Below are 114,278 nucleotides of genomic sequence, written 5' to 3'. Positions count from 1 at the left end.
AGATGGAAGAGTAGAAACGCCAGGCCAGCGAACAGTGCATTCAAGGCAACCATAGGCCAGGCCGAGCCATCCTGCAGGGCCCCCAGCAGCAACCCGGCCAGGGTCGCACCGGCCATCTGCGAAAACCCCATCAGCCCCGCCGCCAGCCCTGCGCGCTGCGGGTTGGGAATTACCGCCCCGGCCACGGCGGCGGGCAGCAGCATGCCGCCACCCAGCGTCACCAGCACCTGGGGCAGCGACAGCCCCAGCAGCGACAGGCCGAACGCCAGGTAGGTCAGCAGCGTCAGCAAGGCGCCCACCAGCACCAGGCCGACGCCGATGCCCACCACCCGCAGCGGCCCCAGGCGCTGCACGTTGCGCAGGGTGAACAGCGCGCCGCCGAGCAGGCCGGAAACGATCAGGGCGAAGGTCAGGCCGTACTGCGCGGCGCTCAGCCCCAGCAGACCGATGTAGACCGACGACGAGCCGGCCACCACGACGAACATCGCGCCGTAGGTACAGGCGATGGTCAGCGCCAGCGCGCGGCAACTCGGCAGGACCTGCAGGTAGCTGGCCAGCAGGCCCCTGAAGCGGCCGGCCTGCGGGTCCCGCTGCAGATGGGTCTCGCGGTAGCTGAACAGGGTCGACAGCAACGCCAGGCCGCCCAGCCCCAGGGTGGCCAGCAGCGGTGCGCGCCACCCGCCGTACTGGGTCAGCAGGCCGCCGATCACCGGCGACAGGACGATGGCGGCGAACATCCCCAACACCGTCAGCGCCAGGGCCGGCCCCGCCTGCTCCTGCCACACGTCGCGGACGATGGCGCGTGCCAGCACCAGCGCCGCGCAGGCGCCCAGGCCCTGCAGTACGCGCATGCCGATCAGCACCTCGATGTCTGGCGCCAGCAGCATGCCCAGGGTCGCCAGCAGGTACAGGCTCAGCCCAGCGAGCAGCATCGGCCTGCGCCCCAGCCGGTCGGACAGTGGCCCCAGCAGCAGCTGGCCCAGGCCGAAGGCCGCGACGAACAACGAGAGCGCCAGCAGGCTGCTGCCGGGCTCGGCGTGCAAGCCACGCTCTAGCTCACCCAGCGCGGGGATCAGCAACTGCGTGGAGGTCTCCCCCAATGCCGTGAGCAGCATGAGGATGAGCAACAGAATGCGGGAAGGCTGCATGGCAAGGCTCCGGGTGACAACGACTGTCGGCTATTTATATTTCGACCATAATATCAAACATTGAATGTCGTCCATCATATTTATCAGGAGTCGTCATGACCGCTTCATCCCGAGATGCCCGCCTCGCCACCTGGATCGCCGAAGAACAGGCGCTGCGCAGCCAGCTCGCCGCCCCCGGCATGCTGAGCCTGGCCGAAGTCGCCGCCATGGCGCCGATGGACTTCTTCGACGGCATCGGTCGTGGTGATCTGCCCTCGCCGCCAATCAACGCCGTGCTCGGCTTCACCCCCGTGCACTGGGCCAATGGCCTGTTCGTCTTCCAGGGCGCGCCCGACCCTAGCCACTACAACCCACTGGGCAGCGTGCACGGCGGCTACATCGCCACCCTGCTCGACTCCTGCATGGGTTGCGCCGTGCATACGCGGCTCAAACCGGGCCAGGGCTACACCACCGCCGACCTGCGGGTGAGCTACATTCGCGCGCTGCGCAGTGAAGCCGGTCCGGTGCGCGCCGAAGGTCGCATCATCCATGTCGGCCGCTCCACCGCCCTGGCCGAAGGGCGCCTGTACGATGTCGACGAGCGCCTCTACGCCGTCGCGTCCACCACCTGCCTGATCCTCGACATGAACACGGCGCGCCAGAGCGACGACGCGCGTGTAAGATGACAGCCAGCATCTGAAACACGGGACAGCCCATGCGCTATTCGGAAGATCACAAGGCCAAGACCCATCAACGCATCATCGAGGAAGCCGCCCTGCGCTTTCGCCGTGACGGCGTGGGGGCAACCGGCCTGCAACCGCTGATGAAGGCGCTGGGCCTCACCCATGGCGGCTTCTACGCCCACTTCAAGTCCAAGGACGAGCTGGTGGAAACCGCCCTGCAGCACGCCGTGCAGACCCTGGCGAGCAGCCTGCAGCAGGCACCTGAGGAAAGCGGCTCGCCGCTGCGACGGCTCATCCAGCGCTACCTGTCCGATGCCCATCGCGCCAACCCGGGTGCCGGCTGCCCACTGCCGACCATGTCAGCGGAGCTGGGGCAACGCGGTGAGCCGAGCACGACCACCGACGCGATGGTGCTCAACCGCCTGGCGCTGATCGAGCAGGGCCTGGACGGTGACGACGCCGCAGACGAAAGCGTGCTGCTGCTCTCGGCCATGGTCGGCGCGCTGCTGCTGTCGCGCAGCGTCAAGGACCCGGAACTGTCCGACCGTCTGCTGCACACCACACGCGCGAAGCTGCTGGAGAAGACCGCCAGCCCGAGCGAATGAGGCTTGGCCGGGCGCCAGTCCGACACCCGGCCCCCCGTCACTTGTAGCGTGCAGCCGCCTGGTTGTGCGAAAGATTCGGCCCCAGCGCCGCGCGGGCGCCGACGAAGGCATCCCAGTCGGCCGCGTCGGGCAGCGAAGGAATGGTCACCAGTTCCTGCTGATCGAAGCCGGCCAGTGCCGCATCGACCATCTCCCCCACCTCCATGATCATCGACGGCGGCAGCGCCGAGGCGTCGGTGCCACTGCGTTCCCAGATCTCGGTGCGGGTCACGCCCGGCATCACCGCCTGCAACTGGACGCCAGCGCCGCGCAGCTCGCCCGCCAGGGTCTGCGTCAGGCTCAGCACATAGGCCTTGGTCGCGCTGTAGACGGCGTTGAACATCTCCGGCGCCAACGCCACCACCGAGCCCAGGTTGATGATGCCGCCGCGCCCGGCTGCGGAGAAATTGGCCGCAGCGGCGGCTGCCAGGCGAGTCAGCGCGACCACGTTCAGCTGGATCATGGTTTCCGCCTGGTCCAGATCGGCTGCGGCCAGCGTGCCGTTCATGGCCACCCCGGCGTTGTTCACCAGCAGCGTGATGCGCGAGTCCTCACGCAGACGCTGCTCCACCGCGAGCACGTCGCTCTTGCGCGTCAGGTCGGCGGGCATGACCTCGACCGCAACCCCGTACTCGGCCGCCAGGCGCCTGGCCAGGTCATCGAGGCGCTGGGCATCGCGCGCCACCAGCAGCAGGTCATGGCCGCGACGCGCCAGGCGCTCGGCATAGGTGGCGCCGATGCCTGAAGAGGCGCCAGTGATCAGGGCGGTTCCGCGAGTGGCAGGGGTATTCATGGTGCATCTCCTGGGTGTGTGATGAGCGAGAGGAGAGCCTCTCATCTTTTAGATTGCGATCATAATTTAATATTTATATTAAGACCATAATCAAGCTAATCAAGCACATCCCGGCCAACGCACCACAGCGTCCGCCAGACGGTCGCGCACCAAGTTATGGCCATTTTTGTCTTCTCGGTCAGAAAACGGTGCAGAGAAAACCCTCGAACGCTCCCGAAAACCACGTCTATCCGATTGATTTGAAAAGGATATTGCCAGACACGAGAATTGGCGCCGTTTTTGCTCTGACAGCACCAGCCTGACCAGGCGGACAGGTTCACGAAGTACCGGGAGCGCCCCTTGATGTCGCGACACGACGCCCCGAACACCGTCCGCTGGATCGGGCAGGCCAGAAAAAATCATAACGACACGTCTCAACCACCAGGAGCTTCCATGAATCGCACCCTTTCTTCGCTGCTCGTCGCGGGCGGCATGCTGGCCGGCGGCCAGGCCATCGCCGGTGACCTGCTGCAGTGGCAGAACAACAGCCTGACCTACCTCTACGGCCAGGACTTCAAGATCGACCCGGAGATCCAGCAGACCGTCACCTTCGAGCACGCCAGCGGCTGGAGCTTCGGTGACCTGTTCCTGTTCGTCGACGTGATCAAGTACAACACCGATGCCACCAACGGCGCGGGTGATGGCCACACTTTCTACGGCGAATTCAGCCCGCGTTTTTCCCTGGGCAAGATCAGTGGCGCCGACCTCTCCTTCGGCCCGATCAAGGATGTGCTGATCTCCACCACCTACGAGTTCGGCGAGGATGATGTCGATGCCTATCTGATCGGCCCGGCCGTCGACCTCGACATTCCCGGCTTCGACTACTTCCAGCTCAACACCTACCTGCGCACCCCGGATGGCGATCGCGCCGGCAGCAACGTCTGGCAGATCACCCCGGTGTGGAGCTACACCATTGGCGTGGGCGAATCGGACATCGTCATCGATGGTTTCATGGACTGGGTGGTGGACAACGACAGCAACCGCCGCGGCGACTACCACGCCAACCTGCACTTCAACCCGCAGATCAAATACGACCTGGGCAAGGCGCTGAAGTGGGGCGAGAAGCAGCTGTACGTCGGCATCGAGTACGACTACTGGAAGAACAAGTACGGCATCAAGGATGGCGGCTACGTCAGCGACAACTTCGTCGGCCCGACCGACCAGAACACCGCCAGCCTGCTGGTCAAGGCGCACTTCTAGAGCGCACGCTCGTGCGAGCCAGGCCAAGGTCGCAGGGATTTGCGACCTTCCGCCAATGCACGCCACCACCCTGACGTGCTTAGCTGCCTGACATCACCCGCCGTTGCGACAAGGATGGACGATGTCACCGCGCACCCTGCTGCTCACCGCTCTCGCCATGCTGGCGTTCGCCGGCAACTCGTTGCTGTGCCGCCTGGCCCTGCGCGAAACGGCCATCGACGCCGCCAGCTTCACTGCCGTCCGCCTGCTGGCCGGTGCATGCACGCTGTGGCTGCTGCTGCAACTGCGCCAGAACCGGCAAGCCCCGGCTGGCAGCTGGGCCGGCGCCGTGGCGCTGTTCACCTATGCGGCTGCGTTCTCCTTCGCCTACCTGCAGCTGGACACCGGCGTCGGCGCCCTGCTGCTGTTCGGCGCAGTGCAGTTGAGCATGCTGCTGTGGGGGTTGCTGCGCGGCGAACGCCTGGGGCTTTGCGCCAGTCTCGGCACCGCGCTGGCCACGGCCGGCCTGCTCGCCCTGCTGCTGCCCGGTGCCAGCGCACCACCACTGCTGGCGGCCTTGCTGATGCTGCTGGCCGGGGTCGCCTGGGGTGCCTACTCGCTGCTCGGACGCGGCCAGGGCAACCCGCTGGCGGTGACGGCAGGCAATTTCCTGCGGGCCACGCCCCTGGCGTTGCTGCTGGCGCTGGCCGTGCTGCCGCAGCTGAACTGGGATGGGCCGGGGCTGTTCTACGCACTGCTGTCCGGCGCCCTGACCTCCGGCGTCGGCTACGCCATCTGGTACAGCGCCTTGCCCGGTCTGCACGCCAGCCAGGCCGCCACCGTGCAGCTCAGCGTGCCGATTCTCGCCGCCCTCGGCGGCAGCCTGCTGCTCAGCGAAGCGCTGACCCTGCGCCTGCTGCTCAGCGCCGTTGCCGTGCTGGGCGGTATCGCGCTGGTGCTGAGTGCGCGGCAACGCGCCGGGAGCTAATGCCGCGCCCGGTGGTCTTCTATCCTGAACGCATTCACGTCCAGAGAAGATCGCCATGCCCCGTCTGCTCCGCCTTTGCCTGATCACCCTGCTCGCCGCCGCCCTGGGCGCCTGCGCCAGCCTCGGCAATCATGATCCGCTACGGGTCGACCTGGTCGGCCTGGAACCGCTGCCAGGCCAGGGCCTGGAGGTCCGCTTCGCGGTCAAGCTGCGGGTGCAGAACCCCAATGACAGCGCCGTGAGCTTCAACGGCATGGCCCTGGATCTGGATGTGAACGGCCAGCCGCTGGCCAGCGGCGTCAGCGACCAGAGCGGCAGCGTGCCGCGCTTCGGTGAGACGGTACTGAGCGTACCGGTGAGCATTTCAGCGTTTTCGGTGATGCGCCAGGCCTGGGGTGCGGCCGGCTACCGCCCCGGCCAGGAAGTGCCTTACGTGCTAAGGGGCAAACTGGCCGATGGCCTGTTCGGTACCCGCCGCTTCAGTGACAGCGGGACCCTGAACTGGCCACAGCCGCCAGGCGCCTACTGAGGCAGGCGCCGAGGGGCTGGTATCAGGCAGCCTGGCGACTGCTGCGTGCGGCGACGCGGCGCTGACAGGCTTCACCGAAGGCCTGGAAGATCTTCACCGAATCGGGGTTCTGCGCGGCCTGCCACTCCGGATGCCACTGCACCGCGAACAGGAACGGCGACAGGCTCGGCGCGTGGATCGCCTCGACCAGACCGTCCTCGGCAGTCGCCAGCACCTCGACACCCTTGCCCAGCTTGCGAATGGCCTGGCCGTGCAAGGAGTTGACCTGAATCTCGTCCTTGCCCATCAGCTCGGCGAACCAGCTGCCGGCGACCGGGCGCACGCCATGGCTCGGCGCGTACTGCACGTCGACCGGGTCATCGGGATTCTCCCGGTGGTCGTTGAAACCGGGCTCGGCATAGACCTTCTGGTAGATGTCGCCGCCCAGCGCGACGTTGATTTCCTGCATGCCACGGCAGATGGCGAAGATCGGCAGGCCACGGGCGATGGCGGCATGAATCAGCGGCAGGTCGAACAGGTCGCGATCACGGTCCTGGGTCTTGTTCGGCGTCTCGTTTTCCTGGCCGTAGAGCGCCGGGTCGATATTGCTGCCGGCACCGGTCAGGTACACGCCGTCGGCCATGTCCAGATACTGTTCGAGATCATCGGTACCGCAGCAGGTGGGCACCAGTACCGGCACGCAACCGGAAAAGTCGACCAGCGGCTGGATGTATTTGTGAGTCATAACCTGGTAGTCGTGGCCCTTGCGCTCTTGAGTGCCCATGGACATCAACACGACGGGTTTGCGGGGGGTGTTGCGGATCTTGTTGTCGGACATACGTCACCTTGGGACAGGCCGGGCCTGTCGTTGCTGTGCAGACCGATACCAGCGGAACGTCTCCGCTGTCGTATCCATGGCCTGTTTGGCTAACCCCGTGCACCAAGGCTCGTCCTGAGTCTGAGTGCCGCCATCCGACGGCGGCTCGAACCGGGTCCACTCGCGCCTGAGCGGGGCGATGACACAACTACCCGTTACCCGGTTCGGCAGCGGAATCTGCTGCCAGTCTGCCCGAGCCGTAAAATATGTCAAACAAAAGTGAGCAAAATCATTCACCCTGGCAGTTGTCCGCCGGCCGCGAAGCGCCCTGAAGAAGGCGGATAACGGCGCACACAAGCTCGTGAGCCGCGAATCGAAAGTCCAATATTTTAAACACCCGCATCTAGACGGCTCAGCGCCCCAGAGCGGCGCGGGCGGACAAAACCCTATATAATCTGCGGTTTCTCCACACTCACCGAGGACCTCCCTTGACCGCCCTGCCACCCTGCCCCAAGTGCAACTCCGAATACACCTACGAAGACGGCGATCAACTGGTCTGCCCCGAATGCGCCCACGAGTGGAAAGCCGGCGAGAACGCCGACGCGGGCGATGACGTGCGCGTGATCAAGGACTCGGTGGGCAACCCGCTGCAGGATGGCGACAGCGTCACCGTGATCAAGGACCTCAAGGTCAAGGGCTCGTCGCTGGTGGTCAAGGTGGGCACCAAGGTGAAGAACATCCGCCTGGTCGACGGCGATCACGACATCGACTGCAAGATCGACGGCATTGGCGCGATGAAGCTCAAGTCCGAGTTCGTGCGCAAGGTCTGAGCGACTACCCTCCTCGCAGAAATTGGCTAGCCTGAATACAGGTCCGCCACGAGGAAACCCGCCATGCGCAATCTGCTGCTCACTCTCCTGGTGCTGGCTGCACCCGTGGTAGCGGAGCCATGGCGTGTGGTGGGCGACGAGCAGTTCGCCCCCTACAGCTTCGTCACCATCGACGATGAGACGCCCCGCGGGCTGGATGTCGAACTGGTCGATGCGGTGCTGCGCGAGGCGCAGGTGCCGTACGAGATCCGCCTGTACCCCTGGGAACGGGTCAAGCGCATGCTCGACCGCGGCGACGTGCAGATGGCCTTTCAGTTCGCCGGCACCCCGCAGCGGCAGCAGCAGTACCTGCTGGTCGGCCCGCTGCGCAGCGGCTCCACCGTGTTCATGACCACCGCCAAGACCGCCATCGAAGACTGGCAGGACCTCGACGACCTGTCGCCCTACGTGATCGGGCAGGTACGCGGCTATGCCTACGAAGAGAAGTTCGACCGCGCGGCGCTGTCCCGCGACACCAGTGCGCAGAACCCGCGCCAGCTGGTGTCGATGCTGCTGGCCGGGCGCATCGACATCATCGTCGGCGATCATGCCCAGCTGCTGTATTTCGTGCGTGAGCAGCGTGCCCAGGAACAGGTACGGGTCCTGCCGCGCGCGCTGATCCAGATGCCCCGCTTCGTCGCCTTCGCCAAGGACGATACCGAACATGCGCGGCAGTTCTCCGAGGCGCTGGTGCGCCTGCGCGAAGCCGGCACCCTGGAGCAGATCCAGCAACGCTGGATGCAGTGAAGCGCTACTGCACCGGCAGGAAATTCAGCAGGAACAGACTCTGCGCATAGTTGGCCCCCATGCGCCGATAGCGCTCCTCGAGCACATGGGTCAGCAGATCGAGGCGCGCCACCATCTTGCCGAACTCCACCGCGTAGCTGAGGTTGCTGCCCTGCTCCGATATCTCGTTGGACAGCAGCAGTGGTCGCCCGGCGGCATCACGGCGGTTGGCCAGCATCCAGGCGGCCTTCTCGAGATTGCGCGCGGCGTTATGGATGAACTGCGCATCGAAACTGTCGGTCAGGTAGAACTCGGTGCGCCCGCCATGGGCAGTCACCAGCATGCTGCCGATGGCGTAGGTGAAGGCCGCCACCCGATCCCCCTGGAACGCAGGACTGAGCGAGTAGTCCAGCGCGGCGACGTCGCGTCGCCCGCCCAGCGTCAGCCAGTCCTGGTTGTATTCGATGGCGTGCTGGATCGCGCGCTCGGCGGCGGCGGCGTCAGGGAAGGCACTCTTGCGCCACTCTCGCGGGTTGCGCAGATAGAGCTTGTTCATCAGGCGGTACAGGCTGTTGAGGTTGTTGCGCATGGCCAGGGTGGCCATGCGGTCGACATCGCTCTGCAACAGTTCGGCCGGTTTCAGCGGGCTGCGCTTGTAGACGATGGAATCGTTGTCCAGACGGCCGCTGCAACCACCCAGCAGCAACAGCAAAGCCAGCCCCGGTACACACCACCGTAGCCAATAGGCTGCACTGTTCGTTGGCCTCGTTCCCATCCTGAGTTTCCCTGGCTGGCCTGCGCCGGAGTAGCACGAGCATCACTCAGAACCTCAGTAAAGCGCAAAAATTCCGTCCAGCCTGTGCCCTGGCGCATAAAGCGTGCCGAAGCCCCCTCGGCACGCCCGAAAAAACACCGCCTCAAGCCGGGCTGGCCGCCCACTGTTCCAGGCGCACCACGCTCTCGCGATAGGGTTTGAGGCTCTGGGCCAGCAGGGTGATCGACATCAGCACCGCCAGGGTGGTGACGATCAGCAGCGAGTAGCGCAACGCAGCATCGTCGGCGAAGACGAAATCGGTCACCAGCGCCACGGCGGTGGGCCCCACGCCCAGGCCGAACAGGGTGATGACGAACAGGTAGATGGCCGAGGCCTGGCCGCGCATCGAGCTCGGCATGATCTCCTGAATCGCCGCCGCGGCAACGCCGCCCGGCATGCTCAGGCAGAACACCGTCGGCGCCATCAGCACACTGGCCCAGAAGGCATTGTCCATCAGCGGAAACAGCACCACCATCGGCAAGGCACCCAGTGCGCCATAGAGACCGACGCGCATGTTGGCGTCGCTGCACCCGCGCTTGGCCATCCAGTCCGCCAGGCGTCCACCGAAGACGACCCCCAGGCAGCCGAACACCGCGACGATGCAGCCGTAGACGATACCGACCTGGCTGGCATCCCAGCCATAGGTGCGGATGTAGAACGTCGGCACCCAGGCCGCGCTGCCGTAGGCTGCGAACGCCAGGCCGGCAAAGCCGAAGTTGTGCAGCAACACGGTCCGCCGGTTGGCGCGAATGTAGCGTCCCACCTCACTGAGTGGCACCGCCACGCCAGCCCCGACACCGCGTCGTGCCGGTTCCTTGACCGCCATCATCAGCAGGGTGAAGATGACCCCGACGGCACCGAGGATGAGGAAGATCAGCTGCCACGGACGCACCTCGCCCAGCAGCGGCAAGGTCACCTCGCCCTGCGCCGAGGCCAGCTGGATGACCAGGCCACCGACCATGAAGGCCAGCCCCGAGCCCAGGTAGGGTCCCATCGAATAGACGCTGATCGCCGTGGCGCGGCGCTCGGCAGAAAAGCTGTCGGCGATCAGCGAATAGGCAGCAGGCGACAGTGCCGCCTCGCCGACACCGACGCCGATGCGGCAGAGCAGGAACTGCCAGTACATCCTGGCCATGCCGCAGGCAGCCGTGGCCGCGCTCCAGAACAGGATGCCCACGGCGATCAGGCCACGGCGGCTGCGGGTGTCGGCCACACGGCCCAGTGGAATGCCGCAGACGGTATAGAACAGGGCGAAGGACAACCCCATCAGCAGGCTCATCTGCGTGTCATTGATCGCCAGGTCGCGGCGGACTGGCTCGACCAGCAGGTTGAGAATCTGCCGATCGACGAAGGACAGGACGTACGCCACCATCAGGATGGCGACAGTGACCCAGGCGCGGGTACTGGAGGGATAGCCGTTATTGTTGTTATGCACGGACGCTCTCCTCGGCACCGCGTGACGCGATGCGCGGCGGTTGAATAGAGGCGCCAGCTTAGGACGATACAAAGAGCAGTGAGTATCGCTCGAAGGTGTTATCAGGTCGGCGAATGCTTCATACCCGCCAAGGCGAATGGTCCGATCAGGCAAGCCGCGTCTACAGCCGACACGGCGTTGCCAGCTGAGCGGAGGCTCAGATCATCAGGGGCGCCCGTTCGCACAAAGTCTTCAGCGCCGCGACCCAATCCGGGTGGTCATTCAGACAGGGAACCAGCTGCAGGCTCTCGCCACCGGCCTCGACGAACTGCTCGCGGCCACGGTCGCCGATCTCTTCGAGGGTCTCGATGCAGTCGGCGACGAAGGCCGGGCACATCACCAGCAGCTTCTTCACGCCCTGCGCGGCCAGTTCGTCGAGCCGGGTCTCGGTATAGGGTTCGATCCATTTCGCCCGGCCCAGACGCGACTGGAAGCTCACCGACCACTGCTCCGGGCGCAGGCCTATGCGCTCGGCGAACAGCTCGGCACTGCGCAGGCACTGGGCGCGATAACAATGCGCGAGCACCTGCGGCGACGCCGTGCGGCAGCAGTCGTCACCTTTCAGGCAGTGGCCACTCGGGTCGAGCTTGTGCAGGTGGCGCTCGGGCAGACCGTGGAAACTCAGCAGCAGGTGATCGAAGCCCTGCTGCAGATGCGGCTTGGCGCTGGCGACCAGGGCATCGAGGTACTCGGGCTGGTCATAGAACGGCGGCAGACTGGACAGGCGCAGGTCGAGACCGCGCTCGCGCACCACCCGCCTGACCTCTTCGATCACCGTGGTGGTGGTGCTGTCGGCGAACTGCGGGTACAGCGACGCCAGGGTGACCTGGCGAATGCCCTGCGCAGCCAGGCGCTGCAGGGTCGACTCGATGGACGGCTGGCCATAGCGCATGGCCAGTTCGACCGGGCCGTGCGTCCAGTGCGCCTTCATCGCGTCCTGCAGGCGACGGCTGAGCACGATCAGCGGCGAACCCTCCTCCCACCAGATCGAGGCATAGGCATGCGCCGAGGCCGCCGGGCGCTTGATCAGGATCAGCGACACCAGCAGGCGACGCAGCGGCCAGGGCAGATCGACCACATAGGGGTCCATCAGGAACTGGTTCAGGTAGCGGCGGACATCGGCTACTTCGGTAGACGCGGGCGAACCCAGGTTAACCAGCAACAATGCGTGATCGGTCATGCGAAATCCTAGTCATTGATGGCTCAGCAGGTCGACCAGAGCCACATCCAGATGGGTGAAACGAAAACTGAAGCCCGCCTCGAGCAGACGCCTCGGCAGCGCACGCTGGCCGCCGAGCAGCAGCTCGGACATCTCCCCGAGCGCGGCACGCAGGACGAACGCCGGCGCCGGCAACAGGGTCGGGCGGCTCAGTGCCTGGCCCAGCGCCCTGGTGAACTCGGCGTTGCGCGCCGGGATGGGCGCGCAGGCATTATAAGGACCGCGGGCGTCAGCGTGCTGCAAGAGAAAATCGATCAGGGCGATTTGATCGGCGATATGGATCCAGGGCATCCATTGCCGACCATCGCCAAGCCGGCCGCCGACGCCCAGGCGAAATGGCAGGAGCAGGCGCTTGAGCATGCCACCATCGGCACTCAGCACCAGACCGGTGCGCAGCAGCACCACGCGCATGCCCAGTGCCTCGGCACGCAGCGCGGTTTCCTCCCAGGCACCGCACAACTGTGCAGCGAAGTCCTCGGTGACCGGCTGGGCGCTCTCGTCCAGCTCGCGCTCGCCGCCGTTGCCGTACCAGCCCACCGCCGAACCCGACAGCAGCACGGCGGGACGCTGCTCGCGAGCCTGCAGCCAGGCCAGCAGCTGTTCGCTGAGGCCGATACGGCTGGCCCACAGCAGCGCCTTGCGCTTGCTGCTCCAGGGACGGTCGGCGATCGGCGCACCGGCCAGGTTGATCACCGCATCCAGGGGGGCCTCGCCCAGCTCCTCGAGGCGGGCGATGCCGCGGACATCCGCGCCGCAGAGCGCCGCGACCTTGCCCGGCTGGCGGCTCCAGACGGTGAGACGGTGACCCTGTTCGGTCCAGTGGGCGCACAACGCACGACCGATCAGGCCGGTACCGCCGGTCAGCAGGATATGCATGGCATCGTCCTCGCATGGCATTGGAAGAAACTTCGCCTTTAGTCTGGTTTATGACGCGCACAGGTGCCGCGTTTGTCCTAAACCTAAAGCAAGGGAGCAGCACTTTCGGCGACAGCTGTACATGAAAACATTCTTGTATAGCTTTTGTCCAAACCGTAGCCTGTAATGCATTCAGCGCTGACGAGGTAACCATGAACGCACCCATCGCCATCATCGGCACCGGTATCGCAGGGCTTTCCGCCGCCCAGGCCCTGCATGCCGCCGGGCTAGAGATCGAACTGTTCGACAAGAGCCGTGGCAGCGGTGGGCGCATGGCCAGCAAGCGCAGCGACGCCGGCAGCCTGGACCTCGGCGCCCAGTACTTCACCGCGCGTGACCGGCGCTTCGTCGAAGTGGTCCAGCAGTGGCAGGCCCGTGGCTGGGTCGCGGAATGGACCCCAGGCCTGTACAACGCCCGCGATGGCCTGCTCAGCGCCTCGCCGGACGAACAGCTGCGCTGGGTCGGCAGCCCGCGCATGAGTGCGATCACCCGCGCCCTGCTCGGCGCGCTGCCGGTGAAGTTCAGCTGCCGCATCACCGAAGTCTTTCGCGGTGATCGCTACTGGAGCCTGCAGGATGCCGAGGGCAACAGTCACGGCCCCTACAGCCACGTCATCATCGCCACGCCGGCGCCACAGGCCAGTGCCCTGCTGGCCGCGGCGCCGAAGCTCGCCGGGGCTGCCGCCAGCGTGATCATGGAGCCAACCTGGGCCGTGGCCCTGGGCTTCGACGCGCCACTGGATACGCGCGTCGAGGGCTGCTTCGTGCAGGACAGCCCGCTCGACTGGCTGGCGCGCAACCGCAGCAAACCCGGTCGCGACAACCGCCTGGACACCTGGGTGCTGCACGCCAGCAGCGTCTGGAGCCGGCAGCACCTGGACCTGCCCAGGGAAGCCGTGATCGAACAGCTGCACGGCGCCTTCGCCGAGCTGATCGGCTGCGCTGTACCGCCACCGAGCTTCACCCTCGCCCACCGCTGGCTCTACGCGCGCCCGGCGCAGACGCACCAGTGGGGGGCGCTGGCCGATGCCGACCTGGGCCTGTACGCCTGCGGCGACTGGTGCTTGTCCGGCCGGGTCGAAGGGGCCTGGCTCAGCGGCCAGGACGTCGCCCGGCGGCTGCTCGAACACCTGCAATGAGCCCAGCCGAAAAACGCCGGCTCAACCCACGCAAGCTGCTGCTGTCGAAATGGACGGCCGTGCAGCCGCGCAATCGCGAGCGCCATTTCCTGGTCACCGAACTGATTCGCGACGAAGACGACAACGTCCTCGCGGTCGAACTGCAGGCGGTGCTCACCCGCCGCAGCCAGCACCTCGACTGGCGACAGTTGCAAGATGCCGAACGCTGGCTGCAAGGCTGGCGCTGATACCTGTCAGCACATCATCAATCGCGGCCAATAGTGATACAAAAGCTGTACAAAGAATTTGACTTGTACAACAACACCTCTAAGATAAACAGAAATTGTACACGGACAGCCTTGTGTACAAGATCTTGGAGGTCTGGTCATGCACGCGAGCAAAGCCAAGCTGGGGATAAGCGCCTGCCTGCTGGGGGCCGAGGTCCGCTACAACGGCGGCCACAAGCTTTCACGCCTGTGCAGCCGCAGCCTGACCGAGCACTTCGATTTCATCCCGGTGTGCCCGGAGGTCGGCATCGGCATGCCGATTCCGCGCGAGCCGATCCGCCTGGTCGGCGATCCGCAGGCACCGCGTGCCGTCGGCACGGTCGAGCGTTCACGTGACGTCACCGACGCCCTGGCGGCCTACGCCGAGCGGATGGCCAGCGAACTGCAGGGCATCAGCGGTTACATCTTCATGCAGCAGTCGCCGTCCTGCGGCCTGGAGCGGGTCAAGGTGTACCAGGAGGGCGGGCGCCCCAGCGAACCGGGACGTGGCATCTTTGCCGCCGCGTTCTGCGCACGCCACCCGGACCTGCCGGTGGAGGAAGACGGGCGCCTCAACGACCCGGTACTGCGCGAGAACTTCATCACCCGCGTCTACGCCCATGCCGAATGGCAGCGCCTGCTGCAACAGGGCCTGACACGGCGCGCCCTGATCGCCTTCCACTCGCGCTACAAATACCTGCTCATGGCCACCGACCCCATGCGCTACAAGTCGCTCGGCCGCCTGCTCGGCCGGCTCGCCGACTATGACCTCGCCGACCTGGCGCCGCAGTACTTCAGCGAGCTGATGAGCGCACTGAAAAAATGCGCCACCCGTGGCACCCACAGCAACGTCCTGCAGCACCTGAGCGGCTACCTCAAGCGCGCCCTGAGCGCCGACGAGAAGCAGGAAATGCAGCAGCTGATCGGCCAGTACCGCGACGGCATCGTGCCCCTGGTGGTGCCGCTGACGCTGCTCAAGCATCACTTCCGCCGCCATCCGGACCGCTACATCGCCGAGCAGGCCTACCTGCAGCCGCACCCCGAGCCACTCAGCCTGCGCAACGCGTTGTAGCACCATGAGCCACGAACGCAGCGCAGCTGCAGACAGCGGCCAGGACTATCGCCAGGCACTCGACGAGGGCTACCTGCCGATTCGCGAAGTGGCGCGCAGCACCGGCGTCAATGCCGTGACCCTGCGTGCCTGGGAGCGGCGCTACGGGCTGATCGTGCCCTACCGCACGCCCAAGGGTCATCGCCTCTACTCGCCGGCCAATCTCGAACGCATCCATGCCATCCTCGCCTGGCTGGCACGCGGCGTTGCAGTGGGGCAGGTCAAGGCTCTGCTCGACCACGGCCAGCAGCCCCAGGCCGCCGGCAACGACAACTGGTCGCGCCAGCGCGGCGAGCTGCTGGGCTGCATCGCCGAGTTCAACGAACGGCGCCTGGACGAACGCTTCAACGCCGCGCTGGCGCTGTACCCGGTCAGCACCCTGGCAGGACAGCTGCTCTGGCCACTGCTCGGCGACCTACGCCAGCGCTGGCAGGGCCAGTTCTGCGCCCGCGCCGAGCAGGTGTTCTTTCTCTCCTGGCTGCGCAGCAAGCTGGCCACCCGCATCTATCACAGCAACCGCCAGGTCGGCGGCGCCCCGCTGCTGCTGGTCAACCTGGGCGAGGCGCCCATGGAGCCGGGCCTGTGGCTGTGCGCCTGGCTGGCCAGCGCCAGCGACTGCCCGGTGGAAATCTTCGACTGGCCGCTGCCGTACAACGAACTGCTCACCGCGCTCGAGCATATCGCCCCTCGCGCGCTGCTGCTGTACGCCGAGCAGGCCCTGGACGGCGTGCAGGTGCGCCGCCAGCTGCCACGCCTGGCCGAACAATGTCCGGTGCCGCTGCTGATCGCCGGCCCCGCCACTCACATCCATCGCGACGCCCTGAGCGAACTGCAGTCGGCCAGTGATCCGCTGGCCGCCCACGCCTGGCTGCTGCGCCACGGCCTGCTCGGCATGCACGAGGTAACCCCATGCAACGACTGATGTGGTTGCGCACTGACCTGCGCACCCAGGACAACACCGCCCTCAGCGAGGCCATGCTGAGTGGCCCGACCATCGCCCTGTACCTGATCACTCCGCAGCAGTGGCAGCGCCACGACGACGCGCCGTGCAAGGTGGACTTCTGGCTGCGCAACCTGGCCGAGCTGCAGCGCGCGCTGGCCAGGCTCAACGTGCCGCTGCTGATACGCCACTGCGCGGACTGGAGCGACGCCCCCACCCAGCTCGCCGAGGTCTGCCGCACACACGGCATCCAGGCCGTCCACGTCAACGAGGAATACGGCGTCAACGAGAGCCTGCGCGACCAGCAGGTCGCCGCCTACCTCAGGCAGCAGGACATCGCCTGGCACAGCCATCTCGACCAGCTGTTCTTCCGGCCCGGCAGCGTGCTGACCCGCTCCGGCGGCTACTTCCAGGTCTACAGCCAGTTCCGCAAGGTCTGCTACGAGCGCCTGCACAGCGCCCTGCCCGCCTGCATCGCGCCACTCAGGCCGCAGGCGCCACTGACCATCGCCAGCGACCCGATTCCCGGCGCGGTCGCCGGTTTCACCACGCCCGGCGCCAGCCTGCGCGAGCTGTGGCCGGCCGGCGAAGACGCGGCCCAGCAACGCCTGCAGCGCTTCGCCGATGAACAGGTGAGCGACTACGATCGCCAGCGCGACTTCCCGGCCCAGCCCGGCACCAGCCAGTTGTCGGCCTACCTGGCCGCCGGCGTGCTGTCGCCACGCCAGTGCCTGCATGCCGCCCTGTCCACCAACCAGGGCGAGTTCGACAGCGGCAACCCCGGCGCCGTCACCTGGATCAACGAGCTGCTCTGGCGCGAGTTCTACAAGCACATCCTGGTCGGCTACCCGCGCGTCTCGCGCCATCGCGCCTTCCGCCTGGAAACCGAGGCCCTACGCTGGCGTGACGCCCCGCAGGAGCTGGCCGCCTGGCAGGAAGGGCGCACCGGCCTGCCGCTCATCGATGCCGCCATGCGCCAGTTACAGGCGACCGGCTGGATGCACAACCGCCTGCGCATGGTCGTGGCCATGTTCCTCACCAAGAACCTGCTGATCGACTGGCGCGAGGGCGAGCGCTTCTTCATGCGCCAGCTGATCGACGGTGACCTCGCCGCGAACAACGGCGGCTGGCAGTGGAGTGCCTCCACCGGGACCGACGCCGCGCCGTACTTCCGCATCTTCAACCCCATCAGCCAGTCGCAGAAGTTCGACCCCGACGGTCATTTCATTCGCCACTGGCTGCCGGAGCTGGCCTCGCTGAACAAGCGCGACATCCATGACCCGGCGGCGCTCGGGGGGCTGTTCGCCCCCTCCGGCTACCCACGGCCGATCGTCGACCTGTCGCGCTCGCGTGAACGTGCGCTGAGCGCCTTCAAGGACCTCAATGCGCGGGAAGTGCCGGCATGAGCGAGTTCCTGCGTGGTTTCGCCGAGCGCTTCGCCGCGCTGGACAAGGACAACCTCGACCAACTGGACGAGCTGTACAGCGACGACGTGCGATTCCAGGACCCGCTGCACGAGGTACAGGGCCTCGGTGCCGTGCGCCGCTACTTCGCCGAGCTGTATGCCAACGTCGACGCACTGCACTTCGAATTCCACGGTTTCGATCAGGTCGCCGACGGCGAGGGCTATCTGCGCTGGACCATGCGCTATCGCCACCCACGCCTGCGCGGCGGCGAGGAGATCGCGGTGGCGGGCTGCTCGCACCTGCTCTGGCGCGAACGCGTGTATCGGCACCGCGACTACTTCGATGCCGGCGCCCTGCTCTACGAACACCTGCCGCTGCTCGGTGGCGTGATCGCCTGGTTGAAACGGAGGCTGGCATGAACCGCATCTGGCTGACCGGGGCGAGCAGCGGTATCGGCGCCGCCCTGGCCGAGGAGCTGTTGCGCGGCGGCCATCGCCTGGCGCTGAGCGCCCGCAGCCAGGCGCCATTGCAGGCATTGGCGGCGCGCTACAGTGAGGAGCAGGTACTGGTGCTTCCTGGCGATCTGACCGACGCCGGGCAGGTGCGCGCCATCGGCGCAGCCATCGCCCGGCACTGGGGCGCACTGGATTGCGCGATTCTCAATGCCGGCACCTGCGAGTACATCGACGCGCGCCAGTTCGAGGCGGCGATGATCGAACGCGTGGTCAGCGCCAACCTGTTCTCCGCCAGCCACTGCATCGAGGCGGCGCTGCCACTGCTGCGCCAGGGCCACCGCCCGCACCTGGTCGGCGTCGGCAGCTCGGTCACCTACCTGGCACTGCCACGCTCGGAGGCCTATGGCGCATCCAAGGCGGCGCTGCGCTACCTGCTGCAGAGCCTGCGTGTCGATCTGGCGGCGGAAGGCATCGATGTCACCCTGGTCAGCCCGGGCTTCGTCGACACCCCGCTGACGCAGCAGAACGACTTCCCCATGCCCATGCGCTGGCCGGTCGAACGCGCCGCCCGGCACATCGCCGCGCGCCTGCAGCGACGCCCGCACGAGATCGCCTTTCCCAGCCCCTTCATCGCCGCACTGCGACTGCTCGGCAGCCTGCCCAGCAGCCTGCAGCTGGCCATCGGTCGCCGCCTGGCACGCAACGAGGACACCCCATGAAGATCGCCATCGTCGGCAGCGGCATCGCCGGGCTGACCTGTGCCTACCTGCTCAACCGCAAGCACGACATCCAGGTGTTCGAGGCCGGCGACTGGATCGGTGGCCACACCCACACCGTCGACGTGCAGGTGGAAGGTCGTCGCTATGCCATCGACACCGGCTTCATCGTCTTCAACGACTGGACCTACCCCAATTTCATTCGCCTGCTCGGGCAGGTCGGTGTGGCGTTCAAGCCTACCGAGATGAGCTTCTCGGTCAGCGACCCGAGCAGCGGCGTGGAATACAACGGTCACGACCTCAACAGCCTGTTCGCCCAGCGCAGCAACCTGTGGTCGCCGGCGTTCTGGGGCATGCTGCGCGACATCCTGCGCTTCAATCGGCAGTCGCTGGACGACCTCGCCAGCGACCGTATCGACGCCGACACCACGCTCGGCGAGTACCTGCAACGCAACGGCTACGGGCGGCGCTTCATCGAGCACTACATCGTGCCCATGGGCTCGGCGATCTGGTCGATGTCGCTGGCCGACACGCTCGGTTTCCCGCTGCAGTTCTTCGTGCGCTTCTGCAAGAACCACGGCCTACTCTCGGTCAGCGAACGCCCGACCTGGCAGGTGATCGAGGGAGGCTCGCGCAGCTACGTGGCGCCGTTGACCGCCAGCTTCGCCGAACGCATCCGCCTCAACTGCCCGGTCAGCCGGGTGGTGCGCGACGACAACGGCGTGACCCTGCACAGCGCGGCCGGCGAGGAGCGCTTCGACAAGGTGGTGTTCGCCTGCCACAGCGACCAGGCCCTGGCCCTGCTCGACCAGGCCAGCACGGCGGAACGGGATATCCTCGGCGCCCTGCCCTACGCCAGCAACGACGTGGTCCTGCACACCGACACCCGCCTGCTGCCCGAGCGCCCGCTGGCCTGGGCCAGCTGGAACTATCGCCTGGGCGGGCCGAGCGACCAGCCGGCCGCCGTGACCTACAACATGAACATCCTGCAGGGTATCGACAGCGCGACCACCTTCTGCGTCAGCCTCAACCAGAGCGCCGCCATCGATCCGGGCAAGATCCTCGCGCGCTTCCGCTATGCCCACCCGCAGTACAGCCTGGCCGGCACCGCCGCCCAGGCCCGCTGGCAGGAGCTGCAGGGCGCGCAGCACAGCTACTTCTGCGGCGCCTACTGGGCCAATGGCTTCCACGAGGACGCCGTGGTCAGTGCACTGCGCGTGGCCCGCGCCTTCGGAGAGACGCTGTGATGCACAGCGCCCTGTACAGTGGCTGGGTGCAGCATCGCCGCTTCGCCCCGCGCGCCCATGCCTTCCGCTACCGCATGGGCCTGCTGTACCTCGACCTGGACGAGCAGGCGCAGCTGTTCGCCCTCTCGCCGCTGGCCGGCTCGGGCCGCTGCGCGCCCTTCGCCTTCCGCGAGCGCGACTACCTGCCCGCGTTCACCCGCCAGGGCATGGCCCTGCACGAAGCGGTGCGCAACCTGGTGCAGGAGGCGCTGGGCGTTCGCCCGCAGGGGCGCATCTGCGTGCTGACGCAACCGCGCAGCTGGGGCCTGGCCTTCAATCCGGTCAGCCTCTTCTACTGCCATGACGGCGACGATCGCCTGCTGGCGATTCTCTGCGAGGTCAGCAACACCCCCTGGCGCGAGCGCTATCACTACGTGGTACCGGCCAGCGCCGACGGCCACCAGCGCATCCGCGTGGCCAAGGCCTTCCATGTCTCGCCCTTCCTGCCGCGCGACCTGGAATACCGCATGAGCTTCAGCCCGGTCCGTGAACGCCTCGGCCTGCACATGGCCGACTGGCAAGGCGAGCGCAAGCTGTTCGACGCCAGCCTCAGCCTGCACCGCCAGGCCCTCGACCGCGCCAGCCTGCACCGCTACCTGCTGGGTTTCCCCTGGATGACCGGCAAGACCCTCGCCGCCATCTACTGGCAGGCGCTGCGCCTGTTGCTCAAGCGCATGCCGATTTTCGACCACACGCCTGCGGAAGGCCGCTTCCGCGTCGCCCGCCCCCAAGTGAAGGACATGCCCCATGAAAAGCTCTAGCCTGATCGCCAGCAGAAGCCTGGTCCGCAGCGGCAACGGCATCGGTGCCGGTCTGCTGCGGCGTGCCGTACTGCGCCAGCTGGCCAACCTGCGACACGGCCTGCTGCTGGTTCATGAGGGCAGCGAGGTGCTGCACTTCGGTACGCCGCAGAGCAGCCAACGAGCCGAGATCCGGGTCAACGATCCGGCAGTCTGGGGCCTGGTCGCCGGCAATGGCTCGATCGGCGCCGGCGAGGCTTACATCCATGGCTACTGGAGCACCCCGGACCTCACCGCGGTGGTGCGCATCTTCGTCGCCAACCTCGACGTCCTCGACGCCATGGAAAGCGGCCTGGCACGCCTGGGACGACCGCTGATCCAGGGCCTGCACTGGCTCAATCGCAACACCCGGCAGGGCTCGCGGCGCAACATCGCGGCGCACTACGACCTGGGCAACGACCTGTTCGAGCAGTTTCTCGACCCGACCATGATGTACTCCGCAGCGATGTTCCTGCGCGGTGACGACAGCCTGCAGCAGGCGCAGCTCAACAAGCTGCAGCGCATCTGCGAGAAGCTCGCGCTGCAACCGTCCGACCACCTGCTGGAGATCGGCACCGGCTGGGGCAGCATGGCCATCTATGCCGCCAGCCAGTATGGCTGCAGGGTGACCACCACCACCCTGTCGCGCGAGCAGTACGCCTACACCGAACGACGCATCCGCGAGCAGGGCCTGGAGGATCGCATCACCCTGCTGCTGGAGGACTACCGCGACCTCGTGGGCCAGTACGACAAGCTGGTCTCGATCGAGATGATCGAAGCCGTCGGTCATCGTTTCCTGCCCACCTACTTCGAGCAATGCGCGCGCCTGCTCAAGCCCGAGGGGCTGATGCTGCTGCAGGCCATCACCATTCGCGACCAGCGCTATGAGCAGGCCCGCCAGTCGGTGGACTTCATCCAGCGCTACATCTTCCCCGGCGGTGCCCTGCCGTCGATGCACAAGATGCTGGAAGTGATCAGCCGCCATACCGACCTCAACCTGCACCACATGGAGGACTTCGGCCTGCACTATGCGCGCACCCTGCGCCTGTGGCGCGAGAACCTGAGCCAGGCACGCCAGCGCCTGGAGCAACTGGGCTACGACGACTACTTCTACCGCCTGTGGGAGTTCTACCTGTGCTACTGCGAGGGCGGCTTTCTCGAGCGCACCATCGGCACCGCACAACTGCTGCTGGCCAAGCCCGGCGCCCGGCCGCTGCCGCAGTACGTGCAACCCTCGACGTTGGCCTGGACGAACAACTGACCTAGACTGCCCGGCCCGAACGCTCCCCAGGAACCCGCCGATGCCCCGCCTGCTTGCCAATGCCCTTCTGTTCCAGCTCGGCTGGCTGGTCTGCGTGTTCGCCGGCGACAGCTTCTGGCTGCTGGCCGTGGCCGCGATCATCGCGGTGCATCTGCTCTGGGTCAGCAACTGGGCCGCCGAAGGCAAACTGCTGCTCAGCGTGTTCCTCGCAGGCAGTGCGCTGGACAGCTTCCTGCTCAACCTCGGCGTCTTCGATTTCGGCGAGCCACGCCAGTTGATTCCGCTGTGGCTGGCGCTGCTGTGGCTGTTGCTGGCCAGCACCCTCAACCACTGCCTGGCCTGGACCGCCCAGCCCTGGTGGCGCGGCAGCCTGCTCGGCGCGCTGGCCGCGCCCCTGTCGTACTACGCCGGCGCCCGGCTCGCGGGGGTCACGCTGCCGCTGGGCACCTGGCCGACATTGGTCATCCTGGCACTGACCTGGGCCGTCGTGATGCCGGTGTTGCATGGTTTCGCCCGACTGTATCGGGCGCAATACGAACAACAGCTGCGCAGCCGGCGCAGCGCACCCTAGCGGTTCCCCCTGACACGAAAAGGCCGGGCATCTGCCCGGCCTTTTCGTCTGCAGCGCAGGCTCAGAAGCTCATGCGGTAATGCAGGGTGTAGGCTTCGGCACCATCGTTCGGCTGCTTGAGGCCGGCGTTGGAGTAGTGCAGCGCACGCAGGCCGATCTCCTGGCCGGAGAAACGCAGGCCGACGCCGATGCGGTCCTCGAACTGGAAGGAGGAGCCCAGCTCGTTGCTCTCCAGCTCGGTGCTGGAAAAGGCGGCCACGCCGATACCCGCTTCGATGTAGGGACGCACGCTCTGCCCGGCGAACTCGTAGACGAATACCGGCGCGAAGGACAGGCTGTGGTTGCTCGCCGTGTCGTCGCCATTCCAGTAGGTATAACCCAGGTCCCAGTAGCCGGTCAGGCGGCCAACGCTGCTCTCGAGCCAGCTCTTGTCCCAGTCCCACTGTGCACCCAGGCGGTACACCATGGTCGAATCCCCACTCTGGCCGATGGCGGCGGTGACATCCGCTGCCTGTGCAGCCCCCATCATTCCCAACGACAGCGCCGCGCTTGCAGCTAAGGCGTACAACTTCTTCATGAGTCATTCCTTTAAGTAGCGAGAGTTCATCAGGCTCGTTACAAAAATATAGAACTAATCGACATGAAGGGAGGCAAGAGGCGAAAAATTCACATTCACTGCAAGGAAAGGATCTCGGCCGTTTCATCAAGCAAAATCGGCAAGACCCGGGAGAGTTGCGCGGTATCGCCACTGCTCCAGTAACGGCTCGGCTGCGCCGTTTCGGTCGCTGCCAGGTCATGCTGAAGCAGCAGCCGCTGCAGCTGGCGCGCCACCGCGGCCCCGGTATCGATCAGCGTCACTGAGGGCGGCAGCAGTGTCGTCAGCAGCGGCCGCAGGAAGGGGTAGTGGGTGCAGCCGAGGATCAGCGTGTCGCAGCCTTCGTCCAGCAGGGGCGCCACGTAACGCTGCAGCAGCTCGCGCGTGGCCGCTGCCTGCAACGCGCCCGCTTCGATGCATTCGACCAGCCCCGGACAGGGCTGCGTGACCACCCGCACATCGCCGGCAAAACGGTCGAGCAGCGCGGCGAACCTGGCGCTCTTCAGCGTACCGGTGGTCGCCAGCACGCCGACCACTCCGCTGCGGGTCGCCGCCGCGGCAGGCTTTACCGCAGGCTCCATGCCGACGATGGGCAACTGCGGATAACGCTCGCGCAGGTCAGCGGCGGCAGCGGCAGTGGCAGTGTTGCAGGCCAGCACCAGCGCCTTGGCACCCTGCGCCAGCAGGTGCTCGGTGATCCGCACGCAGCGCTCGCGAATGTACTCCGGGCTCTTCTCGCCATAGGGCACATGGCCGCTGTCAGCAACGTACAGCAGCGACTCGTTCGGCAGCAGCTGGCGAATCTCGCGCAGCACGGACAGGCCGCCGACGCCCGAGTCGAATACCCCGATCGGCGCGTTACTGGGCATCGCCACAGACACCGCAAGCGGGATCGCGCTTGACCCGCAGCTCACGAAAGCGCGTGCCCAGCGCGTCGATCAACAACAGACGCCCCACCAGCGGCTCGCCGAATCCCGCCAGCAGCTTGAGCGCCTCCAGCGCCTGCAGGCTGCCCACCAGCCCGACCAGCGGGCCCACCACCCCGGCCTCGCTGCAGGTCAGCTCGGCTTCGCTGCCATGCCCGTAGAGACAGTGGTAGCACGGGCTGGCCACGTTACGCGGGTCGAACACCGACAGCTGGCCCTCCAGGCGAATCGCCGCGCCGGAGACCAGCGGCTTGCCCGCCGCCACGCAGGCGACGTTGACCGCCTCGCGGGTGGAGAAGTTGTCCGAGCAATCCAGCACCAGGTCGACAGCCTGCACCGCAGCCGCCAGCGAATCGGCATCCAGCGCCTGACGGTGCGGCACCAGGCTGACCTGCGGGTTGATCGCCGCCAGCCGCGCCATGGCCGAATCCACCTTGGCCTGGCCGATGCTGGCGGTGTCGTGGGCGATCTGCCGCTGCAGGTTGGTCAGGTCCACCGTGTCGAAGTCGGCCAGGTGCAACTCGCCGACGCCGGCAGCAGCCAGGTACAGGGCCACGGGCGAGCCCAGCCCGCCCATGCCGACGATCAGCACACGGCCCTGCTTGAGGCGCAGCTGCCCCTCCACGTCGATCTGTTTCAGCAGAATCTGCCGGCTGTAACGCAGCAGCTCATCATCGCTCAGCATCTGATCACTCATGGTCGAAACGTCCCAAACTGATGCGCTCGTGCCCGCCCAGGTCACGTCGGCTGTGTGCCTCGCTGAACCCCGCCGTGGCGAGCAGTTCACGCACGGCCTCGGCCTGGTCGAAGCCGTGCTCCAGCAACAGCCAGCCACCGGCCAGCAGGTACTGCGGCGCGGCCTGGATGATCGCACGAATATCGTCCAGCCCGTCGGCCCCGGCCACCAGCGCACTGCTCGGTTCGAAGCGCACGTCGCCCTGATTCAGGTGGCGGTCGTCGGCGCGGATATAGGGTGGGTTGCTCAGGATCAGCCCGAAGCGCTGCCTGGCCAGGGCGGAGAACCAGTGGCTGTGCAGGAAGCGGACGTTGTCCAGTTGCAGACGCTGACGGTTGCGCTCGGCCAGGGCCACGGCGTCCTCGACGCGATCGACACCGGTGACCTGCCAGCCCGGCCGCTCGCTGGCCAGGGCCAGGGCAATGGCGCCGGTGCCGGTGCCGAGATCCAGCGCCGCCAGTGGCGTGGCCGGCAGCAGCGCGAGCGCGCTCTCCACCAGCAGCTCGGTGTCCGGGCGCGGAATCAGGGTATGCGGCGCGACCTCCAGGTCCAGGCTCCAGAAGCCCTGATGGCCGAGGATGTAGGCCACCGGCTCACCCTGGCGACGGCGCTGCAGGTGACTCCGGAACAGGCCCAGCTGTTCGGCGTCCAGCTCGCGCTCCGGCCAGGTACGCAGATAGCTGCGCGGCTTGCCCAGTGCGGCGGCCAGCAGCAGCTCGGCGTCCAGCCGTGGCGTGGGCGAGTCAGGCAGCTCGGCGGTGTTGAGCAGGGATTCGATGGTGGACATGCGTTAAGCCTCGAGCGGCAAGCTTCAAGCGACAAGATGACCCGCACTCGGCGGCGGCGTGTGCCTTGCGGTTCTCTCCTGGATGGATCGGGGCGCCTGTCACGCCTGCTCGACCCACCGCGTGGAAGGGTGGATAAAAAACCTCATCCACCCTGGGGGTTCATCCATGCGTTCCGGATTGCATCCGGCGGTCCGGCGAATTCAGCTCGCGGCTCGTCGCGGCCCTAGTCGCCCAGCGCCGCCAGCTGGTCGGCCTGGTACTCGGCCAGCAACGGCTCGATCACCGCCTCCACGCTGCCGGCAATCACTTCGTTGAGCGAATACAGGGTCAGGTTGATGCGGTGGTCGGTCACCCGCCCCTGCGGGAAGTTGTAGGTGCGAATGCGCTCGGAGCGGTCGCCGGAGCCGACCAGCAGCTTGCGTGTGTCGGACATTTCCTTGTGCGCGGCGGCGTCCTGCTGGTCCTGCAGCTTGGCCGCCAGCCAGGCCATGGCCTTGGCGCGGTTCTTGTGCTGCGAACGTTCTTCCTGGCACTCCACCACCGTGCCGGTGGGGATGTGGGTAATGCGGATCGCCGAGTCGGTGGTGTTGACGTGCTGGCCACCCGCGCCGGAGCTGCGGTAGGTATCGACGCGCAGGTCGGCCGGGTTGATCTCGATGGCGGCCTGCTCATCCGGCTCCGGCAACACCGCCACGGTGCAGGCGGAGGTGTGGATACGGCCCTGGGATTCGGTCTCCGGCACGCGCTGCACGCGGTGCGCACCGGACTCGAACTTGAGCTTGGCGTAGACGTTGTCACCCTCGACGCGGGCGATCACTTCCTTGAAGCCGCCGTGCTCGCCCTCGTTGGCCGACAGCACCTCGACCCGCCAGCCCTGCTTCTCGGCATAACGCGAATACATGCGGAACAGGTCGCCGGAGAAGATCGCCGCCTCGTCGCCACCGGTGCCGGCGCGGATTTCCAGATAGACGTTGCGCCCGTCGTTGGGGTCCTTCGGCAGCAGCATGCGCTGCAGGCGGTCCTCCAGCTCGACCAGCGCCTCACGGGCCTGGGCGACTTCCTCCTCGGCCATCTCGCGCAGGTCCGGGTCGCTGTCCTTGAGCAGCGCCTGGGCACCTTCGAGGTCGGCCTGCACCTTGCGCAGCTCGCGGAAGGTGGCGATTACCGGCTCGATCTCGGCATATTCCTTGGAGTACGCCCGAAACTGGCTCTGCTTGGCGATCACCTCGGCGTCGCCGAGCAGCGCCGTGAGTTCCTCGAAACGATCGCTGAGGTTGTCCAGCTTGTTCAACAGTGAAGCTTTCATTGCAGACCTTTGTCCTGCGGCGCGCGCTCGTCGAGGGCGAACAATTCCTGGGCCAGGCTGAGCGCGTCGATGCGCCCCTCGGCGGTAAGTTTCTTCATGCGCACGCTGGGCGCGTGCAGCAGCTTGTTGGTCAGGCCGCGCGCCAGTTGCGCCAGCACGTCTTCGGGATTGCTGCCGTTGACCAGCATGCGCTGGGCCTTGGCCAGCTCCTCGTCGCGCAGGCGTTCGGCCTGCTGGCGGTAGGCCTTGAGCACATCCACCGCGGCCAGCTCGCGCAGGCGCTGCATGAAATCGTCGGTACCGGCGGCGACCAGCTCCTCGGCCGCCTGCGCCGCGCCCTGACGGCTCTTGAGGTTTTCCTCGATGACCTCGTGCAGGTCATCGACGGTATAGAGGTAGACGTCATCCAGCTCGCCCACCTGCGGCTCGATATCGCGCGGCACGGCGATGTCGACCATGAAGATCGGCTTGTGCTTGCGCTTCTTCAGCGCACTCTCCACGGCGCCCTTGCCGAGGATCGGCAGCTGGCTGGCCGTGGAACTGATGACGATGTCGCTGTGCGCCAGCTCGTCGGGGATGTCCGAGAGCAGCACCGCATGGGCGCCGAACTGCTCGGCCAGCTGGCTGGCACGCTCCAGCGTGCGGTTGGCGACGACGATGCGCTTGATGCCCTGGTCGTACAGGTGCCGCGCCACCAGGCTGATGGTCTCGCCGGCCCCGATCAGCAGCGCCTGGCTGCGGTGCAGGTCGGCGAAGATCTGCTTGGCCAGGCTGACCGCCGCGAAGGCCACGGAAACCGGATTCTCGCCGATGGCGGTGTCGGTGCGCACGGTCTTGGCGGTGCTGAAGGTGGCCTGGAACAGACGCCCCAGCAACGGCCCGACGGTGCCGGCCTCGCGGGCCACGGCATAGGCGGACTTGAGCTGGCCGAGGATCTGCGGCTCGCCGAGGACCATCGAGTCCAGCCCGCAGGCCACGCGCATCATGTGACGCACGGCGGCGTCGTCACTGTGCACGTAGGCGCAGGCTCGCAATTCGTCGATGCTCAGGCGGTGATAGCTGGCCAGCCATTGCAGCACTTCGTCGCTGCTCAACTGATCCTGCTCCAGGTACAGCTCGCTGCGGTTGCAGGTCGAGAGGATCGCCGCCTCGCGGCTGGGCGTCAGCCGGCACAGCTGCTGCAATGCCTCGACCAGTTGCTCCGGGGTGAAAGCAACGCGCTCACGCACCTCTACCGAGGCGGTCTTGTGGTTGATACCGAGGGCGATGAAGGCCATGCAGAGTCGCTGAGGGGCAATACGGAAGCCGGCAATTGTCCTACTTCGCCCCCGAGAGAACAACTACCGCGACCTATTGTCCCAATAGACAGTTCGCCGCATCGTCCTGGCCAGTGGGCTTGCTCCAAGGCTTGTGTCATGATGCCGCGAACGTCGCAGGGCACGAGCCGGCATGGCCGTCGCCCCGGAATAACGCACGACAAGGTGCCTGGGTCCGTTCCCGTTTCATCGCGCGCCGCATTTGCCGCGCAACTCGAAGGGACGGGCCGGTTTTGCCGCGAGACTGCATTACTCGATGACTCATTTGGACGACCAAACTTCGCCTCTCGTGCCTTGCCTCGCGCCCAAACCAGCTCCGTCGTGGCCGCGAACGAAACGGAAACACACCCTGATGACCAGACCCCTCGCGTTAGTCACTGCAATTGCCCTTCTCAGCGGCTGCCAAACCTTCGCCCCCAGCGAGCCTGACGGCACGCCACCGGTGCAGGAAGCCGACCAGAGCACCCAGCTGAAGCCGGAAGAATACGGCTCGTTCAGCCAGGAAACCCTGTTCGCCCTGCTCACCGCCGAACTGGCGGGGCAGCGCAATCGCTTCGATATCGCCCTGGGCAACTACGTGCAGCAGGCCAACGCCACCGGCGACCCCGCGGTCGCCGAGCGCGCCTTCCGCATCGCCGAGTACCTCGGCGCCGAGCAGGCCGCACTGGACAGCGCACTGATCTGGGCGAAGAACGCGCCGCAGAACATCGACGCGCAACGCGCAGCGGCCGTGCAGCTGGCTCGCGCCGGCCGCTATGACGAATCCATGACCTACATGGAGCAGGTGCTGCAGCGCCAGGGCGACACCCACTTCGACTTCCTCGCCCTGTCCGCCGCGGAAACCGACCCGGACACCCGCGCCGGCCTGCTGCAAGGCTTCGACCGGCTGCTGAGCAAGAACCCGGACAACAGCCAGCTGCTGTTCGGCAAGGCCATCCTCCTGCAACAGGACGGCCGCGCCGAAGAAGCCCTGGAGCTGCTCGAGGAACGCCCCGGCAGCGCCAAGGAAGTGTCCCCGCTGCTGCTGCGCGCCCGCCTGCTGCAGAGCCTGGGACGTGGCGAAGAAGCGCTGCCCCTGCTGCAGAAAGGCATCCGCGAGAACCCCGACGACAAGCGCCTGCGCCTGACCTATGCACGCCTGCTGGTCGAGCAGGACCGCCTCGACGACGCCAAGGGCGAGTTCTCCAAGCTGGTGCAGGAAAATCCCAACGACGACGACCTGCGCTTCTCCCTGGCGCTGGTGTGCCTGGAAGCCGAAGCCTGGGAAGAAGCCATCGTCTACCTGGAAGAGCTGGTCGAACGGCGCAGCCATGTCGACGCGGCGCACTACAACCTGGGCCGTGCCTACGAAGAGCTGGAGGACAGCGACAGCGCCCTGCAGGAGTACGGCATGGTCGGCCCCAGCAACGACTACCTGCCGGCCCAGCAACGCCAGGCCGAACTGCTGTTCAACCAGCAGCGCAACGAAGACGCCAGCCGTCGCCTGGCCGAAGCGCGCGAGGCGCAGCCCGACTACGCCATCCAGCTGTACCTGATCGAAGCCGAGGGACTGAGCAACCATGACCAGGTCGACTCGGCCTGGCAGGTGATCAACCAGGGCCTCGAGCAGTTCCCCGACGACCTCAACCTGCTCTATACCCGTGCCATGCTGGCGGAGAAGCGCGACGACCTGGCCCAACTGGAACACGACCTGCGCTACATCCTCGAGCGCGAGCCGGATCACGCCATGGCGCTCAACGCCCTCGGCTACACCCTGGCCGACCGCACCACGCGTTATCAGGAAGCCCACGACCTGATCGAGAAGGCCCACCAGCTCAACCCGGACGACCCGGCCATCCTCGACAGCCTCGGCTGGGTCAACTATCGCCTGGGCAATCTGGAGGAAGCCGAGCGCTTCCTGCGCCTGGCCCTGAAGAAATTCCCCGACCACGAGGTTGCCGCCCACCTTGGCGAAGTGCTCTGGGCCCGGGGCAAGCAGCGCGAGGCCCGCAGCGTCTGGCGCGAGGCCCTGGCCGAGACGCCTGACAGCCCCATCCTGCGCGACACCCTCTCGCGCCTGACCGGTTCCGAGACTCCCTGATGCTTCGTCACCTTCTTGTTTTCAGCCTTATCGCCCTGCTCGCCGGCTGCGCCGGCCTCACCTCGCACGAAGCACTGGAAGGCCAGGGCGACCCGGCGCAGTGGAAAGCCCATAAACAGCAGATCAGCCAGCTCGACGGCTGGCAGATCAACGGCAAGATCGGCATTCGTGCGCCCAGCGACTCGGGCAGCGCCACGCTGTTCTGGCTGCAACGCCAGGACTACTACGATATCCGCCTGTCCGGCCCGCTCGGTGGCGGCGCCGCCCGTCTGACCGGCCGCCCGGGCGACATCCTGCTGGAAGTGTCCAACCGCGGCCGCTATCGCGCCGAATCGCCGGAAGCCCTGCTGCGTGAACAGCTGCGCCTGGACCTGCCGGTCTCCAACCTGCTCTGGTGGATTCGCGGCCTGCCGGCCCCGGAAAGCCGCAGCCGCATCACCCTCGACGGCGAAAGCCACCTGGCCCGCCTGGAGCAGGACGGCTGGCGAGTGGAGTACCAGCGCTACACCGAACAGAACGGCTACGCCCTGCCCGAGCGCCTGAAGCTCTACGGCCAGGACCTGGAGGTCACCCTGGTGATCAAGGACTGGCAGCCGCGTCAGCTCGGCCAGTAAGCCCGCCCCCCAACCTTGTGGGAGGGGCCTCAGCCGCGACAGCGTTGGCGATGGCTCAGCGTTTCGGCTGGGCATTTCGCGGCTAAAGCCGTTCCTACAGGGGCTGCGGTCTTTGCAGGAGCGGCTTTAGCCGCGATGCGCCTGCCGAGGTATTTCCCGCATACAATCGCCACCTATTCTCGCGACGACGCCCCTGCTCCGACCATGACCGCCATCCCCGCCCACGCCGAACTCACCCTGCCCGCTCCCGCCAAGCTCAACCTGATGCTGCATATCCTCGGCCGCCGCGCCGACGGCTACCACGAGCTGCAGACCCTGTTCCAGTTTCTCGAGCATGGCGACGAGCTTGGCTTCAGCCTGCGCCAGGATGGCGAGATTCGCCTGCACACCCCCATCGAAGGCGTTGCGCACGACAGCAACCTGATCGTGCGCGCCGCCAAGCGGCTGCAGGAAGCCAGCGGTACGTCACTGGGCGCCGACATCTGGCTGGACAAGCGCCTGCCCATGGGCGGCGGCATCGGTGGCGGCAGCTCGGATGCCGCCACCACCCTGCTCGGCCTCGACCACCTGTGGCACACGCAACTGGGCGAGGATCGCCTGGCCGAGCTGGGCCTGGCACTGGGCGCCGACGTACCGGTATTCGTGCGCGGCCGCGCCGCCTTCGCCGAGGGCGTTGGCGAGTGCCTGACGCCCGTGGAGCTGGACGAACCCTGGTTCCTCGTCGCGGTGCCGCAAGTCTTTGTAAGCACAGCAGAAGTTTTCGGCTCGCCCGAGTTGACACGGGATACGCCGCCCATTAAAGTTCGCAGCCTTCTTGCGGGGGGTGGTCGAAACGACTGCCAGCCGGTTGTAGAGAAGCGTTACCCAGAAGTTCGTAACGCTTTGATCTTGTTGAACAAATTCGTTTCAGCTAGATTGACCGGCACTGGAGCTTGTGTATTTGGGAGCTTCCCAAATCGGGACGATGCTGATAAAGTCGCCCGCCAACTTCCAGGCACTCTGCCGAGCTTTGTCGCTCAAGGTCGCAACATTTCGATGCTGCACCGCAGGCTCCAAGCATTGGCCAAGAAGTGAATGCTCAGCATTCGGTTATACGATACAGGGGCGTCGCCAAGCGGTAAGGCACCAGGTTTTGATCCTGGCATGCGTTGGTTCGAATCCAGCCGCCCCTGCCATAACCTCCCCAGGGAGGCATCGAAAACCGCATCCGACAGCATTCGACACAGAATATAGGGGCGTCGCCAAGCGGTAAGGCACCAGGTTTTGATCCTGGCATGCGTTGGTTCGAATCCAGCCGCCCCTGCCATTTTCCATACCCATCCAGGTATATCCCCAGCCGGCAGGTACTGCGCGTGTCCAAGATGATGGTCTTCACGGGGAACGCAAACCCCGATCTGGCGCGACGGATCGTTCGTCAGCTGCACATTCCCCTCGGCGATGCTTCGGTCGGACGTTTCTCCGACGGCGAAGTCATGATCGAAATCAACGAGAACGTCCGCGGCAAGGACGTATTCCTGATTCAGCCGACCTGTGCACCCACCAACGACAACCTGATGGAACTGGTGGTGATGGCTGATGCCTTCCGTCGTTCCTCGGCTACCCGCATCACCGCGGTCATCCCCTACTTCGGTTACGCCCGCCAGGATCGCCGTCCGCGCTCCGCCCGTGTGGCGATCAGTGCCAAGGTCGTGGCTGACATGCTCACCGTGGTCGGTATCGACCGCGTGCTGACCGTGGACCTGCATGCCGATCAGATTCAGGGCTTCTTCGACATTCCGGTGGACAACATCTACGGCTCCCCGGTCCTGGTCGACGACATCGAAGACCAGCGCTTCGACAACCTGATGATCGTCTCCCCGGACATCGGCGGCGTCGTCCGCGCACGCGCCGTGGCCAAGAGCCTGGGCGTCGACCTGGCCATCATCGACAAGCGTCGTGAGAAGGCCAACCAGTCCGAAGTGATGCACATCATCGGTGACGTCGAAGGTCGTACCTGCATCCTGGTCGACGACATGGTCGATACCGCCGGCACCCTGTGCCACGCGGCCAAGGCCCTGAAAGATCGTGGCGCCGCCAAGGTCTACGCCTACTGCACCCACCCGGTGCTGTCGGGCCGCGCCATCGAGAACATCGAGAATTCCTCGCTGGACGAGCTGGTGGTGACCAACACCATCCCGCTGTCCGCTGCGGCACAGTCCTGCTCGCGCATTCGCCAGCTCGACATCGCCCCGGTCGTCGCCGAAGCGGTTCGCCGCATCAGCAACGAAGAATCGATCAGCGCGATGTTCCGCTAAGGAACCCGCTGACGTTAAGCGCCCCGCCTCGTGCGGGGCTTTTTGCCCTACCGCCCAAGGCTGGTCGCAAGCCCGCAGGCGGTTTGGTTATTTTGGAGAAGTGAAATGACTGTTGAATTTGCCCTGAATGCCGAAGTGCGTTCCGACCTGGGGAAAGGTGCGAGCCGCCGCCTGCGTCGTAACGTGTCCATGGTGCCTGCCGTGATCTACGGCGGCGAGAAAGCCCCGGCCTCCATCAGCCTGCTGGCCAAAGACCTGGCCAAGCTGCTGGAAAACGAAGCGGCTTTCAGCCACGTTCTGACCCTGGACGTTGCCGGCACCAAAGAAAGCGTTCTGATCAAAGCCCTGCAGCGCCACCCGGCCAAAGGCTTCGTTCTGCACGCTGACTTCGTTCGCGTCGTTGCCGGCCAGAAGCTGAGCGCCCACGTACCGCTGCACTTCATCAACGAAGCGACTGCCGTAGGCGTCAAACAGCAAGGTGGCGAGATCTCCCACACCATCAGCGAAGTCGAAGTTTCCTGCCTGCCGAAAGACCTGCCGGAATTCATCGAAGTCGACATGGCTGCCGTGGAAGTGGGCCAGACCGTACACATGTCCGACCTGAAGCTGCCGAAAGGCGTTGAGCTGGTTGCTCTGGCTCACGGTAACGACCTGGCTGTCTCCAACATTCACGCCTCCCGCGTGAAGGCTGAAGACGAAGAAAGCGCTGCCGAGTAATCGCAGTGCGGAACCCGCCCGGCATGCGATCACGCCGGGCGATTTCCTCGAAAGGGCTCCTGTATGACTGCCGTACAACTGATCGTTGGCCTGGGTAACCCCGGCCCCGAATACGACCAGACCCGGCACAATGCAGGGGCCCTTTTCGTTGAGCGCGTGGCGGAAAGCCAGCGCGTCAACCTCAGCGTCGATCGCAAGTATTTCGGCCTGGTGGGCAAGTTCAACCACCAGGGGCGCGAAGTTCGTCTGCTCATCCCCACCACCTACATGAACCGCAGCGGCCAGTCCGTGGCGGCCCTGGCCAATTTCTTCAAGATCAAACCCGAAGAGATTCTGGTGGCCCATGACGAACTCGACATGCCACCCGGCGTCGCCAAACTCAAGCAGGGCGGCGGCCACGGCGGGCACAACGGCCTGCGCGATATCATCGCCCAGCTCGGCAACCAGAATAACTTCCATCGCCTGCGGCTCGGCATCGGCCACCCTGGGCACGCCAGCCTGGTTTCCGGCTACGTGCTCGGACGCGCGCCACGCAGCGAACAGGAACTGCTCGACCAGAGCATCGACTTCGCCTTGGACGTCCTGCCGGAAATACTCACCGGCGACTGGACCGTGGCCATGCGCAAATTGCATAGCCAGAAGGCCACCAAGTAACCACCTTTTACCGAGGGTCACCCCATGGGATTCAACTGCGGCATCGTCGGCCTGCCCAACGTCGGCAAGTCCACCCTGTTCAACGCCCTCACCAAGTCCGGCATCGCCGCAGAGAACTTCCCCTTCTGCACCATCGAGCCGAACAGCGGCATCGTGCCCATGCCCGACCCGCGTCTGGATGCTCTGGCCGAGATCGTCAAGCCGGAAAAGGTCATCCCCACCACCATGGAGTTCGTCGACATCGCCGGCCTCGTGGCCGGTGCCTCCAAGGGTGAAGGCCTGGGCAACAAGTTCCTCGCCAACATCCGCGAGACCGACGCCATCGCCCACGTCGTGCGCTGCTTCGAAGACGAGAACGTCATCCACGTCGCCAACAGCGTCGACCCCAAGCGTGACATCGAGATCATCGACCTCGAACTGATCATGGCCGACCTCGACAGCTGCGAGAAGCAACTGCAGCGCGTGGCGCGCAGTGCCAAGGGCGGTGACAAGGAGGCCGTGGCGCAGAAGGCCCTGCTGGAAAAACTCATCCCCCACTTCACCGAAGGCAAGCCGGCGCGCAGCCTGCTGAAGAGCCTGGGTGACGACGAGAAGCGCCTGGCCAAGACCTTCCACCTGCTCACCACCAAGCCGGTGATGTACATCGCCAACGTCGCCGAAGACGGCTTCGAGAACAACCCGCACCTCGACGTGGTGAAAGCCATCGCCGAAGAGGAAGGCGCCATCGTCGTACCGGTGTGCAACAAGATCGAAGCCGAGATCGCCGAGCTGGACGATCTGGAAGAGATGCAGATGTTCCTCGAAACCATGGGCATGGAAGAGCCAGGCCTGAACCGCGTGATCCGCGCCGGCTACGCCCTGCTCAACCTGCAGACCTACTTCACCGCCGGAGTGAAGGAAGTGCGCGCCTGGACCGTCCGCGTCGGCGCTACCGCGCCGCAGGCTGCCGCGGTGATCCACACCGATTTCGAGAAAGGCTTCATCCGCGCCGAAGTGGTCGCCTACGACGACTTCATCGCCTACAAGGGCGAAGGCGGTGCCAAGGAAGCCGGCAAGTGGCGCCTGGAAGGCAAGGACTACATCGTCAAGGACGGCGACGTGATGCACTTCCGCTTCAACGTCTGACGATTTTTTCTGAACTCAGGAGAGCTCGGTAGCGTTCGACGGAATGGGAATACCTTTTAAAATCAAGGACTTGCCTAACAATACGGTCTACTGAGCGTTCCTATTGTTCATCGAGTTCTGAAAAAATCGGGGGTAGCGTTGGGAGTACTCGTGTTCAACCGTGGGGGTATTTTTCCCCGCAGTGGAGTCCAACGATGCCCGAGAATCTACTCACCGACGCCAAGATCAAGTCGGTCAAACCCACTGATCGAGACTGGAAACTTTCAGACGGCGGCGGCTTGTTCCTGCTGATCAAGCTTACCGGCGGCAAGCTCTGGCGGTGGAAGTACCGCCTGCAAGGCAAGGAAAACCTCTTTGCCATCGGCAGCTTTCCGCAAATAAGCCTTGCAGAGGCGTGTACTGCCCGAGAGAAAGCGCGCGCCCTGGTCAAGCAAGGTATCCACCCCACCCATGAGCGGCAGCAGGTTAAGCAGCGCAATCTTGAGGCGCTGGCGGAACGCAAAGGGCTTCACCACGCCCAACCGGCTTACCTACGCCATGCGTGATATGAACCTGGGCCGGGGAACAACGCCCCATTGCTGGCGCACCACCTTTTCGACCTGGGCCAACGAAAACGGGTTCCGACCCGACGCGATCGAGCGACAACTTACCCATGTGGAAAGCAACAAGGTTCGGGCGACCTACAACAAGGCGCTGCTGCTGGATCAGAGAAGGTTGCTGCTACAAGTTTGGGCGGGCTACCTGAGTGCGGCAGAGCACAGCGGCGCCGAATACACGTGGTCACCCCCTGCCAGACAGGGCGACCTCTCTCTCCGCAAGGCCCAGGGTCGTGAAAACAGGGTAATCAAACGGATTTAATGAGGCATTTAAAAAGACAATACCCTATTTAACGACTATGATTGCCCCATTTAGACCGCCTGAGCTTACATTTCCATGCACTCGCTTACCCCCGAGTACCTCACCGCGCTTCGCTTCGATGGTACCCAGGCCGCCACACTGCGCGCATTGGGCGAGTATCAGGGCAAGCAACAGCTCTACGCCGCCCAGTCTCCGGAAGCCCTCAAGGGCCTGCGCCAGATCGCAGTGGTCGAATCCACCGAATCATCCAACCGACTGGAAGGTGTCGTCGTCGCGCCCTCGCGGCTGAAGTCCCTGGTCATCCGCAATGCAGCACCGAAGAGTCGCTCCGAACAGGAGATCGCCGGCTACCGCGATGCCCTGGCGTTGATCCACGAATCGGCCGCGCACATGACCTTCAACGAAGGCGTGGTGCTGCAATTGCACACCATGCTGTATCGCTACATGCCGCAGGCCGGCGGACGCTGGAAAGCCACCAACAACGACATCATCGAACGCCATCCGGACGGCACGTCACGGCTGCGCTTCCAACCGGTCGCTGCGCATCTGACGCCGATGGCCATGGCCGATATGACCCGGCACTACGCCACCGCACTGGACCAACATCTGGCTGATCCGCTGGTGCTGGTGCCCCTGGCGATGCTCGACTTCCTATGCATCCACCCCTTCCCCGACGGCAACGGTCGCATGTCGCGTTTGCTAACCCTATTGCTGCTCTACCACTTCGACTATGCCGTGGGCCGCTACATCAGCCTGGAGCGCATCTTCGAGGAAACCAAGGAAGGCTATTACGAGACGCTGGAAGCCAGTTCGCAGGGCTGGCATCAAGGGCAGCACGACGTCAAACCCTGGCTTGACTACTTCTGGGGGGCCTTGCTGCGGGCCTACCGCGAGTTCGAAGAGCGTGTCGGCACCATCGAGCGTGGCCGAGGCAGCAAAGGCGACCGGGTGCGCGCGGAAGTCCTGGGGCGCACTCTGCCGTTTTCTATTTCGGAGATCGAGGAAGCCTGCCCTGGCGTGAGCCGGGACATGGTGCGACTGGTGTTGCGGGCGATGAAAGCCGACGGACTGATCGAGTCAACCGGCAAGGGGCGTGGAGCAAAGTGGCTTCGCACCAATCAATTGGGTGAGAAATGAGTACTCAAAGAAACATCGTTAGCCACGGCATCCGAGACAACCACACCCGCGGCAAGGTGTCCGACTTCCTGGCCGAGAAAATGGCCGCAGGCAGCCAACTCTCCGTGGTATCTGCCTACTTCACCATCTATGCCTACGACGCCCTGGCCAAGCAACTCGATGAGATTGACCATCTAAACTTCCTGTTTGGCGAACCCCGTTTCATCGCCTCGCTCGCCCCGGACAAGACCGACAAAAAGGCCTTCAAGATTGAAGACGAAGGCTTGGAGTTGGCCAACCGCTTGCAACAGAAGGAAATTGCCCGCCGTTGCGCCGCATGGCTGCGCGACAAGGTCGATATCCGCTCGGTTCGCCAGGCCAACCTCCTGCACGGCAAGCTCTACCATATCGACGACGGTCGACGTGGGCACGCCCTGCTAGGCAGTTCCAACTTCACCCGGCGCGGCTTGGGCTTGTCCGACACGCCCAACATCGAACTGAACCTCATCGTCGATGGCGACCGCGACAGGGCGGACCTCAAGCAATGGTTCGATGAAATCTGGAGCGACGAAAAACTGGTCGCCGACGTCAAGGCCGACGTTCTGCGCTACCTGGAGCAGCTTTACGTCGATCACGCGCCAGAGTTCATCTACTTCAAGACGCTCTACCACGTCTTCGAGCGCTTCCTGTCCGGGCAGGAAGCCGACGCCGCGCTGTTCGACCAGACCGCCATCATCGACACCGAGATCTGGAAGGCTTTGTTCGAGTTCCAGAAAGACGGCGTCAAAGGCGCCATCCACAAGATCAACCAGCACAACGGCTGCATCCTGGCCGACAGTGTGGGCTTGGGCAAAACCTACTCGGCGCTGGCGGTCATCAAGTACCACGAACTGCGCAACCACCGCGTGCTGGTGCTGTGCCCCAAGAAGCTGCGCGACAACTGGACGGTCTATCTCGCCCAGAACAACAGCGAACTCAACCCTTTTCTCAAGGATCGCTTCGCCTATACAGTGCTCTCGCACACCGATCTGTCCCGTGACAGCGGGCGCGTCGACGGCATCGACCTGGCAACGCTCAACTGGGGCAACTTCGACCTGATCGTCATCGACGAATCGCACAACTTCCGCAACAACACCAAAGGCAAGCACGACGAAGACGACAACCTCATCCGCAAGAGCCGCTACGAGCGGCTGATGGACGACATCATCAAGACGGGCGTCAAGACCAAGGTACTGCTGCTTTCCGCAACCCCGGTCAACAACGACCTAAAGGACCTGCGCAACCAGATCTATTTCGTCACCGAAGGGCGCGATACCGCCTTCTCCCAGAGCTTCGGTATCAACAGCATCAAGGACACGCTCACCGTCGCACAGAAAACCTTTATGGAATGGGCCAGGCGCTCCGGCGAACGGGATGCACGCGACTTGATGGAACGCCTCTCCGCCGGGTTCTTCACCCTGCTGGACGAACTCACCATCGCCCGCTCACGCAAGCACATCCAGAAGTACTACCGGGCCTCGATGGCGCAGATCGGCCAGTTCCCCAGGCGCAGGAAGCCGGAATCCGTGTTCTCCGAAATCGACCTTAAAGGCCGCTTTCTCTCCTATGACAAGCTGAACGACGAGATCGACAACTATCAGCTTTCCATCTTCAAGCCATCCAAGTACGTGCTGGATAAGTTCAAGACGCAGTACGAAGACCACCGCTTCAAGAACTTCAGTCAGGAGAACCGCGAGCAATTCCTGATCGGCATGATGAAGGTGAACTTCCTCAAGCGCCTGGAAAGCTCGGTACGCTCCTTCGCCATCACCATGGAGCGTACTGTCAGCAAGATCGAAAACCTGGAAGAACGGCTCAAGCAATTCCTGCAACACCAGGCCAATACGGCGGAAGATATCCAGCCCGATTTGTTCGCGGAACCAGCCGAAGAAGACGAAGAACTTGCCCAAGCCTTCCAGGCGGGCACCAAACTCAAGTACCGCATGGAGCACATGGATGTGGCCGCCTGGCTCGCCGACCTGGCCACCGACAAGCAGCAGCTTTCGCTACTGGCCGATGCTGCCCAGGCCGTCGATGCCGCACGCGACGCCAAGCTTGCCGAACTCAAGCGCCTAATCGAACACAAGGTTCGCCACCCCAGCATCAACGCACAGGGAGAGGAAAATCGTAAAGTAATTGTGTTCTGCGCCTTTGCCGATACCGCTGCCTACCTGTATGAAGAATTGGAAGACTGGTCGCGCAACACGCTGGGCATTCACATCGCCCTGGTGTCAGGTGGCGCGCGCCCCAACCGCAGCACCTTCGGCCTGGCCGAGTTCACCCGTATCCTAACCAACTTCGCCCCCCGCGCCAAACAGCGGGGCAAAATGAAGTCCATGCCGCAGGATGGCGAAATCGACCTCCTCATCGCCACCGACTGCATCTCCGAAGGCCAGAACCTGCAGGACTGCGACTACCTCATCAACTACGACATCCACTGGAATCCGGTACGCATCATCCAGCGCTTCGGCCGCATCGACCGCATCGGCAGCCCCAACCAGGCCATCCAGCTCGTCAACTTCTGGCCCACGCCCGACCTCAACAAGTACATCAACCTCAAGAACCGCGTCGAGGCGCGCATGGCGCTGGTCGATATCGCCGCCACGGCGGAAGACAACATCCTGCAAGCGGAAGACCTGGAAGACCTCATCAAGCAAGACCTGCGCTACCGCGACAAGCAACTGCTCCGGCTCAAGGATGAAGTGCTGGATCTGGAAGATTTCAACGAATCCGTCGCACTGGGCGAATTCACGTTGGACGATTTCCGCATCGAGCTGGCCACCTACATCGAGGCCAACCGCGAGAAGCTGGAAGAAGCCCCCTTCGGCCTCTACGCAGTGGTGCCACCACATGCGGAATACAGCACCATCAAGCCCGGCATCATCTACTGCCTGAAACAGCGCATCGACGCCACCGGCAACGAAGCAGTGAACCCGCTGCAACCTTACTTCCTCGTCTACATCCGCGACGACGGCGAGGTGCGCTACAACTTCACCGTACCCAAGCAGGTGCTGGAAATATTCCGAGCGGTCTGCCAGGGCCAGACCGAACCGCACGCCAAGCTGTGCAAATTGTTCGATGAAGAGACCGCGCACGGGCAGGACATGAGCCGCTACAGCGGCCTGCTCGACAAAGCCGTGGCCGCCATTGCCACGCAGTTTGGCCGCAAGAACGCGGGGAATCTGTTTGCAGGGCGGGGAGGCAAGCTCACCGATGCCGCCAAGCAGATCAAACACTCCAACGATTTCGATCTCATCACCTGGTTGGTGATCAAGGACGCGAACAATGTCTGAGAAAAACGCTGCCCTTCTTCAGTCCATTCAGGACTCTCTGCAAAACCTTGCCAGCGAATCGTTGGCAGAGGGTGCCGCCGCCCTGTTGAGTGTGCTGGGCTACAGCAGCGACAAGACAGCCGACCTTGGCTACAGCGCGGAAGAATTGCTTGAGAACATCGAACAATTTCGACCGGAGCTGGGTGGAATCAGCCGAGCGAAGGTACAGGCTGATCGCTGGATATCCTGCGCTTTCCTGTTCCAGCTCACCAACGACGAAATACCCTCATTGGCCTTGGGCCAAGCGCCCTTGGGTGCCAACGGCAAGCTGGTTGAAAGCCAGATCGAATCCTTCGTCTTCCTTGCCATCGACTTGCAGGGTGAGCAATGGTCGCGTACTCAACTGGCCACCATCGCGCGTGAACTGAACAAGAGGTTCCCCATGCCGGCCATTATCCTGTTCCGGCAGGAGGCCCTGCTTTCTTTGGCGGTAATCGACCGCCGCCAGCACCTGCGCGACGCCAGCCGTGACGTGATCGACAGCCGCATCACCGTCATCAAGGATGTCCGGCTTACCTCGCCACATCGGGCACACATTGACATTCTTGCAAGTCTCGCCTTGGCGAAGCTGGGCGACAAACGCCGCCCCAGCAATTTCCGCGAGCTGTACGACGCCTGGATCGGAACGCTATCAACACAGAAACTCAATAAAGAGTTCTATCAGCAACTGGCATGGTGGTACCTATGGGCCACCAAGGAAGTGGAGTTCCCCAAGGGCGGCGGAGAAAAACGGGAAGATCGCAACACCATCGGTGTCATCCGTCTGCTCACTCGCCTGATCTTTGTCTGGTTCATCAAGGAACGGGGCCTGGTGCCCGAAGCCTTGTTCGAGCGCAATGCACTCCGTTCCCTGCTCAAACAGGCTCCTGACGCAGCACCGGACGAAAGCAACTACTACCACGCCATCCTGCAAAACCTCTTCTTCGCCACCCTCAATCAAGAAATGGGCGGCGAACGTCGCTGGGCAACAACCGGCAGCGGCATGAAGAACGACTACCTGATCTCACTGATTTACCGCTATCAGGAAGCCTTCAAGCACCCAGATACAGTGCTGCAAGACTGCTTCGCCAATGTGCCCTTCCTCAACGGTGGCTTGTTCGAGTGTCTGGACGAGCAACTGAGTGACGATGACCTTGCCCGCCGCCCGGAACTGAAGAAACTGGTGGTGCAGGAGGGTAACGGATCGGTGTTGCGTATCGACGGTTTTTCACGTCGCACCGATGCCCAGGCCAAAGTACCCAACAAGCTCTTTTTCGGCGGCACGGAAGATGCCGCTCTGAACACCGAGTTTGAAACCAAGGGCAAGCGCTATCCCATCAAAGGACTGATCGACCTGCTGGACAGCTACAGGTTCACGGTGGACGAGAACACACCACTGGATGAAGAAGTGGCGCTGGACCCCGAATTGCTGGGCAAGGTGTTCGAGAACCTGCTGGCCAGCTACAACCCGGACACCCGCAGCACCGCACGCAAGCAGTCAGGTTCCTTTTACACCCCGCGTGAAGTGGTGGACTACATGGTGGATGAGGCACTCATCGCCTACTTCACCCGCCATCTTCCCGATGGAGAACAACGCGAACAGGACTTCCGCCAGCTACTCTCCCACGCCGACACTGACCATGCCTTCAGCGAAGCAGAGGCTGATGCACTCGTGGTCGCCATTGAGCAGCTCAAGGTGCTGGACCCAGCCTGCGGCTCCGGTGCTTTTCCGATGGGTATGCTGGCCAAGCTGTTCGTGGCATTGAAAAAGCTGGACCCGGACAATCAGCGCTGGCGCGAACAGAACCTTGCCCCGCTGCAACAGCGCCTAGCACTGGCAAAGAAAACCCCAGACCCTGTTCAACGCGACGTAGAAATCGACGACGCGGAAGCTGCGCTGGAAAAACACAAGAAGGACTTTGCCGACCCGGCCTACGCTGACTACACTCGCAAGCTCTATCTGATCGAAAAGTGCATCTTCGGCTCGGACATCCAGCCTATCGCCGTGCAGATAGCCAAGCTGCGCTTTTTTATTTCGCTCATCGTCAGCCAGCCGGTTGACCGCAGCAAGCCTAACTGGAACATCACCCCGCTGCCCAACCTCGAAACCAAGATCGTCGCCGCCAATACCCTGTTTGGCGTGCCGCGCCACGGTGTACAAGGTTCCCTGCTGGACGATCCGGCCATTGCCGAGAAAGAGGCCGAACTGCGCGACGCTAATGCCGCCTATTTCACCTCGCGCACTCGCGCCACTAAGAAGCGCCGCAAGGAGAAGGTGCAAAAGCTGCACGAAGAACTGGTGGCCTTGCTCAAGCGTGATGGTTTTGTGACCGCACGCGATGCCGAACGCATGGCACGCTGGGACCCCTTCGACCAGAACCGCTTTGCCGACTTCTTCGACGTGGAATGGATGTTTGGTATGCCGCGTGCGCAGGACAATTCAGAAGCGGTGTTCGACATCGTCATCGGAAACCCTCCTTATGTGCGGCACGAGGACATCAAGGAACTCACGCCTGTCCTCAAAGGCGAATATCAGTATGAGTGCGCTGCCAGTCGCGCGGATCTATACGTCTTCTTCTACGAACGTTCGGTCAAACTGCTCAAACCACATGGCGTAATTTCTTTCATCACATCCAACAAGTGGTACCGAGCCAAATATGGAGAGAACCTGCGTCTGTTCATGGCAACAAACACTCGTCTCAAAAACATCATCGACTTTGGCGATGAAGCAGTTTTCACAGCTATTGCCTATCCCACTATTGTTATTGCAGCCAGACGTGAAAAGCCGGTTAATCCTCCACCTGCAACTGACGTAGTGCGTGCACTGAACTGGCAACAAGAACATCCAGTAGAAACCTTCCCCTTTGTTTTCGCTAATGAAAACTTTCAAATCCCTCAATCTGAGCTTAAAAAAGATGGATGGCAGTTAGAACTACCCGAAAAAAGGAAATTGCTGTCGCACATGCTCGCGAGTGGAAAGCCGCTCGGAAATTTTGTCAATGGGCATTTTTATAGAGGCATTACCACGGGATTTAATGATGCTTTTGTTATTAGCGAGGAAACGAAAAATAAGCTAATTTCCGCAGATATAAATTCTGCAGAACTAATAAAACCGTACATAAGAGGCCGCGATATTGCTCGCTGGAAAGCAGAGCCAACTGGCTTTTATTTGATCGCCTTTCCGTTTGGGTTTCATAAAAAATTAGAAAATTACCCCGCTGTGTTGGAGCACCTTACGCAATTCGAGGTGCCGCTACGCAAGCGAGGGCAATGTACGTCATCGCGGAATGGCAAAAGTGAAGGCCAGCACCACTGGCTGGAGCTCGACAACAATCCTAAAGAATCTTACTTTTCTGCCTTTGAGAGACCAAAAATAGTTTCTACGAAGGTCTCTGTACAGCCGACATTTGCATTTGATACGAGTGGTTCATACTTGGCAAACACTGCATATTTTATTGCCGTTGGTGAGCTTGGAAATTATCTTCTGCCTCTACTGAATTCCAGCATTTCCGGATTTTATGCCAGATCAGTCTTTGTCGGAAAACAGAATGGTTGGTATGAGGTTCAACCAAATGCGCTGGAAGCATTTCCGGTTCCAGATCCGAACAGGCTCCAAAAAGAAATCATTGAAGTATCTGGGGCTATTGCCACTGCATACAGTGATTCTCGTTTCGAGCAACTGATCAACGGACTCGTTTTCGAGTTGTTTTTCCCCGATGAACTGCATGCCGCGAATATTCGCCTGTTCGACGCTTGCGAAGCTGCTGGTGTTGGCAAGCTGGCCGCGCTGCAAGGCGATGCCTTGGCCAAGGCTGCAGAGGAAACGGCAGGAATTATCTTCGCCAATGACCACCCCATTTACGCCATGCTCTTCGATCTACAAGCACTAGAAGTGGTGCGCATCATCGAGGGCAAGGAATGAGTATCCAGCAGCCCGTGTCGCAACCTGCGCCCGCAGCTCCGGCAACCCCCTTGCGCATCAAGCGGCTGACGCTCACGGACTTTCGCGCCTTTCCGGGACCAGCACCTGCACACTTCGATCTGGATGGTAAGAACCTGCTTGTGTATGGCGAGAACGGGGCGGGGAAGTCCTCTCTCTTTTATGCACTGTCCGACTTCTTCTCGCTCAAACGCAGTAGAAACCTGCGTGCGTATAAGAATGTATTTTCAGGAGAACCGGAAACCGCTTGCGCTGTGGACGTTGAATTCAACGATGGCGTACCAGGTGCAAAGTGGTTCTTGCAAGCAAGTTCCGGCGCAATAGGAACTGCCTCCTCCGGTAGTCACGCTCTTGGAGGTACTGGTCTGGCTCGTGAGCGGCATCCTGCCGCAGTTTCCAGAGGTGGCGATGCACGCGTGACCCAGGCCGCGTTGCGCCGCGCCTGTTTGGATTACCGGGCGCTGCTCGACACAAACTATAAACAGGGTGATGGCGCGATCAATCTGTTTGACATCGCCTTGGAGAGATTGCTGGCCGACTTCCCTGTGCCTGTGGCAGGCGGAGTGACGCACACCATTGGTGAGCTATGGCAGGCTGTGGAACGGGCAAGGCCCGTCAAACATACCCAGGCAGCGTTGGCTAGGGTGAATCAGGCCTGCGCGGATTTCAACAATGGCTTTAATCAAGCCCTGACGACACTCCATCCCCTTGTTGGCACTTTACTGGGTGATCTGATTGGTGCAGACGTGGCCGTTGCGCCATTCGCTTTTGGCGGCATTACTTACACAGCAGCCTACTACAAGCGCGATCGCGAAATTGCTGGCCGTTCACTCACATTGAGCGTCAGTTATCGAAGCCACCAGCTTTCGGTACCGCAGCATTTCCTGAACGAGGCCCGCCTCTCCGCACTGGCATTAGCGATCTATTTGGCGGGGCGGCTGGCATGCACACCGACGGCCACTACAACGGCGCTGAAGCTGCTGGTGCTGGACGATGTACTGATCGGCCTCGACCACTCGAACCGCCTGCCAGTTTTGGATGTGCTCAATTCAAAGTTCGCCGACTGGCAAATCGTACTGCTCACCCACGACCGCAACTGGTTCGACCTTGCGCGCTCGCACCTGCCAGAAGCCAACTGGAAATGCGTAGAAGTATATGAAGGCGATGGCGCTGCAAACGCGCCCATTCCCATCGTACGTTCCACCCAGAACAGACCGGCACGCGCCCTGCTGGAGAAGGCCAAGGAACTGATTGCAACGCCCTATGTGGAAGCTGCTGCCAACTACGCCCGACAAGCCTTTGAGCTTGGGGTACGCGCCGCCTGCGAGTTGAAGAGGATCGAGATGCGTTATTGCTCCGAGCCCAAGGCACATCAAGCGCAGGATTTTCTGGATAAGTTGAATTCATGGAGGGCAACCGGAAGCGTCAAGCAGGCGGATTGGGATGCGGCTCTTCAACGCTTGGAGACGTTGAAGAATGTAGTCATGAACCCCTACTCACACCCGAGTGCCCCCAACATACCCAAGCAAGAGGTCGAGCAAGCCATCGCTGCTGTTGATGACTTCTTGAAGCTGGTGGCGAAGAAATGAATCAATCTGAACTCATTCGATTTCTGCGCTGCCTGACTGCTACTTGGAAGGACCAGGTAGCGAGCGACTTCGGCAGGCTGATGAAATCATGAAGTAGAGCCAACAAGTATGCTCCGATGGTCAAGACACTGACGGGACCACAATTTGCCAGCACCTTCTGCTTGAGGCCTGAGCAGTTTGCCTGGCTCCTCGGTGCCGGGGCTTCCGCTGCAGCCGGCATTCCAACCGGTTATTCGATGATCCTAGACTTCAAGAAGCGCCTATTTTGCCAGTTGTCCAAAATCAGCCTCCGTGAAGTGGATGCCAACGATCCACTGTGGCAGCAGCGCATCGACCTGTTCTTCAGCACGCGTTCGGAGTTGCCAGCACCAGACGATCCGACGGAGTACGCCAGGGCCTTTGAAGCGGTATATCCGACTGCAGAAGATCGCCGTATCTACATAGAGAAGGCGGTCACGATGGGGACGCCGTCCTTTGCCCACCGCGTACTTGCGACGCTTCTGACGACCCGCCGCATTCCCTGTGTCTTCACAACCAATTTCGACCAGTTGGTCGAGACAGCGACTACATTGACTGACCAGTTGGTGCCGGCCAACGAACGCGCAAGCATGACGACCGCCGCCATCGACAACGCGGAGCGCGCGGAACGTTGCCTGCGTGAGTCGCGCTGGCCATTTCTGGCCAAACTGCATGGAGACTTCCAGTCGGTTGAACTGAAGAACACGACCGACGAACTGAGAGAGCAGGACGTCCAGATGCGGAATGTTCTCGGTGCCTCCTGCGCGCGTTTCGGGCTGGTAATAGTTGGCTACAGCGGCCGTGGCGAGTCGGTCATGGCCGCGCTGACAGAGGCATTGGCGCAACCGAATGCCTTTCCAGGAGGGATCTATTGGGTAACGCGTTCGGCCCGATCCGTTCTGCCTGCCGTCAGCAACCTACTTGAGAAGGCCGTCCAGGCGGGTGTGACAACAGCGATTGTCGAATCCCCCACGTTCGATGAATTGGCCGGAGACATCATCGACGGAATAAGCCTGCCGCCCGTCCTGTTGCAGCATGTCCAGGACTCTTGTCCGACCCAGATACTGGCAGAGCTGCCACTCCCTACTCAGGAACAGCGCAGCTTTCCGGTATTGCAGTGTTCGGCGATCCCAGTCCTGTCTATGCCACAACAGGCCCGTCGTATTGAAATCAATGTTGCCATCACAACGGTTCGCGCTCGGGAACTGGTTCGCGAAGCGCGAGCGAGGGTCGTTGTAGCCAGTATTGGTCGTGAAATTGCCGCCTTTGGTTCCGACGCGGAATTGCTTAGGGCCTTCGCGCCTGTCGGAGGAAAGATCGCTGGCACCATCGACCTTCATCCCGATACTGACAGCTGGGCGCTGGGGTTGCTTTACGACGCCTTGACTTGGGCCATTAGCAGAGGCAAGCCCCTGCTACCACGCTTGCGGCGCAAAGGGCATGCAATCATCGTGGCATGCGGCCGGCCCACGGACAGTCCGGAACGTGTGGCTTCGCGCAATGAGAAATTGTCGCGCCTCCGGCAAGCGTATTCAACACCGTTGTCGGGAAAGGTGGCGGGGCACGACTACCCTTTCAGCGAAGGGGTGCAGATTCGGCTGGATCGTGTGGCAGATCGCTGGTGGTGTGCGTTCGAGCCTTTCACCTATGTGGAACTGCCTCGTGCGGAGGCCGGTGATGGGGCGAACCATGATGAGGCCAATGACAACGTCGCATCATTCGTACAACGTGCAAATCCCGTCATGGACTGGCAGCGTGAACGCTGGGCAGGACGACGAAACAAGGAATGGGCTCGGATTATTGCCGGATGGGCAAGGCTCTTGCCGGGCAGTAATGATGGCGTCGTCAAAGCCATCGGCCTTAGAGAAGATTCCGGACCAGGACAGGATGCGGAGTTTCGGCTGTCTTCCGTGACTGCGTGGAGCCGGCCCAGCCATGGCCATGATTACTTTCAACGGAGCGGGCGATGAACACGGCCTATGGTACGTCGAAACTGCCGCCCTTCTCTTTGCTGGAAGAGCCTCTGCTGACCTTCAATACGGAAGATACTTTGCTGGACGTGAATCCTTTGCGGGGGATTGTTCAGCACGGTGCCTACGTAGCTCGATTTTTCCAACCTACACCCCTGAACTCCGTATTGCGACGATGGGCCCGGCCGGTGGGTGGAACAACCTTCGCACATTGGTCAATACGCTGCGGTCCAGCCCGCGCCGTCGGATCGAAAGCAGTATGTGCCAGCGTTTCGTGGCTTTGAACACACATTCAATGCTCCTCTGGTCGCTGCCAAGACCGGAGAGGCGCACATCAAGCTGCCGGATGATATAGGGTCTTTGGGGCCGGAAGGCCCGCCGCATGCTCGTCTAATACATGCATTGCGTACAGGGATGCAACGGCTGGCATTGGTACGCGACCACTTCGATGTCGTGTTGGTGCATTTACCGGATGCATGGCAGATCGCATTCCGCGCCCCTGGTTTTGATGCGCACGATGCGCTCAAGGCAATTGGCGCGGGTCACGGCATTCTCACCCAGGTCATCAATGACCGCGTCTTCACGTTCGGCTACAAGGCATCATTAGCATGGCGTCTTTCCATTGCGCTCTATGTTAAGGCCGGCGGCATTCCTTGGAAGTTGGCCCCATTGAAAGGCGTGCCTGAGAATACGGCATACATCGGGTTGGCCTATGCGCTGAGGGGCAATCCGCAAGAAGCGCATTATGTGACCTGCTGCTCGCAGGTATTTGACGCCGATGGTGGTGGCATGCAGTTCGTTGCCTTCGAGGCACGCGACCCCGTCAAGGATGTCGAAGAAGCGCGACGAACCCCCTTTCTTAGCCGAAGCGACATGCGGGCGGTGCTTGCCCGGAGCCTGACTCTGTATCAAAGCCGTAACGGCGGTTTGCTCCATCGCCGCATGGTCGTCCATAAGACAACATCGTTCAAGCCAGAGGAGCTGGAAGGTGCCTTGGATGCGCTCTCCGCTATTCGGGAGGTCGAGTGTGTCGAGGTGGCCAGCAATGCAGGATGGCGAGGCGTTTGGTTACAGGAAAGCCGTAATCCCACGCCTGAGAGGAGAAGCGAGCCTGATGGTTACCCTGTGCCGCGAGGTGCCATGCTGCAACGTTCTGGCAAATCCGCGCTGGTCTGGGTTGCCGGCAATGCCCCCCGCGCCGCGTCGCGCGGCGACTATTACCAAGGCGGTAAAAGCATTCCGCGCCCGATCAACATCGTGCGGTACGCGGGCGTCGGGCCGATCGAACTGACTGCATTCGAAGCACTTGCTCTGACAAAGATGGACTGGAACAACGATGCACTGTACGACCCAGTTCCGGCCACTCACAACGGCTGGCAAGAACCATTGCCAATGTCTCTACGCTGCCGGGAAACGCCTACGCGTATCGCTTATTTATGTAAAGTACTATCGGCCGCAATAGACCGACACGATTCCGATACGGTTGTGGCCGAGTTCTTTGCTGATGCGCTCACGAGCTGCGGTGTCGATCAGGTGCTGAGCCAAGGTCAGTGCTTGACGCTGCGGTCCTCCTGCCGCAGGGGCTTTCCACCCTGTCAGAGCTTCATAACGGCTTTGCGCGTACTGATGACGTAGCCCGTGCATGTGGCTCAGCCCGGCCGCTTTGCACTGACCATCATAGACGTGCCGTTGCTGGATGTAGTTTTTGTGTGCCGGGATCAATGACCTGGCTCCCACCAGACGATGCGCCGCCTTGAGCACCTCGCGTTGCTCGGGCGTGGTGATCGGCACGGTACGTTCCCTTCCTCCTTTCGTCCACGAGCCTTTCAGAGCGAGATGATCGCCACGGTCGGCATAGCTGGGCTGGGACTTGATTGCCTATTCCCGACGCAACCCGAAGACGGCCTGTAGCTGAAGGCTCATGCGCACGTGGGCATCGGTGACTAGGTCAAGCCCCGATCCCAGTTCCTGGGCCTTACTGACGTTGGTCACATAGCGGCGCTCGGCCACGCCAAGCTGCATGTTGTCCGCCGGCAGTATGCCAGACTTGCCGATCTTCTCGGCCCACCAGCGCAGATGGGAAAGCCGGTTCTTGAGGGTGCCAGATGACAGGCCTTCGCCTTGCCAACGATCCAGCAGCGTTTGCACGTGCTTGCCCTTGAGCGACGATGCCTTCATCTGCCGAAAGCCGGACTCACGCAGTTGCCGTGCAGCCAACGTCAGAGAGCGCATGCGGTCGGCCTGGGTGTTGTGGCTGCCGTCGCGGTTGCGGTGGCAAAGCTGCCGCAGGGTATAGGTCAAGTCATCCATCTTCCGGTCTCCCAGAAAGCGCCGTCGGTGCTGCGTTGTCCTGAAACTCAATGGTTAGTGTTGGTGCCAACTCGCTAGGCGAGATCCCGTGAGGGCAAGGGCATGGTGTTCAGGAGACACCAGAGCCTCGGATGAGGCGTCCGTCTTGCTTCCTACTGGAAGGCCGGACGGAGGTCGTGCGAGATGAACAGGCTGTAAACGTCGATGAGTCCTCCTATGAAGTGAATGGGATAAGGAAAGCGGTGGCAGTCCTGTACATTGCGCACAGGCCATGGCTGCCAGGGACAGTGCGCCGAGGGCGCGGGAAGGGATGAAATGCAGGCAGATGAAGAAGGCTCCGCCCCATGGATAGGGGCCGGTATGCAGCAGGAGCCTGGGCATACCTGGGTGGGTTCCGCCCTGATGGGCCAGCACTTGCGGGAACCTGTGCTGTTGGGGTGCCGATGTATGAAGCCCATCGGTCTTGGCAACTGCCCGGTCAGTGTAGGGCAGCCATCATCATGTATGCCGCATACAATAGGATCAGGCTTTCGCCCGTATTGCTGCTGGTGTGGGCGGGGCCGTCACTGCGGCGTGCAGTGACGGCCCATCTCGTGGCATCCGATTCGTGCAATGAGTAAGGGGCTGCGGCAGGCGCATACATATCCCCAGCCTACAGCACTGACGCAGCCTATGGCCTTGTCGGCTACCTGTGCAAAACCCATCCAGTGGCATCTGGGGAGGTGGCTCGGCGTTGGGGCTGATTTCGCACGTAGTGGGGGTCAATGGCGGGTGCGCAAGCCGCAGGCGAGCACCGAACGGGTGAGCACCCGGCGCAGTGCACCATTGACGCCCATGCAGCGCAGCAGACTTTCGGCAGGGTGCAGGGATGCTCTACCCCCTGCACCCTTGCCCTTCGGCGAGAACGGAGTTCCAAGAGGCAGCGCCTCTTGATCAAGGCCGCAGGCCGCGAAGACAGAGCGCGCTATCGCGCTATGCTGGCATCGTCATCCGGGCTGATCTATGATCCTGACACCCCCTTGGGGTACAACTGGGGGTACTTCCAGCGATTACCGCGAGGGCCATGGCGCGCTTTCCCCGTGAAACTCAGTGCTCATGGATCTTTGCCGACCGATCAACGTTTAAACGTGTGATCAACGTCTGAGCCTGCCCCGCTCCCTCGAAGCCCCCAGCGGATCCACGCCGCTGGGGGCTTCGCGCTTATGGCCCGGCGTCAGGCCGCCTCAGAGCGCTGCTCGAACACCTCCCGCGCCACCGCCAGGCCATTGAGTGCAGCGGGAAAGCCGGCATACACCGCCATCTGCATCATCGTTTCGACAATCTCGGTACGACTGACACCGACGTTCAGCGCGCCATGCACATGCACCTTCAGCTGTGGAGCAGCATTGCCAAGGGCAGTCAGCGCCGCCACCACGGCGATCTCCCGGCTTTTCAGGTCCAGCCCCGGCCGCGAGTAGATATCGCCGAACGGGAACTCCACCAGGTAGCGCGCGAAATCCGGGGCGATGCCAGCCAGACTCTCGACCACCCGCTCACCGGCCTCGCCGTCAATCTCCTTCAGCCTCGCCAGCCCCCGCTGGTACCGACTTTCGTTGCTCATGCTCGTTGCCCCTCTCGGTTGATGACTCCGGCGCCAGACACTGCTCGCACGAGCGGTAGTGCTCGATCTTTGCGTGCAGCGCATCGGCGGCGCAGCGCATCGCTTCGATCTCGGTCAGAACCTCCGCGAGGTGCTCTTCCAGCATCTGGCGACGCGCCGGCACCGTCGGGTCTCCGGCGCCCCTCAGCGCCGCGAACGCCTGCATCTTGCCGATCGGCATGCGGGTCGTGCGCAGGCGCAGCAGGAACTCGATCCAGGCCATGTTCGAAGGCGCATAACGGCGCTGCCCACTCGCCGTGCGGCCCACCGGCCCGATCAGCCCGATGCGCTCGTAATAGCGCAGGGTATGGGCTGTCAGCCCGGTGCGGCGGGCGACTTCGTCGATGCTCAGATGAGGTTCCATGGGGCGATCCTAAAAGTTCGAGCGCGCTCTAAGTCAATCCCTTTCGGTATCCACGTCAAGCACCGAGCAACGCCCGATAGCCCAACCGACCCGCGTGGCAGCGCTCCGGGTTAACGCCGCGCTTCGATCAGGTGCCGAGTCGAATACGCCACGAATGGCCACCCACCACGCATCTGCTCATCGAGGGCCAGCAATACATCGTGGTACTTGCGAGTGGAGAAGTCAGGTACCCACCACACGCACTTGCGCAGAATCCATACCACCGCCCCGACGTCGTTGAACACCAGACGACAGCGCTCGACACGCAGATCCGTCACATTCAGCCCGACTGCCTGCGCGGCGGCCGCCTCGTCCTGCGGATCGCGCTGACGTCGCTGCTGTGGAAGCGGCCCGAGGAAGCGCTCGATCAGATCGAACGCCGAAGCCGCACCGACATGCTGCGCGAAGTAGCATCCGCCCGGCTTAAGCACACGATGGATCTCTGCCCAGTTCGGGGACACAGGATGACGCGATGTGACGAGCTCGAAGGACGCGTCCGCAAACGGCAGCACGCTGTCCGCCGCAGTGGTTTCCACCACCTGCACGCCACACGCCCCCAGGTGATCGCGGGCCTTGCGGGCGTTGGGCGGCCACGCCTCCGTGGCACACATTCGCGGAGGAAAGCGCGGCACCTCGCCCAGCACCTCACCGCCACCGGTGTCCAGATCAAGCGCCGACTCCACCTGCGCCAAGCGCTGCGCCAGCAACCTGGAATACCCCCAGGAAGGACGCTCCTCGCTGGCTCGCCCCGCCAGCCACGCAAAGCCCCAACCACTCACATCGGCCGCTTCAGCTTCAGCCACCAGCTCATCAAAGGATTTCATTCAGCACACATCACACAGATCGAAGAAAAAGGAACCGTCCGGTAGCGCACGCACACCGTGGACAATGGTCATCAGCGTTTCTATTCTGCCGGGCTTTCGCCATCAAGGATGAAGCAAATGAAAAACCTGCTCCTGCTGCTCGCGGTCGCCGCCGGCGGCTATTACCTCTATACCGAGCACTTCGCGGCCACGGCCATCGATGTTGATAGCTACCAGGCCCTGCTGCAAAAGGTAGAAGCCACAAGCGTCAGTCTCGATGAGGTCAAGGTTGGGACCCACCAGCTGGTGACCTTTTTCTGCAACGACGCCAGTTACGAGCAGGCCACAGGCAAGACCTCCGCCAGCTGCATCGCCCGCTACGAAAACTACCGGGACATGTGCGAGGACCGCATCTTCTCCCAGTCTCCCCAGACCTTCGCCAACAAAGCCGATGTCATCGCCGTTGCCAGCCGATACGTGGCCTGCACAGGGATCAAGAACAGCTAGCAGGACAGCTGTCTACAAACGACACGGGAACAATAAGGAAGCCGATCCTCTTGACCGGCAACAAGAGAATGAATGGGGTCAGTGTGGCGGGTTTTCAGGGTATCTACCAGTGAGACCCGCGGCTGTGTGCATGTGGCCCGCGCACAGCTATGCTATCACTGATTGCACTGAATGCACGGGAGGCAACCATGGCCGCTATCACTATTAGAAATCTCGACGACGACCTGAAAGCCCAGCTGCGTATCGTAGCGGCTAGCCACGGCCGTTCCATGGAAGAAGAAGCCCGGGTGATCATTCGGCAGGCTCTGTCACGACAAGGAAAGCGTGGTGGCTTGGGTAGCCGGATTCACTCCCGCTTTGCCGCTGTTGGAGGGGCAGACCTTGAGCTACCAGAGCGCAAAGACAACGCCCGTGCTGCGAGCTTCGATGAATGATCCTACTTGATACTAACGTGCTGTCGGAGCTCATGCGCGCCAAGCCTGCGCCCCAGGTTCTGGAGTGGGTTGACGCTCAGCCTGTCGGGGATCTGGTAATCACCTCGATCACCGTTGCGGAAATTCTTTATGGCATTGCCAGGATGCCAGACGGCAAGCGCAAACAAGGATTGCTCGATGTGGCTTCAGCTATGTTCGATGAGGACTTCGCGGGCAATATTCTGCCGTTCGATGCAGATGCCGCTGTGTACTATGCAGAGATAGCCGCAGAAACCGAGGCTAAAAGGCGGGTGGTTGATATGGCCGATGCGCAGATCGCTGCAATTGGTCGGCTGCATGATGCCGTGATCGCAACTCGCAATATTCGCCACTTCGAAACGCTGGGCGTTGCTCTGGTAGATCCTTGGAGCGCCTAGTTCGAGCAAGGAAGTGCCATGAAAAAATGGATTGTGTTGCTGGCTGCAGGTCTAGCGATCTGGCATTTCTACTTCGATCGGCCCGCAAGCCCAATGATTACGAACACCTCTGACGATGGCAGCTTGTTAAGTGAGCCGATCATCAAGCAGCCATCGGAAAGTTTCTCGCTCGAAAGCTTGTTGCCGTCTTTCAGTTCGAGCAGCTCTACATCCTCACCTGCTACGTCCGCCGTGCCCGGTTCAGGGCAAGCAACGCAGTATCGCTGCGATGGTCGCATCCACTGTTCGCAGATGAGATCCTGCGAAGAAGCTACCTTTTTCTTGAACAACTGCCCCGGCACAAAGATGGATGGCGACGGAGACCGCGTTCCCTGTGAGCAACAGTGGTGCCGGTAAAGCGGAGACAATGCGTAGTTGGCCCGTAGTCTGGAACCACAAACAAGAAAGGGCTAGCCGAAGCTAACCCTTTGGTTTGTAGGCGGCTAAGCCACGCTCGAATCGGGAGGCATGCATCGCTGTACCCAGCCAGTCCCGAGCAAGGCTCTCACTGATAGCCACTCCACAGAATTATCGGATTCTGCCCCGGTGTCGCCTCCGCCTGGGCCGTGAGCAGGCCGCTCTGAACCCGCCAGACGACCAGCTTCTTCCCAAAGGCATCAGTTCCGAACCTAGCGCCTGGCAATTGGTCCAGACGAGGGTAATTCTCGAGCTTTCTGGTCAGATAATCTTGCAGCTGATCGAAGCTACCGTCCGCAAACTCAATACGTACGTTACTCAGCTTGTTCTTCGTAAAAAAGAACGTCACCAACCGTGCGGGAATATTGTCATACGCCTTGCTGATATGGGCAGAGCAAAGGTAGTCGTTCTGGGCTGTAATACGCTCAGCGGGGCCGAGGTTTCCGTAGCATTTCAGCTTATGGCCACGCGCCTGATTTTCGCTGATGACCGCAGCTTGATCTCGTGCAGAGAAATGGTCCGGTGACTCCGCATAGGTAGGTGTACCTAGACGAGCATACCAGTCGCGAATAGCGTTTTGGTAATGCAACGGCAGTGAGGAGAATACGAGCGTCCCTGCACCGAACAAGACAACCGCTAAGAAAATGGGTCTTAGGAGTTTCATCTAGCATCCTGCTTTTTTGGAAGAGTAGTCGGTCCGTAGTCTGTTTGTAGTCTGGAACCACAAACAAAAAAGGGCTAGCCGAAGCTAACCCTTTGATTTGTATGGTGGCTACACCGGGACTTGAACCTGGGACATCAGCATTATGAATGCTGCGCTCTAACCGACTGAGCTATGTAGCCAACGTGGCGCGCATTTTCCGCGTCTCGCTTACGGCTGTCAACCCCAGATCATCGATAAATTTACGCTTTATCAAGTGGTTAGGCTGCGCAGGCAACGGTACGTTCGACGGCTCGCTGCAGGCTCTGTGTCACACCTCTCGACCCCTTGGCGCAATGGCCGGGATCAGTGCTTGCCATCCCCTGTCGGCCTGTTCATCCTGCCTCATTCATTTCCAAACGAGCCCTGTCATGACGCCCATCCAGAATATCGGTCTGGCGCTATTCGTTCTGCTGTCCATCGGCGTTGCCATCGGGCACAGGACCGAGTGTGCCCATGGCCGCGTGGTGGAAACCTATCTGGCCAAGGGGCTGGCTTCGCAGGTGCTGGGGCATGATCTTTGCGAGCAATCGCAGCAGCCCTGAACCTATCCCTCATTAAGGAATGATGTGATGAAAAAGCTCGCCTTGCTTGTCAGCTGCAGCCTTCTGGGCGCCTGCGCCAACCTGGGTTCGCAGCCACCGGTGCCGGTGACCTCGCCACTGGTGCAGGCTTTCCGCGATATCTGCCTGCAAACCGCACCGAGCTTTGCCGAGGCGCATCGCGTGGCGCGTCAGCATGGCATTACCGAGATGACCGACATGGGCTTCGCCACGGTCGGCTTCAATGCAGACAAGAGCCTGAGTATCCAGGTGAAGGTCAGTCACGAGTGCGTGGTGACCGGCGAGTCGCAACAGGACGACACGCTGACGAGTCAGATGCTCAGCGCAGCTGCGGTGAATGCCGGCACCACGGTGCCACGCAAGGCGCCCGTGAAGATGGTGATCGCCGGGCAGCGCTTCATCCTGATGCATGATCGCCAAGATGGTGAGGCCTTCGTGATGCTCAAGCCGGACTGACACGCTGCCTGCCTCACCACGCACGGAATGCACCCACCCTGCATGCGGTGCTCGTTCCTCAGGCACGCCTGCCAGGGCGCGTGGCCAGCAGCAGGCCGCCGAAGATCATCGCCGCGCCCAGCCAGTGGTAGAGCTGCAGGCTTTCGTTCAGCAGCACCCATCCCAGCAGCGCGGTGAACACCGGCATCAGGTAGTTGGTCAGCGCCGCCTTGGCGGCGCCGATCACGCGGATGCCGTGGTTCCAGGCCAGGTAAGCCAGCAACGAGGCGAATACGGCGGTGTAGGCGACCGCCGAGAGATTGGCGGTCTTCAGCGCCAGCTGTGCACCCTGGCTCAGTTCATACAGGTAGAACGGCAGGATCAGCGGCACGCCGAACATGATGAACACCCCCAGCAGCGCCAGTGGCGGAATCGGCTGCAGGTAGCTGGCCCAGCGCCGCAGCAGCAGCGAGTACAGCGCCCAGTCGACCACCGCCAGCAGCATGATCAGATCGCCCTGATTGAACGACAGGCTGGCCAGGCGGCTCCATTGGCCCTGGCTGATCAGCACCGCCAGGCCGATCACCGCCACCAGCATGCCCCACCAGGCGCGTCGCGCCGGCCATTCGTTGAGCAGCAGCCCGGCACCGATGAACGTCACCAGTGGCAGGCAGGTGTTGACCAGCGAAATATTGATCGCCGCCGTGGTCTGCGCCGCGCTGTAGAGCAGCGAGTTATAGCCGGCGATCCCCAGCCCCCCGAGCACCAGCAGGCGCCACCCGGCATGGCCCACAGCCGCGCGATGGCGCCAAAGCGGCATGGCGACGAAGGGCAGCAGCAGCGCCAACGCCAGGCACCAGCGCCAGAACGCCAGGGTGAACGGCGCGATTTCCCCGGCGAAGGCACGTGCGACCAGGGCATTGCCGGACCAGCAGAGGTTGGCCAGCAGCAGGCCGAACAGCGCCAGCGGGCGCGAGTGATTGAGTGCAGTCATGAGGCAAGCGCCAGGGTGATGACGAGGAACGCGTCGCCTGGTCGTGTGCGGTCAGCGAGCGAACGGTGCTGAGCGATCATTGCATAGCTTCCGAATCAGGCGGCTTTGCACCATACGGAGGCAGGCAATGCTTGGCAAGGTTGCAGGGTGACCGAGCCAGGTACGCACCCGGGGTCTGCGCGTCGAAATCGACAGCCCATGGGCAGGTGCGTACTCCCCCTCAATACCAGCGACGCAGCAGGCGCATCAGCAACCCGAGAATCAGCAGCACGCCCAGCAGGACCACGGCGCTGGCGCCCCACTGCATCGGGCCGGCAAGACGGAACATCTCGCGCGGATTCAGGCTGGGCGCGCGAACCATGCGCGCCTCGGCCGCCGCGCCAGTGGTGGGAATGTCGGCCAGGCCGTCGCCATCGAGATCCGGCAGGCTGCGGATATGGTCGAGCAGTGCCTGCCACTCCTTGAGTTCCTGCACGCCGGGCGTGTTCGGCTCCTGGTCGACGATGGCGTCCTCGATGCGCGGCAACGGACGGCCTGCGGCATCCTTGGGGATCACGTCGAGCAGGCCCTTGGTCAGGTCCGGCACCAGCCAGGTGAAACTGCCGACGTAGCTGGTGGCACCGATGCTGTAGAGGCGCGTGTCGTCGAGATCGAGGTCGCGGTACCCCTTGACCGGGTCACCGATCTCGATGCGGCTGACCCGATCGAACGGCACGCGCCAGGGGTTGTAGGTGAAGCGAACGCCGGAAACCCGTGGGTAGTAGCTGTCACTGTCGCGCAGCTGGTAGGCGAGCAGCAGCACTTCCAGCAGGGACTTGATCTCGCGAGCGCTGACGTAGGCCTTGATCATCGGGTAGCCCGGTTCGTCATCGAACTGGCCGATGCCCAGCGGGGCGATGCGGAACAGGTCGGAGACGTCCTGCACGCCATGCCGGCCCTTGATCAGGTCATCGCGGATGGTGCCGTTGCCGGTGAAGGCCAGGTCGGCATCGACCGCATGGCGCAGCGCGTCGGTGACCAGGTTGGCCAGGGTGTGATCGCTGAAGTCACGCCCCAGGCGCTGATCGACCTTGGCCAGCGGCTGGTCGAAGCGGTAGCCCCTGGGGTTGAGCATGCGCTCGCTGACCACCTGCTTGAAGTCCTCGACCTGGGCGGTGATCACTGCGTCACCGGCGATGCGGTCATTGATCGGATGCAGGCGGTAGTCGCGTACCTGCGTCACACCGTCGTCGCCAAGCGTCATGCGCAGTTCACCGAGATACTGGATCTCCGAGCCGGCCTGCACCACCGGTGTATGCCCGTTGACCAGCACCGGCTGCGGCAGCGCCACGTGCGAGTGGCCGCCGACGACGATATCGATGCCCGGCACCTGCTCGACCAGCTCCACGTCCTCGCCGCGCCAGCTGCCGTCGGCCTGTTGCGTGACACCCATGTGCGACAGCAGGATGACCACCTCGGCCCCCTCCTCGCGCAGTTTGGCCACGGTTTCCCTGGCGGTGGCGACCGGGTCGGCGAACGTCAGCGGCTGGATCATCGGGCTGACCGCCACGGCATTGTTGCCGAGCAAGCCGAACAGGCCGAAACGGATGCCGCCACGCTCGATCAGCTTGTACGGCAGGATGCGTCCGGCTTCGAAGTGCGCCTGCAGGCTGTCGTCGGCCTTGCTCGCCGGGTCGAAACGCATGTTGCTCGACAGCAGCGGCAGCAACGCGTCGCCCTCCACCTTGTGCGCGGCGCTGATCATCGCGGCCAGGCCTGCGGGGCGGAAGTCGAACTCGTGGTTGCCGATCACCGCCGCGTCGTAGCCCAGTTCGCTCATCAGGCGCAGCTCGCTGCCCATCTCGCGGGAGATGGTGTGAAACAGCGTGCCCATGGTGAAGTCGCCACCATCGAGCAACAGCACCGGTTCCTCACCGGCGGCGCTGCGGCGTTGCTGCAACAGCGTGGCCAGGCGGGCAACGCCGCCCACCGTCTCGTCATCGTTCAGCGTTGCCGGGCTGTATTCGTTGTTGGGACCGAAACCGAGCAGCCGCGACTGCCAGTCGTTGCTGTGCAGGATGGTGAAGCTGCGCTCGGCAGCGAACAGCGGCGTAGCGCTCAGCACGCCGGCGAGCAGGAGGGAGAAAAGCAGGCGCATGGACGATCCTTGACGATGACTGCGCACAGTATGGGGCAGCGCCCGACGCCAGGCAGCGACCAATCGGGACGCAGCTTGTCGCCAATGGTGTCAGGCATTCGTTGCCACAGATCAGCAACGCTCGCGGAGGGAAGGACTAATCTGTAATCAGGACTGCGAAGTGGAGAAGAACAATGGACCACTATCACCTGATGCTGATGCTGCTGATCGGCGGTTTTCTGCTGTTGGGCATCGGTTTCAACTTTCGCGAGCACGAATGGGGCGTTCGCGTACTCGGCCTTGGCGTGCTGCTGATGCTGGTGCCGATCGCGCTGCGGGTACACCTGGCGCTGGCGTGAACGCGCGCGTGCGGGAGCCGGCTCGCTGGCGATTCGCCCGAGGTATCGCCGGCACCCCGGTGCCTGCGTGAAGTGGGTTTTCGCCACTACGAGAGACAGCGCGCAGGGAAAGTCAGCGTCGCTAAATGCTGAATTTACAGGCGCAGAAGCCGCTCGTGCACCGCAGGCGATGCTCTATTGCTTCCAACGCTCGGCGGCGCTCTGGTCGCTGCAGCGCCCCTCCACCCAGCGCGGTCCTTCGCTGGTGTCTTCCTTCTTCCAGAACGGTGCACGGGTCTTCAGATAATCCATGACGAAGTTGCAGGCGTCGAACGCGGCCTGGCGATGGGCACTGCAGGTGCCGACGAAGACGATGGGCTCGCCCGGTTCCAGGCGGCCAACGCGATGGATGATCTCGATACCCAAAAGCGGCCAGCGCTCGCGGGCCTCTTCGGCGATCTTGGCCAGGGCCTTTTCGGTCATGCCGGGGAAGTGCTCGAGGAGCATGCCCCCCACCTCACGGCCGTCATTGAAATCGCGCACGTAGCCCACGAACGTGACCACGGCGCCGATGCCGAGGTTGGCGGCATGCAGCGCGTTGAGTTCGCTCCCCGGATCGAACGGCTGGCTGTGTACGCGAATGGTCATGAGTGAGGTATCCAGGTCGGGAGCAGCCTGCACGCAGGCCGCTGCTTTATAGGTGTACGCCACGAAGCGCTTGTTCAGCCGCCCGTCACGGTGGGGAAGAAGGCCACTTCATCGCCCTCGGCAAGCGGCTCGTCGAGACTGCACAGCTCCTGATTGCGCGCGCACATCAGGTTCTGTTCGCCCAGCACGTCCCACTCGCCCCCACGCGCCAGCAAGTGCAGGCGCAGGTCGTCGAGCGTGGCGAAATCGCCGCTGAGCTGTTCGTCGTCGCGGCCCAGGGCCTCGCGATAGCGGGCGAAGTACTGCACGCGAATCATGCTTGTTTCTCCAGCTGGTAATGACCGCTCTTGCCACCGAGCTTTTCCAGCAGGCGCACCTGCTCGATGACCATGCCACGATCCACGGCCTTGCACATGTCGTAGAGGGTCAGCGCGGCGACGCTGGCGGCCGTCAGCGCCTCCATCTCGACACCGGTCTGCCCCGACAGTTTGCAACGCGCGGTGATGTGCACGACATCGTCGCCCTCCGCGCTCAGCTCGACCTTGACGCCGGTGAGCATCAGCGGATGGCACAGGGGGATCAGGTCGCTGGTTTTCTTCGCCGCCTGGATACCGGCAATACGCGCCACGGCGAACACGTCACCCTTGGGGTGCTCGCCGGCGACGATCATCTGCAGGGTGGCGGGCAGCATGCGTACACGCGCCTCGGCGGTGGCTTCACGAAAGGTGGTCGCCTTGTCGGTGACATCGACCATGTGCGCACGGCCTTGGGAATCGAGGTGGGTCAGCACGGGAAAGCTCCTGGCGGGAATCGGTCGATTGTAAACCCGCAGGTCAGGATTTGGCAGGCATGTCGTAGCGGGGATGAACCTGCAGGTGATCCGCGAATATCGTGGCTGAAGCCGCGCCTGCGATTCCCGCCCGATAAAAACGCCCCTGTTCTTGCGAACAGGGGCGCGAATGGTTGCCCGCCCGAAGGTTACATGTGGCTTTCCGCGTACTCCGCGAGGATCGAGCGCGGCACGCCTTGCAGGGTGATGTGAACGCCGTGAGGGAAATCCTTGAAGCGTTCGGTGAGGTAGGTCAGCCCCGAGCTGGGCGCCGACAGGTACGGCGTATCGATCTGCGCCAGGTTGCCCAGGCACACCACCTTCGAGCCACTGCCCGCACGCGTGATGATGGTCTTCATCTGGTGCGGCGTGAGGTTCTGGCACTCGTCGATGAGGATCAGGCTCTGCTGAAAGCTGCGCCCGCGGATGTAGTTGAGCGATTTGAACTGCAGCGGCACCTTCTGCAGGATGTAGTCGACGCTGCCATGGGTGCTTTCGTCCTCCATGTGCAGGGCCTCGAGGTTATCGGTGATGGCGCCGAGCCAGGGCTCCATCTTCTCCGCCTCGGTACCGGGCAGGAAGCCGATCTCCTGGTCCAGCCCCTGCACGCTGCGGGTGGCGATGATGCGCCGGTAACGCTTGCTGACCATGGTCTGCTCGATGGCCGCCGCCAGCGCCAGGATGGTCTTGCCCGAACCGGCGGCACCGGACAGGTTGACCAGGTGGATGTCCGGGTCGAGCAGCGCGAACAGCGCCAGGGCCTGGTGAATGTCGCGCGGTTTGAGCCCCCAGGCTTCCTGATGCAGCAGCGGCTCCTGGTGCATGTCGAGGATCACCAGTTCGTCGCCCTTGATGGCCTTGATCCAGCCGACGAAACCCTGCTCATCGAGAATGAACTCGTTGACGTGCACGGCGGGCAGGTTGTCGGTGAGCTGCACGCGATGCCAGGTGCGGCCATGATCCTGGCGGGTGTCGACCTTGCTCACACGCTCCCAGAACGAGCCGGGCAGGTCGTGGTATCCCTTCGACAGCAGGGAAACGTCATCGACCAGCTGGTCGGTGTGATAGTCCTCGGCATCGATGCCACAGGCACGCGCCTTCAGGCGCATGTTGATGTCCTTGGTCACCAGTACCACGGACAACCCGGGATTGCGCGTCTTCAGCTCCACCAGCTGGTTGATGATCTTGTTGTCGTTGAGGTTCTCCGGCAGCCAGGTCACCGGCGCCGCGCTCTTGCTCATGAGAATGGAAAGACGCCCGCAGGGGCCGCTCTTGCCGCGCTGTATGGGTACACCGTATTCGACGTCTTCGGGCTCGGCTCCGGCGAGGATCTGGTCGATCAGACGAATCGCCTGGCGACATTCGGCGGCGACGCCATGCTTGCCGGATTTCAGCTTGTCGAGCTCTTCCAGCACCGTCATCGGGATGGCGACGTGGTGTTCTTCGAAGTTCAGCAGGGCATTGGGATCGTGAATCAGGACGTTGGTGTCGAGGGCGTAGAGGGTTGGAGCGGTGGGCTTGGAGCGTCCGTGGTCATCCATACTCGGTCACCTTCTTGTCGTAGCCGGGCGACGCAAAACCAGGGTCGGTGCTGCGCCGGACAGAGACCGCCGATTTTTCAGATCGGGGCCGAAAGGTGGCAAGCAAGGTGAGGGCCAATGGCCGCCACCTGTCTGCAGGTTTCGGCGGTCTTGCTTTTTTATTACCCCAATTCGCATGACAGAAAAATGTTTTTTTCTCGAACCCGGGGTTTATTTGTCGGTGCGACAGATAGCGCTTGGCGCTCACGCAGGACACCGTTAAAGTCCTAAGTCCTACCCGGCTTTCTGCGCCGAATCGCCGCACCCTCTTGCAGCATCCCCCGCGCCAATGCGGTGCAGCGCAGTTCTTCACGCAAGCGTCCATCTGCTTCCCTCCGCCGGCAACCCATGCCGACAGGATCACCCGCACGCCGATGCCTGGGCAGGCGTCGACGCGGTCGCTGTCAATCGCCCCGATAGGTGGTCTTGCCGATCCCCGACCTCTAGAATCGTCGCCACGCTTTCTGGAGACCCTGCCCATGCTGATGGTGATTTCACCGGCCAAGACCCTCGATTACGAGACGCCACCCGCCACCCCGCGCTTCACCCAACCCGAGCACCTCGACCACGCCCAGGAACTGATCGCCCAGCTGCGCGAGTTCAGCCCGGCCCAGATCGCCGAGCTGATGGGCCTGTCGGACAAGCTCGCCGGTCTCAACGCCGCACGCTTCGGCAGCTGGGAACGCCCGTTCAACCCCTCCAACGCCAAACAGGCGCTGCTGGCGTTCAAGGGTGACGTCTACACCGGCCTGAATGCCGAAGACCTCTCCGAGGAAGATTTCGATTTCGCCCAGGCCCACCTGCGCATGCTGTCCGGCCTATATGGCGTGCTGCGGCCACTGGACCTGATGCAGGCCTATCGCCTGGAAATGGGCACCAAGCTGGCCAACGGCCGAGGCAAGGACCTCTATGCCTTCTGGGGCGAACGCATCAGCGGCTGGCTGAACGAAGCGCTGCAGGCCCAAGGCGACGACGTACTGCTCAACCTGGCGTCCAACGAATACTTCGGCGCGGTCAAGCGCAAGGCGTTGAACGCGCGCATCATCGACACCGAGTTCAGGGACCTGAAGAACGGCCAGTACAAGATCATCAGTTTCTACGCCAAGAAAGCACGCGGCCTGATGGCCCGCTACGTGATCAAGGAACGCCTGAACGACCCCGAAGGCCTGAAGGACTTCAACTATCAGGGCTACCGCTACTCGGCCGAACAGTCCCAGGCCGACAAGCTGGTTTTCCTGCGCGACCAGCCCCAGGACTGAACCCGACCTGGCCGCCCGTGCACCGCCTATCGGCTGGTGCGCGGGCTCCGCGTCCGCCCCGCGCACCTCGTCCTCGCCTCTCCCCCGCCATATCCCCGCCCCGATTCCCGCACGCGCCAAAGATTCCCCGGCACGGTGTTGCGCATGCAGAAACCTGCTTGGCATCACAGTTTCAGCTCATCCCAACTTTCCAGCGAACTTATCGCGCCGTTTAGTTATCGGATAGTTTCGAATTAATTAAATCGCGATGTGCCATCATGCATTTTGCAAACTTGCCACTATATTGCGATCAATTAGCCGTTCAGCTCCGGTTCAGCATCAGGACGAACGGTAGGAACTATCGGAAAGCGCCACGACTCATACAGCCCGTAACACATTTCAATACATAACTTTCTTTGTCACTGAACCTGCCTGATTGCGAATTAACTTTCGCCGGACAGACTCGCCCAAACGAAAGTTCCTGTATTCAACAGGGAGATTCACGAACCCGCCAAAGCACTGAAACAGAGGCCTCCCGCGAGGCACAAGCGACAACATCAAAGGGCCACTTTCCTATAAAGGCCCGTACTTGGCACCACTTCCGGTGCCCCACTCTACTTATGCCTGAATGAACTTGCCGCTGTAATGAACAGCAAGTTCACGGACGCGTTTTGGCCATAAGGCCAGTATTTGAAACTGCATCATACGGACGAGGTGAATACCATGCGAATCAGTATCTTCGGTTTGGGTTATGTAGGGGCCGTGTGTGCCGGCTGTTTGTCGGCTCGCGGCCATGACGTGATTGGCGTGGATATTTCCGCGCACAAGATCGACCTGATCAACAACGGCAAATCGCCCATCGTCGAACCGGGCCTGGAAGAACTGCTGCAACAGGGGCTGCGTCAGGGCCGCCTGCGCGGCACCACCGATGTCGCTGCAGCCGTACTGGAAAGCGATGTGTCGTTCATCTGCGTCGGCACGCCGAGCAAGAAGAACGGCGACCTGGAGCTGAACTACATCGAAGGCGTGTGCCGCGAGATCGGCATGGCCATGCGCGACAAGGGCGAGCGCCATACCGTGGTGGTACGCAGCACCGTACTGCCGGGCACCGCGAAGAACGTGGTGCTGCCGATCCTCGAGGACTGCTCGGGCAAGAAGGCCGGCGTCGACTTCGGCCTGGCGGTGAACCCCGAGTTCCTCCGCGAGAGCACCGCAATCAAAGACTACGACTTCCCGCCGATGACCGTCATCGGCGAGCTGGACCGCGCCTCCGGCGACCTGCTGGAAAGCATCTACAGCGAGCTGGACGCACCGGTCATCCGCAAGGACATCGAAGTCGCCGAGATGATCAAGTACACCTGCAACGTCTGGCACGCCGCCAAGGTCACCTTCGCCAACGAGATCGGCAACATCGCCAAGGCCGTCGGCGTCGATGGTCGCGAGGTGATGGACGTGGTCTGCCAGGACCACAAGCTCAACCTCTCCCGCTACTACATGAAGCCCGGCTTCGCCTTCGGCGGCTCCTGCCTGCCCAAGGATGTGCGCGCCCTGAACTACCGTGCCGGCAGCCTGGACGTCGAGGCGCCGCTGATCGGCTCGCTGATGCGCAGCAACGCCGCCCAGGTGCAGAAGGCCTTCGACATCATCTCCAGCCATGACTCGCGCAAGGTCGCGCTGCTCGGCCTGAGCTTCAAGGCCGGCACCGATGACCTGCGCGAAAGCCCGCAGGTGGAGCTGGCGGAAATGCTCATCGGCAAGGGCTTCGACCTGAGCATCTACGACCGCAACGTCGAGTACGCCCGCGTCCACGGTGCCAACAAGGACTACATCGAGTCGAAAATCCCGCACGTCTCCTCGCTGCTCAACAGCGACCTGGAAGACGTGGTGGCGAAGGCCGACATCATCGTCCTGGGCAACAGCGACGAGCGCTTCGCCAAACTGGCCGAGCAGGCGCCGAGCGGCAAGCGCGTGATCGACCTGGTGGGCTTCATGCCCCACGCCAGCAATGGCGTGGCCGAAGGGATCTGCTGGTAAGGGCCTGGCGTGCCCGCGTGCCATACACGCGGGCACCGAGAGACACATATGGACAAGCTCAAGAACGGCCTCAACGAAGCCAGCGGCTGGCTGCTCTACCTCAGCCTGCTGATGCTCCTGGCCCTGGCGTTGCCACGCACGGTGTTCGACCCCGAATCGCGGGACTTCCTCCTGCTCATCGGCATCGTCGGCATCTGGCGCTACTCCATGGGCGCCATGCACTTCGTGCGCGGCTGCCTGTTCCTTTATCTGGTCTACCCCTGGTATCGCCGCAAGGTGCTCAAGCTGGGCAAGGCGGCGGACCCTTCGCATGTCTTCCTGATGGTCACCAGCTTTCGCATCGACGCGCTGACCACCGCCATGGTCTACCGCTCGGTGATTCGCGAAGCCATCGACTGCGGCTACCCGACCACCGTGGTGTGCTCGATCGTCGAGCTCTCCGACGAGTTGCTGATCAAGAACCTCTGGGCGCAGGCCGAGCCCCCCGAGCACGTCAAGCTGGACATCGTGCGCATCCCCGGCACCGGCAAGCGTGACGGCCTGGCCCACGGTTTCCGCGCCATCTCCCGGCAGATGCCGGACGAGCATGCGGTCGCGGCGGTGATCGACGGCGACACCGTGCTCGACCCTGGCGTGGTCAGGAAGTGCGTGCCCTGGTTCAAGCTGTTCCCCAACGTCGGCGGCCTGACCACCAACGAGTTCTGCGAGGTGCGCGGCAGCTACCTGATGAGCGAATGGCACAAGCTGCGCTTCGCCCAACGCCACCTCAACATGTGCTCGATGGCACTCTCCAAGCGCGTGCTGACCATGACCGGCCGCATGTCGGTGTTCCGCGCCAGCGTGGTGACCAACCCCGAGTTCATCACCGACGTCGAGAGCGATCACCTGGAACACTGGCGCCTGGGGCGTTTCCGCTTCCTCACCGGCGACGACAAATCCAGCTGGTTCAGCCTGATGCGCCTGGGCTACGACACCTTCTACGTGCCCGACGCCAGCATCAACACGGTCGAGCACCCGCCGGAGAAGAGCTTCATCAAGGCCAGCCGCAAGCTGATGTTCCGCTGGTACGGCAACAACCTGCGGCAGAACTCGCGCGCCCTGCGCCTGGGTGTGAAGCGCCTCGGTGCCTTCACCAGCCTGGTGCTGTTCGATCAGCGGGTATCGATGTGGACCTGCATCCTCGGCCTGTGCGTGGCGCTCATCGCCAGCATCAAGTACAGCCTGATGTACCTGCTGATCTACCTGCTGTGGATCGGCAGCACGCGCCTGATCCTGACCCTGCTGCTGATGCTCTCCGGGCATCGCATCGGCCCGGCCTACCCGGTCCTTCTCTATTACAACCAGATCGTCGGTGCGCTGGTGAAGATCTACGTGTTCTTCCGCCTCGACCAGCAGTCCTGGACCCGTCAACCGACCAAGTTGAACCGTGGCCTGTCCAGCTTCGCCAGCTGGTTCAACAGCTGGTCGTCACGCGCCATGACCTTCTCTGCCGCCTCCGTCTTCATCGCCGCGCTGCTGGCGCTGGTGTGACCGTACTCGAATAGGAATTAGCCACCATGAACTCTGTCGCCAATCTCAACGTCGTCCATGAGTCCGAAGCCCAGCGCCAGCACGCCCGCGTCAAGCTGCCCGGGCGCCTGCGCTACAGCAATGCCCAGCGCGAGCGTATCGACGCGCGCCTGCAGGATGTCTCCGCGGGTGGTTTCAGCTTCACCAGCGAGAACGCCACGCACAAGGTCGGCGACTTCCATCGCGGCCAGCTGCAGTTCCAGCTCGACAGCCTGGTCCTGGGCCTGGACATCGAGTTCCAGGTCACCTCGGTGCAGCCCGAGCACAACCGTGTCGGCTGCCAGTTCCACGGCCTCGGCGCCCGCGAGACGGCCGCCCTGCGCCACCTGATCAGCGCCCACCTGGCCGGCGAGCTGGTCAATGTCGGCGAAGTGCTGCACATCCTCCAGCGCGACAACTTCACCAAGGCGCGCAAGAACGGTTCCGGCAGCGGCATGGGCGTGTTCGGCCGCCTGCGTGCGGTCACCTTCAGTGGCGCCATCTTCCTCATCGGCCTGGCCGCCTTCGGCTACATCGGCAAGTCGATCTACGGCCTGTACTTCGTCACCCATGCCCAGTCGGCGCAGATCAGCCTGCCGGCGCTGCAGGTGACCATGCCGCGCGAGGGCAGCGTGCAGAGCCTGGCCCAGCCAGACGGGATGATCGAGAAAGGCGCGCCGATCGCCACCTTCACCACCAGCATGCTGGAGATGCTCAAGGGCCACCTGGGCGACGACCAGCTCGAGCCGAGCCAGATCGAGGCGCTGTTCGCCCGCGAGATGCAGGGCACCCTGACCAGCCCGTGCAACTGCAAGATCGCCCGTCAGCTGGTCGCGGACGGCCAGTTCGCCAGCAAGGGCGACGTGATCTTCGAGCTGGTGCCGCAGGATGGCGTGGCCACCGTCAGCGCCAGCTTCCCCTACCGCCACCTGGAGCAGGCCCGTCCGGGCACGCCGGTGACCTTCAAGGTCGCGGGTGAAGCGCAGTCGCGACGCGGCGAGATCGTCAGCAGCAGCCTGCACGACGGCGGCCTGAGCTCGGACATCCGCGTGGTGATCAAGCCGCAGGACACCCTGCCCGCCAGCCTCGCCGGACAGCCGGTGGACGTGGTCATCGACCGTGGCCCGTCGCTGAGCTGGCTGGTCGACCGCGCCGTCGCCGCAGGTCGCTGAGGAGTTCGCCGTGAGCATGCCCCTTCTTCGCCCCGCCCTGCTCGGCCTGGCCGTCGGCGCCACGCTGGCCGGTTGCGCCGGCCTGCCGGACGAGCGCCTGGCCCGTGAAGCCCTGCACAGCGGCGACCAGCAGACTGCCGAATGGCATTTCCGTCAACTCGCCGAGATGGGCTACAGCGACGCGCAGATCGGCCTGGCCGATATCTACGCGGCCGGCGGCCAGGACCAGGATCTGGATGAGGCCGAGCGCATCTATCGCCAGGCCCTGGACGGTTCGCCACGGGCCAAGGCACGCCTCGGCAAGCTGCTGGCACGCAAGCCCGGCAGCAGCCTGGCCGAGCGCCAGGAAGCCGCCGAGCTGCTGGAAAGCGCCAGCCGCGCCGGCGAGCCGAGCGCGCTGCTGCCGCTGACCGAACTCTACCTGTTCTACCCACAGGACTTTCCCGCCATGAACATCGCGCAACGTATCCAAGACTGGCGCCAGGAAGGCCGGCCGCAGGCCGAGCTGGCGCAGATTCTCCTGTACCGCACCGATGGCACCTACGACCAGCACCTGGGCGAGATCGAACGCATCTGCCAGGCCCGCCTGGCCAGCAACGACGCCTGCTATGTGGAACTGGCGACCGTGTACCAGAAGCAGAATCGCGAAGACGACCGCGAAGCGCTGCTCGAGCAACTGCTGGCCGGCTACCGCACGGGCACTGTCTCGCCCAACCAGGTCGAGTCCGTGGCCCAAGTGCTCAGCGACGCCGAGCTCGGCCAGCCGCAGCCGCAACGTGCTCAGGACCTGCTCGAAACCATCGCCCCGGACTACCCGGCGGCCTGGGTCAGCCTGGCGCGCCTGCTCTACGACTACCCGGCGCAGGGCGATACCGAGACCCTGCTCGGCTACCTGGACAAGGGCCGCGAAGCCGCCCTGCCGCGCGCCGAGCTGTTGCTGGGGCGCCTGTACTACGAAGGCAAGCTGCTGCCGAAAGAGCCGCACAAGGCCGAGCAGCACCTGCGCAAGGCCGCGCCCAGCGAGCCCAGCGCCAACTACTACCTGGGACAGCTCTACCTGCGTGGCTACCTCGGCGAGGTCTACGCCCAGCAGGCCCTGGACCACCTGCTCAGCGCTGCGCGCGCCGGCCAGCTCAGCGCCGATTTCGCCCTGGCGCAGATGTTCAGCCAGGGCCGTGGCGTCAAGCCCAACCCGGTCAACGCCTACGTCTTCAGCCAGCTGGCCCTGCCGCGCAACACGCCGCCGACCTTCGAGCTGGCGCACGCGGTCGCCGAGAGCCTGACCCCGGCGCAACTGGCCGAGGGCCAGCGCCTGCTGCGCGAGGAGCGCGATGCTCGCGGCATCGTCCTGCAGCAGCAGGCCGCCCTGCAGGTCAGCCAGCCATGAACAAGGATGCCCGCATGCAGCTAAACCGTATCGTCAGTCAACTGGGACTGGGCGCCAGCCTGCTGGCAGCCAGCACCGCCCCCGTCTGGGCGGCGGATGCAACGAAAAACTTCGGCCTGGACGTGAAGATCACCGCGCAATCGGAAGACGACCGCGACCTGGGCACCCGCAGTGGTGGTGACGTCAACGGCCTCGGCCTCGACGTTCGGCCCTGGGTCTACGGCGAGCGTGGCAACTGGAGCGCCTTCGCCATGGGCCAGGCGGTGACCGCCACCGACACCATCGAGACCGACCCGTTGCAGGACGATGGCGAAACCAGCGAGCAAGGCAACGACGCCCGTCAGCCGGACAAGAGCTACCTGGCGCTGCGCGAATTCTGGGTCGACTACGCCGGCCTCACCGCGTACCCCGGCGAGCACCTGCGCGTCGGGCGCCAGCGCCTGCGCAGTGACGAAGGCACCTGGTGGGACACCAATATCGAGGCCATCAACTGGCGCTTCGACACCACCCTGCTGCAAGCCACCGTCGGCGTCGCCGAGCGCTTCTCCGACTACCGCACCGACCTCGACGACCTGGCGCCCGAAGACGAGGATCGCCAGCACGTCTTCGCCGGCCTCGACTACCAGTGGACGCCCGGCCATCGCATCGGCGCCAAGCTGCACCACAGCCGCGACGACGGCCACCTGGCCAACCCCGGCGAGCGCATCGACGAGCTGAGCAAGCGCTACACCGGCGACCTCACCTGGTTCGGCGTGCACGCCGACGGCGGCTTCTTCGAGCGCAACTCGCGCAACCGCCTCAACTACTGGGCGCAGCTGACCTGGCTGCAGGGCGACACCGATCAGCTGCAACAGCAGGTGGTCGGCGACGAGCGCCTGGCCACCGGCTCGCGCAGCCAGGACGTCGACGCCTGGGCAATCGACCTGGGCCTGCGCTACAGCCTCGACGACAACTGGAAGGTCGGCGCTGCCTACGCCCGTGGCAGCGGCGGTGGCGATGACGATACCTCGCACCAGTTCATGCAGACCGGCCTGCAGAGCAACCGTGCCAACTTCACCGGCGTCGAATCGCGCCTGCACCGCTACGGCGAGGCCTTCCGCGGCGAGCTCTCCAACCTGCAGGTGGCCAGTGCATTCAGCTCCTGGCAGCTGGGCGAGGACTACGACGCCAGCGTCGTCTACCACCGTTTCTGGCGCGTCGATGACGATCAGGACGTTGGTGACAGCGGCATCACCGCGCCGCTGCAAGCCGGCGAGAAAGACATCGGCCAGGAATTCGACCTGGTGCTCACCCGCTACTTCAAGCAGGGCCTGCTGCCAGCCGCTGTGGCCGAACAGCTGGACGAGCGCTCGGCACTGGTACGTCTGCGCGCCGGCGTGTTCCTGCCCGGCGATGCCTATGGCAGCGGCACCGACTCGGTGATGCACCGCGCCTTCGTCGACTTCATCTGGCGCTTCTGAGGGATCGGACCATGCAACCCAACGGCTTAGCCCTACCCCTGCTGCTCGGCGCGCTGTGCCTCGGCGTGCCGCTGGCCCAGGCCAACCCGCAGCACCACCAGTTCGACTACCGCGTGCGCAGCGCTCCGGCCGAGGAGCTGCACATGGAAACGCCCAAGCTGCCGGACCTGTCCGGCTACACCAAGGACGCCGTGCTGGCGAAGATTCCACGCGGGCACAAGGGCAAGGTGGTGGTGCGGCGCATGCTGCGCCAGGACGCGCTGAAGGACTTCACCGGGGGCAACGAGCGCCTGCGCGAATGGATCGAGCGCCAGCAAGGCATGCCCCACGCGATCTTCATCGAAGGCGGCCTGGTCACCGCCCAGGACCTGGCCGAGGCGCTGCCTGACAGCCAGTTCGCCGAGCAGGCACCGGGCGTGTACATCGCCCGCCTGCCCATCGTCGTCGCCGCGGGCGCCGCGCTGCACGTTGGCAAGCAAACCCGCGAGCTGCGCCTGTCGCAGGAACGCGGCGCGTTTCTGGTCAACGACGGCCTGATGTTCCTCACCGACACCCGCGTCACCGCCTGGCGCGAGGCGGACAACGGCCCGGCGACCTTCCGCGAGGCCAAGGAGTTTCGCCCCTTCCTGGTGTCCTGGGGCGGCAGCGAGCTGTACATCGCCAGCAGCGTGCTGACCAGCCTGGGCTACGACAACTCCAAGTCCTACGGCGTGTCGATCACCCAGTACACGCCGAACATGCACGAGCGCCTGCAGCGTGCAGAGCCGACCGGCTGGCTGATCGACTCGGAGTTCGTCGACCACTGGTACGGCTTCTACTGCTACGAAGCGCAGAACGTGGTGATCAAGGGCAACACCTACCGCGACAACATCGTCTACGGCATCGACCCGCACGACCGCTCGCACGGCCTGATCATCGCCGAGAACACCGTGTTCGGCACCAAGAAGAAGCACGGCATCATCATCTCGCGCGAGGTCAACGACAGCTGGATCATCAACAACGAGAGCTACGACAACAAGCTCTCCGGGGTGGTGATCGACCGCAGCAGCGTGCGCAACCTGATCGCCTACAACCGCGTGCACGGCAACCATTCCGACGGCATCACGCTGTACGAGAGCGGCGACAACCTGCTGTGGGGCAACCAGGTGCTGCGCAACCGGCGCCACGGCATCCGCATCCGCAACAGCGAGAACATCCGCCTCTACGACAACCTGTCGGCGATGAACCAGCTGACCGGCGTGTACGGCCACATCAAGGACCTGAGCAACACCGACCGCGACCTGGAACTGGACCCGTTCGACACCAAGATCTCGATGATCATCGTCGGCGGCACCCTGGCCGGCAACGGCTCCAGCCCGATCAACATCGACTCGCCGCTTTCCGTCGAGATGTACCGCGTGAAGATGCTCGCGCCGAGCAAGGCCAGCGGCATCCAGCTGGCCGGGATTCTCGGCGAGAAGCAGGACGAGATTCTCGACCTCATGGTGCGCCAGCGCCTGCCCGTGCTGATCGACCCGATCGAGCCCGAGAAACTGACCAATTGATGAGGCCAAAGATGACACCATCGCCCTTCAAACTCCTCTCCCTGAGCATGGCCTGCGCCCTGTCCAGCACGGCGCTGCAAGCCGAAGAGCGGCAGGCGCCGCAGTATCAGGTCGAGGACTGCTGCTCGCTGTGCCCGGCAGCGCACGACGCCAGCCGCTACACCAGCAACTACATGAAGAACTTCGTCACCCTGCTCGATGCCGACGAAGGCTGGCTGTTCCGCAGCGTGGAAGACCTGCGCACCGAATTCGGCACCAGCGAGGTCGGCTATCGCCGCCTCAAGGAACTGCGCGACGGCCTCAAGCAGCGCGGCGTCGAGCTGGTGGTGGTCTACCAACCGACCCGTGGCCTGGTCAATCGCGACAAGCTGCGCCCCGCCGACTACCAGCGCTTCGACTACGACAAGGCCCTGCGCAACTACCGCCAGGCCCTCAACCGTTTCGAGCAGCTGGGGATCTGGGTCCCCGACCTGAGCGGCCTCACCGACGAACACAGCGAGCAGGACTTCTACTTCCGCCGCGACCAGCACTGGACACCCTATGGCGCCGAACGCACCGCGCGCCTGGTGGCCGAAACGATCAAGCGCATTCCCGGCTTCGAGGACATCCCGCGCAAGGAATTCGTCACCCAGCGCGTCGGCCTGATGGGCAAGACCGGCACCATGCAGAACGTCGCCAGCCAGCTGTGCGGCACCGGCTACGCGGTGCAGTACGTCGACCAGTTCATCACCGAACCCAAGGACGCCAGCGATGGCGACGCCCTGTTCGGCGACGAGAGCAGCCCGAGGATCACCCTGGTCGGCACCAGCCACAGCGGCAAGAACTACAACTTCGGCGGCTTCCTCGAAGAGTACCTGGGCACCGACGTGCTCAACGCCGCCTTTCCGGGCGGTGGCCTGGAAGGCGCGATGCTCGAATACCTGGGCAGCGAGTCGTTCCAGAACGACCCGCCGCAGATTCTCATCTGGGAGTTCTCGCCGCTGTACGACCTCGCCTCGGACAAGATCCACCGCCAGCTGATGGCCACCCTGAACAACGGCTGCGCAGGCCAGACCGAGCTGCTCAGCAGCGAGAAGCGCCTGCATCCCGGCAGCAACGAGGTGCTGGTCAACGGCAAGAACAAGCTGCTGACCCTGGCCGGCAATCGCCACCAGCTCGACCTGCGCTTCAGCGATCCGTCGGTCAAGCGCGTCGACGCCACCATCTGGTACCTCAACGGCCGCCGCGAGCAGATCAAGCTGGAGAAACCCAACACCGTCGACACCGACGGACGCTTCGCCGTCGAACTGCGTGACGAGCCGGGCTGGGGCGACGAGAACTTCTTCGCCCTGGAAATCGAGAAACCCGCAGACAGCGACGACGACCTGAAAGTCCAGGCCAGCCTGTGCCAGCGCCCGGGTGGCGCCGCCCAGCAGGTCGCCCGGCACGGCGCGGACGACTGAGGAGGCCACCATGCCCATGCGACTCGCCCCACTCACGCTCATGAGCCTGCTGCTCAGCGCCCCGGCCTTCGCCGCGCTACAACCGCCGCCCGGCTACCACGCCGCCGTCGGCCAGCGCGGCGGCGAAGCGCCCAGCTGCCAGGCCGTGCCCCGTCCCTATACCGGCGACCTGCAGTTCACCAGCAAGTACGAAGGCTCGAACAGCGCGCGCGCCACGCTCAACCGCAAGGCCGAGAAGAACTTCCGCGAGCAGACCGCGAACATCACCCGCCTGGAGAAGGAAGCCGGACGGATGATCACCTACTACATGCGCACCGGCCAGCAGGGCCACCTGGACTGCGCCGTGGAGTGGCTCGACCAGTGGGCCAGCGCCGATGCCCTGGAGTCCGAGCAGTTCAACCACACTGGCAAGTCGATGCGCAAATGGGCGCTGGGCAGCCTCGCCGGCGCCTGGCTGCGCCTGAAGTTCTCCGAGTCGCAGCCGCTGGCGGCCTACCCGCAGCAGAGCGCGCGCATCGAGGCCTGGTTCACCCGCCTGGCCGAGCACACGGTGCGCGAATGGAGCGGCCTGCCGCTGCGCAAGATCAACAACCACAGCTACTGGGCCGCCTGGTCGGTGATGGCGGTGGCCGTCATCGCCGATCGCCGCGACCTGTTCGACTGGTCAGTGGAGCAGTTCCGCGTCGCCGCCGGCCAGGTCGATGCCGACGGCTACCTGGCCAACGAGATGCGTCGCAGTCAGCGCGCCCTGGCGTACCACAACTACGCCCTGCCGCCGCTGGCGATGATCGCCGCATTCGCCCAGGCCAACGATGTCGACCTGCGCGACGCCAATCACGGCGCCCTGCAACGCCTGGCCGAACGGGTGCTGCAAGGTGCCCGCGACCCCGCTGCCTTTGCCCGTCGCAGTGGCGCCGAGCAGGACATGGCGGAGCTGCACAAGGACTACAAGTACGCCTGGCTGGCGCCTTACTGCAGCCTCTATGCCTGTGACGAGCAGACCCGCGAGCTGAACCAGGAGCGGGGGCCGTTCAACAGCTTCCGCCTCGGTGGCGAGGTGACGCAGGTGTTCGAAAAACCCTAGAGGCGGCTTGCCGGCGATGCTTTCAGAAGCCGATCGCCGGCAAGCCGGCTCCTACACGTAGCAAAACAAACCCTCCGCTCGCGGGGGGAAAGGGGGGCGCTGCCCCGGCTGTTCACGGAGAAGCACGGATGGTCTTTTCATCCAACGTATTTCTGTTCCTGTTCCTGCCGATCTTCCTCGGCCTGTACTACCTGTGCCCGAACCGCGGGCGCAACCTGCTGATCCTGATCGGCAGCTACACCTTCTACGCCTGGTGGCGGGTGGACTTCCTCCTGCTGTTCGCCGCCGTGACGCTGTGGAACTACCTCTTCGGCCTGCGTATCCAGGCGCATGCCGGCACCCAGGCAGCGCGCCGCTGGGTGGCCGTGGGGGTGATCGGCAACCTGGCCACCCTGGGCTATTTCAAGTACGCCAACTTCGGCGTGGCCAACATCAATGCCCTGCTGGAAGCCGCCGGCATGCAGCCGTTCGTGCTGACCCAGGTGATCCTGCCGATCGGTATTTCCTTCTACATCTTCCAGTCGATCAGCTACCTGATCGACGTGTACCGCAAGGACACCGAACCCACGCGCAACCTGATCAACTTCGCCGCGTTCATCGCCCTGTTCCCGCAGCTGATCGCCGGCCCCGTGCTGCGCTACAAGGACCTGGCCGACCAGTTCACCGACCGCACGCACAGCCTGGACAAGTTCTCCGAAGGCGCCACGCGCTTCATGCAGGGCTTCGTCAAGAAGGTATTCATCGCCGACAGCCTGGCACCGCTGGTCGACCACTGCTTCGCGCTGGACAACCCGACCACCGGCGAGGCCTGGCTGGGCATGGTCGCCTACACCGCGCAGCTGTACTTCGACTTCTCCGGCTACAGCGACATGGCCATCGGCCTGGGCCTGATGATGGGCTTCCGCTTCATGGAGAACTTCAACCAGCCCTACATCAGCCAGTCGATCACCGAATTCTGGCGACGCTGGCACATCAGCCTGTCCACCTGGCTGCGCGACTACCTGTACGTACCGCTGGGGGGCAACCGCCACGGCACCTTCAACACCTACCGCAACCTGTTTCTGACCATGCTGCTGGGCGGTTTCTGGCATGGCGCGAACTGGACCTTCCTGATCTGGGGCGCCTGGCACGGCACCTGGCTGGCCATCGAACGCGCACTGGGCGTGAAGGCCGCGGCCACCCAGTTCAATCTGTTCAAGTGGGCCTTCACCCTGCTGCTGGTGATGCTCGGCTGGGTGATCTTCCGCGCCGAGAACCTCGAGGTCGCCGGGCGCATGTACGCCGCCCTGTTCGCCTTCGACGACTGGCGCCTGAGCGAGCTGACCCTGGCGCGCATCACCGGCCTGCAGATGAGCACGCTGCTCCTGGCCTGGGTGGTGATCGCCCTGTGCGGCGCCCGGCAGTTCCTCGCCGGTCGTCGCCACGCGCCGGGGATGACCCTGGCCGGCGCCGGCGCTGCCCTGCAGGCCGTGGACATGCGCACGGTCGCCCTGCGTGGCGCGCTGCTCCTGCTGTTCTGCGCCTCGCTGCTCAAGCTCTCGGCGCAGAGCTACTCCCCCTTCCTCTACTTCCAGTTCTGAACGGAGGCCGATGATGAACCGCCCCATCAAGACGCTCTACGTCGTACTGTTCAGCCTGCTCCTGCTGCCCGTCAGCCTGCTCGCGCTGGCCAATCTCGCCGACTACCGCATGCCGGCCAAGCCCAGCGTACTGGATGGCGGCCTGGCCAAGAGCATCGAGCAGCACTACGACGAGCAGTTTCCCCTGAAGCAGGCCGGCATCAACCTGTGGGCAGCGCTGGAGTACCTGGCCTTCGGTGAAGGGCGCAGCGGCCTGGTGATCGGTGACGGCGGCTGGCTGTACTCGGACGAGGAGTTCGACCCGGTGCCCGACGCCCAGCGCCAGATGCGCGACAACCTGGCGCTGATCCGGGGCGTGCAGCGCCAGCTGGAGCAGCGCGACATCCACCTGGTGCTGGCCATCCTCCCGGCCAAGACCCGCCTGTATCCGGAACACACCGGCGAGCACCACCCGAGCGCCCTGCAGACCAGCCTCTACCCGCGCTTCCACCGCGCCGTGCGCAATGCCGGAATCGCCGCGCCCGACCTGCTCGGCCCGCTGCTGGCCGGCAAGGGCAAGGCGCAGATGTTCCTGCGTACCGATACCCACTGGACGCCTCAGGGCGCCGATGTCACCGCACGCGCCCTGAGCGACGTGGTGCGCAGCGCGGTGCAGCTGCGTGGCGAACCCCAGCGGTTCGTGACCGAGACCGTCGAGACCCGCGCGCACCAGGGCGACCTGACCCGCTTCCTGCCCCTGGCGCCGCTGTTCGAAAGCCTGTTGCCGCGAGCCGATCAGCTGCAACAGCGCGAAACCCACAGCGCCCAGGCCAGCAGCGACGACCTGTTCGCCGACAGCGACATGCCGGTGGCCCTGGTCGGCACCAGCTACAGCGCCAACCCGGCCTGGAACTTCGCCGGCGCGCTGCGCCAGCACCTGCAGCGTGACCTCGGCAACTACGCCGAGGAAGGCGAAGGCCCGCTGGTGCCGATGCTCAAGTACCTGCAGAGCGAGGAATTCGCGGACAACCCGCCGCAGCTGGTGATCTGGGAGTTCCCCGAGCGCTACCTGCCGATGACCAGCGATTTCACCGATTTCGACCCGCAATGGCTCGCCGCCCTCAAGGCGGGCGGCGAGCGCCAGGGGCTGGCTGCGGCCAGTCACTGATTCATCCCCCAAGGAGGACTATCCAATGACCAAACCAACCACCCTGCGCCGCTTCACCCTGGGTACCTGCGCGCTGGCCCTCGGCCTCGGCATGCTGCAGGCACACGCGGCCGATGACGGCGCGCTCTACGGGCCCAAGGCGCCCAAGGGCTCGGCCTTCGTCCGTGCGTACAACGCCAGCAGCGCCGAACTCGATGTCAGCGTCGGCCAGACCCAGCTCAAGCAGATCTCGCCGCTGGGCTCCAGCGACTTCAAATTCCTCCCGGCGGGCAGCTACCAGGCTCAGGTCGGCACTGCGCAGATGCCGGTGCAGCTGCAACCCGAGCACTACTACACCCTGGTCAGCCAGAGCGGCGCCAAGCCGCGTCTGGTCGAGGAGCCGCCCTTCACCAGCCGGCAGAAAGCCATGCTGCGCGTGCAGAACCTCAGCGACAGCACCCTCAGCCTGAAGACCGCCGACGGCAAGACCGCCGTGGTCGCCGACGTCGCACCCGATGGCCGTGGTGACCGCGAGATCAACCCGGTGAAGGTCGGCCTGGCGCTGTTCGAAGGCGAGCGCAAGGTCGCCGACCTCAAGCCGGTCACGCTGGAGCGCGGCGAGGTGGTCAGCCTGTTCGTCACCGGCGCCCAGGGCAAGTTGTCGCCGGTCTGGGTCAAGCGCCCCATCGATGGCTGAGGCCATCCACGGCTTCTGCAGAACAAGGAAAACGGCGGGTACACGTCGCACCGACACGACACGGGCAAACCACTTGATCAATCGTTCAGGAGAGACACAACCATGACCCCTATCATCCTTTCCGGTGGCAGCGGCTCGCGACTCTGGCCTCTTTCGCGCAAGCTGTACCCCAAGCAGTTCCTCGCCCTGACCGGTGAGCAGACGCTGTTCCAGCAAACCCTGCAGCGCCTGTCCATCGAGGGCATGCAGCCTCCGGTGCTGGTGTCCAACCAGGAACACCGCTTCATCGTCCAGGAGCAGCTGGAGCAGATCGGCCAGCAGGCGCAATTGCTGCTGCTCGAACCCTTCGGCCGCAACACCGCGCCGGCCGTCGCCATGGCAGCCCTGCAACTGGTGGCCGAAGGTCGCGACGAACTGATGCTGGTGCTGCCGGCCGATCATGTGCTGGATGACCAGCAAGCCTTCCGCCAGGCGCTGGCACTGGCCACCGTGGCCGCCGAGAAAGGCGAGATGGTGCTGTTCGGCGTACCGGCCAACCGCCCGGAGACCGGCTACGGCTACATCCTCGGCGAGACCGACGGCGAGCTGCCGGACGGCGTCGCACGGGTCTCCAGCTTCGTCGAGAAACCCGACGCCAAGCGTGCCTCCGAGTACGTCGCGAGCGGCAACTACTACTGGAACAGCGGCATGTTCCTGTTCCGCGCCAGCCGCTTCCTGGAAGAACTCAAGCAGCATGACGTGGATATCTACGACACCTGCCTGCTGGCCCTGGAGCGCAGCCTGCGCGAGGGCGAGCAGATCGCCATCGACCCGGCCACCTTCGCCTGCTGCCCGGACAACTCCATCGACTACGCGGTGATGGAAAAGACCGATCGCGCCTGCGTGGTGCCGCTGTCGGCAGGCTGGAACGACGTCGGCAGCTGGTCGTCGATCTGGGAAGTGCACGACAAGGACGCCGCCGGCAACGTGGTCAGCGGCGACGTGCTGCTGGAAGACAGCCGCAACTGCCTGGTGCACGGCAACGGCAAGCTGGTGTCGGTGCTCGGCCTGGACGACATCGTCGTGGTGGAGACCAAGGACGCCACGATGGTGGCGCACAAGGACCGCGTGCAGGACGTCAAGAAGCTGGTCGGCAAGCTCGACGCGCAAGGCCGCAGCGAAACCCAGAACCACTGTGCCGTCTACCGCCCCTGGGGCTCGTACGACTCGGTGGACATGGGCGGTCGCTTCCAGGTCAAGCACATCACCGTCAAGCCGGGGGCGCAGCTGTCGCTGCAGATGCACCACCACCGTGCCGAACACTGGATCGTGGTATCCGGCACCGCCCGCGTGACCTGCGACGACCGCGAGTTCCTGCTCACCGAGAACCAGTCCACCTATATCCCGATGACCTCGGTGCATCGCCTGTCCAACCCGGGCAAAATCCCGCTGGAGATCATCGAGGTGCAGTCCGGCACCTACCTGGGCGAAGACGACATCGAGCGCCTGGAGGATGTCTACGGCCGCAGCGACGCGGTGGCGGCACATGGCTAGGTAAGCGCCCCACGCAGGAGCCGGCCTGCCGGCTCCTGCGCACATCCCCGGTAACGCCTCGGCGGTTACCCGTGCGACGACAGCTTGTGTACGATGAGCGCAGACTTCAATCAGGGCTGTTCTCATGCTGTTCGGTGTCGCACTCGTCATTACCTGGCTGATCCTGCTGATCCGCTATCCGGGCAAGGCCTTGCCGGTTTCCATGGCGGCGCTGCTCGGGCTCGGCCTGGTCGCCACCTGGGTGCTCTGGCAGGAAAGCCGCGACGAGCGCTACCTCGCCCACCTCGAACTGCGCCTGAACTACGACCCGCAGCGCTGCCCCGCCGACCGCCCGCTGGCCATCGCACTCAGGAACGGCAGCGATGCCGCCCTGCTCGAGTTGCGCTGGGAAGTCGCCGCCTACCGCCCCGGCAACGCCACCAACCTGGCCCAACGCCTGTACGAGTCACCACGCTACAGCGGCCCGGGTGAACTGCTGCCGGGCGCCAGCTGGAACGACTGCCTGCCCGTGCCCGATCTGCGCAGCGGTTATCGCCCGTCCACGCTGGAGTTTCGCGCCGAGCGCCTGCAGGGCAGGTTCGTCCCATGAACGCAGAAACACCGGCAGCGGACGTTGGCCATGACTGCAGCCGTGGCTGCTAAGCTGCAGCCCCATTCGCGTCTCAGGGAGTCCCGCGCATGCCTCAACCCAGCGTCCTCATAACCGGCTGCTCCAGCGGCATCGGCCGCGCCCTGGCCGATGCCTTCAAGGCCGGCGGCTATGCCGTCTGGGCCACGGCACGCAAGGCGTCCGACCTGGCCGAACTGCAGCAGGCCGGCTTTCATGCGGTAGCGCTCGACGTCAACGATGGCGAAGCTCTGCAGCAGTTGGCCGAACGCCTGGGCGAGGAGATCGGCGGCCTCGACGTCCTGATCAACAACGCCGGCTATGGCGCCATGGGCCCGCTGCTCGACGGTGGCGTGGACGCCATGCGCCAGCAGTTCGAGACCAACGTGTTCGCCATCGTCGGCGTCACCCGTGCGTTCTTCCCCCTGTTGCACCGCAGTCGTGGCCTGGTGGTGAACATCGGCAGCGTGTCGGCCATCCTGGTCACCCCTTTCGCCGGCGCCTACTGCGCCTCCAAGGCGGCGGTGCATGCCCTGAGCGATGCACTGCGCATGGAACTGGCGCCCTTCGCCATCGAGGTGATGGAAGTGCAGCCCGGCGCCATCGCCTCCAGTTTCGGCGCCAGCGCCAGCCAACAGGCCGAAGCCCTGATTCGCGAGGATTCGCCCTGGTGGCCATTGCGCGAGGGCATTCGCGCACGCGCCAGGGCCTCGCAGGACAACCCGACCCCGGCCAGCGATTTTGCCGCGCACCTGTTCGCCGCCGTCCAGCGCGACAAGCGCCCGCGCCTGCTGCGCCTGGGCAACGGCAGCCGCGCCTTGCCCCTGCTCGCCGCGCTGTTGCCGCGCGCGCTGCTGCAACGGGTTCTGAGCAAACGCTTCGGCCTGGCCAAGGCGCTATGAGCGAGCCCCTGCACCTGCGCTACTACGCCGCTGCCGGCGTGATCATGGCCGTGCTGCTCAATCTGCTGCTGCGCACCTTCGTGCGCCTCGGCGGTATGATCACCACCCTGCTGATTGCCGCCGCCATCGCCGCCGGCCTGGCGCTGGTGTTCCACTGGCGCCAGGGGCGTGCGCCCAGCAACGCGGAGCGCTGGCGCTTCACGGCGCTTTATGGCGGCGTATTGGGGCTGCTCTACCTGGGTCTGCTGGGCATGATGTACCTGCAGGACACACCCAGCCCCATGGGCCTGTTTCTCTTCAGCCTGCACTACCTGTGCTACCCGCTGCTGGCCTGGTGGGCCTTTGCGCCGCGCCATGGCCGCCGCTAACCCGTCAGGACGACACTCATGCTGCACACCCTCGCCGTTGCCAATTACCGCTCGATCAACCGCCTGATCCTACCGCTGGGGCGGCTCAACCTGATCACGGGCGCCAATGGCAGCGGCAAGTCCAACCTGTATCGCGCCCTGCGCCTGCTGGCGGAGACCGCGCAAGGCGGCGTGGTCAACGCCCTGGCCCGGGAAGGCGGCCTGGAGTCGAGTTTCTGGGCCGGCCCGGAGAAGGTGTCCCGGCGCATGCGCAATGGCGAGGTAGCCGTGCAGGGTGGCCCGCGACAGGGCGCCATGCGCCTGCGCCTGGGGTTCGTCGGGGATGATTTCGGCTACAGCATCGCCCTGGGCCTTCCCGAGTCGAACTCGGGTGAGGATCGCACCACGCCCAGCGCGTTCGCCCTCGACCCGGAGATCAAGCGCGAGTGCATCTGGGCCGGTGCCAGCTACCGACCGGCGTCGCTGCTGGTGGATCGCGCCGGCCCCATGGTGCGCATGCGTGAGGGACGCAGCTGGGAGGTACTGGCCCAGCACGTCCCGAACTACGACAGCCTGTTCGATCAGATCGGCAACGACCCCGGTTGCCCGGAAGTCTTCCAGCTCCGGGAAACCATACGCCGCTGGCGCTTCTACGATCATTTCCGCAGCGACGCCGACGCGCCGGCACGGCAGCCACAGCTGGGCACCCGCACGCCGGTGCTGCATCACGATGGCCGCGACCTCGCCGCAGCCCTGCAGACCATCCGCGAGATCGGTGACCCCGCCGCACTGGACGCCGCCATCGACGACGCCTTCCCCGGCAGCCGCCTGCGCATCGACTTCCAGGCCGGCGGGCGCTTCGTCGTCGAGCTGCACCAGGAGGGCCTGCTGCGCTCGCTGGGAGCCGCCGAACTGTCCGACGGCACGTTGCGCTACCTGCTGCTGGTCGCCGCCCTGCTCACGCCACGGCCACCCTCGCTGATGGTACTCAACGAGCCGGAAACCAGCCTGCACCCGGACCTGCTGCCTGCGCTCGGGCGCCTGATCATCGCGGCCTCGCGGCAGACCCAGGTGTGGGTCGTGTCCCACGCCAGCCGCTTGATCGCCACGCTCAGGGAAAGCCCCGAATGCAACATCCTGGAGCTGGACAAGCAGCTCGGCCAGACCTGCATCCGCGGCCAGGGCATGCTGGACGAGCCGCCATGGCACTGGCCGGACTGAACAGCCCGAGCGCAGCCCCGCAGGAGCTTGTGGGCCGGCGAGCTGGCGCCTGCGACGACCGCGAGCGACGCGGTTAAGGCCTCAGAGCCCGTCGAGATAGCGCTCCACGTCCAGCGCGGCCATGCAGCCGGCACCGGCCGAGGTGATCGCCTGGCGATAGACCGAGTCGGCCACGTCACCGGCGGCGAACACGCCGGCGACGCTGGTCGCGGTGGCATTGCCCGCACGGCCGCCGTCGACCACCAGGTAGCCATCCTGCAAGGCCAGCTGGCCGTCGAACAGGCCGGTATTGGGGGTATGCCCGATGGCCACGAACAGACCGTCCACACTCAGCTCGCGGTACGCGCCGCCGTATTGCTTCAGGCGCACACCGGTGACGCCACCGGCATCGCCCAGCACCTCGTCGACCTCGGCATTGAGCTGCAGCTCGATCTTGCCCTCGGCGATGCGCGCACGCAGCTTGTCCTGGAGGATTTTCTCCGCCCGGAAGGTATCGCGGCGGTGGATGAGCGTCACCTTGCTGGCGATGTTGGCCAGGTACAGCGCCTCCTCGACGGCCGTGTTACCCCCACCGACCACCGCCACCTCACGACCGCGATAGAAGAAGCCGTCGCAGGTGGCGCAGGCCGACACGCCGCGCCCCATGAAGGCCTCCTCGCTGGGCAGGCCCAGGTAACGCGCACTGGCGCCTGTGGCGATGATCAGCGCGTCGCAGCTGTAGGTAGCGCTGTCGCCCACCAGGGTGAAGGGCTTGCCAGCCAGATCCACGGCATTGATATGGTCGAAGACGATCTCGGTCTCGAACCGCTCGGCATGCTCCTGCATGCGCTGCATCAGGGCCGGGCCGGTCAGCCCGTGGGGATCGCCGGGCCAGTTGTCCACTTCGGTGGTGGTGGTCAGCTGCCCACCCGCCTGGATGCCGGTGATCAGCAACGGCTTGAGATTGGCCCGCGCGGCGTACACGGCGGCGCTGTAACCGGCCGGACCGGAACCCAGGATGATGACGCGGGCGTGACGAACGCTGGACATCGCTAACTCCTCGCCGACCCGTCGCGTCGGCTGCAATAAAAAGGGGACTTTCGAAGCGCTAGGGGAAGGCTTGTGAAGAGTGAAAGCCCCGCGAAAGTGAAGGTGCGGCCCAGACTATCGGGCAGCCTGAACGGGCGGAAATACCTATCGCCAATGCCCCGGATAGAGAGGCGCTATCGTTCATGCACGGCCCCGGAGCCTCACTATACTGAGGCTGTAGCGACGAGGACGAAAACCCCGATGAGCCTGCGCAAACGCCTGTTTTCACTCTTTGCGCCGCTGCTGGTAGTGACCCTTCTGATCGTCCAGCTCCTGTCGGACCACCTGCTGCTGCGCCGTTTCGACCAGCAGGACGAACAGAACCTCCAGGACGCGGCCAGCAAGGCACAACAGATCCTGTTCGACCACATCGAGCAGGCCGCGCAGCTGCTGCGCAGTTACAGCTGGTGGGACCAGAGCTACGCGGTCGCCCAGGCGCGCAGCCCGGTGGAACGCTACCTGGAGGAAGACCTCGACGACACCGAACTGGACAACTACGACTTCGACTTCATGGTCATGTTCGATGCCCAGGGACGCCTGCTGCTGGAGCGCTGGGGCACGTTCGACACCCGCGAACTGCTGGTCCTGGGTCCGGGCGGCGAACCGAGCCGTGAAGACATGCGCAACGACGTGTACGCACGCAGCGCGGCGACAGGCATCCTCGACGCCAAGGGCGATCCGCGCTTCACCACGGCGCAGTTCCTGCTGGTCCATGGCGTGCCCACCCTGCTGCTGAGCAGTGCCGTCACCGACAGCGACGGCACTGCGCCGGCGGCCGGCGCCTTTATCGCCGGCCGCTTCTTCACCACGTCGCGCATGACCTCACTGGCGCACCAGTTCGTCGGTCAGGTCGCCTTCATCCCCGCCGTGACCGACACGACGGGCTGGCAGCCCAGGCACGAGGCCCCCCTCGGCGCCGAAGTCAGCCCCCGCGAGCTGCTGTCCGACAAACGCCAGAGCATCCTGCTGCAGCTCGACAACCCGTGGCAGGCACCCGAACTGGCCCTGCGCATCACCACCGAGCGCAGCAACTACAACGGTGCGCACGACGCCTTGCACTTCTTCCTGGCGATCAGCTTCGTCATCGTTCTCGGTGCCGCCCTGGTCGTCTACATGGGCCTGGAGTTCTGGCTGCTCAGGCGCCTGGAGGTGCTCAATCGGGAGATCGACGGTATCGGCGAGCAGACCCGGCTGCCGAAGCTGGCGGACCTCGGCAGGGATGAGCTGGGGCAGTTGGGCAGCGCCCTCAACAGCATGCTCGAGCGCCTGGAGCAGAGCGAACAGCGTGACCGCGCCATTCTCGAGTCGATCCAGGACGGCTACTTCGAGGTGGACGAACACGGCCACGTCCAGCGCATCAACGGCGCCATGGTGAAGATTCTCGGCTACAGCAGCGAGGAACTGCTGGGCCGCCCCTTCACCCAGCTGCTGCTGCGTGGCCATACGGCGACGGCCCTGCAGTACTTCCAGAACGCCCGCGATGACAGCAGCCTGCGCACCCTCTGCACGCCGATGCGGCGTCACGACGGCACCCTCGGTGACTTCGAGGCGCGCCTGTCGGTGATACAGGACACCGACGGCACCTTCCGTGGGTATCGCGGCATCCTCCGCGATGTCAGTGCCCAGGCCTCGCAGCGGCGCAAGCTGCACACCCTGGCCTATCACGACACCCTGACCGGACTGGGCAATCGCAAGGCCTTTCTCGAACACCTGCCGCAGCAGATCGCCGAGGCCCAGAGCCAGGGCAAGCAGCTGGCGCTGTTCTTCATCGACCTGGATCACTTCAAGCAGGTCAACGACCGTTTCGGCCATGACGCCGGCGACGAGCTGCTGCGCGCCATTGCCCTGCGCCTGCAGCACGCCCTGCGTCAGCCGGACCAGCTCTACCGCCTCGGCGGCGACGAGTTCACCCTGCTGGTCTCCAACGCCAGCGCCGAAACCGCTCGGATCGTCGGTGAGCGCCTGATCGCCGCGCTGCGCAAACCCTTCGACATCGCCGGTACATGCATCGACTTCGTGACCCTGAGCATCGGCATCGCCCTGTGCCCGCTCGATGGCCAGGACGCGGTCACGCTGACCAAGGCGGCCGACAGCGCGATGTACCTGGCCAAGCGCCAACGCAGCCACATCGTGATCGGGCCGGCGACGCAAGGCACCCCGCAGGAGTGAGTGACTGAACTTTCACCCGCGCGCTGAAATCGGTATGGTCGCGCCCATTGACCACTCCGGAGTCTTCCATGCCCGCCGCCCCCGTACTGTCCGGCCCGCAATACCTGCGTCAAGGACTGAAACTCATCCTCAGCCCCGGCCTGCGCCTGTTCGTGCTGCTGCCGCTGGCGGTGAACCTGCTCCTGTTCGCCACGCTGATCGGCTTCGCCGTGCAGCAGTTCAGCGGATGGGTCGACACCTTCATGCCCAACCTGCCGAGCTGGCTGAGCTTTCTGCAGTACATCCTCTGGCCACTGTTCGTGGTACTGGTGCTGCTGATGGTGTTCTTCACCTTCACCATGCTGGCCAACATCATCGCGGCGCCGTTCAACGGCTTCCTCGCGGAGAAGGTGGAGGTGGTCGCCCGTGGCCAGGACCACTTCCCGCCGTTCAGCTGGGCCGAACTGGCGGCCATGGTGCCGCGCACCATGGGCCGCGAGATGCGCAAGCTGGGCTACTTCCTGCCGCGTGCCATCGGCCTGCTGATCCTCAGCTTCATCCCCCTGGTCAACCTCGTGGCCGCACCGCTGTGGCTGCTGTTCGGTGTGTGGATGATGGCGATCCAGTACATCGACTACCCCGCCGACAACAACAAGATGAGCTGGCAGGACATGCTCGCCTGGCTGCGCGAGAAGCGCTGGCAGAGCCTGAGCTTCGGCGGCATCACCTACGCCGCGCTGCTGGTGCCGGGGCTGAACATCCTGATGATGCCGGCCGCCGTGGCCGGCGCGACGCTGTTCTGGGTACGCGAGCGCGGCGAGCAGGCATCAGCGGCTGGCCAGGACCTCACGTAATGCCTGCATGGAGGCCTGCGACTCGCGCTCGATGCGCCGGCGCATGAACAGGCCGTTGAGCAGTCGCATCGGCCAGCCCTCGAAACCGTACTCGAGGGTGCGCACGAACTCGCAGCCCCCTTGCTCCTCCACGCAGGCGTAGGTCAGCAGCAGGTGCAGGCCATGCTCGCCACGGGCACTGGCCTGCCAGCACCGGCCCGGCTGATGGTCGAGCACGTCCCAGCGCAGATGCCCGGCGCGCCCACCCGCCTGGATGTCTTCCTCGAACCGCTCACCGGCGAGCAACGCGCCCTCGCGACCGTAGATGCGCAGTGACGACGGGTGCCAGTCCGGCCAGTGAACCGGCGCGGCGGCGTAGCCCAGTACCTGCTCGGCGGGTAACGCGACACGGATGCGATGCTGCTGGCGGTTCTGCTGGTGAATCGCCTCGGGCTCCCAGTGCAGGGTGCCGTAGAGCCAGTCCATCAGCGGATGGACGATGCCGAAGTTGCGCGCATGCATCAGCTCACGACGGTGGTGCAGCGCATGCAGGCGGCGCATCTGGCGAATCCACGGCAGGCGCGAGAGCGGGTGCTCGGCGGGCAGGTGCTCGCAGGCATGCACCACTTCGTAGCTCATGTAGCCCAACAGCATGCTGCCGGCGAACAAGGCGGCGAGATTGCCATCGAAACGGGACAGCAGCCACCAGAGCGCGAACAGGGGCAGGCTGTAGAGCACGATCAGCCAGGCCGGGAACAGAATCACGCGCCAGTCGCGCGCGGTCTCGTAGGGCATCAGCGTCTCGACGAAGAAGCTGTGGTGGTCGCCCGTGTGGCGCTTGTAGAAGAGCCTGCCGAAGCGCGTCCGGTTGTGGCCGAGGCGCCTGTGCACCTGGTACTCGCCCCAGCTGAAGAACACCAGCGTCGCGGGTATCAGCAGCCACTGCCAGGGCGCCACGGCCTCCAGCGAGCGCCACAGCAGGCCGATGCAAAGCAGGCCGTACGCCAGCACGAACGCGGCATGCAGCCAGGGGCTGTACAGCGGATGGATGGCAGCCCGGTAGTCGCTGCGAAAAGCCTGGGCATTGTCGTTGTTGTAGGCCATGGCGCTCTCCTGTGGATTGACAACAGTCTAGGTCCGGCCAAATCATTCGAATAATGGATATTCTGAAAGAGCATTATCCTTGATAACGAATTTGCGCCAGCTCGACCTCAACCTGCTGCTGGTCTTCGACGCGCTGATGCAGGAAGGCAACCTGACCCGTGCCGCCCTGCGTCTGCACCTGAGCCAGTCGACCGTGAGCAATGCCCTCGCCCGCCTGCGCCAGCAGCTGGGCGAGGAGCTGTTCCAGCGCACCGCCCGTGGCATGACGCCGACAGCGCGTGCCCTGGCGCTCTATCCGCCGGTCCGCCAGGCGTTGCACCTGTTGCAGTCCGGCCTCGGTCCGGCGGAGCCCTTCGCTACCGATGCGCCGCATGTCTTCAATCTGTCGCTCAACGACTACGCCCAGGCGGCGCTACTGCCGACGCTGCAAGCGCACCTGGCGGACGTCGCGCCGCAGGTGGAACTGGTGGCACAAAGTGACGATGCCGACAGCATGCTCGCGCGCCTGGAGAGCGGCACCCTGGACCTGGCCATCGACTACCTGCACCTCGACTCGCCCGACCTGCAATACGCCCCGTTGCGTGAGGAGAGGCTGGTAGTGATCGGCCGCAAGGAGCACCCGGCATTCCTCGGCGGCCTCAGCCTCGCGGACTACCAGCAGGCCCGCCATGCGATCGTCACGCCACGCGCCGGACGCGGCTCGCCGCTGGAGATCGTGCTCGGCTCCGCCAGGGTCAGACGCCAGGCCGCCCTGCACCTGCCCAACTACCTGCCGATTCCCGCCATCGTCGCCCAGACCGACCTGCTTGGCACGGTGCCGGAGCGCCTGGCCGCCAGCTTCGCGCCGATCTTCGGCTTGCAGGTCGCGCCCCTGCCGCTGGATATGCCTGCGGTGCAGATCAGCCTGATCTGGCATCGCCATCGCCAGCACGACCCGGCGCACATCTGGCTGCGCGACCAGCTGCACGGCCTGCGCCTCTGACACACAAGCGTCATCCGAGCGTCATGTTCACTACATGACCCGCGCAGAGACTGCGTACATGAACGCACCGTCCCTGCACATCGCGCTGATCAGCGAAACCTTCCCGCCGGAGATCAACGGCGTCGCCAACACCCTCGGGCGCCTGGTCGATGGCCTGCGCGGCCTTGGCCATCGCGTGCAACTGATACGTCCGCGCCAGGAGGCCGATCAGGCCACGACGGCCGAAGCCGATCTGCTGCTCACGCGCGGCTGGCCGCTGCCGGGCTATCCCGGCCTGCAATGGGGCCAGTCCTCGCTGCACAAGCTGCTGCGGCGCTGGAAACGCCAGCGCCCGGACGTGCTCTACATCGCCACCGAAGGTCCGCTGGGGCTCTCCGCGCTGCGCGCGGCCAGGCGCCTGGCGATCCCGGTGGTCAGCGGCTTCCACACCAACTTCCAGCAATACACCGGTCACTACGGCGTCGGCCTGCTGACCCGGGCGATGACCAACTACCTGCGCTGGTTCCACAACCGCACACAGATGACCCTGGTGCCGAGTGTCGGCCAGAAGGTGGAGCTGGAACGCCGCGACTTCGAGCGCCTGGCGCTGCTCGCCCGCGGGGTCGACAGCCAGCTGTTCCACCCGGGGCGGCGCTGCGATGCGCTGCGCGAAAGCTGGGGCCTGGGGCCGGACGACCTGGCGGTGCTGCATGTCGGTCGCCTGGCGGCGGAGAAGAACCTGGGGCTGCTGGTGAAGGCCTTTCAGGCGCTGCGACTCAAGCACCCGCACAGGCGCATGCGCCTGATCCTGGTCGGCGACGGGCCACTGCGCGCCAGCCTCCAGGCACAACTGCCGGATGCCCTGTTCTGCGGCCTGCAACGCGGCGAGACGCTGGCGAAGCACTACGCCTGCGGCGACCTGTTCCTGTTTCCCAGCCTCTCGGAAACCTTCGGCAACGTGGTACTGGAAGCCCTCGCCTCGAGCCTGGCCGTGGTGGCGTTCGATCAGGCCGCAGCCGCGCAGCACATCCATCACGGGCACAACGGCATGCTCGCGCGGCCCGCCGACGAGGCCGGTTTCTGCGACGCAGCCTGCGAACTGCTGGAGGACGCCGAGACCCTGCGCGGCATGCGTCTCAATGCCCGCCGGCATGCCAGCCATCTCAGCTGGGAAGGCATCGTGGCACTGTTCGAACAGCACCTGCGCAACGCCATGCAGCCACGGGCGGAAATCAGCGTGAATGCGCAACTGGCTCCTGGGGCAGGCGACAACCGCCCGTGAGGGCAACCGGCGGATCGCTCGTTGCCCGCCGGCAGACGCAAAAAAGCCCCGATGTGCCGTAGTGCTGTTCACACCAGAAGTGGTCGGACGCGATCAGTCCCCTCGCCCCCTTGGGGAGAGGGGAAAACTGGCAGTTCTGCGGCATTTTCAGCCCTCTCCCCCAGCCCCTCTCCCATAAATGGGAGAGGGGAGCCAAACGCGTGCAACCTTAGATGAACAGCATTACCGACGTGCCGGGGCCGAAAACGGGGCGTCGGATCACGACGCCCAGTTAACAGGGGCTCAGACCAGGGTGGTCAGCGCATCCCGGCTGAATGGCAGGATGTCCTGCTCACGCCCTTCGCGGACCTTCAGCGCCCAGTCCGGGTCGACCAGCAGCGCGCGGCCCACGGCCACCAGGTCGAATTCCTCCTTGTTCAGGCGCTCGAGCAGGTTTTCGATGCTGGCCGGCTCGGCGACCTTGTCGGTCTTGACCATGAACTGCAGGAACTCGCCGTCCAGGCCGACACTGCCGACGGTGATGGTCGGTTTGCCGGTGAGCTTGCGCGTCCAGCCGGCCAGGTTGAGGTCGCTGCCTGCGAACTCCGGCTCCCAGAAACGACGGGTCGAGCAATGGAAGATGTCCACGCCAGCCTCGGACAACGGCTTGAGGAAGGCCTCCAGTTCTTCCGGGGTCTGCACCAGGCGTGCGCTGTAGTCCTGCTGCTTCCACTGCGAGAAACGCAGGATGATCGGGAAGTCCGGGCCGACCGCCGCACGGACCGCCTGAATCAGCTCGATGGCGAAACGCGAGCGCGCCGCCAGGTCGCCGCCGTACTGATCGGTACGCTGGTTGCTGCCTTCCCAGAAGAACTGGTCGATCAGGTAACCATGGGCACCATGGATCTCCACACCGTCCATGCCGATGGCCTTGGCATCGCGCGCGGCCTGGGCGAAGGCGGCGATCACCTCGTCGATATCGGCCTGGGTCATGCCGTGCACGACCACCTGGCCGTCCTTGACCTTCTCCATCGGGCCGTAGCCGGGAACGGCGGCATCCGGCTCGGTGCCCAGGCGGCGTACGTTACCGACGTGCCAGAGCTGCGGGACGATCTTGCCGCCCTCGGCATGTACCGCGTCGACGACCTGTTTCCAGCCGGCCAGGGCATCTTCACCGTAGAAACGCGGCACGTTCGGGTAGCCATTGGCGGCCTGGTGGCCGACGGTGGTGCCTTCGGTGACGATCAGGCCCACGCCCGCCGCCGCGCGGCGACGGTAGTACTCGATGACCTTGGCATTGGGCACACCACCCGGCGAGAAGGAGCGGGTCATCGGCGCCATGACCACACGGGTCGGTAGCTCGAGGTTTCCGAGACGGAACGGGGCGAACAGGGCTTGAACGGGAGCGCTCATGATCTTTCCTCTGCGATTTGACGGTTATCAGGCCTGCAGCAAGCGCTCCAGGCGGGTGACGAAAGCTTCCAGCGGTTGCAGGCTGTGCCTGACCTTGAGGCGCGCGAGCACGCCCTGCCAGGCATCGCTGACGAAGGTGGCGAGATTGCCGCAGTCCTCGTCGGCCGGCAGTTCACCGGCGGCCTGCGCCTGTTCCAGGCAGCCGCGCAGGATGTCCACCGAAGCCTGCTGGATGGCCGCGACCTCGGCGCCGATGGCCGGCAACATCTCGCTCATCTCGAAACTCAGGCTGCCGATGAAGCAGTGATACTGCGGCGTGTCCTGGCGCGCGAAATGCGCCAGCAGCTCACGGTAATAGCCGAGGATGCGCGCACGCGGGCTCAGTGACGGGTCACTCAGCGCCTGGGCGTAGCGCTGCAGACGCGGGCGGTAGATGAACGCCAGCGCCTGCAGGGCGAAGTCTTCCTTGCTGGCGAAATAGTGATAGAAGCTGCCCTTGGGAATGCCGGCAGCCTGGACGATCTCCAGCACACCGGTACCGTGATAGCCGCGACGGGTCATCACCGCCGAGCCCTTGCTCAGGATCAGGTCACGCTTGTCGAGTCGAATGCTGTTCATGGCGCCGAGCATATGACCGGTCGTCTCGCTCGGCCCAGCACTATTGATGATGGTGATCAAGGGCTAGAACGAAAGCCTGCCTGGACAGCCTTTTCGAACCCGATACCACGCTGGACCGATGAGGCGTATCCACCAGCGACGAAGTAACGACAAACCTGCAGGAGCGGCTTCAGCCGCGAAATGCATCGCGGCTGAAGCCGCTCCTACGGTCCGCACAGACCGCTCTGCCAGTTTTTCCGGATGAGACTGGACGAACGCTGTTCTGCTGGACCGACAAGGCGCGATCCACCCTGCGCTCAGGGCTGCAGCCAGATCAGCGAGGCGAAACGCCCGGTGCGGGCGCTGCGGCGATAGGAATAGAAACGCGCGTCGTTGTAGGTGCACAGCCCGCCACCGAACACCGCGTTGACACCGATGGCCGCCAGACGGATGCGCGCCAGCTGGTAGATGTCGGCCATGAACTTCCCGGCGTTGGCACCGGGCACGAAGGCAGCGGCCGCCTCGCCATGCTGCTGCACGAAGGCGTCGCGCACTTCGCCACCGACCTCGAAGGCCGCCGGACCGATGGCCGGACCGAGCCACACCAGCAACTCCTGCGGTGCGACGTTCAGCGCCTGCACGGTTGCCTCGAGCACGCCGCCTGCCAGCCCGCGCCAGCCGGCATGGGCCGCGGCAACCCGGCTACCGGCGCGGTCGCAGAACAGCGCCGGCAGGCAGTCGGCGGTCATCGCCGTACAGGCGATACCAGGTTGTTCGGTCCAGTTGCCATCGGCTTCGATGACCCTTGTCGGATCCGCCTCGGCCACGACGATGCCATGCACCTGGCGCAGCCAGGCCGGTTGGCAACCCAGGGTTGCGAGCAGATGGCGACGATTGGCCAGCACCGCAGCCGGGTCGTCATCGACATGATCACCGAGGTTCAGGCTGTCGAACGGCGCCTGGCTGAAACCGCCATTGCGGGTGGTGACACAGGCCCGCACGCTGGCGGGCGCCGGCCAGTCCGGGCGCAGCCAGTCATGGGCCGTCACCCGACGAACGCCTCGCGGTCCTGGCGCAGCAGGGTCAGCAGCCAGACCAGATCATCCGGCAGCGCCGACTCCCACTTCATGCGCTTGCCAGTGGCCGGGTGATCCAGCTCGAGAAAGCGCGCATGCAGGGCCTGGCGGGGAAATTCCTTGAGGCTCTGCACCAGGCTCGGGCTGGCCGCCGGCGGGATGCGGAAACGCCCGGCATAGACCGGGTCGCCCACCAGCGGATAGCCGACGTGGCTCATGTGCACACGAATCTGGTGGGTGCGCCCGGTTTCCAGCTTGACCCGCACATGGGTATGCGAGCGGTAACGTTCCAGCACCCGATAGTGGGTGATCGCCGGCTTGCCGCCGTCGGTCACCGCCATGCGCTGGCGCTGGCTGGAACTGCGCCCGATGGGGGCATCGATGGTGCCACCCGCAGTGATCACGCCCACGCTGATACATTCGTAGATACGGCTGACGGTACGCTTCTGCAGCTGCTCCACCAGGTTGGTCTGCGCCTGCAGCGTCTTGGCCACCACCATCAGCCCGGTGGTGTCCTTGTCCAGGCGATGGACGATGCCGGCGCGCGGCACGTTGACGATGTCCGGCACGTGATGCAGCAGGGCATTGAGCAAGGTGCCATCGGCATGCCCGGCGGCCGGATGCACCACCAGCCCTGCCGGCTTGTCGATCACCAGCAGGTGCTCGTCCTCGTAGACGATATCCAGCTCGATATCCTGAGCCACCCACTCGCCCTGCGCTTCCTGCTCGGCATCAAGCACCAGGCTCGAGCCCGCGTGCACGGTGTCACGCGGACGCGCCACGGCGCCATCGACGGTCAGACGTCCTTCCTTGATCCAGGTGGAAAGGCGCGAGCGCGAGTACTCGCCAAACAGCTGCGCGGCCACCTGGTCGAGGCGTTGACCGCCCTGTTCGAAAGGGACGACGGCCTGGAGTTGGATCAGTTGCTTGTCTATAGAGGTCATCTTCAGAAACCGTTCAAAAATCTGCTGCGCGTCTGCCCTGCTGCGTTGAAAACAGGCTCGGATGCTCATTTACGGCGCGTAAACTCCGCGTCCTCGCCTTGCATTGTTCCAGCTCGCGAAACGTTGAACAGGCTCTTGGGCAACGGCGGGAGCCTGGCCTTTGGTTTCGGCGACAGGCTTGTGGTTAAATACGGCGTCTTTGCCCCAGGGTTTTCCGGGGGCGTTCATCATAACAGGACGGCCGCGCGGCCGTCACAGGGACGCAAGCCGCCATGCAAGTGAAACACCTGCTGCTGATCGCCATCCTCGCCCTTACCGCCGCCTGCTCCTCCAAGCAGCCGGAGGTCGATGAAAACCTCAGCGAGGTGGAGCTGTACCAGCAGGCCCAGGCCGACCTGGACAACCGCAGCTACACCCAGGCCACGGCCAAACTGAAGGCGCTGGAATCGCGCTATCCGTTCGGCCGCTACGCCGAGCAGGCCCAGCTCGAGCTGATCTACGCCTACTACAAAAATGCCGAGCCGGAAGCGGCCAAGTCGGCGGCCGAGCGCTTCATTCGTCTGCACCCGCAGCATGCCAACGTCGACTACGCCTACTACCTCAAGGGGCTGGCTTCGTTCGACCAGGACCGTGGCCTGCTGGCGCGCTTCCTGCCGCTGGACATGACCAAGCGTGACCCCGGCGCAGCGCGCGACTCCTACAACGAGTTCGCCCAGCTCACCAGCCGCTACCCGACCAGCCGCTATGCCCCGGACGCCAAGCAGCGCATGATCTACCTGCGCAACCTGCTGGCCGCCTACGAAGTGCACGTTGCCCACTACTACCTGACCCGCCAGGCCTACGTCGCCGCCGCCAACCGTGGTCGCTACGTGGTGGAAAACTTCCAGGAAACCCCGTCGGTCGGCGATGGCCTGGCGATCATGACCGAGGCGTACCAGCGCCTGTCCCTGGACGACCTGGCCGCCAGCAGCCTGGAAACTCTCAAGCTCAACTACCCGGATCATCCGAGCCTGGAAAGCGGCGAATTCGTGCCGCTTGAAGAAGAGTCCGACAACCGTTCCTGGCTGGCCAAGGCGACCCTCGGCCTGATCGAAACCGATACGCCGCTGCCGCCGGGCGAAACCCGTGCGAGCCAGGACGTCATCCGCCAGTACGAAGAAGCCGAGCAGCAGATTCCAAGCGAACTGCAGCAGGATGCCAAGACCGGCGAGACCGAGAAGAAGCGCTCGTTCTGGAGCTACCTGACCTTCGGCCTGTTCGACTGACCGACAGGTCATGCGAGAAGGGAGGCCATGGCCTCCCTTTTTATTGCCTGGAAACAGCTCACAGGCTACTCCCCTGCCACTGTGCCGATGCCATCAGCTTGGCTAAACTGGCGGCTTTGAACGGATAAAGAGCACGATATGGGCCTGTTTCGCCTGCTGTTCTGGGTCGCCATCATCTTCGCCGGGATCTGGATCTGGCGTCGCTTCATCAGCAACGCCAGGAAACCCAGGCCCCGTGAGGACGCGGCAGCGCCCATGGTGCGCTGTGCCCACTGCGGGGTGCACATTCCCAAGACTCAGGCACTGAGCCAGGACCAGCAGTGGTACTGCAGCCAGGGCCACCTCGAACAAGGCCCTCGTACCGGTGATCGCTGAGGCAGGCATGCAGGATGGAGCCCAGGGGCGACGCATCCTCAGGCTCTATCATTTCTATCGTCTGATCATCGGCCTGGCACTGGTTCTGCTGATCTCCAGCAACCTCGACGAACAACTGCTGGATGTCGTGCACATCGGCCTGTTTCGCGCCGGCAGCTGGGTCTATCTGATCCTGAACATCTTCATCGCGGTGCTGGTGCAGAAACCCAAGCACCTGGCGCAACTGTTCAGCCTGGCCCTGGTCGACGTGATCTTCCTCTCCGGCCTCTTCTACGCGGCCGGGGGCACGCCGAGCGGCATCGGCAACCTGCTGGTGGTCGCGGTGGCGATCGCCAACATCCTGCTGCGCGGGCGCATCGGCCTGCTGATCGCCGCCGTCGCCGCCATGGCGCTGATCTACCTGACCTTCTACCTGAGCCTCAGTCGCCCCGCTGCCGTCGCCCAGTATGTCCAGGCTGGCGCGCTGGGTGCGCTGTGCTTCGCCGGAGCACTCTTCATCCAGGGCATCACCCGCCGCCTGCAGTTGAGCGAGACCCTCGCCGAGCAGCGTGCAGCCGACGTGGCCAACCTGGAAGAGCTCAACGAGCAGATCATCCAGCGCATGCGCACCGGCATCCTGGTCCTGGACACCCAGCACCGGGTGCTGCTGGCCAACCAGGGCGCGACGCAGTTGCTCGGACGTGGCGAACTCAGCGGCAAGATCATCGACCCGCACTGCCCCGAACTGCTCAAGCGCCTGCAGCAATGGCTGCACAACCCGAGCATGCGCCCGGACAGCCTGCAGGCACAGGTCGACGGTCCGGTGCTGCAGCCCAGCTTCATCTCCCTGCAGCGCGGCGAGCAGCAGCACACCCTGGTGTTTCTCGACGATATCTCGCAGATCGCCCAGCAGGCGCAGCAGCTCAAGCTGGCTTCGCTCGGCCGCCTGACGGCGGGCATCGCCCACGAGATACGCAACCCGCTCGGCGCCATCAGCCACGCCGCGCAGTTGCTGCAGGAGTCGGAAGACCTGCAAGGCCCGGATCAGCGCCTGGCACAGATCATCCAGGATCACTCCAAGCGCATGAACCTGGTGATCGAGAACGTGCTGCAACTGTCGCGCCGACGCCAGGCCGAACCGCAGCTGCTCGACCTGAAGTACTGGCTGCACCGCTTCGCCAGCGAGTTCCGCAGCTCGGCGCCAAGCGACCGACAGATTCACCTGGAGACCCGGGGCGGCAGCCTGCAGACGCGCATGGACCCTCACCAGCTGACCCAGGTACTGACCAATCTGGTGCAGAACGGCCTGCGCTATAGTGCTCAGCAACACCGCCTCGGCCAGGTCTGGCTACAGCTGTTCCGCGACGAGAAGAGCGACCTGCCGGTGCTCGAAGTGCTCGACGACGGCCCTGGCGTATCTGCGGAGCAGGAACAGCACATCTTCGAGCCGTTCTTCACCACCGAGAACAAGGGAACCGGGCTCGGCCTGTATATTTCCCGTGAACTGTGCCAGAGCAATCAGGCCCGCCTCGACTACAAACCTCGCGAGGGTGGCGGCAGCTGCTTCCGCATAACCTTCGCCCACCCGCGCAAACTGAGCTGACCATGACCCGCCAGAGAGCCCTGATCGTCGACGACGAACCCGATATCCGCGAACTGCTGGAAATCACCCTCGGACGGATGAAGCTGGACACCCGTAGCGCGCGCAACGTCAAGGAGGCGCGCGAGTGGCTGGCACGCGAGCCCTTCGACCTGTGCCTCACCGACATGCGCCTGCCGGACGGCACCGGCCTCGATCTGGTGCAGCACATCCAGCAGCGCCACCCGCAGGTACCGGTGGCGATGATCACCGCCTACGGCAGCCTGGACACGGCGATCAACGCCCTCAAGGCCGGCGCCTTCGACTTCGTCACCAAGCCGGTCGACCTCGCCCGCCTGCGCGAGCTGGTCGCCGCCGCGCTGCGCATCCGTTCCCCGGAAGGTGACGAGGCGCCGGTCGACAGCCGCCTGCTGGGCGACTCGCCACCGATGAAGTCGCTACGCAAACAGATTCAGAAACTCTCGCGCAGCCAGGCGCCGGTCTATATCAGCGGCGAATCCGGCAGCGGCAAGGAGCTTGTCGCGCGCCTGATCCATGAACAGGGGCCGCGCATGGAGCACCCCTTCGTGCCGGTCAACTGTGGCGCGATCCCTTCGGAGCTGATGGAAAGCGAATTCTTCGGCCACAAGAAAGGCAGCTTCACCGGCGCCATCGAAGACAAGCAGGGCCTGTTCCAGGCCGCCAATGGCGGCACGCTGTTCCTCGACGAAGTGGCGGACCTGCCGCTGCCGATGCAGGTCAAGCTGCTGCGCGCGATTCAGGAAAAGGCCGTGCGCGCGGTCGGCGGCCAGCAGGAAGTGGTGGTCGACGTACGCATCCTCTGCGCCACCCACAAGGATCTGGCCGCCGAAGTCGCCGCCGGGCGCTTCCGCCAGGATCTCTACTACCGTCTCAACGTCATCGAGCTGCGCGTGCCGTCCCTGCGCGAGCGCCGCGAGGATATCGCACAGCTGGCCGAGGTCATGCTCGCGCGCCTGGCGGAGGGTTCCGGCCTGGCCGCAGCCAAGCTGCAACCCGATGCGCTGGAGAAGCTCAAGAACTATCGTTTTCCCGGTAACGTGCGCGAACTGGAGAACATGCTCGAGCGCGCCTACACACTGTGCGAAGACGACCAGATCAGGCCGTCCGACCTGCGCCTGGCCGACGCCAGCGCCCCCACTGGCGAAGTCGGCGAAGCTTGCCTGGCGCAGATCGACAACCTCGAGGACTACCTCGAGGAAATCGAGCGCAAGCTGATCATGCAGGCCCTGGAGGAAACCCGCTGGAACCGCACGGCAGCGGCGGAGCGCCTGGGCCTGACCTTCCGTTCGATGCGCTACCGCCTGAAGAAACTGGGTATCGACTGACGAGACGGGCCTGCGTTGTCATGCAGGCCCTTTCACCTACTGCAGGCGTGCGGCAGGCGCATAAGGCGCCGGATCGATGATCGGTTCGCGACCGAGCATCAGGTCGGCCAGCAACTGACAGGACGCCGGCGCCAGCACCAGCCCGTTGCGGAAATGCCCGCAGTTGAGCCACAACCCCGGGTGCGAGGCCAGCTCGCCGATGAACGGGATGCCTTCCGGCGAGCCCGGTCGCAACCCCGCCCAATGCCCGACCACCTCGGCATCCCTGAGCGCAGGCAGCAGCTCCTCGGCGGATGCCTTGAGGCTTTCCAGCGCGTCAGCGGTCGGCGTCTTGTCGAAGCCTGCGTACTCGAGCGTACTACCGACCAGGATGTGCCCGTCGCGCCGCGGAATCGCATAACGCCCCCTGGCCAGCACCATGCTCGACAGAAAGTCCTGGGCGCATTTGTAGAGGATCATCTGCCCTTTCACCGGCTCGACCGGCAAACGCAGGCCCAACGTCGCGAGCAGCTCGCCACTCCAGGCACCGGCAGCGAGCACCACTCGCTCGGCACGCACCTCACCCTCAGCGGTGGTCACCCCGCGCACGCGTCCGCCTTCGTGCACGAAGCCGCTCACCGGACAATGCTCGCGCACCTCCACGTTGGGCATCGCCGCCAGGGCTGCGCGCAGCGCCTTGACCAGCCGGGGATTCCGCACGTTGGCCACACCCGACATATGAATGGCACGGGAGAACCCTGCCCCCAGCACCGGCACCTGCCGGTACGCCTGATCGATGCCCACCGACAGCAGAGGACGCCCGTGACGCCCGGCCCACGCCAGCGCCTCGGCCTCGTCATCCATGTCCAGCCAGTACAGACCCGTGACATGCACCTCGGGGTCGATACCCGTTTCATCCAGCAAGCGCTGTCCGAACCCCGGATAGAAGTCCTGCGACCAGTGCGCCAACGCCGTGACCGCGGCACTGTAGCGCCAGGGATACAGCGGCGAAACGATCCCGCCGCCGGCCCAGGAGGATTCCGACCCGACCTGCGAGGCCGCCTCACACAGAACCACCCGAGCTCCCTCCGACGCCAGGTTGCAAGCACTCAGCAAACCGATCACCCCGCCACCGACAACAACTACATCAGCCCCCACTGCGCCCCCTTATACCGAACGACGATTTGACAATACCCAGCCTTGCTGTAGAACCGATGAGAGGCCAGGAAGGCCTCAGATCATAAGTGCAAAAGGAATCGCACCATGGATCAAAATCAACAAAAGGCGTTCAGCCTTGTAGAGTTGATGACGGTTACCTGCATCGTTGCCGTTCTCATCAGCATCCTGCCCACGACCCTGGGATCTCTGGCTCGAAACAACCGAGAGCAGGCTACCCGAGACACCTTGCTGGCACTCCTGTCACAGGCTCGAACACTTTCAGTCACAACACAGCGCCCCCACGTCCTATGTGGATCAAGTGATGGTGATACCTGCGATGGACGATGGACCAGGTACTGGCTGGTCGTCACACCTCACGACAACCGTGTTCACCAGCGTTATCAGCCTCACGAAACCACTCCCGTATGCTGGAGCGGCTTCAGTCAGGACATTCGCTACGTCCCAAATGGTACCGCTCCCGCAAGCAACGGGCGCTTCGCTCTGTGTCGAGAGCAGATACCCGTCTGGCAAGTGGTCATCAACCGCCAAGGCCGGGTGCGCCTGGCGTCGACAACGGAGCGAGCGGCCTGCTGCATGACCGATCATACCGGCAGTTAAACCGATCATCCCGCCTGAAAAGACAGTCGGATCAGCACTTGGCAAACTGAGCAAACACTCTCCAATAAAGTGCACGCCAGTATGCCCAATGCCCTTTCCTGCTCAGGCCGCACGATAACCTCCCGGTTGTCGGTGCAGGGCTTTTCTCTGATCGAACTCCTGATCGTCCTGATTCTCATTGGAATATTTGCGGCAATAGCGATGCCCAATCTTCAGCAGTTGATGGCCACCAACCGGGTTCAAAGCGCGACCAACGAGCTGACGAGCCAGCTGCAATATGCCAGGAGCGAGGCGGTCGTCCGCAATCGCTTGGTTATCGTGGAGAACACCTCCGGGCAAAGTGGCCGCTGGGATCAGGGAATTCGTATTTTCGTGGCGGGCAACACCACCGCCAACCGGGCCTACAACTCATCCACCGATACTGAGCTGCGCAGTCATGCGGGTTCGGGCCAACCGAAGCTCGCGGCGAGATCGACCAGTGGCGCAGCCTCCTGGCTCTCCTTCAGACCCAACGGCACATTGGCCACTACGACAGCGCAACAGATCGTCATCTGCGAAGACGGTGATCTGTCGCTAGCCAGAGTAATAGAAGTCCAGCCCAGCGGACGCGTCACAGCCCCTACAGCCGCCCCAACTACCTGTTCGCCGTGAGAATGCACATGCCCGCGAAGACATCACAGAAAGGCTTCAGCATGGTCGAGGTGCTGGTAGCCATCGTAATCATCAGCATCGGTGTGCTTGGACTCGTCGCCATGCAAGGCAAGACGATCCAGTACACCCAGGATGCTAACCAGCGCAATACCGCCGCCATGCTGACCAACGATCTGATCGAGCTGATTCGTGGCAATAGAAGCGCGGTAATCGGCCCCAGCGGGGAACTGCTCAGCTCCTCCAACTACTACAAGGCAGCGTCTGGCGCATTCCCCACCGCCGGTGAAGCCAGCTGCAGAACGACCACAGGCTGTACCGCCGCACAAATGGCGACCGATCACCTGTTCCTGTGGACCCAGCAGGTGCGCAACAGCTTGCCGATCGACAACGCCACCCTGGCCACTTTCATCATCTGCCGGGATAGAACTCCGGATAGCGAAGCCTGCGACAACCAGGGGTCGGCCATAAAGATCCGTGTCGGCTGGCTGAGCCGCAACACCGACTGCCCGACAAATACGCCTTGCGCTGACGACAACCTGGTGGATGCCGGGAATCGTCGCGAGTACTACCAAATCAGCTTCGAGCCCTGAGGTGCCCATGCAACGCCTGACACCATCCCAACAACGAGGCTTGTCCATGATCGAGCTACTGATCGCCATGGCGATCAGTAGCTTCCTGATCCTCGGTATCACGCAAATTTTTATCGACAACAAGCGCAACTACATCTATCAGCAGAACCAGTCCGCCAACCAGGAGGGCAGCCGTTTCTCCCTGATACTGCTGGAACAGCAGCTCTACAAGGCCGGATATCGTCGCACGCCACAAGATGCCCGCGACTTCATCTTCCCTGCAGCCGGGGCCACCAATGGCTGCATGGCATTTGCCGCTGGCCAGGTCATCAGACCGACCACCAACGGCCAGGGCATATGCATGCGCTATCAACGTGCGACCAACAGTGAGCGTGACTGCCAAGGCAACACGATCACCAGTGATACGCCTGTCACGGTCAAGATAGAAAGAACGACAGCGGGCCAATTGCAATGTGCCGTGAGATCAGGCACGGGCACATTCAGTGCAGCCGCGACGCTGCTGGAGAACGTCAGCCAGATTCAGTTCGAATACGGCATCGACAGCCAGGGCGCTGATCGGGTTGCAGACGCCTACGTGACCTACAACAACGTCCCGAGTCTCAGCGACGTCATTGCCGTTCGCTATGCCACGCTGCTGGAAAGCACCTCGACCAACGTCGCCCTGAGCAACGACAGTTATTACTTCCCGCTGTCCAGCACCACCGCCACGACGCCCTCGGACAGCAGGCTCTATCGCTCCGTACAGGGCACAACGACCTTGAGGAACATCGCGCCATGATTCCCGCAACTCACAAGCAACGTGGCGCCACGCTGCTGATCAGCCTGATACTGCTCCTGATCATTACGGTTCTGGCCATTTCCAGCATGAGAGAAGTCACGCTGGAAGAACGCATCGTTGGCAATCTGCGCGATCAACAGGCGTCGTTCAACGGTGCCGAATCAGCGCTTCGCGAAGGCGAAACCCGCCTTGCCGCCAGTATCGGCCCCGCCACGACTTCGGCGAACTGCGCAGGTCAGACGGTGCTCTGCGTCCGTGCGACCCCCTCCACCTCTATTCCGTACCTCGACTGGTCCTGGTGGACGACCGCAGCAAACGCGATTCCTTACAAGGGTTCGACGAGCAACACAACAGAACTCAACGTAGCCAGCGACCCCCGCTGGCAAACAGCGCTGCTGGGCTTTGATCTGATCGACTCCAGCGGCCGGGTCGAGGTGACTGACCCGAACCTGCGCAGCCGGGGTGTCGGCCCTTACTACTATGAGGTCAACGCCTCATCACAGGGTCGTTCCAGCCGCACCATGACTGCCCTGCAATCCGTTACCGTTCAGCGCTACTGAATCGGAGTCAAACATGAAGACCACACAATTCACAGCCAAGACAGCGCTCAGTAGTGCATTGGTAACCGCCATGCTCATGGCTGCCCAGTCGACCCAGGCGGCTGGACTGACTATCGGTCAGGAACCGCTGTTCCTGACCGAAGGTGTTGCCCCCAACCTGCTGGTGACGCTGGACGACTCCGGTTCCATGGCCTATGCCTTTGCTCCGGATAGCATCTCGGGAAGGTCTACGACCCGCAGATTCAGATCATCGGACTATAACCCGATGTACTACAACCCCAATACGACTTACGCCCGCCCCAAGAGCGTGACCTTCAACAGTCGCACGGGGTTGATTTCTACAACGGAATACACCACCAGCTATACACAGGCCTATATCAACGGTTTCAAGCCCAACCTGGGCTCTATAAATCTTTCAAACAACTACCTCGTAACGACTACCCATACACCCGACAGCACCTCCCAGAGCCAGGCGAATCACCCTTCAAGTGATTTCAACCGAACCGGTCGGGCATCTGCCGCATATTATTACGTTCGCGACAACTCTCTCAGTAACTGTAATGGCACACTTGAAGACGATGACTGTTACCGGCTGGTGTGGGTCAGCAGTGCCGAACAGCAGAACTTCGCGAACTGGTATTCGTTCTACAGGACTCGTACGCTAGCGACAGCCTCGGCCGCCAATCTGGCGTTCCTGTCACTCCCCGACAACGTCCGCGTCACCTGGCAGATGCTCAACACTTGCAGAAGCATTGGTTCTGGCAACTGCAGCGGCGCCGACAACAGCTATTCCAACTACCTGCGCAACTTTGCCAACCAGCATCGCGAGGGCTTCTTCTCCTGGTTGGCCGATCTGCCTGCAAGTGGGGGCACCCCCCTACGCGCCGCAGCTCAGCGGGCAGGTAACTTTCTCTCGACTACCGGCGTCAACGGCCCTTGGGCCTATGCCCCTGGCACAACAACGTCACCACAGTATTCCTGCCGCTCCACCTACCATATTTTAATGACCGATGGTCTGTGGAATGGGAGTCTATCCACCGATGTGGGTGATACCGACGGGACCAGCCGAACATTGCCTGATGGTACAGCCTATACAGCAAGAGCGCCGTTCCGTGACGGTGCCAGCCGTAACGATGAGAACACCCTGGCAGACTTGGCATTCAAGTACTGGGCCGAGGATGCGAATACGAACCTGGCGAACGGCCTGAAACCCTTCATCCCGGCCACCAACGCCGACCCAGCGACCCAGTACTGGGACCCTCGCAACAACCCGGCCACCTGGCAACATATGGTGACCTATACGCTGGGCCTGGGCTTGACTCGTAGCCTGACCAACCCAGCCTGGGGCGGCAGTACGTTCGAAGGCGACTATGACCGCCTGCGCCAGGGACTCGTAGACTGGCCTCAGCCGGCCAGCAACCAATCGCAAAACGTGTACGAGCTTTGGCACGCGGCACTCAACTCTAGGGGCGAATTCTTCAGCGTCGACTCGCCGAACGACATGGTGGCGGCCTTCCAGACCATCCTCAATCGCATTGCCGCCCGCGATACATCGGCCTCTGCGGCCTCGCTGGAGTCGGCAGTCGCCACATTCGACAACGAGGCCTACTACGCACGCTTTTCCAGCAAGAACTGGAGCGGCGAACTGGTCAAGTATGACGTGGACAGCAACGGACTCCTGACGTTTGCCTGGAATGCGCGTGACCCACTGAACAGTCGCTCACCTGCATCGCGCACCATCATGTTCAACCAGAACGGGACGTTGCAGCCGTTCCTGTGGAGCAATCTGTCCACGGCGCAGCAAACGACGCTCAATCGTACCGCTGCTGGGGTAGCAGATACCCGCGGGGAGTCCCGCGTGAACTATATCCGCGGCGACCGCAGCCTGGAGACCAGCACGTTCCGCACTCGGGAGCACCTGCTGGGGGACATCATCCACTCCAGCCCGATTGCGGTAGGAGCGCCAGACCGGGTGCCCAACCTGATGGACCAGGCCGCTGGCAGCTCTGGCGCCCAGTCCTACAACAACTTCGCCCTCAGCAAGGCCAACCGGGCCAAACGGATCTACGTTGGCGCGAATGACGGCATGCTGCATGCGTTCGACGCCTCGGGCAGCGAAGTATTTGCCTATGTACCAACGGCGGTGATCGAAAAGCTCAATCTGCTGACAGACAAGAGCTACACCCACCAGTTCTATGTTGACGGCACGCCCGTAGTGAGTGACATATTCGACGGCACGAATTGGAGGACCATTCTGGTCGGCACACTGCGTGGCGGCGGCCGTTCGGTTTTCGCTCTGGACATCACCGACCCCAACAATATCTCGCTGCTGTGGGAGTTCAGCTCCACTGCCGATGCGGACCTTGGCTTCACCTTTCCCGAACCCATCATCAGCAAACTGCACAATGGCAAGTGGGGCGTAATCCTCGCCAACGGCTACAACAGCACCAACGACCGCGCGGCCCTGTTCATTCTTGATGCAGTTGATGGCACGGTCACCCGGAAATTCACGGTGGGCACCGCCGGCACCATCAATGGCCTGTCCTCGCCGAGGGCTGTAGACATCAACGGGGACCTGGTCACCGACTACGTCTATGCCGGCGATCTCACTGGCAACCTCTGGCGTTTCGACCTGTTCGATGCCAGCAAATCGTCACCACTGCAGAACACAGCCAATGTCAACGCCAGCACTTTCAAGGTCGCGTTTGGCGGAAACCCGCTGTACACGGCTCTTGCCAGTGACGGCTCGACTCGACAGCCGATCACCGCAGCACCGGCGCTGGTTCGCCACCCATCGGGCACTGGCTACATCGTGGGCTTTGGTACCGGCAAGTACTTCGAAACCACGGACTCTCAGGCCAATACCTCCGTCGCGATGTCACTTTATGGCATATGGGATCGCCAGACGGCCGGGGAAACCGCCAGCTCAACGCCAAGCGTGGCACGCAGCAACCTGGTTGCCCAGACGATAAGCACCTCGGTAACCAGTACCTTCACGGACAGTGACAACAGCTCGTCCCGCAGCCGTGAAATTCGCACAATCAGCAAGAACCCCATTCAGTGGATGAATGGCACCAACGTCAACAAGTACGGCTGGTTCCTGGACCTGAAGGAAGGCAACACGCTGAAAGGGGAGCTCGTCACCACGCCGCTGACATCGCGCGGGAACGTACTGCTCGCAGCAACCACGGTGCCGAACTCGGACCCATGCAGCTCGGGCATCGACCGCTGGTTCCTGGCAATCGACGGTCGCACCGGTGGGGCCACTGACTTCAACGTGCTCGACCTGACCGGCAACAACTACGTGACCGCAGACGACTCCTACAACGGCCAGGTCGTGTCCAGTGTTCGCATACCGGGCTTCGGCTCCCCAGCGGTCGTGGGGACTCAGGCATTCTTCAACACCGATGGTGGCGTTCAGAAGGAAGTGCTGGACTTCGGTCCCGCCTCAAGAGGCCGCCAGACCTGGCGAGTACTGGGAGAGTAACAATGAAAAAGTTCCTTTTCATATTTGTCAGCGTGTGTGGGCTATGGATGGCCCATGCTTCGGCCCAGGCTCAAACCTTTGAAGCCACTGGCGCCGTGCAGGACATAAACCTGGCACAGTCCAAGATCAGGATCGATGATCGCACTTACCTGCTGCCCAACTCGGTGACCGAGAGCCTGCTGGTCAATGCCGGTCCGGTGATCTATCAGCTCCAGATAGGCACCGTCATCGCGTTTTCCGGAACCGAGTCAGGTAGCATTGCCAAGATCGAGTCGGTCGCCATCTTGCTGCAACCGAGCCCCGAGGAAGTGCAGGAACTGCTGAGAGAGCGAGCGAATGAACAGAACTAAGAACTCGGGTTTTACCCTGATCGAGCTGATGATTGCAGTGATGATCATTGGTGTGCTGGCGGCCATTGCCATTCCCAGTTACCAGCAGTACGTCACGCGCTCGAACCGTACCGAAGGCATGGCGCTGCTGCAGGAGGCAGCAGCGCGCCAGGAACGTTTCATGACCCAGAACAATCGCTATGCGACTACAGTGGCAGAGCTGGGCTACACCGCAACGGGAGGACGCGCGGCGGGGCGCTCAGCCAACAACTTCTATCAGCTGACCATCGCCAATAGTGCTTCCACCGTCGAATACAGCATGACCGTGGTTCCTCAAGGCGTACAGGCCAGCCGTGACAGCGAATGCGGAACCCTGGGTCTGAACCATGCGGGTGCCAAGAGCAAGACTGGTAGTGGAGCGCTATCCGACTGCTGGAAATAACGCCCCCTCAGATCGCCTTAACCCTCAACTCCTTCGGCATGGAGAACGTCACGTTCTCCGGCCGCCCCTCCAGTTCGCACTCCCCTTCTGCGCCCCAGGCGCGGAGTTGTTCCACCACACCGCGCACCAGGACTTCCGGGGCAGAGGCACCGGCGGTGATACCTACACCCGCCACACCGTCAAACCACTCGGACTTGAGGTCTTCGGCGCCGTCGATGAGGTAGGCCGGCGTGCCCATGCGCTCGGCCAGTTCGCGCAGGCGATTGGAGTTGGAGCTGTTCGGGCTGCCGACCACCAGCAGCACATCGCACTCGCTGGCGAGCTGCTTGACCGCGTCCTGGCGGTTCTGCGTGGCATAGCAGATGTCGTCCTTGCGCGGCCCGCCAATGGCAGGGAATCTGGCGCGCAGGGCGTCGATCACCTTGCTGGTATCGTCCATCGACAAGGTGGTCTGGGTCACGAACGCCAGGTTCTGCGGGTCGCGCACCTGCAATTCGGCGACGTCCGCCTCGTCCTCCACCAGGTAGATGGCGCCACCGTTGCTGGCGTCATACTGGCCCATGGTGCCCTCGACTTCCGGGTGGCCTTCGTGGCCGATGAGGATGCACTCGCGACCTTCACGGCTGTAGCGCACCACTTCCATGTGCACCTTGGTCACCAGCGGGCAGGTGGCGTCGAAGACCTTGAGACCACGGTTCGCCGCCTCGTCGCGCACCGCCTTGGAAACACCGTGCGCACTGAAGATGACGATGACGTCGTCCGGCACCTGATCCAGTTCCTCGACGAACACCGCGCCACGGGCGCGCAGGTCCTCGACCACGAACTTGTTGTGCACCACTTCATGACGCACGTAGATCGGCGGACCGAATACCTCCAGGGCACGGTTGACGATCTCGATGGCGCGGTCGACACCGGCGCAGAAGCCACGGGGATTGGCGAGTTTGATATGCATACAAGGCGTCTCGCGATAAAACGAAGGATCGGCACAAGGCACTTGAGTGATCCCGAAAGTCGCAGCCTGCGCGGAATACGCGCAGGCTGCAAGAAGAGCTCGCGGCTGAAGCCGCTCCTACAGGGTCAGCACGACCGGTTAGAGCGCTTTGACCTCGATGATTTCCACATCGAACTGCAGCACCTTGCCTGCCAGCGGGTGGTTGAAATCGATGGTCACCTGAGCGTCGTCGAAGGCTTTGACCACACCCGGCAGCTCGGCATTGGCGGCGTCATTGAAGATCACCAGCAAGCCCTCGGACAGCTCCATGCCCTCGAACTGGCTGCGCGGCATGACCTGCACGTTCTGCGGGTTGGGCTGGCCGAAGCCCTGCTCCGGCTGGACCTGCACGCTGCGCTTGTCGCCGGCCTTGAAGCCGTACAGCGCCTGTTCGAAGCCCGGCAACAGGTTGCCATCGCCGACCTTGAAGGTGGCCGGCTGCTTGTCGAACGTGCTGTCGACCACATCGCCGTTTTCCAGCTTGAGGGCGAAATGCAGGGTGACCTCGCGATCCGGGCCGATGCGTACGTCGCTCATTGCGCAGCCTCCTTCGCGGACTTGTCGCTCTTGAACATATCCAGTGCCAGCAGGATGGCGCCGAGGGTGATGAAGGTGTCGGCCAGGTTGAACGCCGGGAAGAACCAGCGGTTCTGCCAGTGCACCAGGATGAAATCGACCACATGACCGAGCACGACGCGGTCGTACAGGTTACCCAGCGCACCGCCCAGGACCATGGCCAGCGCCACGGCGAGGAGGGTTTCGTGGCGCTTGAGACGCTTGACCCAGACCACCAGCACGACGCTGACCACGATGGCGATGGCGGCGAAGAACCAGCGCTGCCAGCCGTCGGCATCCGCCAGGAAGCTGAATGCCGCGCCGGTGTTGTAGGCCAGGGTCCAGTCGAAGTAGTCAGGGATGACCTGAATACGCTGGTACATGCTCAGGCTGCCTTCGAAGAAGTCCTTGCTGACCCGGTCGACGACCAGGATCAGCACGCTCAGCAGCAGCCAGGGCAAGTGCCCGAAACGCGAAGACTCAGGCATGCTTGCGCACCTCGCCGTCACCCTCGATGTTGCTCACGCAGCGGCTGCACAGTTCCGGATGCGCGGCGTGGCTGCCGACGTCGGCACGCAGGTGCCAGCAACGACCGCACTTGGCATGCGCGGACTTGACGATCCTCAGCTTCAGGCCCGGCACCTCGGTGCTGACGGCATCGGCCGGCGCATCCGCCAGGGGCGCGGTGGTGGCAGCGGAGGTGATCAGCGCGAAGCGCAGCTCGTCGCCGAGCTTGGCCAGATCGCCGCTGAGGGCGTCGTCGCTGAACAGGGTGACCTCAGCCTGCAGGCTGGCGCCGATGGTCTTGCTCGCACGCATGGCCTCCAGTTCCTTGTTGACCGCGCCCTTGACGTCCATCACGCGCTGCCAATAGGCCTGATCCAGCTCGAAGCCTTGCGGCAGACGCGCCAGGTTCTCGTACCAGGTGGCCAGCATCACCGACTCGGCGCGCTCACCCGGCAGGAACTGCCAGATTTCCTCGGCGGTGAACGCCAGGATCGGCGCCACCCAGCGCACCAGCGCCTCACAGATGTGGAACAGCGCGCTCTGGCAGGAGCGACGCGCCACGCTGTCGGCCGCCGTGGTGTACTGGCGGTCCTTGATGATGTCCAGGTAGAAGCCGCCCAGCTCCTGCACGCAGAAGTTGTGCACCTTGGAGTAGACGTTCCAGAAGCGGTACTCGCCGTAGGCCTCGGTCAGCTCGTCCTGCAGGCGCGCGGTGGCGTCCACCGCCCAGCGGTCGAGGTCGAGCATCTGCTCGGGTTGCAGCAGGTCCCTGGCCGGGTCGAAACCGTTGAGGTTGGCCAGCATGAAGCGCGCGGTGTTGCGGATGCGGCGGTAGGCGTCGGCACTGCGCTGCAGGATCTGGTCGGAAACGGCCATCTCGCCGGAGTAGTCGGTCGATGCTACCCACAGGCGCAGGATGTCGGCGCCCATGCTGTCGATCACCTTTTGCGGCGCGACCACGTTGCCGAGCGACTTGGACTGCTTGCGGCCCTGCTCGTCGACGGTGAAGCCGTGGGTCAGCAGTTCCTTGTACGGCGCGTGGCCGTCGATGGCGCAGCCGGTCAGCAGGGAGGAATGGAACCAGCCGCGGTGCTGGTCGGAACCTTCCAGATAGAGGTCGGCCACCGGACCGCTGCGGTGCGCCAGGTCGGCGTGGGAGCCGCGCAGCACGTGCCAGTGGGTGGTGCCGGAATCGAACCACACGTCCAGGGTGTCGCGGCTCTTGTCGTACTGCTCGGCCTCGGCGCCCAGCAGCTCGGCGGCGTCAAGCTTGAACCAGGCTTCGATGCCCTCCTGCTCGACGCGCCCCGCCACCTCTTCCATCAGTTCGACGGTGCGCGGGTGCAGCTCGCCGCTCTCCTTGTGGGTGAAGAACGGGATCGGCACGCCCCAGTTGCGCTGACGCGAGATGCACCAGTCCGGACGCCCGGCGATCATGCTGTGCAGACGCGCCTGTCCCCAGGCCGGGACGAATTTGGTTTGTTCGATGGCCGCCAGCGAGCGCTCACGCAGGGTGCCACCCTCCTTCGGCTGGCTGTCCATGCCGACGAACCACTGCGCGGTGGCGCGGTAGATCAACGGCGTCTTGTGGCGCCAACAGTGCATGTAGCTGTGGCTGATGGTGGCGTGCTTGAGCAGCGCACCGGCTTCTTCGAGCTTGCTGACGATGGCCGGGTTGGCCTTCCAGATGAACTGGCCGCCGAAGAACGGCAGCGACTCGGCGTACACGCCGTTGCTCTGCACCGGGTTGAGGATGTCGTCGTTGCTCATGCCGTACGCCTTGCAGGTACGGAAGTCGTCCTCGCCGTAGGCGGGTGCGGAGTGAACGATACCGGTACCGGCGCCCAGCTCGACGTAGTCGGCCAGGTACACCGGCGACAGACGCTCGTACAGCGGGTGGCGGAAGTTGATCAGGTCCAGCGCCGCGCCCGGCGCGGTGGCCACCACCTCGCCCTGCAGGTCGTAGCGCTGCAGACAGCTTTCCACCATCTCTTCGGCCAGCAGCAGCAGACGGTCACCGACGTCGACCAGGGCGTAGGTAAATTCCGGATGCACGTTCAGCGCCTGGTTGGCCGGGATGGTCCAGGGCGTGGTGGTCCAAATGACGATGGCGGCCGGCTTGCTCAGGCTGGCCAGACCGAAGGCGGCGGCCAGCTTGTCGGCATCGGCGACCGGGAAGGCGACGTCGATGGCTTCGGACTTCTTGTCCATGTACTCGACTTCGGCCTCGGCCAGCGCCGAGCCACAGTCGAAGCAGAAGTTGACCGGCTTGAGGCCCTTGAACACGAAACCGTTCTTGACCATCTCGGCCAGGGCGCGGATCTCGCCGGCCTCGTTGGCGAAGTTCATGGTCAGGTAGGGGTTGTCCCAGTCACCCAGCACGCCAAGGCGGACGAAACCGGCCTTCTGCTCTTCCACCTGTTCGGCGGCATAGGCACGGCAGCGCTCGCGGGTCAGGTCGGCCGGCTGGTTCTTGCCGAAGGTGGTCTCGACCTTGTGCTCGATCGGCAGGCCGTGGCAGTCCCAGCCCGGCACGTAGGGCGCGTCGAAGCCGGCCATGGTCTTGGAACGGGTGATGATGTCCTTGAGGATCTTGTTCAGCGCGTGGCCGATGTGAATGCTGCCGTTGGCGTAGGGGGGGCCGTCGTGCAGGATGAACTTCGGACGCCCCTCACCCGCCTTGCGCAGCTTCTCGTACAGGCCAATATCAATCCAGCGCTGCAGGGTCTGCGGCTCGCGTTGCGGCAGGCCAGCCTTCATCGGGAAGGGGGTGTCGGGCAGGTTCAGCGTGGCTTTGTAATCGGTCATGTCGGACTCTTCATCAGCGGGTGGCTCTGCCAATATTCACGGGCAGTTGCAATATCGGCGGCAATT

106 protein-coding genes, 3 tRNA genes and 2 pseudogenes (2 of these 111 only partly in view) are annotated in these 114,278 nt (G+C 63.8%); 73 read left to right on the top strand and 38 right to left on the bottom strand.

Features of this window, described 5'->3' with window-relative positions; translation table 11 throughout:
- Window positions 1–1,148 carry the 5' portion of an MFS transporter gene (locus tag FIV02_RS05495; protein ID WP_152488035.1) on the bottom strand. The gene continues 52 nt to the left of window position 1, outside the view, so only the first 1,148 of its 1,200 coding nucleotides appear in the window; it begins with the start codon at window positions 1,146–1,148; its stop codon lies off the left edge, out of view.
- Window positions 1,149–1,243: 95 nt separating this feature from the next.
- On the opposite strand from FIV02_RS05495, the gene FIV02_RS05490 reads away from it, so the two are divergent.
- Together FIV02_RS05490 and FIV02_RS05485 are read left to right on the top strand one after the other, a co-directional pair.
- Window positions 1,244–1,813 (top strand): PaaI family thioesterase, encoded by a 570-nt coding sequence (locus tag FIV02_RS05490; RefSeq protein WP_152488034.1) that lies wholly within the window; start codon window positions 1,244–1,246, stop codon window positions 1,811–1,813.
- Window positions 1,814–1,842: 29 nt separating this feature from the next.
- Window positions 1,843–2,415, top strand: coding sequence for a TetR/AcrR family transcriptional regulator (locus tag FIV02_RS05485; protein WP_037046935.1), 573 nt, complete (start codon window positions 1,843–1,845; stop codon window positions 2,413–2,415).
- A 37-nt stretch (window positions 2,416–2,452) separates the two neighbouring features.
- On the opposite strand, the gene FIV02_RS05480 is transcribed toward FIV02_RS05485, so the two are convergent.
- Window positions 2,453–3,247, bottom strand: a complete 795-nt coding sequence (locus FIV02_RS05480; RefSeq protein WP_152488033.1) for an SDR family oxidoreductase — start codon at window positions 3,245–3,247, stop codon at window positions 2,453–2,455.
- A 432-nt stretch (window positions 3,248–3,679) separates the two neighbouring features.
- On the opposite strand from FIV02_RS05480, the gene FIV02_RS05475 reads away from it, so the two are divergent.
- The 3 genes from FIV02_RS05475 (at window position 3,680) to FIV02_RS05465 (ending at window position 5,982) form a co-directional block, all read left to right on the top strand.
- The gene (locus FIV02_RS05475) at window positions 3,680–4,486 is read left to right on the top strand and encodes an outer membrane protein OmpK (RefSeq protein ID WP_047588025.1); all 807 of its coding nucleotides are present in this window, start codon (window positions 3,680–3,682) and stop codon (window positions 4,484–4,486) included.
- Between the two features lie 121 nt (window positions 4,487–4,607).
- The gene (locus FIV02_RS05470; protein WP_152488032.1) at window positions 4,608–5,453 is read left to right on the top strand and encodes an EamA family transporter; all 846 of its coding nucleotides are present in this window, start codon (window positions 4,608–4,610) and stop codon (window positions 5,451–5,453) included.
- A gap of 55 nt (window positions 5,454–5,508) precedes the next feature.
- Window positions 5,509–5,982, top strand: coding sequence for an LEA type 2 family protein (locus FIV02_RS05465; RefSeq protein ID WP_037046928.1), 474 nt, complete (start codon window positions 5,509–5,511; stop codon window positions 5,980–5,982).
- A gap of 22 nt (window positions 5,983–6,004) precedes the next feature.
- On the opposite strand, the gene FIV02_RS05460 is transcribed toward FIV02_RS05465, so the two are convergent.
- On the bottom strand, window positions 6,005–6,799 hold the full coding sequence (locus tag FIV02_RS05460; protein WP_047592383.1) for a gamma-glutamyl-gamma-aminobutyrate hydrolase family protein: 795 nt from the start codon (window positions 6,797–6,799) through the stop codon (window positions 6,005–6,007).
- A gap of 467 nt (window positions 6,800–7,266) precedes the next feature.
- Here FIV02_RS05460 and FIV02_RS05455 point away from each other — a divergent pair, with 467 nt between their 5' ends.
- Window positions 7,267–7,608: a zinc ribbon domain-containing protein YjdM gene (locus FIV02_RS05455; protein ID WP_037046925.1), complete on the top strand. Its 342-nt coding sequence runs from the start codon at window positions 7,267–7,269 to the stop codon at window positions 7,606–7,608.
- Between the two features lie 63 nt (window positions 7,609–7,671).
- A complete protein-coding gene (locus FIV02_RS05450; protein ID WP_152488031.1) occupies window positions 7,672–8,394 on the top strand; it encodes an ABC transporter substrate-binding protein in 723 nt (240 codons plus the stop codon).
- A 4-nt stretch (window positions 8,395–8,398) separates the two neighbouring features.
- On the opposite strand, the gene FIV02_RS05445 is transcribed toward FIV02_RS05450, so the two are convergent.
- The 4 genes from FIV02_RS05445 to FIV02_RS05430 form a co-directional block, all read right to left on the bottom strand.
- Complete coding sequence (locus FIV02_RS05445; RefSeq protein WP_152488030.1) at window positions 8,399–9,148, bottom strand: hypothetical protein; 750 nt, start codon at window positions 9,146–9,148, stop codon at window positions 8,399–8,401.
- 142 nt (window positions 9,149–9,290) lie between these two features.
- Window positions 9,291–10,622 (bottom strand): MFS transporter, encoded by a 1,332-nt coding sequence (locus tag FIV02_RS05440; protein WP_152488029.1) that lies wholly within the window; start codon window positions 10,620–10,622, stop codon window positions 9,291–9,293.
- Between the two features lie 196 nt (window positions 10,623–10,818).
- The gene (gene hemH / locus FIV02_RS05435; protein ID WP_152488028.1) at window positions 10,819–11,841 is read right to left on the bottom strand and encodes a ferrochelatase; all 1,023 of its coding nucleotides are present in this window, start codon (window positions 11,839–11,841) and stop codon (window positions 10,819–10,821) included.
- 12 nt (window positions 11,842–11,853) lie between these two features.
- Window positions 11,854–12,756 carry a TIGR01777 family oxidoreductase gene (locus FIV02_RS05430; RefSeq protein WP_152488027.1) on the bottom strand — a complete coding sequence of 301 codons (903 nt, stop codon included), beginning with the start codon at window positions 12,754–12,756 and terminating at the stop codon, window positions 11,854–11,856.
- Window positions 12,757–12,947: 191 nt separating this feature from the next.
- On the opposite strand from FIV02_RS05430, the gene FIV02_RS05425 reads away from it, so the two are divergent.
- From FIV02_RS05425 to FIV02_RS05375, 11 genes are all read left to right on the top strand, one after another.
- A complete protein-coding gene (locus FIV02_RS05425) occupies window positions 12,948–13,934 on the top strand; it encodes an NAD(P)/FAD-dependent oxidoreductase (protein ID WP_047592392.1) in 987 nt (328 codons plus the stop codon).
- On the top strand, window positions 13,931–14,161 hold the full coding sequence (locus tag FIV02_RS05420) for a TIGR02450 family Trp-rich protein (RefSeq protein ID WP_152488026.1): 231 nt from the start codon (window positions 13,931–13,933) through the stop codon (window positions 14,159–14,161). Before FIV02_RS05425 ends, FIV02_RS05420 begins: the two co-directional genes overlap by 4 nt.
- Before the next feature lie 139 nt (window positions 14,162–14,300).
- Window positions 14,301–15,251 (top strand): DUF523 and DUF1722 domain-containing protein, encoded by a 951-nt coding sequence (locus tag FIV02_RS05415; protein WP_152488025.1) that lies wholly within the window; start codon window positions 14,301–14,303, stop codon window positions 15,249–15,251.
- 4 nt (window positions 15,252–15,255) lie between these two features.
- Window positions 15,256–16,212, top strand: a complete 957-nt coding sequence (locus tag FIV02_RS05410) for a MerR family transcriptional regulator (RefSeq protein WP_152488024.1) — start codon at window positions 15,256–15,258, stop codon at window positions 16,210–16,212.
- Window positions 16,200–17,636: a deoxyribodipyrimidine photo-lyase gene (gene phrB, locus FIV02_RS05405; protein WP_152488023.1), complete on the top strand. Its 1,437-nt coding sequence runs from the start codon at window positions 16,200–16,202 to the stop codon at window positions 17,634–17,636. The genes FIV02_RS05410 and phrB overlap by 13 nt, the downstream gene beginning before the upstream one ends.
- The gene (locus FIV02_RS05400) at window positions 17,633–18,055 is read left to right on the top strand and encodes a nuclear transport factor 2 family protein (protein ID WP_047584516.1); all 423 of its coding nucleotides are present in this window, start codon (window positions 17,633–17,635) and stop codon (window positions 18,053–18,055) included. Before phrB ends, FIV02_RS05400 begins: the two co-directional genes overlap by 4 nt.
- On the top strand, window positions 18,052–18,810 hold the full coding sequence (locus FIV02_RS05395; RefSeq protein ID WP_152488022.1) for an SDR family oxidoreductase: 759 nt from the start codon (window positions 18,052–18,054) through the stop codon (window positions 18,808–18,810). The genes FIV02_RS05400 and FIV02_RS05395 overlap by 4 nt, the downstream gene beginning before the upstream one ends.
- The gene (locus FIV02_RS05390; RefSeq protein WP_152488021.1) at window positions 18,807–20,054 is read left to right on the top strand and encodes an NAD(P)/FAD-dependent oxidoreductase; all 1,248 of its coding nucleotides are present in this window, start codon (window positions 18,807–18,809) and stop codon (window positions 20,052–20,054) included. Before FIV02_RS05395 ends, FIV02_RS05390 begins: the two co-directional genes overlap by 4 nt.
- Window positions 20,054–20,854, top strand: coding sequence for a DUF1365 domain-containing protein (locus tag FIV02_RS05385; protein WP_152488020.1), 801 nt, complete (start codon window positions 20,054–20,056; stop codon window positions 20,852–20,854). The genes FIV02_RS05390 and FIV02_RS05385 overlap by 1 nt, the downstream gene beginning before the upstream one ends.
- Complete coding sequence (locus tag FIV02_RS05380; RefSeq protein WP_152488019.1) at window positions 20,841–22,133, top strand: cyclopropane-fatty-acyl-phospholipid synthase family protein; 1,293 nt, start codon at window positions 20,841–20,843, stop codon at window positions 22,131–22,133. Before FIV02_RS05385 ends, FIV02_RS05380 begins: the two co-directional genes overlap by 14 nt.
- A 40-nt stretch (window positions 22,134–22,173) precedes the next feature.
- Complete coding sequence (locus tag FIV02_RS05375) at window positions 22,174–22,704, top strand: DUF2878 domain-containing protein (protein WP_152488018.1); 531 nt, start codon at window positions 22,174–22,176, stop codon at window positions 22,702–22,704.
- Between the two features lie 61 nt (window positions 22,705–22,765).
- Here the strand turns inward: FIV02_RS05375 and FIV02_RS05370 are convergent, their stop codons facing one another.
- The 6 genes from FIV02_RS05370 to hemA form a co-directional block, all read right to left on the bottom strand.
- Window positions 22,766–23,281: an acyloxyacyl hydrolase gene (locus tag FIV02_RS05370; protein ID WP_152488017.1), complete on the bottom strand. Its 516-nt coding sequence runs from the start codon at window positions 23,279–23,281 to the stop codon at window positions 22,766–22,768.
- A 95-nt stretch (window positions 23,282–23,376) separates the two neighbouring features.
- Entirely contained in the window at window positions 23,377–24,168 is a 792-nt protein-coding gene (gene murI, locus FIV02_RS05365) for a glutamate racemase (protein ID WP_152488016.1), read from the bottom strand.
- A complete protein-coding gene (locus FIV02_RS05360; RefSeq protein ID WP_047587909.1) occupies window positions 24,158–24,910 on the bottom strand; it encodes a molybdopterin-synthase adenylyltransferase MoeB in 753 nt (250 codons plus the stop codon). Before FIV02_RS05360 ends, murI begins: the two co-directional genes overlap by 11 nt.
- 4 nt (window positions 24,911–24,914) lie before the next feature.
- The gene (prmC, locus tag FIV02_RS05355; protein ID WP_152488015.1) at window positions 24,915–25,748 is read right to left on the bottom strand and encodes a peptide chain release factor N(5)-glutamine methyltransferase; all 834 of its coding nucleotides are present in this window, start codon (window positions 25,746–25,748) and stop codon (window positions 24,915–24,917) included.
- A gap of 224 nt (window positions 25,749–25,972) precedes the next feature.
- Window positions 25,973–27,055 (bottom strand): peptide chain release factor 1, encoded by a 1,083-nt coding sequence (gene prfA, locus FIV02_RS05350; RefSeq protein WP_134677755.1) that lies wholly within the window; start codon window positions 27,053–27,055, stop codon window positions 25,973–25,975.
- Window positions 27,052–28,332 (bottom strand): glutamyl-tRNA reductase, encoded by a 1,281-nt coding sequence (gene hemA / locus FIV02_RS05345; protein WP_152488014.1) that lies wholly within the window; start codon window positions 28,330–28,332, stop codon window positions 27,052–27,054. The genes prfA and hemA overlap by 4 nt, the downstream gene beginning before the upstream one ends.
- A gap of 391 nt (window positions 28,333–28,723) precedes the next feature.
- Here hemA and FIV02_RS05340 point away from each other — a divergent pair, with 391 nt between their 5' ends.
- From FIV02_RS05340 to FIV02_RS05270, 15 genes and pseudogenes are all read left to right on the top strand, one after another.
- A complete protein-coding gene (locus FIV02_RS05340; protein ID WP_152488013.1) occupies window positions 28,724–30,451 on the top strand; it encodes a tetratricopeptide repeat protein in 1,728 nt (575 codons plus the stop codon).
- A complete protein-coding gene (gene lolB / locus FIV02_RS05335) occupies window positions 30,448–31,065 on the top strand; it encodes a lipoprotein insertase outer membrane protein LolB (RefSeq protein ID WP_037046882.1) in 618 nt (205 codons plus the stop codon). Before FIV02_RS05340 ends, lolB begins: the two co-directional genes overlap by 4 nt.
- A 204-nt stretch (window positions 31,066–31,269) precedes the next feature.
- Window positions 31,270–32,139, top strand: a complete 870-nt coding sequence (gene ispE, locus FIV02_RS05330; RefSeq protein WP_152488012.1) for a 4-(cytidine 5'-diphospho)-2-C-methyl-D-erythritol kinase — start codon at window positions 31,270–31,272, stop codon at window positions 32,137–32,139.
- Window positions 32,140–32,165: 26 nt separating this feature from the next.
- Window positions 32,166–32,240: transfer RNA gene (locus FIV02_RS05325), tRNA-Gln, on the top strand.
- Between the two features lie 56 nt (window positions 32,241–32,296).
- Window positions 32,297–32,371 (top strand) — tRNA-Gln (locus tag FIV02_RS05320).
- A 46-nt stretch (window positions 32,372–32,417) separates the two neighbouring features.
- Window positions 32,418–33,359 carry a ribose-phosphate pyrophosphokinase gene (locus FIV02_RS05315; protein WP_037046880.1) on the top strand — a complete coding sequence of 314 codons (942 nt, stop codon included), beginning with the start codon at window positions 32,418–32,420 and terminating at the stop codon, window positions 33,357–33,359.
- Between the two features lie 105 nt (window positions 33,360–33,464).
- Entirely contained in the window at window positions 33,465–34,076 is a 612-nt protein-coding gene (locus tag FIV02_RS05310) for a 50S ribosomal protein L25/general stress protein Ctc (protein ID WP_037046878.1), read from the top strand.
- Window positions 34,077–34,139: 63 nt separating this feature from the next.
- Complete coding sequence (pth, locus tag FIV02_RS05305; protein WP_152488011.1) at window positions 34,140–34,730, top strand: aminoacyl-tRNA hydrolase; 591 nt, start codon at window positions 34,140–34,142, stop codon at window positions 34,728–34,730.
- Between the two features lie 24 nt (window positions 34,731–34,754).
- On the top strand, window positions 34,755–35,855 hold the full coding sequence (ychF, locus tag FIV02_RS05300; protein ID WP_037046873.1) for a redox-regulated ATPase YchF: 1,101 nt from the start codon (window positions 34,755–34,757) through the stop codon (window positions 35,853–35,855).
- A 194-nt stretch (window positions 35,856–36,049) separates the two neighbouring features.
- Window positions 36,050–36,626, top strand: a pseudogene (locus FIV02_RS25090) (integrase arm-type DNA-binding domain-containing protein); the annotation flags it as partial.
- Between the two features lie 162 nt (window positions 36,627–36,788).
- Complete coding sequence (locus tag FIV02_RS05290) at window positions 36,789–37,850, top strand: Fic family protein (protein WP_152488010.1); 1,062 nt, start codon at window positions 36,789–36,791, stop codon at window positions 37,848–37,850.
- Complete coding sequence (locus tag FIV02_RS05285; protein ID WP_152488009.1) at window positions 37,847–41,161, top strand: helicase-related protein; 3,315 nt, start codon at window positions 37,847–37,849, stop codon at window positions 41,159–41,161. The genes FIV02_RS05290 and FIV02_RS05285 overlap by 4 nt, the downstream gene beginning before the upstream one ends.
- Window positions 41,154–45,101, top strand: coding sequence for an Eco57I restriction-modification methylase domain-containing protein (locus tag FIV02_RS05280; RefSeq protein ID WP_152488008.1), 3,948 nt, complete (start codon window positions 41,154–41,156; stop codon window positions 45,099–45,101). Before FIV02_RS05285 ends, FIV02_RS05280 begins: the two co-directional genes overlap by 8 nt.
- Entirely contained in the window at window positions 45,098–46,708 is a 1,611-nt protein-coding gene (locus FIV02_RS05275) for an AAA family ATPase (protein ID WP_152488007.1), read from the top strand. Before FIV02_RS05280 ends, FIV02_RS05275 begins: the two co-directional genes overlap by 4 nt.
- A gap of 116 nt (window positions 46,709–46,824) precedes the next feature.
- The gene (locus FIV02_RS05270) at window positions 46,825–48,696 is read left to right on the top strand and encodes an SIR2 family protein (protein ID WP_152488006.1); all 1,872 of its coding nucleotides are present in this window, start codon (window positions 46,825–46,827) and stop codon (window positions 48,694–48,696) included.
- 1,446 nt (window positions 48,697–50,142) lie between these two features.
- On the opposite strand, the pseudogene FIV02_RS05260 reads toward FIV02_RS05270, so the two are convergent.
- From FIV02_RS05260 to FIV02_RS05245, 4 genes and pseudogenes are all read right to left on the bottom strand, one after another.
- Window positions 50,143–51,006 (bottom strand): annotated as a pseudogene (locus FIV02_RS05260) (phage integrase N-terminal domain-containing protein).
- A gap of 1,213 nt (window positions 51,007–52,219) precedes the next feature.
- The gene (locus FIV02_RS05255; RefSeq protein ID WP_152488005.1) at window positions 52,220–52,606 is read right to left on the bottom strand and encodes a carboxymuconolactone decarboxylase family protein; all 387 of its coding nucleotides are present in this window, start codon (window positions 52,604–52,606) and stop codon (window positions 52,220–52,222) included.
- Window positions 52,554–53,009 carry a MerR family transcriptional regulator gene (locus FIV02_RS05250; protein WP_152488004.1) on the bottom strand — a complete coding sequence of 152 codons (456 nt, stop codon included), beginning with the start codon at window positions 53,007–53,009 and terminating at the stop codon, window positions 52,554–52,556. Before FIV02_RS05250 ends, FIV02_RS05255 begins: the two co-directional genes overlap by 53 nt.
- Window positions 53,010–53,119: 110 nt before the next feature.
- Window positions 53,120–53,872: a class I SAM-dependent methyltransferase gene (locus FIV02_RS05245; RefSeq protein WP_152488003.1), complete on the bottom strand. Its 753-nt coding sequence runs from the start codon at window positions 53,870–53,872 to the stop codon at window positions 53,120–53,122.
- A gap of 117 nt (window positions 53,873–53,989) precedes the next feature.
- Between FIV02_RS05245 and FIV02_RS05240 the strand changes: the two genes are divergently transcribed.
- The 4 genes from FIV02_RS05240 (at window position 53,990) to FIV02_RS05225 (ending at window position 55,604) form a co-directional block, all read left to right on the top strand.
- The gene (locus FIV02_RS05240) at window positions 53,990–54,358 is read left to right on the top strand and encodes a hypothetical protein (protein WP_152488002.1); all 369 of its coding nucleotides are present in this window, start codon (window positions 53,990–53,992) and stop codon (window positions 54,356–54,358) included.
- A gap of 188 nt (window positions 54,359–54,546) precedes the next feature.
- Window positions 54,547–54,792 carry an Arc family DNA-binding protein gene (locus FIV02_RS05235; RefSeq protein WP_152488001.1) on the top strand — a complete coding sequence of 82 codons (246 nt, stop codon included), beginning with the start codon at window positions 54,547–54,549 and terminating at the stop codon, window positions 54,790–54,792.
- On the top strand, window positions 54,789–55,208 hold the full coding sequence (locus FIV02_RS05230) for a type II toxin-antitoxin system VapC family toxin (protein ID WP_152488000.1): 420 nt from the start codon (window positions 54,789–54,791) through the stop codon (window positions 55,206–55,208). The genes FIV02_RS05235 and FIV02_RS05230 overlap by 4 nt, the downstream gene beginning before the upstream one ends.
- Window positions 55,209–55,226: 18 nt before the next feature.
- The gene (locus tag FIV02_RS05225; protein ID WP_172979131.1) at window positions 55,227–55,604 is read left to right on the top strand and encodes an excalibur calcium-binding domain-containing protein; all 378 of its coding nucleotides are present in this window, start codon (window positions 55,227–55,229) and stop codon (window positions 55,602–55,604) included.
- Between the two features lie 148 nt (window positions 55,605–55,752).
- Here the strand turns inward: FIV02_RS05225 and FIV02_RS05220 are convergent, their stop codons facing one another.
- Entirely contained in the window at window positions 55,753–56,328 is a 576-nt protein-coding gene (locus FIV02_RS05220) for a hypothetical protein (RefSeq protein ID WP_152487999.1), read from the bottom strand.
- 102 nt (window positions 56,329–56,430) lie between these two features.
- Window positions 56,431–56,507, bottom strand: a tRNA-Met gene (locus FIV02_RS05215).
- 228 nt (window positions 56,508–56,735) lie between these two features.
- Here FIV02_RS05215 and FIV02_RS24780 point away from each other — a divergent pair.
- Both FIV02_RS24780 and FIV02_RS05210 read left to right on the top strand, forming a co-directional pair.
- Window positions 56,736–56,909 carry a hypothetical protein gene (locus tag FIV02_RS24780; RefSeq protein ID WP_172979130.1) on the top strand — a complete coding sequence of 58 codons (174 nt, stop codon included), beginning with the start codon at window positions 56,736–56,738 and terminating at the stop codon, window positions 56,907–56,909.
- A gap of 27 nt (window positions 56,910–56,936) precedes the next feature.
- On the top strand, window positions 56,937–57,383 hold the full coding sequence (locus FIV02_RS05210; protein ID WP_152487998.1) for a hypothetical protein: 447 nt from the start codon (window positions 56,937–56,939) through the stop codon (window positions 57,381–57,383).
- Window positions 57,384–57,441: 58 nt separating this feature from the next.
- Here the strand turns inward: FIV02_RS05210 and FIV02_RS05205 are convergent, their stop codons facing one another.
- Both FIV02_RS05205 and FIV02_RS05200 read right to left on the bottom strand, forming a co-directional pair.
- Window positions 57,442–58,356, bottom strand: a complete 915-nt coding sequence (locus tag FIV02_RS05205; protein WP_152487997.1) for a DMT family transporter — start codon at window positions 58,354–58,356, stop codon at window positions 57,442–57,444.
- A gap of 220 nt (window positions 58,357–58,576) precedes the next feature.
- On the bottom strand, window positions 58,577–60,493 hold the full coding sequence (locus FIV02_RS05200) for a bifunctional UDP-sugar hydrolase/5'-nucleotidase (protein WP_152487996.1): 1,917 nt from the start codon (window positions 60,491–60,493) through the stop codon (window positions 58,577–58,579).
- A gap of 173 nt (window positions 60,494–60,666) precedes the next feature.
- Here FIV02_RS05200 and FIV02_RS24775 point away from each other — a divergent pair, with 173 nt between their 5' ends.
- Window positions 60,667–60,831, top strand: coding sequence for a hypothetical protein (locus FIV02_RS24775; RefSeq protein WP_167494383.1), 165 nt, complete (start codon window positions 60,667–60,669; stop codon window positions 60,829–60,831).
- 174 nt (window positions 60,832–61,005) lie between these two features.
- Here FIV02_RS24775 and moaE read toward each other — a convergent pair whose 3' ends face one another.
- From moaE to FIV02_RS05175, 5 genes are all read right to left on the bottom strand, one after another.
- The gene (moaE, locus tag FIV02_RS05195; RefSeq protein WP_152487995.1) at window positions 61,006–61,458 is read right to left on the bottom strand and encodes a molybdopterin synthase catalytic subunit MoaE; all 453 of its coding nucleotides are present in this window, start codon (window positions 61,456–61,458) and stop codon (window positions 61,006–61,008) included.
- A 74-nt stretch (window positions 61,459–61,532) separates the two neighbouring features.
- Window positions 61,533–61,775 carry a MoaD/ThiS family protein gene (locus FIV02_RS05190; protein ID WP_037046846.1) on the bottom strand — a complete coding sequence of 81 codons (243 nt, stop codon included), beginning with the start codon at window positions 61,773–61,775 and terminating at the stop codon, window positions 61,533–61,535.
- Window positions 61,772–62,248, bottom strand: a complete 477-nt coding sequence (gene moaC, locus FIV02_RS05185) for a cyclic pyranopterin monophosphate synthase MoaC (RefSeq protein WP_152487994.1) — start codon at window positions 62,246–62,248, stop codon at window positions 61,772–61,774. Before moaC ends, FIV02_RS05190 begins: the two co-directional genes overlap by 4 nt.
- 188 nt (window positions 62,249–62,436) lie before the next feature.
- The gene (locus tag FIV02_RS05180; protein WP_037046840.1) at window positions 62,437–63,828 is read right to left on the bottom strand and encodes a PhoH family protein; all 1,392 of its coding nucleotides are present in this window, start codon (window positions 63,826–63,828) and stop codon (window positions 62,437–62,439) included.
- A complete protein-coding gene (locus tag FIV02_RS05175) occupies window positions 63,821–64,075 on the bottom strand; it encodes a hypothetical protein (protein WP_134677771.1) in 255 nt (84 codons plus the stop codon). The genes FIV02_RS05180 and FIV02_RS05175 overlap by 8 nt, the downstream gene beginning before the upstream one ends.
- Before the next feature lie 271 nt (window positions 64,076–64,346).
- Between FIV02_RS05175 and yaaA the strand changes: the two genes are divergently transcribed.
- From yaaA to FIV02_RS05090, 17 genes are all read left to right on the top strand, one after another.
- Entirely contained in the window at window positions 64,347–65,126 is a 780-nt protein-coding gene (gene yaaA / locus FIV02_RS05170; RefSeq protein ID WP_152487993.1) for a peroxide stress protein YaaA, read from the top strand.
- Window positions 65,127–65,828: 702 nt separating this feature from the next.
- Window positions 65,829–67,139, top strand: a complete 1,311-nt coding sequence (gene algD, locus FIV02_RS05165) for a GDP-mannose 6-dehydrogenase (protein WP_037047397.1) — start codon at window positions 65,829–65,831, stop codon at window positions 67,137–67,139.
- Between the two features lie 48 nt (window positions 67,140–67,187).
- Window positions 67,188–68,669 carry a mannuronan synthase gene (gene alg8 / locus FIV02_RS05160; RefSeq protein ID WP_047587947.1) on the top strand — a complete coding sequence of 494 codons (1,482 nt, stop codon included), beginning with the start codon at window positions 67,188–67,190 and terminating at the stop codon, window positions 68,667–68,669.
- Between the two features lie 26 nt (window positions 68,670–68,695).
- Entirely contained in the window at window positions 68,696–69,859 is a 1,164-nt protein-coding gene (locus FIV02_RS05155) for an alginate biosynthesis protein Alg44 (RefSeq protein WP_150608254.1), read from the top strand.
- Between the two features lie 10 nt (window positions 69,860–69,869).
- The gene (gene algK / locus FIV02_RS05150) at window positions 69,870–71,246 is read left to right on the top strand and encodes an alginate biosynthesis TPR repeat lipoprotein AlgK (protein WP_152487992.1); all 1,377 of its coding nucleotides are present in this window, start codon (window positions 69,870–69,872) and stop codon (window positions 71,244–71,246) included.
- A 14-nt stretch (window positions 71,247–71,260) separates the two neighbouring features.
- Window positions 71,261–72,706, top strand: a complete 1,446-nt coding sequence (locus FIV02_RS05145; RefSeq protein ID WP_152490089.1) for an alginate export family protein — start codon at window positions 71,261–71,263, stop codon at window positions 72,704–72,706.
- 11 nt (window positions 72,707–72,717) lie between these two features.
- Window positions 72,718–74,250, top strand: coding sequence for a mannuronan 5-epimerase AlgG (gene algG / locus FIV02_RS05140; RefSeq protein WP_152487991.1), 1,533 nt, complete (start codon window positions 72,718–72,720; stop codon window positions 74,248–74,250).
- An 11-nt stretch (window positions 74,251–74,261) separates the two neighbouring features.
- Window positions 74,262–75,692 carry an alginate O-acetyltransferase gene (locus FIV02_RS05135; protein WP_152487990.1) on the top strand — a complete coding sequence of 477 codons (1,431 nt, stop codon included), beginning with the start codon at window positions 74,262–74,264 and terminating at the stop codon, window positions 75,690–75,692.
- A gap of 10 nt (window positions 75,693–75,702) precedes the next feature.
- Entirely contained in the window at window positions 75,703–76,776 is a 1,074-nt protein-coding gene (locus FIV02_RS05130; RefSeq protein WP_134678105.1) for a mannuronate-specific alginate lyase, read from the top strand.
- 128 nt (window positions 76,777–76,904) lie between these two features.
- A complete protein-coding gene (locus FIV02_RS05125; protein WP_152487989.1) occupies window positions 76,905–78,356 on the top strand; it encodes an MBOAT family protein in 1,452 nt (483 codons plus the stop codon).
- A gap of 13 nt (window positions 78,357–78,369) precedes the next feature.
- Window positions 78,370–79,503, top strand: coding sequence for an alginate O-acetyltransferase (locus FIV02_RS05120; protein ID WP_152487988.1), 1,134 nt, complete (start codon window positions 78,370–78,372; stop codon window positions 79,501–79,503).
- A gap of 25 nt (window positions 79,504–79,528) precedes the next feature.
- Window positions 79,529–80,179 carry an alginate O-acetyltransferase AlgF gene (locus FIV02_RS05115; RefSeq protein ID WP_037046807.1) on the top strand — a complete coding sequence of 217 codons (651 nt, stop codon included), beginning with the start codon at window positions 79,529–79,531 and terminating at the stop codon, window positions 80,177–80,179.
- Window positions 80,180–80,281: 102 nt separating this feature from the next.
- On the top strand, window positions 80,282–81,712 hold the full coding sequence (locus tag FIV02_RS05110) for a mannose-1-phosphate guanylyltransferase/mannose-6-phosphate isomerase (RefSeq protein WP_152487987.1): 1,431 nt from the start codon (window positions 80,282–80,284) through the stop codon (window positions 81,710–81,712).
- Between the two features lie 124 nt (window positions 81,713–81,836).
- Window positions 81,837–82,301 (top strand): multidrug transporter, encoded by a 465-nt coding sequence (locus FIV02_RS05105; RefSeq protein ID WP_152487986.1) that lies wholly within the window; start codon window positions 81,837–81,839, stop codon window positions 82,299–82,301.
- Window positions 82,302–82,390: 89 nt separating this feature from the next.
- On the top strand, window positions 82,391–83,221 hold the full coding sequence (locus tag FIV02_RS05100; RefSeq protein WP_152487985.1) for an SDR family oxidoreductase: 831 nt from the start codon (window positions 82,391–82,393) through the stop codon (window positions 83,219–83,221).
- Window positions 83,218–83,589, top strand: a complete 372-nt coding sequence (locus tag FIV02_RS05095; RefSeq protein ID WP_152487984.1) for a hypothetical protein — start codon at window positions 83,218–83,220, stop codon at window positions 83,587–83,589. The genes FIV02_RS05100 and FIV02_RS05095 overlap by 4 nt, the downstream gene beginning before the upstream one ends.
- A gap of 18 nt (window positions 83,590–83,607) precedes the next feature.
- The gene (locus FIV02_RS05090) at window positions 83,608–84,789 is read left to right on the top strand and encodes an AAA family ATPase (protein ID WP_152487983.1); all 1,182 of its coding nucleotides are present in this window, start codon (window positions 83,608–83,610) and stop codon (window positions 84,787–84,789) included.
- 81 nt (window positions 84,790–84,870) lie between these two features.
- On the opposite strand, the gene trxB is transcribed toward FIV02_RS05090, so the two are convergent.
- Complete coding sequence (trxB, locus tag FIV02_RS05085) at window positions 84,871–85,818, bottom strand: thioredoxin-disulfide reductase (protein WP_152487982.1); 948 nt, start codon at window positions 85,816–85,818, stop codon at window positions 84,871–84,873.
- Between the two features lie 240 nt (window positions 85,819–86,058).
- On the opposite strand from trxB, the gene FIV02_RS05080 reads away from it, so the two are divergent.
- Window positions 86,059–88,026, top strand: a complete 1,968-nt coding sequence (locus tag FIV02_RS05080; RefSeq protein WP_152487981.1) for a diguanylate cyclase domain-containing protein — start codon at window positions 86,059–86,061, stop codon at window positions 88,024–88,026.
- Window positions 88,027–88,094: 68 nt separating this feature from the next.
- Entirely contained in the window at window positions 88,095–88,859 is a 765-nt protein-coding gene (cysZ, locus tag FIV02_RS05075) for a sulfate transporter CysZ (protein WP_152487980.1), read from the top strand.
- On the opposite strand, the gene FIV02_RS05070 is transcribed toward cysZ, so the two are convergent.
- On the bottom strand, window positions 88,833–89,942 hold the full coding sequence (locus FIV02_RS05070; protein ID WP_152487979.1) for an SRPBCC family protein: 1,110 nt from the start codon (window positions 89,940–89,942) through the stop codon (window positions 88,833–88,835). The genes cysZ and FIV02_RS05070 overlap by 27 nt on opposite strands.
- Window positions 89,943–90,021: 79 nt before the next feature.
- On the opposite strand from FIV02_RS05070, the gene FIV02_RS05065 reads away from it, so the two are divergent.
- Both FIV02_RS05065 and FIV02_RS05060 read left to right on the top strand, forming a co-directional pair.
- Complete coding sequence (locus FIV02_RS05065; RefSeq protein ID WP_152487978.1) at window positions 90,022–90,924, top strand: LysR family transcriptional regulator; 903 nt, start codon at window positions 90,022–90,024, stop codon at window positions 90,922–90,924.
- A gap of 58 nt (window positions 90,925–90,982) precedes the next feature.
- Window positions 90,983–92,185, top strand: coding sequence for a glycosyltransferase family 1 protein (locus tag FIV02_RS05060; RefSeq protein WP_152487977.1), 1,203 nt, complete (start codon window positions 90,983–90,985; stop codon window positions 92,183–92,185).
- Between the two features lie 282 nt (window positions 92,186–92,467).
- Here FIV02_RS05060 and FIV02_RS05055 read toward each other — a convergent pair whose 3' ends face one another.
- From FIV02_RS05055 to rluD, 4 genes are all read right to left on the bottom strand, one after another.
- Window positions 92,468–93,577 (bottom strand): NADH:flavin oxidoreductase, encoded by a 1,110-nt coding sequence (locus FIV02_RS05055; protein WP_152487976.1) that lies wholly within the window; start codon window positions 93,575–93,577, stop codon window positions 92,468–92,470.
- Between the two features lie 27 nt (window positions 93,578–93,604).
- Entirely contained in the window at window positions 93,605–94,195 is a 591-nt protein-coding gene (locus tag FIV02_RS05050) for a TetR/AcrR family transcriptional regulator (protein ID WP_256663069.1), read from the bottom strand.
- Between the two features lie 296 nt (window positions 94,196–94,491).
- Window positions 94,492–95,223, bottom strand: a complete 732-nt coding sequence (gene pgeF, locus FIV02_RS05045) for a peptidoglycan editing factor PgeF (protein WP_152487974.1) — start codon at window positions 95,221–95,223, stop codon at window positions 94,492–94,494.
- A complete protein-coding gene (gene rluD, locus FIV02_RS05040) occupies window positions 95,220–96,194 on the bottom strand; it encodes a 23S rRNA pseudouridine(1911/1915/1917) synthase RluD (RefSeq protein WP_047590232.1) in 975 nt (324 codons plus the stop codon). The genes pgeF and rluD overlap by 4 nt, the downstream gene beginning before the upstream one ends.
- A 272-nt stretch (window positions 96,195–96,466) precedes the next feature.
- On the opposite strand from rluD, the gene FIV02_RS05035 reads away from it, so the two are divergent.
- The 4 genes from FIV02_RS05035 (at window position 96,467) to FIV02_RS05020 (ending at window position 100,759) form a co-directional block, all read left to right on the top strand.
- Window positions 96,467–97,459: an outer membrane protein assembly factor BamD gene (locus tag FIV02_RS05035; RefSeq protein WP_134678118.1), complete on the top strand. Its 993-nt coding sequence runs from the start codon at window positions 96,467–96,469 to the stop codon at window positions 97,457–97,459.
- A gap of 138 nt (window positions 97,460–97,597) precedes the next feature.
- Window positions 97,598–97,834: a PP0621 family protein gene (locus tag FIV02_RS05030; protein WP_152487973.1), complete on the top strand. Its 237-nt coding sequence runs from the start codon at window positions 97,598–97,600 to the stop codon at window positions 97,832–97,834.
- 7 nt (window positions 97,835–97,841) lie between these two features.
- Window positions 97,842–99,416, top strand: coding sequence for a PAS domain-containing sensor histidine kinase (locus tag FIV02_RS05025; protein ID WP_152487972.1), 1,575 nt, complete (start codon window positions 97,842–97,844; stop codon window positions 99,414–99,416).
- Between the two features lie 2 nt (window positions 99,417–99,418).
- Window positions 99,419–100,759 carry a sigma-54 dependent transcriptional regulator gene (locus tag FIV02_RS05020; RefSeq protein ID WP_134678120.1) on the top strand — a complete coding sequence of 447 codons (1,341 nt, stop codon included), beginning with the start codon at window positions 99,419–99,421 and terminating at the stop codon, window positions 100,757–100,759.
- Between the two features lie 36 nt (window positions 100,760–100,795).
- Here the strand turns inward: FIV02_RS05020 and thiO are convergent, their stop codons facing one another.
- A complete protein-coding gene (gene thiO, locus FIV02_RS05015; protein WP_152487971.1) occupies window positions 100,796–101,896 on the bottom strand; it encodes a glycine oxidase ThiO in 1,101 nt (366 codons plus the stop codon).
- A gap of 105 nt (window positions 101,897–102,001) precedes the next feature.
- Between thiO and FIV02_RS25180 the strand changes: the two genes are divergently transcribed.
- From FIV02_RS25180 to FIV02_RS04975, 8 genes are all read left to right on the top strand, one after another.
- On the top strand, window positions 102,002–102,514 hold the full coding sequence (locus FIV02_RS25180; protein ID WP_152487970.1) for a GspH/FimT family pseudopilin: 513 nt from the start codon (window positions 102,002–102,004) through the stop codon (window positions 102,512–102,514).
- Between the two features lie 81 nt (window positions 102,515–102,595).
- A complete protein-coding gene (locus tag FIV02_RS05005; protein ID WP_152487969.1) occupies window positions 102,596–103,165 on the top strand; it encodes a GspH/FimT family protein in 570 nt (189 codons plus the stop codon).
- A gap of 8 nt (window positions 103,166–103,173) precedes the next feature.
- Complete coding sequence (pilV, locus tag FIV02_RS05000; protein WP_172979129.1) at window positions 103,174–103,755, top strand: type IV pilus modification protein PilV; 582 nt, start codon at window positions 103,174–103,176, stop codon at window positions 103,753–103,755.
- A gap of 46 nt (window positions 103,756–103,801) precedes the next feature.
- Window positions 103,802–104,533 carry a PilW family protein gene (locus tag FIV02_RS04995; protein ID WP_172979128.1) on the top strand — a complete coding sequence of 244 codons (732 nt, stop codon included), beginning with the start codon at window positions 103,802–103,804 and terminating at the stop codon, window positions 104,531–104,533.
- A complete protein-coding gene (locus FIV02_RS04990; protein ID WP_152487966.1) occupies window positions 104,530–105,093 on the top strand; it encodes a PilX N-terminal domain-containing pilus assembly protein in 564 nt (187 codons plus the stop codon). Before FIV02_RS04995 ends, FIV02_RS04990 begins: the two co-directional genes overlap by 4 nt.
- 13 nt (window positions 105,094–105,106) lie before the next feature.
- Window positions 105,107–108,580, top strand: coding sequence for a pilus assembly protein (locus FIV02_RS04985; RefSeq protein WP_152487965.1), 3,474 nt, complete (start codon window positions 105,107–105,109; stop codon window positions 108,578–108,580).
- Window positions 108,581–108,582: 2 nt separating this feature from the next.
- Window positions 108,583–108,930 (top strand): PilY2 family type 4a fimbrial biogenesis protein, encoded by a 348-nt coding sequence (locus FIV02_RS04980; protein WP_152487964.1) that lies wholly within the window; start codon window positions 108,583–108,585, stop codon window positions 108,928–108,930.
- A complete protein-coding gene (locus FIV02_RS04975) occupies window positions 108,917–109,351 on the top strand; it encodes a type IV pilin protein (protein ID WP_152487963.1) in 435 nt (144 codons plus the stop codon). The genes FIV02_RS04980 and FIV02_RS04975 overlap by 14 nt, the downstream gene beginning before the upstream one ends.
- Before the next feature lie 7 nt (window positions 109,352–109,358).
- On the opposite strand, the gene ispH is transcribed toward FIV02_RS04975, so the two are convergent.
- The 5 genes from ispH to ribF form a co-directional block, all read right to left on the bottom strand.
- Complete coding sequence (gene ispH / locus FIV02_RS04970) at window positions 109,359–110,303, bottom strand: 4-hydroxy-3-methylbut-2-enyl diphosphate reductase (RefSeq protein WP_150608208.1); 945 nt, start codon at window positions 110,301–110,303, stop codon at window positions 109,359–109,361.
- Window positions 110,304–110,441: 138 nt separating this feature from the next.
- Entirely contained in the window at window positions 110,442–110,879 is a 438-nt protein-coding gene (locus FIV02_RS04965; RefSeq protein WP_047590269.1) for a peptidylprolyl isomerase, read from the bottom strand.
- Window positions 110,876–111,385 (bottom strand): signal peptidase II, encoded by a 510-nt coding sequence (lspA, locus tag FIV02_RS04960; RefSeq protein ID WP_037046727.1) that lies wholly within the window; start codon window positions 111,383–111,385, stop codon window positions 110,876–110,878. Before lspA ends, FIV02_RS04965 begins: the two co-directional genes overlap by 4 nt.
- Window positions 111,378–114,212 (bottom strand): isoleucine--tRNA ligase, encoded by a 2,835-nt coding sequence (ileS, locus tag FIV02_RS04955; RefSeq protein WP_152487962.1) that lies wholly within the window; start codon window positions 114,210–114,212, stop codon window positions 111,378–111,380. Before ileS ends, lspA begins: the two co-directional genes overlap by 8 nt.
- Window positions 114,209–114,278 carry the 3' end of a bifunctional riboflavin kinase/FAD synthetase gene (gene ribF / locus FIV02_RS04950; protein WP_152487961.1) on the bottom strand. It continues 881 nt past the right edge of the window, so only the last 70 of its 951 coding nucleotides appear in the window; the start codon falls outside the window, past its right edge; it ends in the stop codon at window positions 114,209–114,211. Before ribF ends, ileS begins: the two co-directional genes overlap by 4 nt.

Source organism: Pseudomonas sp. THAF187a (genome assembly GCF_009363395.1).
Taxonomy (GTDB): domain Bacteria; phylum Pseudomonadota; class Gammaproteobacteria; order Pseudomonadales; family Pseudomonadaceae; genus Aquipseudomonas; species Aquipseudomonas khazarica.
The sequence above is the reverse complement of the archived record's forward strand: the minus strand, read 5'-3'. Positions and strand labels throughout refer to the sequence as shown.

Bases quoted from the DNA above. Each gene is read 5' to 3' on its own strand.
- FIV02_RS05490 (WP_152488034.1), top strand. From the start codon at position 1,244: ATGACCGCTTCATCCCGAGATGCCCGCCTCGCCACCTGGATCGCCGAA.
- FIV02_RS05485 (WP_037046935.1), top strand. From the start codon at position 1,843: ATGCGCTATTCGGAAGATCACAAGGCCAAGACCCATCAACGCATCATC.
- FIV02_RS05480 (WP_152488033.1), bottom strand. From the start codon at position 3,247: ATGAATACCCCTGCCACTCGCGGAACCGCCCTGATCACTGGCGCCTCT.
- FIV02_RS05475 (WP_047588025.1), top strand. From the start codon at position 3,680: ATGAATCGCACCCTTTCTTCGCTGCTCGTCGCGGGCGGCATGCTGGCC.
- FIV02_RS05470 (WP_152488032.1), top strand. From the start codon at position 4,608: ATGTCACCGCGCACCCTGCTGCTCACCGCTCTCGCCATGCTGGCGTTC.
- FIV02_RS05465 (WP_037046928.1), top strand. From the start codon at position 5,509: ATGCCCCGTCTGCTCCGCCTTTGCCTGATCACCCTGCTCGCCGCCGCC.
- FIV02_RS05460 (WP_047592383.1), bottom strand. From the start codon at position 6,799: ATGTCCGACAACAAGATCCGCAACACCCCCCGCAAACCCGTCGTGTTG.
- FIV02_RS05450 (WP_152488031.1), top strand. From the start codon at position 7,672: ATGCGCAATCTGCTGCTCACTCTCCTGGTGCTGGCTGCACCCGTGGTA.
- FIV02_RS05445 (WP_152488030.1), bottom strand. From the start codon at position 9,148: ATGGGAACGAGGCCAACGAACAGTGCAGCCTATTGGCTACGGTGGTGT.
- hemH (WP_152488028.1), bottom strand. From the start codon at position 11,841: ATGACCGATCACGCATTGTTGCTGGTTAACCTGGGTTCGCCCGCGTCT.
- FIV02_RS05430 (WP_152488027.1), bottom strand. From the start codon at position 12,756: ATGCATATCCTGCTGACCGGCGGTACCGGCCTGATCGGTCGTGCGTTG.
- FIV02_RS05425 (WP_047592392.1), top strand. From the start codon at position 12,948: ATGAACGCACCCATCGCCATCATCGGCACCGGTATCGCAGGGCTTTCC.
- FIV02_RS05420 (WP_152488026.1), top strand. From the start codon at position 13,931: ATGAGCCCAGCCGAAAAACGCCGGCTCAACCCACGCAAGCTGCTGCTG.
- FIV02_RS05415 (WP_152488025.1), top strand. From the start codon at position 14,301: ATGCACGCGAGCAAAGCCAAGCTGGGGATAAGCGCCTGCCTGCTGGGG.
- FIV02_RS05410 (WP_152488024.1), top strand. From the start codon at position 15,256: ATGAGCCACGAACGCAGCGCAGCTGCAGACAGCGGCCAGGACTATCGC.
- phrB (WP_152488023.1), top strand. From the start codon at position 16,200: ATGCAACGACTGATGTGGTTGCGCACTGACCTGCGCACCCAGGACAAC.
- FIV02_RS05400 (WP_047584516.1), top strand. From the start codon at position 17,633: ATGAGCGAGTTCCTGCGTGGTTTCGCCGAGCGCTTCGCCGCGCTGGAC.
- FIV02_RS05395 (WP_152488022.1), top strand. From the start codon at position 18,052: ATGAACCGCATCTGGCTGACCGGGGCGAGCAGCGGTATCGGCGCCGCC.
- FIV02_RS05390 (WP_152488021.1), top strand. From the start codon at position 18,807: ATGAAGATCGCCATCGTCGGCAGCGGCATCGCCGGGCTGACCTGTGCC.
- FIV02_RS05385 (WP_152488020.1), top strand. From the start codon at position 20,054: ATGCACAGCGCCCTGTACAGTGGCTGGGTGCAGCATCGCCGCTTCGCC.
- FIV02_RS05380 (WP_152488019.1), top strand. From the start codon at position 20,841: ATGAAAAGCTCTAGCCTGATCGCCAGCAGAAGCCTGGTCCGCAGCGGC.
- FIV02_RS05375 (WP_152488018.1), top strand. From the start codon at position 22,174: ATGCCCCGCCTGCTTGCCAATGCCCTTCTGTTCCAGCTCGGCTGGCTG.
- FIV02_RS05370 (WP_152488017.1), bottom strand. From the start codon at position 23,281: ATGAAGAAGTTGTACGCCTTAGCTGCAAGCGCGGCGCTGTCGTTGGGA.
- murI (WP_152488016.1), bottom strand. From the start codon at position 24,168: ATGCCCAGTAACGCGCCGATCGGGGTATTCGACTCGGGCGTCGGCGGC.
- FIV02_RS05360 (WP_047587909.1), bottom strand. From the start codon at position 24,910: ATGCTGAGCGATGATGAGCTGCTGCGTTACAGCCGGCAGATTCTGCTG.
- prmC (WP_152488015.1), bottom strand. From the start codon at position 25,748: ATGTCCACCATCGAATCCCTGCTCAACACCGCCGAGCTGCCTGACTCG.
- prfA (WP_134677755.1), bottom strand. From the start codon at position 27,055: ATGAAAGCTTCACTGTTGAACAAGCTGGACAACCTCAGCGATCGTTTC.
- hemA (WP_152488014.1), bottom strand. From the start codon at position 28,332: ATGGCCTTCATCGCCCTCGGTATCAACCACAAGACCGCCTCGGTAGAG.
- FIV02_RS05340 (WP_152488013.1), top strand. From the start codon at position 28,724: ATGACCAGACCCCTCGCGTTAGTCACTGCAATTGCCCTTCTCAGCGGC.
- ispE (WP_152488012.1), top strand. From the start codon at position 31,270: ATGACCGCCATCCCCGCCCACGCCGAACTCACCCTGCCCGCTCCCGCC.
- FIV02_RS05310 (WP_037046878.1), top strand. From the start codon at position 33,465: ATGACTGTTGAATTTGCCCTGAATGCCGAAGTGCGTTCCGACCTGGGG.
- pth (WP_152488011.1), top strand. From the start codon at position 34,140: ATGACTGCCGTACAACTGATCGTTGGCCTGGGTAACCCCGGCCCCGAA.
- ychF (WP_037046873.1), top strand. From the start codon at position 34,755: ATGGGATTCAACTGCGGCATCGTCGGCCTGCCCAACGTCGGCAAGTCC.
- FIV02_RS05290 (WP_152488010.1), top strand. From the start codon at position 36,789: ATGCACTCGCTTACCCCCGAGTACCTCACCGCGCTTCGCTTCGATGGT.
- FIV02_RS05285 (WP_152488009.1), top strand. From the start codon at position 37,847: ATGAGTACTCAAAGAAACATCGTTAGCCACGGCATCCGAGACAACCAC.
- FIV02_RS05280 (WP_152488008.1), top strand. From the start codon at position 41,154: ATGTCTGAGAAAAACGCTGCCCTTCTTCAGTCCATTCAGGACTCTCTG.
- FIV02_RS05275 (WP_152488007.1), top strand. From the start codon at position 45,098: ATGAGTATCCAGCAGCCCGTGTCGCAACCTGCGCCCGCAGCTCCGGCA.
- FIV02_RS05270 (WP_152488006.1), top strand. From the start codon at position 46,825: ATGGTCAAGACACTGACGGGACCACAATTTGCCAGCACCTTCTGCTTG.
- FIV02_RS05255 (WP_152488005.1), bottom strand. From the start codon at position 52,606: ATGAGCAACGAAAGTCGGTACCAGCGGGGGCTGGCGAGGCTGAAGGAG.
- FIV02_RS05250 (WP_152488004.1), bottom strand. From the start codon at position 53,009: ATGGAACCTCATCTGAGCATCGACGAAGTCGCCCGCCGCACCGGGCTG.
- FIV02_RS05245 (WP_152488003.1), bottom strand. From the start codon at position 53,872: ATGAAATCCTTTGATGAGCTGGTGGCTGAAGCTGAAGCGGCCGATGTG.
- FIV02_RS05240 (WP_152488002.1), top strand. From the start codon at position 53,990: ATGAAAAACCTGCTCCTGCTGCTCGCGGTCGCCGCCGGCGGCTATTAC.
- FIV02_RS05235 (WP_152488001.1), top strand. From the start codon at position 54,547: ATGGCCGCTATCACTATTAGAAATCTCGACGACGACCTGAAAGCCCAG.
- FIV02_RS05230 (WP_152488000.1), top strand. From the start codon at position 54,789: ATGATCCTACTTGATACTAACGTGCTGTCGGAGCTCATGCGCGCCAAG.
- FIV02_RS05225 (WP_172979131.1), top strand. From the start codon at position 55,227: ATGAAAAAATGGATTGTGTTGCTGGCTGCAGGTCTAGCGATCTGGCAT.
- FIV02_RS05220 (WP_152487999.1), bottom strand. From the start codon at position 56,328: ATGAAACTCCTAAGACCCATTTTCTTAGCGGTTGTCTTGTTCGGTGCA.
- FIV02_RS24780 (WP_172979130.1), top strand. From the start codon at position 56,736: ATGACGCCCATCCAGAATATCGGTCTGGCGCTATTCGTTCTGCTGTCC.
- FIV02_RS05210 (WP_152487998.1), top strand. From the start codon at position 56,937: ATGAAAAAGCTCGCCTTGCTTGTCAGCTGCAGCCTTCTGGGCGCCTGC.
- FIV02_RS05205 (WP_152487997.1), bottom strand. From the start codon at position 58,356: ATGACTGCACTCAATCACTCGCGCCCGCTGGCGCTGTTCGGCCTGCTG.
- FIV02_RS05200 (WP_152487996.1), bottom strand. From the start codon at position 60,493: ATGCGCCTGCTTTTCTCCCTCCTGCTCGCCGGCGTGCTGAGCGCTACG.
- FIV02_RS24775 (WP_167494383.1), top strand. From the start codon at position 60,667: ATGGACCACTATCACCTGATGCTGATGCTGCTGATCGGCGGTTTTCTG.
- moaE (WP_152487995.1), bottom strand. From the start codon at position 61,458: ATGACCATTCGCGTACACAGCCAGCCGTTCGATCCGGGGAGCGAACTC.
- FIV02_RS05190 (WP_037046846.1), bottom strand. From the start codon at position 61,775: ATGATTCGCGTGCAGTACTTCGCCCGCTATCGCGAGGCCCTGGGCCGC.
- FIV02_RS05180 (WP_037046840.1), bottom strand. From the start codon at position 63,828: ATGGATGACCACGGACGCTCCAAGCCCACCGCTCCAACCCTCTACGCC.
- yaaA (WP_152487993.1), top strand. From the start codon at position 64,347: ATGCTGATGGTGATTTCACCGGCCAAGACCCTCGATTACGAGACGCCA.
- algD (WP_037047397.1), top strand. From the start codon at position 65,829: ATGCGAATCAGTATCTTCGGTTTGGGTTATGTAGGGGCCGTGTGTGCC.
- alg8 (WP_047587947.1), top strand. From the start codon at position 67,188: ATGGACAAGCTCAAGAACGGCCTCAACGAAGCCAGCGGCTGGCTGCTC.
- FIV02_RS05155 (WP_150608254.1), top strand. From the start codon at position 68,696: ATGAACTCTGTCGCCAATCTCAACGTCGTCCATGAGTCCGAAGCCCAG.
- FIV02_RS05145 (WP_152490089.1), top strand. From the start codon at position 71,261: ATGCAGCTAAACCGTATCGTCAGTCAACTGGGACTGGGCGCCAGCCTG.
- algG (WP_152487991.1), top strand. From the start codon at position 72,718: ATGCAACCCAACGGCTTAGCCCTACCCCTGCTGCTCGGCGCGCTGTGC.
- FIV02_RS05135 (WP_152487990.1), top strand. From the start codon at position 74,262: ATGACACCATCGCCCTTCAAACTCCTCTCCCTGAGCATGGCCTGCGCC.
- FIV02_RS05130 (WP_134678105.1), top strand. From the start codon at position 75,703: ATGCCCATGCGACTCGCCCCACTCACGCTCATGAGCCTGCTGCTCAGC.
- FIV02_RS05125 (WP_152487989.1), top strand. From the start codon at position 76,905: ATGGTCTTTTCATCCAACGTATTTCTGTTCCTGTTCCTGCCGATCTTC.
- FIV02_RS05120 (WP_152487988.1), top strand. From the start codon at position 78,370: ATGAACCGCCCCATCAAGACGCTCTACGTCGTACTGTTCAGCCTGCTC.
- FIV02_RS05115 (WP_037046807.1), top strand. From the start codon at position 79,529: ATGACCAAACCAACCACCCTGCGCCGCTTCACCCTGGGTACCTGCGCG.
- FIV02_RS05110 (WP_152487987.1), top strand. From the start codon at position 80,282: ATGACCCCTATCATCCTTTCCGGTGGCAGCGGCTCGCGACTCTGGCCT.
- FIV02_RS05105 (WP_152487986.1), top strand. From the start codon at position 81,837: ATGCTGTTCGGTGTCGCACTCGTCATTACCTGGCTGATCCTGCTGATC.
- FIV02_RS05100 (WP_152487985.1), top strand. From the start codon at position 82,391: ATGCCTCAACCCAGCGTCCTCATAACCGGCTGCTCCAGCGGCATCGGC.
- FIV02_RS05095 (WP_152487984.1), top strand. From the start codon at position 83,218: ATGAGCGAGCCCCTGCACCTGCGCTACTACGCCGCTGCCGGCGTGATC.
- FIV02_RS05090 (WP_152487983.1), top strand. From the start codon at position 83,608: ATGCTGCACACCCTCGCCGTTGCCAATTACCGCTCGATCAACCGCCTG.
- trxB (WP_152487982.1), bottom strand. From the start codon at position 85,818: ATGTCCAGCGTTCGTCACGCCCGCGTCATCATCCTGGGTTCCGGTCCG.
- FIV02_RS05080 (WP_152487981.1), top strand. From the start codon at position 86,059: ATGAGCCTGCGCAAACGCCTGTTTTCACTCTTTGCGCCGCTGCTGGTA.
- cysZ (WP_152487980.1), top strand. From the start codon at position 88,095: ATGCCCGCCGCCCCCGTACTGTCCGGCCCGCAATACCTGCGTCAAGGA.
- FIV02_RS05070 (WP_152487979.1), bottom strand. From the start codon at position 89,942: ATGGCCTACAACAACGACAATGCCCAGGCTTTTCGCAGCGACTACCGG.
- FIV02_RS05060 (WP_152487977.1), top strand. From the start codon at position 90,983: ATGAACGCACCGTCCCTGCACATCGCGCTGATCAGCGAAACCTTCCCG.
- FIV02_RS05055 (WP_152487976.1), bottom strand. From the start codon at position 93,577: ATGAGCGCTCCCGTTCAAGCCCTGTTCGCCCCGTTCCGTCTCGGAAAC.
- FIV02_RS05050 (WP_256663069.1), bottom strand. From the start codon at position 94,195: ATGAACAGCATTCGACTCGACAAGCGTGACCTGATCCTGAGCAAGGGC.
- rluD (WP_047590232.1), bottom strand. From the start codon at position 96,194: ATGACCTCTATAGACAAGCAACTGATCCAACTCCAGGCCGTCGTCCCT.
- FIV02_RS05035 (WP_134678118.1), top strand. From the start codon at position 96,467: ATGCAAGTGAAACACCTGCTGCTGATCGCCATCCTCGCCCTTACCGCC.
- FIV02_RS05030 (WP_152487973.1), top strand. From the start codon at position 97,598: ATGGGCCTGTTTCGCCTGCTGTTCTGGGTCGCCATCATCTTCGCCGGG.
- FIV02_RS05025 (WP_152487972.1), top strand. From the start codon at position 97,842: ATGCAGGATGGAGCCCAGGGGCGACGCATCCTCAGGCTCTATCATTTC.
- FIV02_RS05020 (WP_134678120.1), top strand. From the start codon at position 99,419: ATGACCCGCCAGAGAGCCCTGATCGTCGACGACGAACCCGATATCCGC.
- FIV02_RS25180 (WP_152487970.1), top strand. From the start codon at position 102,002: ATGGATCAAAATCAACAAAAGGCGTTCAGCCTTGTAGAGTTGATGACG.
- FIV02_RS05005 (WP_152487969.1), top strand. From the start codon at position 102,596: ATGCCCAATGCCCTTTCCTGCTCAGGCCGCACGATAACCTCCCGGTTG.
- pilV (WP_172979129.1), top strand. From the start codon at position 103,174: ATGCCCGCGAAGACATCACAGAAAGGCTTCAGCATGGTCGAGGTGCTG.
- FIV02_RS04995 (WP_172979128.1), top strand. From the start codon at position 103,802: ATGATCGAGCTACTGATCGCCATGGCGATCAGTAGCTTCCTGATCCTC.
- FIV02_RS04990 (WP_152487966.1), top strand. From the start codon at position 104,530: ATGATTCCCGCAACTCACAAGCAACGTGGCGCCACGCTGCTGATCAGC.
- FIV02_RS04985 (WP_152487965.1), top strand. From the start codon at position 105,107: ATGAAGACCACACAATTCACAGCCAAGACAGCGCTCAGTAGTGCATTG.
- FIV02_RS04980 (WP_152487964.1), top strand. From the start codon at position 108,583: ATGAAAAAGTTCCTTTTCATATTTGTCAGCGTGTGTGGGCTATGGATG.
- FIV02_RS04975 (WP_152487963.1), top strand. From the start codon at position 108,917: ATGAACAGAACTAAGAACTCGGGTTTTACCCTGATCGAGCTGATGATT.
- ispH (WP_150608208.1), bottom strand. From the start codon at position 110,303: ATGCATATCAAACTCGCCAATCCCCGTGGCTTCTGCGCCGGTGTCGAC.
- FIV02_RS04965 (WP_047590269.1), bottom strand. From the start codon at position 110,879: ATGAGCGACGTACGCATCGGCCCGGATCGCGAGGTCACCCTGCATTTC.
- lspA (WP_037046727.1), bottom strand. From the start codon at position 111,385: ATGCCTGAGTCTTCGCGTTTCGGGCACTTGCCCTGGCTGCTGCTGAGC.
- ileS (WP_152487962.1), bottom strand. From the start codon at position 114,212: ATGACCGATTACAAAGCCACGCTGAACCTGCCCGACACCCCCTTCCCG.